Genomic DNA, 112,375 nt, shown 5'->3' on the forward strand with positions numbered 1-112,375 from the left:
ACCACCGCGCTGGTGCGCGGCGGCGAGAGACTGCACGGCGCGCAAGTCATGGCCACCGATTTGCGCGCCTCGGTCTCGCTGGTGCTGGCGGCCTTGGTCGCCGAGGGTGAGACGACCATCAACCGCGTCTATCACCTCGACCGTGGCTATGAGCAACTGGACCGCAAGCTGCGTCTGTGCGGCGCCGACATCGAGCGGCTGAGCGCATGAACAACGGCCGCTCCGATTATTTTCTCGGCGTCGACGGCGGCGGAACCGGCTGTCGCGCCCGTATCGAGGACGCCGAAGGAACCGTGCTGGGACAGGGCCTCTCCGGTCCGGCGTCGACGCGGCTCGGTATCGATGCGGCCTGGGCGTCGGTTGCCAAGGCCTTTGGCGCCGCGATCGAGGAGGCAGGGTTCGGCGCGGCCGAGACCACCCGGATCCACGCTGGGATCGGTCTTGCCGGAATCGGCCGCAAGGGCGCGCTGGAGGCGCTGCGGGCGATCGCGCATCCCTTTGCCAGCATCGATTTCGTCAGCGACGGCGTCGGCGCCTGCCTCGGCGCGCATTCGGGCCAGGACGGCGCCATCGTCATTGCCGGCACCGGTTCGATCGGCCTTGGCTTCGTCGAAGGGCGCGACCTGCGCGCCGGCGGCTATGGCTTTCCGATCTCCGACGAAGGCAGCGGCGCCGATCTCGGGCTGAAGGCCGTGCAACTGGCGTTGCGCGCCCATGACGGCCGGCATGAGCGCACGGCGCTGCTGGCGGAGGTCATGCAGCGTTTCGAGAACGACCCGATGCAAGCCGTGGCCTGGATGGACCGCGCCAGCGCCACGGATTATGCGGCCGTGGCGCCGATGGTCATGCGCCACGCCGACCAGGGCGATCCGGCCGGACGGCGCATCGTGCAAAAGGCCGCCGAACAGATCGACACGCTGGTGCGGGTGCTTTTCGAAAAAGGCGCGCCGCGCGTGACCCTGCTGGGCGGGCTCGCCAGTCCGCTCGAACCATGGCTCGCTCCCGACGTTCGCCGGCGCCTGAAACCCGCCGATGGCGACGCGGTTTCCGGGGCGATCATTCTTGCCCGGAGGTTGCCCGGCGAGTGCTAACACCGGAGGAATAATTTATTCCATCTTTTCGTTGACGGAACGAATATGGAATTCTAAGACGTTAACGAAACAGCGTAGCGACAATAGATCGACGTGCGCGTGTACCGGAGCCGTTGAGGAACCACTCCCGGCACAGGCTGAGCGACCTGATTTTGAAAGCACCGGGATGAGCGAGCAAGGTTTGATGTCCGAGCTGGACCGGCTGGTTTCCGAAGGCCGCAATCCGCGGACCATGGACATCGACCTGCTGCCGACGATCGATGTGCTGCGCAAGATCAACGACGAGGACCGGGTGGTCCCGGCAGCGGTCGAAAAGGTGCTGCCGGACATCGCGGCCGCGGTCGACCGCATCGTGCTCGCCTTCCAGAAAGGCGCTCGGCTCATCTATATCGGCGCCGGCACCAGCGGCCGGCTGGGCGTGCTCGACGCCTCGGAATGTCCGCCCACTTTCGGCGTGCCGGAAGGCATGGTCATTGGCCTGATCGCCGGCGGGCCCGACGCGCTGGTGCGCTCGACCGAAGGGGCCGAGGATGATCCCAAGACGGGCGCCAGGGCCTTGCAGGACATCAAGCTCACTCCGGACGACGTGGTGGTCGGCATCGCGGTCAGCGGGCGCACGCCCTATGTGATCGGCGGGCTGAACTATGCCAGGCAGGTGGGAGCAACGACGGTCGCCCTGTCCTGCAATCCGGCATCGACCATAGCAGGCATCGCCGACATCGCCATCTCGCCGGTCGTCGGTCCCGAGGTGCTGACCGGCTCGACCCGGCTGAAATCCGGAACGGCGCAGAAGCTGGTGCTCAACATGCTGAGCACAGCCTCGATGATCCGCATCGGCAAGAGCTACCAGAACCTGATGGTGGACCTTAATCCTTCCAACAGGAAACTGGTCGCCAGGGCAACCAGGATCGTGATGCAGACCACAGGCTGCACGGCGGCACAGGCGCGCCAGGCGCTCGGCCGGACCGGCAACGACGTGAAGCTGGCGATCCTGCTGACCATCACCGGGCTTGAGGTCGAGGAGGCACGCGCAGCCCTCGCCAAGGCAGGGGGTTTCCTGCGAAAGGCAATCAGCGACAAGACGCATGAAGGCGCTTCAGACAAGACGCATGAAGGCGCTTGAGACAAGACGCATGAAGGCGCTTAGACAAAACGGCAAGCCGCTTTAGACAAGACGGCGCGAAGCCGCATAGACTGGGCCGATGCTCCAAAGCGCGTGTGTCTTGGAAGCGGTCCGCAGAACTGCAAGGGCATCGGGTTCAAGCAAAGATGGGAGACGAGAATGGTTCACCTCACAAGAAAGCTGCTGTCGGGCATCACGCTGGCAGCCATGCTCGGCATCGCCACCGTTTCGACGCAGGCGGCGACGCTGCACATGGCCTGGTCGCAGGACGCAACGGGACTTGATCCGCACAAGCAGACGGCCTTTTCCTCGCTGCGGCTCCTGGAGCTGATCTATGAGCCGCTGGTGCGGGTCGATGCGAGCCTGCAGATCATCCCGGCCATCGCCACGTCCTGGGAATTCTCCAAGGACGGCAAGGAGCTGACCTTCAAGCTCGATCCCAAGGCGAAATTCCAGGACGGCGCTGCCGTGACCCCGGCCGACGTCAAGGCATCGTTCGAGCGCATCCTGGACGAGAAGACAGGCGCCGCCGCCCGCGCCAACTTCCTGTCGATCACCAGCATCGACACGCCGGACGCTGGAACCGTCGTGTTCCATCTATCGCAGCCCGACGCGCCGATCCTGACGGCGATGAGCGACATCAACGCGGCCATCGTGCCGGCGGCCGAGATCAAGGCTGGCTCGATCGGCACCAAAACGGTCGGCTCCGGCCCGTTCAAGCTCGACAGATGGGACCCCAACGCCAAGGAAGTGTTGAGCGCCAACAAGGAATGGGCCGGCGGCGCGACCGGCGTCGACGGCATCGAGATCAGCGTGCTGCCCGACGAAGCGGCGATCCTCGCCGCCATGCGCACCAAGCAGGTCGATTTCGCGCTGCTCAACGATCCGCTCGTCGCCACGCTGGTGCCGAAGGAGGCCAGCCTGCAACTGAACCGCGCGCCGGTGCTGGCCTATAACGTGCTGCAGCTCAATCCGTCACGCAAGCCTATGACCGAGCTCAAGGTGCGCCAGGCGATCTCCTGCGCCGTCGACCGGCAGGAGGTGCTGGACACCGCCGCGCTCGGCGAAGGCAAGATTACGGGACCGCTGACGATCCCAGCACTTGCGACCGATCCAAGCCAGCTCTTCTGCTACAAGCGCGATGTCGAGAAGGCCAAGAAGTTGATGGCGGAGGCAGGCTTTGCCGACGGCTTTTCGGCGACCGTGATCGGCGCCACCGGCGAGCCGCCGACGGCGGCGGCAGAAGCCCAGGTCATCCAGTCGCAGCTCGCCGAAATCGGCGTCAAGCTCGACATCAAGATGATGGAGCTCAACGTCTATGTCGACGCCTGGCTGAAGGGCGATTTCGACATGGCGATCGCGCTTAATGGCGGCCGCGCCGACCCCTACACAATGTACAACCGCTACTGGACCAAATCAGGCAATCTGCAGAAGGTGGCCAACTACATCGACGACACGCTGGACAGCCTGATGCAGAAAGGCCGCGCCGAGACCGATCCGGCCAAGCGCAAGGTGATCTTCGCCGAATTCGAGAAGCACCTCGCCGAGGTCTCGCCCTGGATCTGGCTCTACACGTCCTACAGCTATACGGCCCAGCAGAAGAACATCGCGGGATTCGTGCCGACGCCGACGGGTACGCTGTTCAGCCTCAGCAAGGTTACCATCCAGCAGTAGCCGCAGGCATCGGACGAGAGGACTTCTTCGCGTGAACTATCTGATGCGACGACTGGCGGCGTTTCCTCTCGTCCTGCTTGGCGTGTCCATCCTGGTCTTCGTGGCGATCCGGATGGTGCCGGGCGATTCGATTACCGCGATGCTGGGCACCGAAGCCGGCCTGCTGACACCGGCGCAGCGCGATGCGCTCGCCGCCTATTTCGGCATCGACCAGCCCTGGTTCGTCCAGTACTGGCGCTGGATCGGCGGCATCCTGCACGGCAATTTCGGCATCTCCGTCACCTATGGCAGGCCAGTCCTCGACGTCATCCTCGAACGATTTCCGCTGACGCTCGAGTTGGCCGTCCTTTCGATGTTCATCGCACTCGCCGCCGGGATGCCGGCGGGCATCTACGCCGCCACCCGCAGTGAGAAATTGTCCGACCTCGGCGTGCGCGTCGTCGCCATGATCGGCCAGTCGACGCCGAGCTTCGTGCTCGGCCTTTTGATCATCTACGCGCTGTCCGCAGGCTTCGGCGTGCTGCCGGCGATGGGCGAATTCGCGCCGCTCTGGCAGGATCCGTTGCGCAATCTCAGCCAGCTGATCCTGCCTGCCATCACGCTCGGCTTCGCCTTCGCCGCCTCTGTCACCCGCATCTCGCGCTCGGCCATGCTCGACGTGTTGGGCGACGACTATGTGCGCACCGCCCGCAGCAAGGGCGCCTCGGCGCGCAGCGTCATCTGGCGGCATGCGCTCCCCAACGCGCTGATCCCGGTGGTGACGCTGAGCGGCATCGAGTTCGGCTATCTCCTGGGCGGCGCGGTCATCGTCGAGCAGATCTACGCCCTGCCCGGCCTCGGCCGCATGGTGCTCGATGCCATCCTCCAGCGCGACTACGCGCTGGTGCAGGGCAGCGTGCTGTTCATCGCCTTCAACTTCATGATCGTCAATCTCCTGGTGGACCTCGCCTATGTCGCGCTCGATCCGCGCATCCGGCCGGGCGAGCAGTGATGCGCATGCTGCGCGCCATCTTCGGGCACGGCAGCGGCCGTATCGGCGGCGTGATCGTCGGCGCCTATCTCCTGGTCGCCATCCTCGGCCTGTTGGGACTGACCCCGCACAATCCGATCACGCAATACCGGGTCGACCGGCTGCACGCGCCCAGTGCCGCCTACTGGATGGGCACAGACCTGTTCGGCCGCGACGTGGCGAGCCGGCTGATCGCGGGCGTCGGCCAGTCCTTCACCGTGGCGTTCTTTTCGGTCGCCTTCGCCGCGCTTGCCGGCACCGTGCTCGGGCTCGCCGCCGCCTGGCTCGGGCGCCGCTGGGATGGCGTTGTGATGCGCATCATGGATGTGCTGCTGGCCTTCCCGGCCATCCTCCTGGCGCTGCTGATCGTCACCGTTGCCGGACCTGGCACATGGACCAGCGTGGTCGCCATCGGCGTAGTCTACACGCCGATCTTCACGCGCGTGGTGCGCGGCCCCGCTTTGTCGCTCAAGGCGCGCGAATTCGTCGATGCCGCGCGCACCTTCGGCAGCAGCTCGTTCTATATCGTCACGCGGCATTTGCTGCTCAATCTGGTGGCGCCCCTGACCGTCCAGGTGACGCTGGCGCTCGCCTGGGCGTTGCTCACCGAAGCCGGCTTGAGTTTCCTCGGGCTCGGCACGCAGCCGCCGGCCGCCTCGCTCGGCCTGATGCTGAGCGACAGCCGCAATTTGATGGAAACCGCGCCCTGGCTGATGATCTTCCCGGGCCTGGCGATCATGATCAGCATTCTGGGCTTCAACCTGCTGGGCGACGCCTTGCGCGACATCCTCGATCCGAAGATGCGGAGAGCGCTCGCATGATCCCGCTTCTGTCCGTTCGCGACCTGCGCGTCGGCTTCGGCCGCGATCCGCAAGCCAATGAAGTGGTGCGCGGCGTCAGCTTCGACCTCGCCGACGGCGAAACGCTCGCCATGGTCGGCGAAAGCGGCTCGGGCAAGTCGGTCACCGCGCTGTCGATCAACCGTCTCATCGATTTCGGTGGCGGCCGCATCACCGGCGGCACCATGAGACTGAAACAGGCCGACGGCAGTCTCTTCGACCTGACGACCGCGACCGAACCGCAACTGACCGGCATTCGCGGTGCAGAGATCGGCATGATCTTCCAGGAGCCGATGACTTCGCTCAACCCGGTTCTGACCATCGGCACGCAGATCGAGGAATCATTCCGGCTGCATCGCGGCCTGACGGGCAAGCAGGCCACGACGGCGGCCAAGGACGCGCTCGACCGGGTGCGTATTCCCGACGCCGCGCGGCGGCTGAAATACACACCCAACCAGCTGTCGGGCGGCATGCTGCAAAGGGTGATGATCGCCATTGCGCTCGCCTGCAATCCGCGCCTACTGATCGCCGACGAACCGACGACGGCGCTCGATGTCACGGTGCAGGCGCAGATCATGGCGCTGCTTGCAGAGCTCAAGCAGGAAAGCGGCATGTCCGTCATCTTCATCACTCACGACATCGGCCTTGTCGCCGGCATCGCCGACAAGGTGATGGTGATGCAGAACGGGCAGGCCGTGGAACAGGGCGAATTGAACCAGATCCTCGATCATCCGCAGCACGCCTACACGCAGCATCTGTTGCGGGATGTGCCGCATTTCGCCCACGGCCGCGCGACACGCTCGGACGGACAGCGCGGCAAGGACGCAAGGTCGGACCCGGCCCTTGAGGTCAACGGCCTAGTGGTGCGATTTCCGCTCAAGAGCAGTTTCTTCAGCCATGCCAGCGGCGCCGTGCACGCCGTCGACGGTGTCGACTTCGACCTGATGCCGGGAGAGACATTGGCCATTGTCGGCGAGAGCGGTTCGGGCAAATCGACCACCGCGAAAGCAGTCCTTGGGCTGGTGCGCTCGACGCGCGGCAGCTTCTCGGTCGGCGCCCGAACGGCCTCGGCAAAGCATAGCGCCAAGCCCGTGCAGATGGTTTTCCAGAATCCCTACGCTTCGCTCAACCCGCGGCTGAGCATCGAGAGCATCCTGGCGGAGCCGGTGATCGCCAATGGCGGGCGGGCGGATGCCGAGGCGCGGGCCAGGATGGCGAGCCTGCTGGAGCGCGTCGGCCTGCCGGAGAACAGTCTGCGACGCTATCCGCACGAATTCTCCGGAGGCCAGCGGCAAAGGCTGTGCATTGCCCGCGCGCTGATGCTCAACCCGTCCGTCGTCGTTCTCGATGAAGCCGTGTCGGCGCTCGACGTCTCGGTGCAGGCCAAAGTGCTGGAGCTGCTGGTCGACCTGCAGCGCGAATATGGGCTGGCCTATCTGTTCATCTCGCACGACATGGCTGTCGTCGAGCGGATCGCCCACCGCATCGCTGTCATCTATGCCGGCCAGATCGTCGAGATCGGCGACGCGGCCTCGGTGCTGTCGACGCCGAAGCATTCCTATACGAAGAAGCTCATATCAGCCGTTCCGGCCATCGACCGGAGACGCGAGCGCTTCGAGATCGATACGCGCCAGGTTCCCTCGCTGGTGCGCCCGCGGGGATTCGAACCGGCGCCGGCGCGATGGGAGCGGTTTGGCGGAGACCATATGGCGAGGGTGGAAGGTTGATGGGCGGTGCCTTTGGATATGTGAGGTCGGCGGGACAGCGCCCCCCTCTGCCCTGCCGGGCATCTCCCCCACAAGGGGGGAGATCGGATTTCATCACCACTTTCGCCGACCTTCTGCGTTGGAAGGTGGGCGTTAGGTCAAGGCTGCCAATCTCCCCCCTCGTGGGGGAGATGGCCGGCAGGCCAGTGGCGGGCGCGAAGGATCGCGGCCTCTCCGATGGAGGCCGGCATTGAGCGATCTCTCCCAGCTCTTCGATCGTGCGTTCGCACCGCTGGAAGCCGCAGTGGCGGCGAAGCGAATTCCCGGCGGTGTGCTCGGCATCGTCGACAGGGACGGCCACCGCATCGCCAGGGCGATCGGCTTCGCGCAACTCGTACCGAAGCAGCGGCCGATGACCGTCGAAACCTGGTTTGACCTGGCATCGCTGACCAAGGTGATCTTCACCACACCGCGCATCCTGGCGCTGGCGGAGGACGGGGTCATCGATCTCGATGCGCCGCTGATTTCGGTGCTGCCGGACCTGCGCCAATACGATGCCGGGGCCTGGGAGCGGAGGGTGACGTTCCGCCAGTGTCTCGGCCACCAGGCGCCATTCCCCGCCGTCGAGCCGATCTACACCTATGGGCGCGACCCTGACCTGTTGCGCGCCTTCATTCTGCAGCGGGAATGGCGAGCGCGCGAGCCGGTTTATTCCGACATCAACTTTATCCTGCTCGGCTTTGCGCTCGAGCGGCTGTCGGAAAAGACGATCCGCGATATCGAGCCCGGACCCGGCTTTGCCTGGTCCGCAGAGCCAGAAGACACCGCCGCGACCGAGGACTGCACCTGGCGCCATCGGGTCCTGTCCGGCGAGGTTCACGACGACAATTGCGCGGCGCTGCAAGGCGCCGGCCACGCCGGCCTGTTCGGCACGGCGGCCTCGGTGCTCGATTTTGCGCAAGGACTGCTGGACGGCATTGGCACATCCCAACGTTCGATAGAGCTGATGCGCCAGCCCTTGTCCGCCACCCGCACCCACGGCTGGGAGCGTCCCCGTGAAGGCTGGTCGGGGGGCGCTTTCTGCAGCCCTGGAACGATAGGCCACACCGGCTTTACCGGCACGGGGCTGTGGATCGACTTCGACAGGGGCAAGGCGTGGACCTTGCTTACCAACCGGATCCATCCGACACGTCACGTCGACAGCGGAATCGTCGCGCTTCGCCAAGCGATCGGCGATCTCATCAATGGAGTTTGATAATGGAATCCCTCTGGGCCGTCGGCCTGATGACCGGTACCGTGCTGGACGGCAACATCGATGTCGCCCTGATCAAGACCGATGGCGAGCGCATCGACGATTTCGGCACCTACCGGCTGATGCCCTACCCCCCGTCGATCCGCGCCTTGCTGGAAGAGACGCTAAAGCAGGCGAGAGAATGGAATTTCACCGGGCCGGAGCCGGCGATCTTCCGTGAGGCCGAGGAGGCGCTGACCCGCGCGCAGTCGGCGGCGGTCAGAGAGCTCGTCGAAGGCTATGGGATGGAGATGGCCGACATCGGCGTTGTCGGTTTCCACGGCCAGACGGTGCTGCATCGCGCGCCGCAGGTCGGGCGGCTCGGCCAGACCCGCCAGCTCGGCGACGGCGAATTGATGCATTCGATCCTGAGAACCAAGGTCGCCTATGATTTCCGCTCCGCCGACATGCGCGCGGGTGGGCAAGGCGCGCCCTTGGCCGCCGCCTATCACACCGCACTGATGCGCAGCGCCGGCGCCAGTGGCGAGGTGGCCGTGCTCAATCTCGGCGGCGTTGCCAACGTCACCTGGTGGGACGGCGCCGACAATGTCGTCGCCTTCGACACCGGCCCGGCCAACGCGCCGCTCAATGATTTCATCAAGTCGAAAGGGCTCGGTGAGATGGACCGCGACGGCGCGCTTGGCCGGGCGGGAACGGTCGACGAGGCCCGGCTCGCCAAGCTGTTGCAACATCCTTACCTGACCAAACCCTACCCCAAATCGCTCGATCGTTTCGACTTCGGCGCCGCCATGGCGGATGGCCTGAACGCGCAAGACGGCGCCGCGCTTTTGACCGCCTTCACCGCCGCCGCGGTCGGCAAGGCACTCGACCTTCTGCCGAGCCGGCCGAAAAAACTGGTGGTCAGCGGCGGCGGCCGCCACAACCCGACGATGATGGCAATGATCGCCAGCCGCGCCGGTGTCGAGGTGGTGCAGGCCGAAAGCCTCGGCTGGAGCGGCGACGCGGTGGAGGCAGAGTGTTTTGCCTTTTTGGCGGTGCGCGTGCTGCGCGGCCTGCCGATCAGCTTTCCCAGCACGACGGGCGCGCCGCAGCCGATGCGCGGCGGACGGCTGGCTGGTTAGATTCTTGTTTGACGCAATTTCGGACGGAAAACCGCTTCGCGCTTTTCCTGTAATTGCTTCTGTCAGCCCGCCGACAGTTTTTTCTGCAGGAAGACGCGGCTGCGGCCGACGGGGAAATCGGCGAGTGTTCCGAAGGGCTGATAGCCCTGGCGCTGATAGACCCTGGCGGCGTTGGGGTTGAAGGTGTCGATCCAGGCGTTCTGACAGCCGCGCGCCATCGCCTCCTTCTCAGCCGCGTCCAGCATCGTGCCGGCCATGTGCCGGCCGCGCAGCCTTTCGTCGACCCACAGCCATTGCACGTAAAGCCAGCCCCAGGCGGTATAGCCCGAAATGCCCGCGACAATCGCGCCGGCTTCATCACGCACGAACACCGCAAGGGCCTTCCTTTCGGAAGCGCCGACATCGCCGTCGTTGAACGCCATCAAACGTTCGCCGAGAAAGGCGAGTTCCTGGGGCAACGGGGTTGCCGTCGTTTCAAGTGTCGTGATCATGGCTCATCCGAAATGCGCAACGGGAGACGAACAGAGTTACGAAGGCCGGAGCGCCTGCGCAACGCCTATATCCGTCTCCGAACAGGGTGCTGGTCGGGGATGCCACCATTGCGGAATTCGGAGGCGGAAATGCCGTAGCGCTTGAGCTTGTCGTAGAAAGTCTTGCGCGGCACGCCGAGTGCGTCGATGGCTCCGCGCACGTCGCCGGCGTGGTCGCGCAAGGCCTCGCGGATGAGTTGCGCCTCGTAACGGCCGACCCGTTCGGGCAGCGCCGCCGAGGGCTCCGGCAAACGCACGGGGGTTGCCCTGGCCTCCTCGTCGGGCCCGAGGCCAAGCGCGACGCGGTCGGCAAAATGCGCCAGCTCGCGCACATTGCCCGGCCAGTCATGCGACTGGAGATGGTCGCTCACCGCGGCATTCACGGCCGCGACAGGACGGCCGAAACGCTGCGAGGCGTTGCCCAGGAAATGCCCGAACAGCATCGGGATGTCGCCGCGCCGCTCGCGCAGCGGAGGGATGCGCAGCATCACCACGTTGAGGCGGAAATAGAGATCCTCGCGGAAATCGCCGCGCTGGTCCGGCCGGCCCAGATCCACCTTCGTTGCCGCGACGACCCGCAGATCGAGGCGGCGCGTTTCGTTGGAGCCGAGCGGGGTGAGGCTGCGCGTTTCCAGCACCCGCAGCAGCTTGACCTGGAGCGGCGGCGGCATGGATTCGATTTCGTCGAGGAACAGCGTGCCGCCGCTCGAATGCTCGATGCGACCGATCCGCCGCCGCTGCGCCCCGGTGAATGCGCCCGGCTCGTGGCCGAACAGCTCGCTCTCGATGACGGTCTCCGGCAGAGCGCCGCAATTCAGCGCCACGAAAGGCTTTGCGCGGCGCCGGCCCCATCTATGCAGGAGATCCGCCACCACCTCTTTGCCGGTGCCGGTCTCGCCTTCCACCAGCACGTCGACATCCATGTCGGCGATCTGGCGCAGGGTCTCGCGCAGCCGCCGGATCGCCGGCGCCTCGCCGATCAGCGGCAGGCCGTCGGCGGCCTGCGCGGCGGCCTCATGCAGCCGCCGGTTCTCCATCACCAGCCGCCGCTTTTCGCTTGCCCGCTTCAGTGCCTCGACAAGGCGCTCGCCCGCATAGGGTTTCGGGATGAAATCGTAGACGCCATCCTTGAGCGCGGCCACTGCGAGATCGATGTCGCCATGCCCGGTGACCAGGATCACCGGTATGTCGATGTCGATCGCCCTGATGCGATCGAACAGCTGCAAGCCGTTCATGCCGGGCATGCGGATATCGCTGACAACCACGCCCTGAAAATCCCGGTCGACGGCGGCAAGCGCTGCCTCCGCGGCCTTGAACGCGATCACGTTGAAGCCAGCAAGCTCGAGCAATTGCGTGGTGGCGTGAAGCAGATCCGCGTCGTCTTCGACGAGCGTGACCAGCCCTGATCCCTCAGTCATTCAATTCGCCTCAGATCTATGGTGAAGGATGCGCCTTTTGTGCTGCCTGGATCGAGGCGCAGCGTGCCGCCCAGTTCCTGGGCGATCTCCTGTGAGATCACCAGACCGAGGCCAAGCCCCTTCTCCTTGGTGGTCTGGAACGGCATGAACAGATTGCCAGCCGCTTCCGGCCCGAGACCAGGGCCATTGTCGCGCACCGAAACCAGCACCCTGTCGTCACGCTCGGCAAGCTCGATCTCGATGCGCGGACCGGGCCGGTCCTTCAGGGCATCCAGCGCATTCTGCAAGAGATTGACCAGGATCTGCTCCAGCCGGATGCGGCTCGCCATCACCAGCGGCGATGCCGTGCCGCGCGGCTTGACGACGGTCACGCCGGAATCGCGGATGCGGCCGGACAGGAGCGACAACGCGCCGTCGATCGCTTCACGCACCGGCAGCGGCGAGGCGGCGACGCCTGGCCGCCGCGCGAAGGTGCGCAGCGTGCCGGTGATGGCGCCGATGCGCTCGGTCATCGACACGATCGATGTCAGGTTGTCCGGGACGGATTCGACCTTGCCGCCATGCAGGAAGCGGCCGGCATTTTCGGCATAGGTGCGGATGGCCGCCACCGGCTGGTTGATCTCATGCGCGACGCCGGCGGCGATCTGGCCTAGGATGGAAAGCCGGTTGGCCTGGGCGAGATCGTCGCGCAGCCGACGGACCTTGGCCTCGGCGTTTTCGCGCTCGGCGATCTCGCCGGCAAGGGCCGTGTTGGAGCGGGTCAGTTCCGCCGTCCGAGTGCTTACCCTGCTCTCCAGTTCGGCATTCATGCGCGCCAGCGCTTCCTGCCTCAGGCGGCGCGCACGGCGGCGCCTGAAAAGCACATAGGCAAGCAAACCCGTCAGCAGCAGCGCCAGCAGCGTGGTCAGGCGCCCCGTGTTGGCGGCCGACGTCAAGGCGGCATCGGCAGGTGTGAGCAGCCACAGACGCCAGCCGGGAACCGCGCCGGGCAGGTCCTGCACCACCTCGACGAACCGGCGCGGCTTTCCGGCATCGTCGATCGTCGCCAGGCCGTCGCCGGCACCGCGTCGTATGGGCAGCGGTTCGAAGCCGGCTTCGGCGAGTTGAAGCTGCTCGTGAGCTGTCGCGGCATCCGCGGCCGAGAGCGGCGCAAGCGCGTGGAACCGCCACTCGGGCCGGCTGGTCGCCAGCACGACACCGCGCTCGTCGGTGACGAAAACGACAAAGCCGCTGGAGCGCCAATTGGCTTCGACGCCGTCGAGTTCGACTTTCAGTACGGAGACGCCGAGCGCCGTCTTGCCGTCGTCGACGCGGCTGGCGAGATAAAGTCCCGGCCTGCCGCTGATCGTGCCGAGGCCATACTGGCTGGCTGCGCCGTTGGCCATTGCGTCGGTAAAATAGTGACGAAAGTTGTAGTCGATGCCGACGAAGCTGCCCGGCTCGCCGGCGTTGCTTGCGGATATTGCGATGCCTGCCGTGTCGATGACATAGATGGCGGATGCCGAGGCGTCGGCGGCAATCGCCCGGAGCTTGTCGTCGAGCGCTGTCTCTTGCGTTTTGCCGGCCCGGCGCAACGCGTCGCGCACGGCATCGTCGCGTGCCAGCACCAAGGGAACGAGACGCTGCTTTTCGATTTCGCCGGCCAGGGTGCCCGCCGCCAGCGGCAAGGCTGCCAGTGCTCCGTCGCGCAGATCGCCGGCGGCCTGGTTGGCGGCAAGGCGCCCGGCAATCGCAACCGCTCCCGCCAGCATTGCCAGGGCGACCAGGAGAATGAGCCAGCGGCCGTCACGCAGCCTGGCCATCGCTTCGCGCAGGAGGTCGCGGAGGGCAAACCCTGGGGATACGCTATCGGTGCGCGCTCGCGGCGTTTGCCCTCTCCGTTCTTTCGCTGTTCGGCGGCCACTGTAATGCGAAATTCCGCCCACGCAAACAAGGATGAGTGCGGAAATCCGCACAGGCCTCCATCGAAACGGGGACAAAACTGCCGGAAATCCAGGGTTCCGGCGTTTTCTCGATCTGGCACGGCGCTTGCAAAACTCTCGACAGCGGCGAGCGACCGGAGCGCCGCGATGGGAGAAGTCTTGCGGGGCGGCGCGTGCCGTTCCCTTCGGCCAGGGAGATAGAAGATGCACATGGCAGACCAATCACGCGCGCCCGCCGCGCAGCGCAAGCCGCTCTACGCCCAACTCTACGTGCAGGTGCTGGTGGCGATCACCATCGGCATCCTGCTCGGCCATTTCTATCCCTCGCTCGGCGAGAGCATGAAGCCGCTCGGCGACGCCTTCATCAAGCTGGTCAAGATGATCATCGCCCCGGTCATCTTCCTGACGGTCGCCACCGGCATTGCCGGCATGAGCGACCTGCAGAAGGTCGGCCGTGTCGCCGGCAAGGCGATGCTCTATTTCCTCACCTTCTCGACACTGGCGCTCATCATAGGCCTGATCGTGGCCAATGTCGTGCAGCCCGGCGCCGGCTTCAACATCGACCCGGCGACGCTCGACGCCGCGACCGTCAACAGCTACGCCGCCAAGGCGCACGACCAGTCGGTCACCGGCTTCCTGATGAACATCATCCCGACGACCATCGTCGGCGCCTTCGCCGATGGAGATATCCTGCAGGTGCTGTTCTTCTCGGTGCTGTTCGGCATCGCACTGGCGCTGGTTGGCGACAAGGGCACGCCGGTGCTCAATTTCCTGCAGGCGCTGATGGCGCCGATGTTCAAGCTGGTCAGCGTGCTTATGAAGGCAGCGCCGATCGGAGCGTTCGGCGCCATGGCGTTCACGATCGGCAAATACGGCATAGGCTCGGTCATCAACCTCGCCATGCTGGTCGGCACCTTCTACGTGACCGCTTTCCTGTTCGTCTTCGTCGTGCTCGGTGCCGTCTGCCGTTACAACGGCTTCTCCATCCTGTCCTTGATCCGCTACATCAAGGAAGAGCTGCTGCTGGTGCTGGGCACCTCCTCGTCAGAAGCCGCCCTGCCCTCACTGATGGAAAAGATGGAGAAGGCCGGCGCCAAGCGCTCGGTGGTCGGACTGGTCATCCCGACCGGCTATTCCTTCAACCTCGACGGCACCAACATCTACATGACACTGGCGGCGCTGTTCATCGCGCAGGCGACGAATATCCACCTCTCCTTCGGCGACCAGATCCTGCTGCTGCTGGTGGCGATGCTCTCCTCCAAAGGCGCCGCAGGCATCACCGGTGCCGGCTTCATCACCCTTGCCGCCACGCTTTCGGTGGTGCCCGCCGTGCCTGTCGCCGGCATGGCGCTTATCCTCGGCGTCGATCGCTTCATGTCGGAATGCCGGGCGCTGACAAACTTCGTCGGCAATGCGGTGGCGACGCTGGTGGTGGCGCGCTGGGAAGGCGAACTCGACGAGGCCAAACTGGCCAGGGCGCTGGCGGGAACGGCCGACGACAGCCTGCCGGCGGACATCGTTCCAGCCGAGTAGTCCGCACGGTCGCACAGCGATAGCAAATGGCCTGAGGCATCACTGCCTCCGGCCATTTTTCTTGTGTTCACCGTGTGAGGCGGCAGGACTTGCGCACGCCGCGCAGCTCGGCCATCAGTGTCCCTCCCCATGTCCGGGATATCTGCGCGGCTCTTCGACAGGCACGCGGGCCGTGCCGTCGTCGAACAGGACAAGGCTTGCCGCGCCGACCAGCCCGGCGTGGCGGCCGAGCTGGGCCTGAACCACCGGCACGTCGCGATAGGCGCGCATGGCGCGCTGGCGGATGGTCGCCTCTATTGCCGGAGCCATCAGATCGAGGCCATTGGCGATGCCGCCGCCGACGACCAGCACGTCGGGCGAATAGAGATGCAGGAGGTTGGTGAAACCGACGCCCAGCCAGCGCGCCTCCTCCTCGAGCAGGGCCAAAGCGAGATCGTCCTGCAGCCGCGCCGCATCGACGACATGCCGGCCCGTCACCTCCCCGTTGGCCGACAGGCGGCGCAGCGTCGAGCCGTCGAAGGCTGAAGTCGCGGCATTGGCGCGGCGGCCGAGCGCGGTGCCCGAGGCGATGGCCTCGAAACAGCCGACGACACCGCACATGCAGCGCTCGCCTTCATTGGTGATGGTCATATGGCCGATCTCGGCGGCAAGCCCGCGACGGCCGTGCAGGATGCGCCCGTCGACCACGACGCCGCCGCCGATCCCGGTCGAGACGGTGACAAAGACCAGCGAGCGCGCCCCGTGGCCGGCGCCGAAACGCCATTCGCCGAGCGCCGCGGCATTGGCGTCGTTCTCCAGCCGCACCGGCAGGCCGAGCCGGCGTTCGAGAATATCGGCCAGCGGCACGTCCAGCCAGCCGGCGAGCGTTGGCGGTCCGACCGCGATGCCGGCCAGCGGATCGAGCGGTCCCGGCGCGCCGACGCCGACGCCAAGGATGGCGAGCGCCGGTTCCTCGGCATGGATGGTTGCGGCGAGAGCCTCGATCTGGCCGATCACCACTTCGGGACCGGCCTGCGCCTGTGTCGGCACCGCCGCGAATGCCAGTATCTTGCCATCGCGGTCGACCAGGGCGGCACGAAGCTCGGTGCCGCCCAGATCGATCGCGAGAGCGGCTTCGTTGCTCATGCCGCGACTTTCAGCCCGTGCAGCCAGCCGATGCGGCCGGCCAGATCCCTGTCACCAAAGGCCAGCGAGCCGAGCACCACGGTCTCGGCGCCTGCGGCACGCAGCAGCGGCACGGTCTCATGGCGGATACCGCCGTCGGCGGCAAGAACCACGTCCGCCTCGCGTCCGGTCTTCCGCAGGATGGCGCGGGCCTCAACCAACCTGCCGCAGGCTTTCTCCGAAAGGCCTTGCCCCTTGACGCCGATCGCGGTTCCCAGAAGCGTGATGAACGCGACTTCGGACACAAAGGGCGTCACCGCTTCGACCGGCGTTTCCAGCCGCAGCACGACGCCGGCCCCGGCGCCGAGTTGCCGTGCCAGCCGAACCGCGCGCAGACCCGCCTCGCCGTTCTCGGCATGGACGCTGATCATGTCGGCTCCGGCCTCGATGAATTGGCGCGTCTGCGCCTCGACGATTGCCTCGCCGACCATCAGATGGACATGGATGGGCTTAGCCGTCAGCTTGGCGATGCGGGCGACGAGATCGGGAAAGAACAGGAAGGACGGCGCGAAGTGGCCGTCCGCGACATCGATGTGGTGAAGATCGACATAGGGTTCGATGCGCCTGACGTCGCTCTCGAAATTGGCGAGATCGGCCGACCAGAGCGAGAATTCGGCGATCAGGCGATCACGCGGCAAGGCGGCGATGGCGGCCTGTCCTGAAAGGCGTTTGGAGGTCATGAGTGGTGGTGGTCCCGTTGATTGAAATTCGTGTCAAGAAAACTGCCGATGGCGGCGCGGATCTCGGTGAAATGAAGGGCCTTGTCGGTGGCCTTCGGCGTCACTTCGGCGAAGACTGCATCGGGGATGGTTCTGGCGAGTTCGCGCGCGGTCGCCAGGGGATGGACGAGGTCGACGCCGCTTCCGACGACGAGCGTGGGGATTGACAGAGCAACGGCTGCGGCCCGCGAGAGGCCGGGCCCGTCGCCGGCGATTGCCTGCATCATTTCGGCGAGGTCCGCTGCATTGTCGCGTTCGAAGAAACCGAGCAGGGACGCCAGATTGTCGGGTGCCTCGGCGCGGAACCGGGCGGCCGTGGCCGAAGCGGCAAAGACGGTGCGCGCCTCGTTCGGCGGACGGTCTCGGATGAGCTCGGCCACTTCCGCATAGGGACGCATATTTTCAGGGGCCGCGTCGAAGGCCCAGGCCGGACGGACCAGCACCAGGCCGGTGACGCGCTCGGGATGCCGGACGGCCAGGCGCAGCGCGATCGCCGCACCCATCGAGATGCCGCCGGCGACGAAGCGTTCGATGCCGGCCGCATCGGCGGCGGCCAGCACGTCGTCGGCGAACATGGCGATCGAAAAGGGACGCTTGTGGCCGGCACCGGAGCCGCCTTGCGCGCGGCATTCGACGGTGAGCCGGCGTCGTGACGGGCTGTCGGGAAAGTTCTGCGCCACCTGGGCGGCGTCACCGCCGAGACCGTGCTGGAAGACGACGGGAAGCCCGCCTTGCCCCGTGTCGAAGACCCGAAGCGCAGCATCGCCGCGAAGCATCATCGTCGGCGCGACGCTCATCGAAGCAGCCCGCGCAGCAACGCGGCGACGGCGGGAGCTTCGTCGGCCGACAGTCCGTGCGTGACAAGCGGGCCATCGAATTTCACAGCGTTCAGCCGCGCGACGAAATCCGGAAAATCGACAATGCCCTCCCCTGTTGTGGCGAAGCGGCCGTCGCCATGCCTGTCCTTGGCATGCGCCATAGCTATATGGCCGGCGGCCTCGTCGATCGCCGCCGCGACGATGGCGCGGGCCTCCTCCTGCGTCGCATGTTCGAACAGGTTCGCCGGATCGAGCACGACCTTCAGATGCTTCGAGCCCATGTCGGCGATCAAGCAGGTGGCATCCTTCGCCGAGGTGACGATGTTGGCCTGCTCGGGCTCGATGCCGAGATCGACGCCGGCCTCTTCGGCCAGCGCCAGCGCCTTTTCCATCTCGGCGGCCATGTCGGACCAGGCGGCCGGTGTGGCGTTCTCGGGATGGTAGGCCCATTGGTCGGCTGCATTGCGCGAGCCGGTGCAGAGCGTGACCAGCGGAATGTCGAGGGCGGCCGCCGTACCGATGACGACGGCAAGACGGCGAAGACCATCGTCGCGAACCGCCTTGTCGGGATGCGCCATGTTGTAGGTGCCCGACAGGGCGGCGAGCGATACGCCTGTTGATCGGACGGCGGCGCGGATGGCAGGAATGGCTGCGTCAGGCACGGCATCGGGCATCGACGGCAGGCCGGCGCAAGCGAGATTGAACTGCGTCGTCTCATAACCCGCCTGCCGCACGGCTTTCAGCACAGCAGCCGGCTCGGTGCCCGCAAAGGTCTTGGCGAAGATGCCGAGACGCATCAGACCGCACCCGAAACCGAGGCGAGCTCAATCCGTTCGCCGGTCTCGACGGAGCGGGCAATGGCGACCATGGCGCGGATCGATGCGATGCCGTCCTCGACGTTGGCGCCGCGCATCGGTGCACCGGTCAACACCGTATCGGCAAGGCCTTCGAGCTGACGGCGGAAGAAATGGCCGTCGGCGCCGAGCGGCTTGCGCGAGGTCGCGTCCTTCTCATGGAAGATGTCGACCTCGCTGGCGCGGAAGTACCAGGGATTGAACGTCTTGGCGATGACGGAGCCGCTCTCGCCATAAAGCTGGAAACCCTCGTGCCAGTCCATGCGCACCGCGACGGTGAGATCGAGATGGCCAAGCGCGCCGCTGGCGAATTCGGTTTCGACGAACCAGCAATAGGCGCCGAAGCGTTCGTTGAGACGGGCGCGTACGGCCGTGATCTCGCCGCAGAGGAAGCGGGCCGTGTCGACCAGATGCGAGCCGTGCGCCAGCATGAAATATTGCCGGAGATCCGCCTTCGGATTGCCCGACGGTTTCTTCGCCAGCTTGCTGGTGACAGGCAGCGGCTGCACCGCATCGGTGTTGGTGTAGCGGTGGGTGGAATCGCAATACCAGGCCTTCAGCGCCAGCACCTCGCCCATTTCGTCGCGGACGAAGTCGCGCGCGGCCTCCAGCGCCGGATCGAAGCGTTTCATGTGGCCGACCTGCAGGATCCTGCCGGAGCGCTTCACCGCTGCGGCCAGCGCCTCGCCTTCCTCAACCGAGGTGCCGATCGGCTTTTCGCACAGCACATGCTTGCCGGCGTCGAGCGCCTTGACCGACATCGGCACGTGATAGGCATCCGATGTCGCAACAATCACCGCTTCCAGCTCGGGATCGGCGAGCATCGCGTCATAGTCGGCATACATCTTGTGCGGCTCGTAGGTGGCGCCCATGCGGGCCAGCAGATCGGGAGCCGCATCGCAGATGGCGTAAAGGTCGGCATTTCCGGCCTTTGCACAGGATTCCAGATGCGCGAATTGTGCGATGGGGCCGCAACCGAGCACGCCAACCCTGAGGCGTCTGTCCTGTTTCTTGATCATCGTCTCAGGCCCCGTAGCCGCGCATCGTCCGGCGGTTGGTCTTGACCGCACCGGCAGGATCGGCCGCCGCCGTGTCGGATTCTTCCTCAAGCACCAGCCAGCCGTTGAAGCGCGGCGCCGCACCGACGATCTCGATCACTTCAGGCGTGTCGCAGACGCCGTTGCCCAGCATCGCCCAATCGCCCTTGGCGTCGACGTCCTTCAGATGGATGTAGCGGATACGATTGCGGTAGGTGGTCAGCGTATCGGCCATGTCCTTGTGGCCGCGCAATATGTGGCCGGTATCGGGCACCCAACCGACCAGATCGGGGTCGAGCAAGGCGAAGATTGCGTCGTAGTCGGCGCGGTCGAACAGCAGCGTGTTGTGGTGCGAACTCGGATGCACGGCGACCTGGACGCCGGCCTTGCGCCCGAGCTCGCCGGCCCTGTTATAAACCTCCGCGGCGATGGCGAATTTGTCGGCGCGCGGCCCTTCGGACACCACGGTCGCCGAGCCCATCGACACCAGCGCGCCGGGGAAGGCGGCGGCGAAGTCGATCCAGCGCTTGGCGGTTTCGAGGTCGGCGCCGATCTTCTCCTTCAGCGTAAAGCCGCTCTTCGAGCCGAAAGCGAAGGAGACCAGCGTCAGGCCGGATGACTCCAGCGCCGCGGCGAACTCCGTCGGCTTGCCTGCATAGCGGCCGATCATGGTGTCGGTGATCTCGATGCCGGCATAGCCGCCATCGGCGATCGCCTTCAGGAGATCGTCGGGACCGCCGGTCCAGGCCTTGCCGAGCATCTCCCAGGTGAAGGTCTGGCAGCCGATCTTGAGCTTCGTCTTCGTCATATCGTTCATTCCTTGACGCCGCCCTGAGTTTCGCATGTTCTATAAAAATTTTACGCGCGTCAAGATTCAAAATGTTGTATAGCGACTTGCGAGGAGTGATCCGTTGCCGGCGCAATGGATCCGGCAGAGCGTGGCCGCATAGGAGGAATGACAAGAAAATGCACGGACAATCGAAGACGAAGCTTGGGATCGGCGTCGTCGGATGCGGCAACATCTCGATGACCTATCTGCGCAATGCCGCGCTTTTCGGCGGCATCGAGTTGCGCGCCTGCGCCGACATCTCGGCCGACATGGCTGCCGCGCGCGCCAAGGAATATGGCATCCGTGCGCTCGGCGTCGACGCCATGCTGGCCGATCCCGAGATCGATCTCGTCCTCAACCTGACCATTCCGGCAGCACATTTCGACATTTCGCTTTCGGCGCTCTCGGCCGGCAAGCATGTGTTTACCGAAAAGCCGCTGGCGACCTCGGCCAGCGACGGGCGCCGCCTGGTGTCGGAGGCGGCCAAGCGGGGGCTGCTGCTCGGCTCGGCCCCCGATACTTTCCTCGGCGCCGCCGGCCGGCGGGCGCGCCGTCTGATGGATGAAGGCGCCATCGGCCGCGCCGTGACCGGCACAGCCTTCATGATGGGCCGCGGCATGGAGCACTGGCACCCCAACCCGCAATTCTACTACCAGCCGGGCGGCGGCCCGGTGTTCGACATGGGGCCCTATTATCTGACCATGCTGGTCAATTTGCTCGGCCCGGTCCAACGCGTCATGGCAATGGCGACGCGGGGCCAGCAGGAGCGGCTAATATCGGCCGAGGGACCGTTCAAGAACACGACCTTCAAGGTCGGCACGCCGACCAACGTGCTGTCGCTGCTCGAATTCCGGTCAGGCGCGACAGTGACCTTCGGCGCCTCATGGGACGTCTTCAAGCACTCCAACCATCCGATCGAACTGCACGGCACGGAGGGCTCGCTGCGCCTGCCCGACCCCGACACGTTCGGCGGCACCGTGTCCTTGTCCGAGCGCGGCGCCGAGTGGAAGGATTTCCCCAGCGAGGGCGAACTCTACGGCGCCCGCAACTGGCCCTATGCCGCGCCCGACCGCGCCAACTATCGCGTGCTCGGCGTTGCCGACCTCGTGCGTTCGCTCGCGACAGGTGCCACGCCCCGCGCGTCCGGCACTCTGGCGCTGCATGTGCTGGAGATCATGGAGGCGATCCTGCACTCCGGCGAAACGAAAAACTCGGTCGCCATTGCTGGCGATGTCGTCCAGCCGGCCCTACTCTCGGAGGACGAGGCGCGCGGCCTGCTCGCCTAGATGCAATCATGACGGAGATTGCGATGACGCTCGATCCTGATGCTCTGCGTGCCCTGGAAATCGGCCGCGCGGCCGGCGGTGCGCCGTTCGAGAACGGCAGCGTGGCGGCGGCGCGGGCCGCCTACAACGCTTCGTTCCCGGCGCAGCAGGGCGAATATGAGCCGGTCGCGGCGACGTCGCAGCGGCAGATCGACGGACCGAACGGCCCGGTTCCGATCCGCATCCATCGCGGCATCGGCGCACCGCGAACCGGCGCGCGCGCCGTGCTCTATCTGCATGGCGGCGGCTGGGTCATCGGCAATCTCGATTCGCATGACGAGATCTGCCGCTGGCTGGCCAATCTGGCCAATGCCGTCGTCGTCTGCCCCGATTATCGACTGGCACCAGAGCACAAATTCCCCGCGGGGCTCGAGGACTGCGCGGCAGCGCTCCGCTTCATGACGCAAGACGCCGGGGAGCTCGGCATCGACCCTGCCCGTATCGCCGTTGCCGGGGACAGCGCCGGCGGCAATCTTGCCGCCGTGCTGGCACTGCTCGCCCGCGATGGGCAAGCACCGCCGCTTGCCGCCCAGATCCTGATCTATCCCAACACCGATGCCCGCCAGACGGCGGACAGCTACCGCCGTTTCGGCAACGGGTTTGGACTGACCGCCGCCACCATGGCCTGGTTCCGCGACCACTATGTGCGCACCCCGGACGACATCAAGGACTGGCGCGTTTCGCCGCTGCTGGCACCGAGCCTTGCAGGCGCGGCGCCGGCGTTTGTCGTAACCGCCGGTCACGATATCCTGGCCGATGAAGGGACCGCCTATGGCGAACGCCTGCTCGCTGAAGGGGTGCCGCTGGTCCTGCGGCACTGGCCGGGCCAGATCCACGGCTTCGTGTCGAAGGGCCGCTATATTCTCGCCGCGCGGCAAGCGATGAGCGAGGCCGCCGCCTGGCTCCAATTGCGGACGCGCGCTCAGGCCGACTGACGCATCACCAGGGTCGCGCCGAGCTTGACGTTTCGCACGAGGTCATGCGCGGGCGGGCCGGCCTCGTCGAGCAAGGCCAGCAGGATCTCGACGCTGCGGCCGGCCATTGCGGCGAAGTCCTGCGCCATGGTGGTGAGCGGCGGGCAAGTGTAGCGGCTCAGCGGGTGGTCGTCATGGGCGGCGACGCGGAAGTCGCAATCGGGCTTGCGGCCGATCTTCAGCCCGCGCGTGAAAGCGGCCGACATGATGCCGAAGGCGAGACGGTCATTGGCGCACAGAATGGTGCGGCCAGGCAGGCCTCCCTTGTCGAGCGTCCTTTCCATCCATTCATGGCCGATCCGCTCGAAGTCCCAGGTGTAGTCACGCGCCGCGTTGATGACGACAGGCTCAAGGCCGGCGGCCCGCATCGTCTCAATATAGCTTTGCAGTCGCTCGCCCGAATTGTGGTTGACGTGCGGGATGTCGACATACACCGGCGGCTCGCCGGACCGGCAGAGATAATCGACCATGATCGACGTGCTCTGGTGGTTGTCGTTGCCGACGAAGGGCGTGTCACCCTCGATATAGGTGTCGAAATAGACGATCGGAATGTCTTTGCCCATTCGTTCGAAGACGCCCGGCTCGGAAACCGATCCCAGCGGGGCCACGATGGCGCCGGCCACCTTCAGCGAGGTGAGCGTCTTGACCGATTCCGACTCAAGCCTGGGCGAACCGTGCGAGGAGATGACGATCGGCCAAAAACCTTCGTCGCGGCAGCGCAGTTCAATGCGGCTGACCATCTCGGCATAGAACGGATCGGTGATCGCCGGCACGACGATGCCGACATTGCGGGTGCGCTTGCGGTTGAGATTGCGGGCGAAGAGGTTCGGCTGATAATCCGAGGAGCGAAGCGCGGCCTCGATGCGGGCGCGCGTCGCCGGCTTGACGCTTGCCGGATCATCGAAATATTTCGACAGGGTCGGCCGTGACACGCCGCACGCCCGGGCGAAGTCATCCATCGTGCGGTGCGTCTTTTCCGCCATCGATATTCAGGGTCCCTTGCCCTCGCCCGCCGCCCCGGCCAACACCAGTCACGCGGCAGTTGCCTGAAAGCAGCAATGCTCGACCGAACTTGTCCAGTCAAGTTTAACGGTTCCCAATAGATCGCAGAGTCATTACGCGCGTCAAATTATTTATTGACGCTTTCAAAGCGGCACTGGAGCTTCAGAAGGAGCCAAGGGGATAGGCCCGGTCTTGCATCGACGATGATAAGGTCGCATTGGGCGCATCCATGAGCGGGAGGCGTCCGCGACGCCTCCCGCCCCCGACATCACTCGCCGCGCATCGTCGCCTGGAAGGCCGGCAGGTGCCTCTTCTGCGCTTCCAGCATGCGTTCGCGGTAGACGCCGTAGATGACATCGGTGTCGTGCAGGGTCACGCCCGCGATCGTCGGCGAGGCGAAGACGGGCAGTTCGATGCCGCGCTTGGCGAGCTGCTCGGCGGTGCGCGCGATCAGCTCATGCGCCAGGATCATGGCGAGCACTGTCGAAGAGCCGGAGACCGGACGGCTCCAGCCCTCGACCGGCACGATCGCGTCCTCGATCGGCGAGCAGGTGTCGATGACGAGATCGGCCGCGTCGGCCAGTCGCTTGCCGGAGGAGTGCGTCGCGGGCTTGTCGAGATTGTTCTTGCTGGTGACCGCAACGACGAAGATGCCGCGCTTCCTGGCATAGAGCGCCGTATCGATGCCGGAAGAGTTGCGGCCGCTGTGGCCGAAGATGATGATGGAGTCACCTTTGTTGAGCGGCTGATGATCCAGGAATTTTTCGGCGTATTTCTCGGTCCGCTCCAGCCACAGCAGCTCACGCACGCCGCCGGCGCCGAGCACGTTGTGCCACATCACGCGCGGGTCGGTCAGCGGGTTGAAACCGACATAGCTGCCGTAACGCGGGAACACTTCCTGCACCGGCAGCACCGAATGGCCGGAGCCATAGAGATGGATCAGACCGCCGCCTTCAAGCGAATCGGCAAAGCGGCTGGCTGCCTGGCCAAAGGCCGCTTCGTTGGTTTTCGCTGCCTGGTCGATGAGGGCGGCGAGACGGTGAATGTAGAGGTCGGACACGTGGGTACTCCTGTTAAGTGTCTGCTTGGGGTGATGATGGATCAGCTTCGCGGATTTGACGGGACGCGCCCGGCGCGCAGCGTCGAGCGGATCTCGTAGCGGTCGCCGCGCATGATAGAGACGGTGAACTCGAACGGACCGCGCTCGTCGGTGGCGATACGCTCGACCACGAAGGCCGGACTGCCGACCGGCAGATCGAGCAGCTCGGCATCCGCCGCGTCGACCGCGCCGACGCGATAATTCTCGCGCGCCGCCACCGGCACGATGCCGTAGTGACGCTCCAGCGCCTCGTAGAGCGATCCCTGCAGCAGGCCGGCGTCGAGGAAGCCCGGCACGCGTGCGGCTGCGAGCTGCGCCGTCTGGATGCCGATCGGCTCGTTGTTGCCGAGCCGCAGCCGCCGGATGCGCACCACCGGGTCACCCTCCTCGATCTCCAGCGCGCCGGCCGCCGCCGCATTGGCGGTGGTGAGGCTGCAATCGAGCAGGCGCGAGCCGGCAACGACGCCGATATTGCCCATCTCCTGGGTGAAGCTCGTCAGTTCGCGGGTGCCGGCGACGAGCGTCGTGGAGCGCACGAAGGTGCCGCGTCCGTGTTCGCGGCGCAGCAATCCGCTTTCCTCCAGATTGCGCAAAGCGTGGCGCAGCGTGATGCGGCTGACCCCGAACAGCGCGCCCAGCCGGTCTTCGGCCGGGATCTGGTCGCCCGTCGCCCATTCGCCGCTCTTGACGATGGCGCGGATGGCCTCCTCGACCTGATACCAGAGCGGCTCGGGCCTTCTGCGATCCGGCTGCTGAAAACTGGCTTCACTCATCGGATCTGTCTCCACCCGCTTCCGGCCTGCCCGGCCACTGCCGCACCGACCAGGCCGGCGCCAGGGCCGAACGCGCCAGCCTTGAGAGAAATGCCGCGCAGATGCGGCGGCAGTTGGCGCCGCAGCGCGGCAAGCAGCGGCGGCCCGATGACGTCAAGCGCATCGGCAAGGCCGCCGGAAACCAGGATCACCTGGGGGTCGAGCAGCGCGACGGCGCCGGCAAGCGCGGTGCCCAGCCGGCGCGCCGGCAGCTCGAGCAGGGTCTGTGCCGCCAGTTCGCCCGCCTGGGCAGCCGCGATCAATTGGCGACCGTTGGCAAGGCCGACCTGACCGGCAAGCGCGTCGAGCGCACGGCCCGATGCAACGCGCTCCAGCCAGCCGCTGCGCTCCTCGCCATGGTCCTTGATGTCGGCGCAGGCCCAGCCGAACGAGCAGGCGCCGCCATGCGTGCCGGCGACGATGCGGTGGTTGGCGAGCACCGCCGAGCCTATGCCCGTGCCGATTGCCAGCAGGATCGCATCCGACATGCCTTTCGCGCTGCCTTCAACGGCTTCCGCCAGCAGAGCGATCTGTGCATCATTGCCGACGGCGACGCGTAGCCGCGGGAACAGCGCCGCGATGTCGACACCGTCGAGCCACGGGAGATTCGGGATCCAGCGGCAGACCGACCCCTCGACAAGACCTGGCACTGCCAGGCCCAATGCCTTGACCGCGCCAGCCTCGGCGCAAAGCGCCGTGATGCGGGCGACGAAGGCATCCAGGCTTGCCGGCGCCGGTTCGCGGCTCGGCATCTCCAGCGCGCTGATATTGCCGGACTGGACGGCGGCGCGCAGATTGGTGCCGCCGAGATCGATAGCCAGAACCCGCGTCATCGGCGCCCTCCGGCAGCCGGTGGCGCGAACAGACCGCTGCCGGCGTTCCAGGAATGCGAGGCCGCCGCGAAGGCCTGCGCATGGCGCGTGCCGCGCAGGCAGCCGCGCAGACGGTAGAGCGCGCTGTAGTAATCGACATAGGGGAAGCTGCTCAGGCCCCGCGCCAGCTCGTATTCCTGCACCGCCTCGCTCCACGCCTCGAAGCCGTCGCTGACGTCGACCAAATGCTCGGCGCGGAAACCATCATCGTCTTCCCAGTTCTCGCCGAACAGCAGCAAGCCAGGCGTAAAGGCGGCATGGTCGCGCGCAACAGTCGGAAGGGCGGCGAAGAAGATGCCGGTCTGCGTCAGCTTGGCGGCGGCGCGATGGTCCTTGTGCCAGCTGCCGTGCCAATGGGTTATGACCACCTCCGGCTTCAGCTCGCGAATGACATCGCACAGTTTCAGCGCCGTCTCGTCATCGGAAGGCAGGAACGCATCATGCAGGCCAAGATTGCGCATGGCGACGCCGAGGCGCGCGGCCGCCCTCCCCGCTTCCTCTTCCTTCTGCGCGCAATAGTGCTCGGGAATCAGGCACGGATGGCCCTGCTCGCCCATGCTCAGGTGCAGGAACGTCACCGTGGTGCCCCTCAGTACGGCGGCCGCCGCCAGCGGTCCGGCCATCACCTCGGCATCGAAGGCATGCGCACCGACGACCAGGATGGATTTGGCAGCATAGATCCTGTCCTCGATCATTTCATGCCTCCCCCGGCGCCGACGCCCTCGCGAATCTGGCGGGCGAGCAGACAATACATGATCAGGATCGGTGCCATGGAGATCGCCAGCGAGGCGAACACCAGGCCCCAATCGGTGCGGTACTGGCCGACGAAGACGCTGATGGCCAGCGGCACGGTCTTGTAGCGGTCATCGAAGATGAAGATCAGCGGGAAGAAGAAGTCGTTCCACACGGCGATTGCCGTGAAGATGGCGACGATCGACACCGCCGGCTTCACCATCGGCAGGATGATCTGGAACAGGATGCGGACCTCGCCGGCGCCATCCATGCGTGCCGCCTCGTCGAGTTCGGAGGGCAGCACGCGCATGAAATTGGCGAAGATGAAGACGGCGAAGGGAATGCGGATCGCCGAATAGACGAGGATCAGCCCGGTCAGGGAATCCAGCAGGCCGAGATTGCGCATCAGCGTGAACAGCTCGACCGAGGCGAGCCTTATCGGCAGCATGATGCCGGACAGGAACAGGCCGAGCATGATGGCGTTCCAGCCGAGCCGGTAACGGCTGAGCGGATAGGCGGCCATGGCCGAGACGACGATGGTGAGGATGACCGCGCCGGCGGTGACGATCAGGCTGTTGATGAAATTGTGGCCGAGGTCGGCACGCGTCCAGGCGTTGACGAAATTGTCGAAGGCCCAGCTTGTCGGCAGGCCGAGCCGGTTGTCGTAGATTTCGGCCGTCGACTTGAAGCAGGAGACGACGAGGATGTAGAGCGGCAGCAGCACGGCCGCCGTCCATACGGCAAGCACCGTCCAGCCGGGCAGCCGCGAAATCACGGGATTGCCTGACATGGCCAGCACGCTCATAGCTGCACCGCGCGGCGGTCGAAGAAGCGCAGCATCAACAGCGTGCCGACGCTGAGGATCAGGAACAGCATGGTGCCCAATGCCAGCGCCAGGCCGATGTCGGTGATACCGACGGCGCCCTCCGCGCCGAAGGCCAGCCGATAGAAATAGGTGACCAGCGTGTCGGTCGAATAGCTCGGATTGCCCTGCACGCCCTGCATGACATAGACGATGTCGAACTGGTTGAAGGTGTTGATGAAGGACAAAGTCGTGAGCGTGCCCAACGCCGGCATCAGCAAGGGCAGCGCGACGGAGAACAGCATGCGCGCATTGCCGGCGCCATCGAGTTTCGCCGCCTCGAAGATCTGGCCCGAAATCTGCCGCAGGCCCGCCGTGTAGATCAGCACCGGCAGGCCCATCCAGTTCCAGGCGTCGACGGCAACCAGCATGGCCAGCGCGGTGTGGCTGTTGCCAAGCACGGTCAGGCTGCCCTGATGCAGGCCAAGCCCGTTCAGCGCCCATTCGACCACGCCGCCCGGCGCCAACAGCAGGCGCCACAGCGCACCGACGATGACCGGGCTCAGCACCGCGGGGAAGAAAAAGACCGACTGGAAGAAGGCAGCACCCCTGTCGCGCAGGAACAGCAGCCAGGCGAACAGCAGGCCGATGCCGTTCTGGAAGACCATGATGCCGAAGAACCAGGCGGTGTTGTGCCAGAGCGCCCCGTAGAGCCTGGCACTACTGGGGAAAACGAACAGGCGCGAAAAATTCGACAGGCCGGCGAAGTCGGTAATGCGCAGCCCCTTCCAGATGAAGAAGCTGCCCCACAGCGACATCGCCAGGGGATAGAGGACGAACAGGGCGTAGACGGCCAGCGCCGGCAGGATGAAAAGCAGGGCCATGCGCTGCTGCGTGCGCTTCAGGCTGCTTTTATGGCGACGATCGATCATGCGCGGTTTTGCCCGGTGAGAGGCCGGCCGCATTGCAGCCGGCCCGGCTCCTTACTGCTTCGGCTTGAACCAGGTGGCGACGGCGGCCTGCATGTCGGCCGCCAGCTTCTCCGGCGCGATGTTGCCTTCGACCATGTCGATGATCTCCGATTGCAGGACCGAAGAGGCGGTCGGCGACTGCCAGCGGAATCCAACCAGTGTCAGGTAGGGCGTCGAGTTCTTCGACATGTCCATCATCTCGGCCAGCACCGGATCCTTCACCGTGACATCGGTGCGGGCCGGCGGCCAGCCGAGTTCGTCGGCGAACATCTGCGCGAATTCGGCCGAGGCCATGAAGTCCAGCACCTTGATCGCGGCTTCCTTGTTGGCGCTTTCGGAGACGAGCCCGTAGGAGCCGTCCGAGAAGGCGGAGGTGTAGAGCTTTGCCCCCGCATCGTCGGCGGGGAACGGGAAGATCGAGAATTTCAGCTTCGGGTTCTGCGATTTGAAGCTGCCATTCTCAAACGAACCGCCAAGAAACATCGCGGCCTTGCCGCCGATGAACTGCTGCGTGGCGGTGGTGTAGTCGATCCCGGCGAAGCCGTCGGGGAAATAAGGCTTCAGCTCAGCGAAACGCTTCAGCGCCGCGATATAACGCTGATCCTCGAAGGTCGCCTTGCCGGTCATCATCTCGTCGTAGAAGCCCGGGCCGTAGACGGTCGGGCCGATGACGCCGACGCCGATCTCCAGTTCCCAGGCCGAGCCGTTGGCGCCACCGGTGGCGATCGGCGTGATGCCGGCCGCCTTCAGCTTGTCGCAGGCCGCGACGAAATCCTTGTAGGTCTTGGGGACCTCGATGCCCTGCGCGGCAAAGATATCCTTGTTGTAGAAGACACCCATCATCGGCACCGAATAGGGCACGCCGTAGAGCTTGCCGTCGGTGCGGCCGCGCGCACCGCCAAGGGCCGCATCCGGCATATTCTTCAATTCCGGCACGCTGTCGTCGAGCGCGTCGAGATAGCCGGCCTCGACGAAGGGCTGCAATTCGCCATAGGCCTTGAGCTGGGCGATATCGGGCCCGCGCCCGCCACGCAACGCCGTGCTCAGGCGGTTCTGGTAGTCGGCATCCGGCGTGAACTGCATGTTGACCTTGATGCCGGGATTCTTGGCCTCGAAGGCATCGAAGATGCGGCGCATCGCGGCCTCATCCTCGGTGCGCCAGCTCCATAGCGTCACCGTACTGTCGGCCCGCGCCGGCAGGCTGGTGAAGAGGCCAGCGCAGGCGGCAAGGCCGCCGATCAGGCCGAGGGCTGCGCGCCGGTGAATTGAAAGCATGCTCATTGCCAGTCTCCCATTTTTATCTGTCCTTGGCGTCCCACGGCCCTATTGATGCCGCGGAGAGTCATTCCTCAGAAAAGTCATTATAACGACATAGCAGCATCCGCAAGAGGCCTGACACTTGCTCCGAAACGATCGAGTTAAGCTATCGAACGAGGTACTTCTGGTAATATGCTGTCTATGTTTACAAATTTCGTTGTGAAACAGACATCATAGAGATCAGAGACAGCCCATGCGAAGCTTTTTCGCAATCGGGCCCTTGCGCCAGCACTTCATGTTGTCATAACGTCATTGTGATCGCTAAGCCTGAGGGAGGATGAGGATGTCTCTTGCCTGGACTTCGAAACTGGCTCTGGCCGCGAGCCTTGCCATCCTGCCCGCCAGCGGCTGGGCGCAATCGGTCAACATCTCCTATCTCACCCATTGGTCGCCGGAGACGGTCGCATTGCTGGAAGCGGCGGCCAAGGACTATGCAAAGACAAATCCGGATGTCAGCGTCACCGTGCGCGCCGTTCCCTTCGGTGATCTCCTGACGACGCTGCGCTCCCAGGGCGGCGGCGCGGACGGTCCTACGATCGGCGGCATCTACGATCTCTGGCTGCCTGAGCTGGCCCGCGACAAGCTTGTCGCGCCTGCCCCCGACGCCGTCTTCGAAGAGGTTAAGGAAGCATGGCCGGCTGGCGTGGTGAGCGCCGCGTCGGTCGGCGGCAAGCTCTATGGCATTCCCAACGAGATCGACGTCTACGCGCTGAACTACAACAAGGCACTGTTCAAGCAGGCCGGCATTGCCGCCGCGCCGAAAACCTGGGACGAGTTCAAGGAGGCGGCGAAGAAGCTGACCAACAAGGATGCCGGCCAGCAGGGTTTCGGCATGATCAATTCCTGGGCGGCGGGCGTCGTTCATCCCTTCGCCTCGCTGCTGGTCTCCAATGGCGGCGAGCTGGTCAAGGACGGCAAGCCGGCGCTGGACACACCGCAGGCCGCGCAGACCTTCCAGCTCTATGAGGATTTCATCAAGTCGGGCGCCAGCGTGCCAGCCATGGCGACGGCCGACGCCAACACCACCGGCCCCTTCCTCGACAATTTCGTCTCGGGCAAGACCGGCATGATCATCATGGCCAATTGGTGGGAAAGCGCGCTGAAGGCAGGCATGGGCGACAGGTTCGCGGATATCGCCACGGCGCCGATCCCCGTCGGCCCGAGCGGCGACAAGCCGCATTCGATCTCCTATTCCTGGATGACGGTGGTCAACGCCAATGCCGGCGAAGCCGAGCAGAAGGCCGCCTGGGAGTTCCTGGGCTGGCTCAACAATCCGAAATCCGGCAAGAACGGCGCCTCGGCGATGTCCGACATATTGATGTCGATGGGCATCCTGCCCTCGCGCAGCTCCGATATCGAGGCCCACAAGGACAAGCTCGGCTCGGAATTCCTGTCGGGCTATGTCAGCGTGCTGGCCGACGCCAAGCCCTTCCCGGTCGTGCCGGGCGGGCAGGAGTTCTCGGAATCCCTGCAGCAGACGCTGGAGGCGTTGCAGTATGGCCAGGTCTCGGCCAAGGATGCGCAGGCGACGGCGCAAGCGGACGCCGCCTCGATCCTGGAGCGCGCCGCCAAGTAGACTGAACCATGATCAACAGGTACCGTGCCTCGGCGGGCATCATGCTGGCGCCCGCCGTGACGCTGATCGGCATCTTCATCCTGTTGCCGATGCTGCTCACCGTCTGGCTGTCCTTCCAGGACTGGTCGACGCAGACGCCCTTTTCCAGCGCCAGCTTCATCGGCCTCGACAATTTCCGCGACATCTTCGGCGTCTCATCGGTCGGACGCGACTTCAAGGGCGCGTTGATCAACACCTCCATCTACACCGCGCTCTCCGTCATCCTTATCCTGCCGCTCTCGGTGGCCTTCGGGCTGATGGTCCACCAGCACGATGTGGGCGGCGGCACGGCGCTGCGGACCGTGCTGTTTTCCACTTACATGGTGCCGATGATCGCGGTGGCGCTGGTGTGGGCGAAGCTCTATTCGCCTGGTGAAGGGCCGCTGAACCAGATGCTCGGCCTGATCGGCGTCGGCCCGCAGCCCTTTCTGTCGTCGCCGCGCTCGGCGCTGATCTCGATCGTCCTGCTCAATGTGTGGCAGCAAGTCGGCTATTTCACGGTGCTGGCGATTGCGGGGCTGACCCAGATTTCCGGCAGCCTCTACGAGGCGGCAAAACTCGACGGCGCCAACCGCTTCGAGCAGTTCCGCTTCATCACCTTGCCGCTGCTGCGGCGCACGCTCCTGTTCAGCGCGGTGATCGCCATCATCAATGCCGTGCAGGTGTTCGAGCCGGTGGCGCTGATCACGCAGGGCGGGCCGGCCGGCTCGACCAATGTCTTGACCTACCACATCCGCCGCGTCGGCATCGAGCGCGCGCAGGGCGGACTGGGTTCGGCCATGGCCGTCATGCTGATGCTGTCGCTGATCGTCGTGGTCTGCGCTCTGTTCGCCTTTGCCAACCGGAAGGATCAGGAATGAGCGCGGGATCGTCGACCCGCTTGCCGCGCAAACGCCCCGCCGGCCGCAAGGCGCTGCTGGCCACGCTCATGCTGCTCGTGGCGGTAGCGTCGGCGTTTCCGCTGGTTTGGATGGTTTTGTCCAGTCTCAAGACGCCGGCCGAGAGCATGCAGGTGCCGCCGGTGTGGATCCCGCACACGCCGAGCCTCGACGCCTATGAGAAAGTTTCGGGCGTGGTCAATGTCGGCCGTTCGATGTGGAATTCCCTGGTCATCGCCTCGATCACCACAGCCGGTATCCTCATCACCAGCATGATGGCCGGCTACGCCTTCGCCAAATACCACTTCCCCGGCCGCTCGCTTTTGTTCTCGGTGCTGATCGCGACCATGTTCCTGCCGCCGATCGTGACGCTGATCCCGCTCTATCGTCTCGTCGGCTCGATCGGCCTCAATGCCAGCCTCGCCGGCATCATCGTGCCCAACCTCGCCAATGCCTTCGGTATCTTCCTGATGCGCCAGTTCATTGCAAGCGTGCCTGACGATCTGATCGACGCCGCGCGCATGGACGGCGCCTCCGAACTGCTGATCCTGTTCAAGATCGTGGCGCCCAGCGTGGCGCCGGCGATCGCGGCATTGGCGCTGTTTGCCTTCGTCTATCACTGGAACAGCTATCTGTGGCCGCTGACCGTGCTGCAAGGCAATGCCGACGCCTATCCGATCGTCATCAGCCTCAGCCGGCTGTTGAGCTACAACAGAGGCGCCGTCAACACCGGGTTGGTGATGGCCGGCGCGACGCTTGCCGTGCTGCCGCCGCTCATCCTCTTCGTCCTGCTGCAGCGCTTCTTCGTCGATTCCATCGTCGGCACGGCGATCAAGGGGTAGTCGCGCTCAAAGGTTTCTGCGCCGGAGGAAGCGACGCGACAAAATCGCGGATCAGCGCGACCACCGCCTCCGGCTGTTCGATGCAGGGAATATGGCCGGCATTAGGAATGATTTCGAAGCGGGCGCCGGGGATCAGCGCTGCCAGCGAGCGGACGAGATCGGGCGGCGTCGAGCCGTCCTGGTCGCCGACGATACAGAGCGTGGGCACCGCAATGCGCCGCGCGGCCTCGGTCAGGTCGGTATCGCGGACCGCCATGCATGTCCCGATATAACCCGGCAGCGCCTGCCTGGTCAGCATATTGCGGCAACCGGCAAGGTCGGCGGCGGGCGCGGCATGGAAGCCGGGCGTGAACCATGCTTTCATCACACCGTCGGCTATCGCCTCGATCCCGTCGCGCTCGACGGTGGCGATACGCGTGTTCCAGCTCTCGTCCGTGCCGATCTTGTGCGCCGTGTCGGACAGGATCAGAGCCTCAACACAGCTGGGATGACGGGTATAGAGCCGCTGCGCGATCAAGCCGCCGACCGACAGGCCGAACAGCACGACCTTGCCGAGATCGAAATGATCGATGAGGCCAAGGAGGTCGTCGACATGATCATCCATCGACCGGACGCCGCTGCCGATGTCGGAAAGTCCGTGGCCGCGCTTGTCGTAGACCAGCAGAGGCATGTCACCGCCTAGTTGGGAGATGACATCGTCCCAAATGCGCAAATCGGTACCCAGCGAATTGATGAAGACCACCGGTCGCGCGGTGCCGGTCGCCTCGATGTAACGATGGTGCAGCGCAAGGCCGCCAATGGTGACGAATGGCACGATTTCGACCCTTCCCAGCTCCCACAGTGCATGAGGCATTTGGTTCGGTAAAATGATATTTTGAGGCATCGTTGTAGGACATCGGCCGTTCTGGCACACCGGTCTTGCGAGAACCACAATGACGGACGACCAATGACAGACCGCCGCAACGTCCTTTACATCATGTGCGACCAGCTGCGCTTCGACTATCTGAGCTGCGCCGGACACAAGACCCTGCACACGCCGAACGTCGACCGGCTGGCCAGCCGGGGCGTGCGCTTCACCAACGCCTATGTGCAATCGACCGTGTGCGGGCCATCGCGCATGAGCGCCTATACAGGCCGCTATGTCCGCTCGCATGGATCGACGCATAACGGCGTGCCGCTCAGGGTCGGCGAGCCCACGCTCGGCGAGCATCTGCGCGAGATCGGCGTGCGCTGCGCGCTGATCGGCAAGACGCATATGAGAGCCGACGAGGAAGGCATGGAGCGCCTCGGCATCGACAAGGCGTCCGTCATCGGCGTGCGCGTCGCCGAATGCGGCTTCGAACCGTTCGAGCGCGACGACGGGCTGCATCCGTCATCCGCCTACGATCCCGATCCGGCCTACGACCAATATCTGCGCGAGCACGGCTTCGACGCCGCCAATCCGTGGGAGCACTGGGCCAATTCCGGTGAAGGCGAGGATGGCGAGGATTTCAACGGCTGGCTGCTCGTCCATGCCGACAAGCCGGCGCGCATTCCCGAGGAGCATTCGGAAACACCCTACATGACGCGCCGCGCCATGCGCTTCATCGAGGAGGCCGAGGCAAGGGGCGAGGCCTGGTGCGCGCATCTCTCCTACATCAAGCCGCACTGGCCTTACATCGTGCCGGCGCCCTATCACGACATGTACGGCAAGGCCGACATAAAGCCGGTCGTGCGCAGCGAAGCAGAACGCGTGTCGCCTCACCCGATCTTCGAAGCCTTCCAGCAGGAGCGCTATTCCAGGAACTTCTCCCGCGACGAGGTCCGCGAAAGGATCGTTCCCTGCTATATGGGCCTGATCAGGCAGATCGACGATCAGTTGGGCGGATTGTTCGAGTTCATGGAGGAGCGCGGCCTGTTCGACAACACGATGATCGTGTTCACCTCCGACCACGGCGATTATCTCGGCGACCATTGGCTGGGCGAAAAATACCTTTTCCACGATGTCGCGGCCAAGGTGCCGATGATCGTCTACGATCCGCGCCGGCAGGCCGACGCGACGCGCGGCACGACGTCGGACGCGCTGGTGGAGATGATCGACCTCGCACCCACCTTCCTCGACTTCTTCGGCGGCAAGGCGAAGCCGCATATTCTCGAGGGGCGGTCGCTGCTGCCGCTGCTGGTCGGCCAGGACGTGAACTGGCGGTGCCACGCGGTGAGCGAGTACGACTATGGCGGCGATGCCGCGCGGCTGAGGCTCGCGATGCCGGTCGCCGACTGCAAGCTCTACATGATCACCGACGGCCGCTTCAAACTGGTCCATGGCGAGGGCCTGGCGCCGATGTTCTTCGATCTGCACGGCGATCCGCACGAACTGCGCGACCTCGGCACGGAAGCATCGGCGGCGGCCGACATCGAACGCCTGCGGCAGGCGCTATTCCGCTGGCTGGCGCTGCCCAACAACCGCATCACCGCCGCCGACGAATGGCTGACGGGAAACGACGACAAGATGCGGCACTTCGATCCGTTGATCGAACCCGGCGTGCTGATCGGCTACTGGGACGAGGCCGAGCTCGCCGAACAGCAGGAAAGACGCAGGCTGGCTATTACGCGAGTCGGGAGAATGAAACCCGCTGCCGTTGTTGTGGGCGGCATGAATTTCAGAGCGCTGGGGCCGGAGCGCGTTGCGAGCAGTCCGGCATCGAGCGATCGGTGCCGGACTGCCTGATGTGGCGGCCTATTGGAGCTTCGCCTGCAGGGCGTTGACGTCGTCGGTGGTCATTTCACCGTCGGTCGTCACCTTGCCGTCGACGATCTTCCACAAGCGGAACGGACCGGTGATGTCGCCATATTTGTCGAAGGCGACCGGGCCGATGACACCTTCGTAGCGGATCGGCTTGCCGTCCTTGATCAGGCCGAGCGCCTTGGCGAACTCGTCCTTGCCGGCAAAGATCGGCGTGCCGGCCGGATCGACCGCCTTGTACATGGCGTCCTTGATCTTGGCCGGATCCTCCGAGCCGGCGATGGCGATTGCCAGGCCGACAATGGCGCCGGCATCATAGGAACGGTCGGCCGCGGGATTGGACGGTTCGATGCCTGAAAACGCCTTGTAGTTCTTGGCGAAGTAGTCGGTGGAGGCGGTCGGGCTGGTGCCGGACGAGGTGCCATAGGCCTCCTTGAGATAGTCGGCGCCGACGGACTCGATGAAATCAGGGCTGTTCATGCCGTCATTGAGCAGGAATTTCTGCACGCCCCCTTGCGAAATCCAAGTGCGGGCGACGGTGGCGCCGTCAACCGGCGTGCTGACGAGATAAAGCCCGTCAGGCTCGCCGGCCATGGCCGCCGTGACTTCCGAGGCATAGCTCGACTGCTTCTCGTTGTAGGGCGTGTCGGAGACGACGGTGCCGCCGAGCGCTTTGTAGGCCCGCGAGAATTCGGCCACCATGTTGACGCCGAAATCATTGTTGACATGGATGATCGACAGCTTCTTGAAGCCCTTGTCGATGGCGTATTTGGCGGCTGCCACGCCTTGCAGCGCATCGGAGGTGATGGTGCGGAAGAAGATGCCGTTGGTCTTGCCGTCGCGCCCGAGCGCGGTCAGCGTCGGCGAGGACGAAGCCGGCGAGACCTGGACGATCTTGGCCGGTGCGGTGACCGAGGTCAGGATCGGGATCGACACCGAGGAGATGATGCCGCCGATGATCACCGGCACTTTCTTGACCTGAACCAACTGGGTCGCCGCATCGACGGCGATATTGCCCTGGCTCTGACTGTCGCGCGTGTCGGTCACCAGATCGCAGCCGCGAACGCCGCCGGCGTCGTTGATGTCGCGGAAGGCCATCTCGACCGACTTTGCGCCGGCCTGGCCGTATTCACCGGCCGGTCCGGTCAATTCCATGACGAGGCCGACCGTGATCTTGCAGTCGGCGGCATGGGCCGCGCCGGCGAGCGTCACGAGAGCGAGCGCGGTGGTGAGTTGGAGTATCGTCTTTCTCATTGTTGTTCCCCTTGAGCTACACGAATTGAGTTACACGAACCAAATTTCACGCCTGGAGCCTGTTCAGCTTTCCGGCACCTGCAGCCAGGTTTCATGCAGATGTCGCCATTCGACGCCGTTGGGCGCCGATGAACTGGTGGTGAAGAGCGCACTCGACTGACGGCGGCTGTGCTTGCCGTCCCGCAACTGCGCCTCGACATAGAGCACGACGATCGCGTCGCCGGCTTGCCAGCCCGGCCGGATGTCCTCGATCGAGATGGCGAAGGCTTCGTCGCAGGAAGCGCGGCTTGCGCGGACGTGGTCGACGACCGCATCGCGATCGAGGACCTTGCCGTCCGGCGTGACCATGGCCAAGCCTTCGCCCATGACGCGTTCGAAGCGGCTGAAATCGGCCTTGCCGGCGCGCGATGCGATGAACCAGTCGACGAAGAAGCGATGCAACTCGACGATCTCGTTGCTGGCCCGCGAAAACAGGCTTTCGGTGGTGGCGCTCATGGCCGCGCCGCGTTGAGGTTGTAGTGCATGATCGAGCCGTGGCGGCCGTGACGGTCGCGCTCCAGCGTGTAGACGTCGCCGAGCGGGCCTCGGCTCTGGGCGATCACGGCGCCGATCTCCGCCCGGTCCTCGGCCCCGAGCGCGACATCCATGATCTTAGCATTGGCCAGCGCATGCGCCTGGTTGCGGGCGCCGACGATGACGGCCGCCACTTGCGGCTGCTCGAGCACCCACGCACTGGCGACGGTGGCGATGTCGACGCCGTGGCGATCGCCGATCCGCTTCAGCACATTGAGCAGGGACTGGAAGAGCTCCCAGCCGCCGAAATCGTCGATGATCAGCTTGTATTTCACCAGCGAGCGGTTTTCGAGCGGCATATCCGGCTCGGCAGCACCGAGCCATTTCTCGCCGAGAAAGCCGCCGGCCACCGAACCGTAGCAGAGAAAGCTGACGCCGTTGCGCGCGGCGAGCGCGGCGAGGCTCGCCGCCGGACGCTGGTCGAGGACCGAGTATTGCAGTTGCTGGCTGACGACTGGCACGCCGGCCGACAGGATCTCGCCGAGACGCTGCGTATCGAAATTGGTGGTGCCGACATTGCGCACCTTGCCTTCGAGCCGGAGCTCGTCGAGCCAGCCCATCGCGTCGACGTAGCGAGGCACCGAATAGTCCCACCAGTGGAACTGCACGAGGTCGAGCCGCTCGGTCTTCAGCCGCCGCAGAGACTGGTCGACTATGCCTGTGACGTAATCGCGGCTGATGCCGGCGAGCCGCTCGAGGTCCGGCACCAGCTTGGTGTGCACCCTCATCCTGGCGGCGGCATCGAGACCACGTTCGTTGGCCAGACGCAGGCGCGCCGCTCCGATCAGCTCCTCGACGCCGGTGTAGATATCGGCGCAGTCATAGGTCCAGATGCCGGCGTCGAAAGTGGCGATCAGATCGGCCACCGCCTGCTGGCGATCGACCGCGCCGTGGCCGCCGGCCAACTGCCAGCCACCGCGAATGACGCGCGAGATGGTGTAGCCGGGGCTGAGTTCGAAAGTCTTGGCGGTCATCTCTCTCCACTCTCCTTCGGCAGCGGCACAGCCGTGGTCTCGGCGTGACTGAATCGCCGTTTGCCGGTCCTGACGATCCTGAGCCTGCTGGCGCAATTGGGATCGGGACAGGCGATCTCGGTATCCGAGGTCATCCAGTCATTGGCATGGGTGGGGCGTTGCTTCGCCGCCAGCAGCGGCAGCACGGCCGCTATGGAATAGATCGAAAATCCCTGGCCCGCCGGCATCGACAGCATCTCGCCCTTCAGCTCGAAATAGTCGCCGGGCCTGGCGCCGCAATAAACCGGCTTTCCTTCGGGGACGACGGCCTCGACGCGGAGGTCGAAAAGTTCGAAGCTGTCGTCGCGTTCAGCCATTTTCAGCTCTCCAGCCGCGTGAAGGTGACATCGCAGGCGCCATTGCGGCGAATGATGCCGCAGGCAGAAGCGAACTGATCGCGTTCTTCGGGCAGCACCTGCGCAACGACGCTTCCCGCCAGCCAGCCGATCGGAAACAGCAGGCGCGCGCCTTGCCCGTAGAACAGGCCGATGTCGAAGATCGCGTGCGGGTTGCCGCCCCACATGCGCGGCGGCACATAGGAAAGCACGATATCGCCGGGCTGCGGCGTCAGCGTCGCGTTCTCCGCCGGCAAGGCCTGGCCAAAGGCCTCGCCGTCCAGATGTGCCGTGGGGATCGGACAGGAGATTTCCGGGCCGGTCCACATGGCATGAATGCCCGCGACGACGCGCGGCTCGGCCAGATAAGACCACAGGAACGCGGCGTTCTCGGGTGCTTTTTCCGGCAGCAGCCGCGCCGTCACCGACAGCTCGGAACGCGGCTCGGTGATCCTGATGGCGCGTCTGGTCATATCGGGCATTCACTCCGCCTTTGCCGTCAACTTCAGCTTGTCGCGCAGGAAAGCGAAGGGACGGCTGATGTCGGCCACCAGCGCCTCGCGCGCGGCCTGGGCATCCTGCGCGGCAAGCGCGGCGACGATGCTGCGATGATAGTGAGCGGTGTCGACCTCGCCGGCCTCGGAAAAAGCATAGATCGCAACGCGGATGCATGGTCCCGACTGCAGCCAGAGGCTCTCGATCATCGGGATCAGCACGGCGGAACCGCAGGCGCGATAGATTTCGAAGTGAAAACTCTGATTGAGCGTCACCTCGCGATCGACATCCTTCTTGTGCTTCAGCGCCCGCATCTCATCCCATTCACCGAGAATGGTTTCGATGGTGGCGATCTGGCGCGGATCCATACGCGCGGCGGCAAGCGCGATCGCCTCGCCTTCGATCAGGGCACGGGCGCGCAGGAGGTCGTCGATGCGTTCCAGCGTGATCGGCGGCACGCGCACGGACCGGTTGGGAAGCGCTTCCAGCGCCTTCTCCGTAATCAGCCGCCCGAGCGCCTCGCGCACCGGCATGGTGGAGGTGACGAGCGCATCGGCAAGGCCGCGTATGGTCAGAACCTGGCTCGGCTCGAACAGACCGCCGATGAGCGCCCGGCGCAATTCGGAATAGACGCGGTCCTGCACCGTCTCGCGGCCGACCGGCGCGAGTTGCGCGGCGATGACCTCGTTGTTGCGCTCGACAGCAGCCCTTTGCATGGCGTTCCCGATCTCGGCCTTTTCGTCGGCCTAGCCTGTTTTCGGCTTGCGGAGAAAATTAAAGCTGATTAGCGTGATCAAAGCAAGTGTGATCACAAATCAAAAAAAATCAGAAAGCGGCAAAGATCGCTTCGGCCAGAGGGCTTGATGAACGACACGGCGAAACGGCATGGGACGGAGACCCAGGCTCCGGTTCTGGCAGCGAAGAACGTCGTGCGCCGTTTCGGCGGCCTCGTCGCCGTCAACAATGTCTCGTTCGAGGTCCGCCCGGGCGAGATCCTCGGCCTGATCGGCTCCAACGGCGCCGGCAAGACGACGATGTTCGACTTGCTTGCCGGCAGCATCCTGCCGACGAGCGGCGAGATCCGTCTCAACGGGGCGCTCGTCTCCGGCGAAGCAGCGCACCTGCGCATTGGCCGCGGTCTCGGGCGCACCTTTCAGATTCCCCGGCCCTTGCCCAATCTCACGCTGATCGAAAACGTCATGCTCGCCGCGCAAGGTCAGGCCGGGGAGCGGCTGCTCGCCAATTTCCTGATCCCGTGGCGGGTCGCCGCCGAAGAGAAGGCAGCCGCCGAGAAAGCCGCCGAACTGCTTGAGCTCGTTTCGCTCACGCGGCTGGCGCACGAACCGGCGCGGGTGCTTTCCGGCGGCCAGCGCAAACTGCTCGAACTTGCCCGTGTAATGATGGCCGACCCCGCCATCATCCTGCTCGACGAGCCTGCGGCCGGCGTCAACGCCACGCTGCTCGAAGTCATCATCGACCGCATCCGCGACATCAACAGAAGCGGCATCACCTTTCTTCTGATCGAGCACAACATCGACATGGTGACGCGGCTCTGCCATCGCGTCCTGGTGATGGCGGGCGGCGAGCTTCTGTGCGAGGGCACGGCCGACGAGGTGGCGCGCGATCCCCGCGTCATCGAGGCTTATCTCGGGGGCGCGGCATGAGGGGGATCGTGCTCGACGTCCGCAACCTCGAAGCCGGTTACGAACCCGGCGTGCCGATCGTGCGCGGCGCCTCGATCACGGTGAGGAAGGGTGAAATCGTGATCGTTCTCGGTCCCAATGGCGCCGGCAAGTCGAGCCTGATCAAGGCAATTGCCGGTCTCGTCCCGGTCACCGGCGGTACGGTCCTCCTCGACGGCAAGGATATCACCACCGCACCGGCTCACACCATGGTGCGGCTTGGGCTCGCCTTCGTGCCTCAGACCGAGAACGTGTTTCCACTGATGTCGGTCGACGACAATCTCAGGGTCGCCTGCGGCATCATCGAGCGCCGCGAGGTTCCCGCCCGCATCGACGAGATGTACGCGACCTTCCCGGACCTTGCGCGCCAGCGCCGCATCGCCGCCGGCAATCTGTCGGGCGGGCAGCGGCAGATGCTGGCGGTGGCGCGGGCGCTGATCGTCCATCCCAAGGTGCTGGTGCTGGATGAGCCGTCGGCCGGCCTGTCGCCGAAATTCGTCTCGATGGTGTTCGAGATGCTGGCCGGCATCCGCAAGTCAGGCGTCACCATCCTGCTGGTCGAACAGAACGCCAAGGCAGCGCTCGCCATCGGCGACCGCGCCTATGTGCTGGTCGAAGGCAAGGACCGGCACGAGGGCATTGCCTCTGAATTGTGGAGCGATCCGGTGGTCGCCGAACTCTATCTCGGCCAGCGCCCGGACAGCGCCGGCAAGGCCGCGCCTCCAGGCAAGGGGAGTGCGGCATGAACCTGCAATTCATCGTCGACGGATTGCTGACGGGGTCGATGATCGGCCTCGGCGCCATCGGCGTGACGCTGACCTATTCGATCCTGCGCTTCTCGAACTTCGCCCATGGCGACTTCATGGCCTGGGGCACCTATGCGACGCTGGCCGTCGTCGGCGCTATCGGCGCCACGGTCGGCAAGGTGGCGCCGATCGCCCCGCTTTCCTTTGGCTGGCCGCTCATCGTCGCGCTGGTCGTCGGCATGGCATTCACCGCCCTGCTGGCGCTGCTGCTGGACAAGGTGCTGTTCGCGCGGCTGCGCTCTCAGGGCCAGGCCATCATCGTGGTGATGGCAAGCTTCGGCGCCTCGATGGCGCTGCGCAGCCTGCTCGAGTTCATCTTCACCTCACGCCCGACCTATTTCAGCCGCGCCATCCAGATCGCCATGCCGGTCGGCTTCGGCATCCGCATCACGCCCGACCAGATCGCGCTTTTGCTGCTGACCGCGGTTCTGGTGTTGGGCGTGCACCTGTTGATGACGCGCACGCAGACCGGCCGGTCCATGCAGGCCCTGAGCCAGAATGCGGCCCTTGCCCGCGTCGTCGGCATCGACGTCGCCAAGGTGGTGCGTGTCACCTGGATCCTCGGCGCAGCGCTTGCCTGCGTCGCCGGCGTGATGATCGGCATCCTGGTGCAGATCCGCCCATTCATGGGCTTCGACATGCTGCTGCCGATGTTCGCCGCGGCCATTCTCGGCGGTATCGGCAGCATCCCCGGCGCCGTGCTCGGCGGGCTGATCATCGGGCTCGCTGAAGCGGGCGCCGTGCAACTGATCGGCGCCGAATGGCGCGCCGCCGTCTCCTTCATCATCTTGATGGCGGTGCTGTTCGTGCGGCCGATCGGCCTTTTCGGAGTTCGGGAAAGATGATCGACCTCATCGGCTACGGCGCATTCTTCCTGACCACGGCGCTGATCTTTTCGCTGGTCACGCTGGGGCTCAATCTGCAATGGGGGCTGACCGGGCTCTTCAATGTCGGGCTCGCCGGCTTCGTCGCCATCGGCGCCTACACGTCGGCGCTGCTGACGACGCCGGACGATGCCGCGCGTCTGGGCGGTTTTGGGCTACCGATCCTGGCCGGCTGGCTCGGCGCCATGGTCGTCGGCGGCATCGCCGCGGCCCTGACGGGCATCGCCACGCTGCGGCTCAGATCCGACTATCTGGCCATCACCACCTTCGGCGTCGCCGTCGTCGTGCAACTGGTCGCGCTCAATGCTCAGAAACTGACCGGCGGTCCGTTCGGCATCGGCTTCATCCCGCGCCCTTTCGGCAGCCTCGCCGAGACGCCGCTGCTGTTCAACCTGTCGAACCTTGCCGTCGTCTCAGCGGTCACGCTGGTCGCCTATCTGGCGCTGGAGCACCTGTCCCGCAGCCCGTGGGGCCGGGTGCTGAAGGCGCTGCGGGAGGATGAGCGGGCGGCGATTTCGCTCGGCAAGAGCGCGCGCTTCTACCGTGTCCAGGCCTTCGCCGTCGGCGGCGCCATCATGGCGCTGGCAGGCGCGTTGCAGGCGCATTTCACTGGCTTCATCGCGCCGGAGAATTACCTGCCGATCCTGACTTTCCAGGTCTGGGTGATGCTGATCGTCGGCGGCTCGGGCAGCAATCCCGGCGCCGTCATCGGCAGCATCCTGGTCTGGGGGATCTGGGCCGGATCGGGCACGCTGACCAGTGCGCTGTTCCCGCCGGAGCAACAGGCGCGCGCCGCATCCCTGCAGATCGTCGCAATCGGCGTCATGCTGTGCGTCATCCTCCTAGTCCGCCCCAACGGTCTGTTCGGGGAACGGCCGCGCCGGGCACGGCTCGGCAAGCGGGCGAAGGTTGCCGCCCGCGAGAGCGGCTCGTGACCGCAATGGCCCGGCAGGAAGCGCTTTCGCTGTGGCATGCGGTCAGCCGTGAGACCCGCCCCCGGCCGGCGCTGGAAGGCGAGCTCGATGTCGACCTTGCCATCGTCGGCGGCGGCTTCACCGGCCTTTCGACGGCCTTGCATACCGCGGCCAGAGGTCTTTCGGTCGCCGTTCTCGAGGCCGAAACCCTCGCCTGGGGCGCTACCGGCAGGAACGCCGGCTTCATCGTGCCGAACTTCGCCAAAATGGATCCGGATGCGATAAAAGCCCATCTCGGACCCGCGCGCGGCGAGAGGCTGATCGATGTCGCCGCCGGCAGCGCCGATCTGGTCTTCGGCCTGATCAGGCGGCACGGCATCGAGTGCGACGCGGTACAGAGCGGATGGATCCAGCCGGCGCATTCCCCGGCCGCGCTCGAGAAGGTCAAATCACGCGCGGGGCAATGGGCGCAGCGCGGCCGGCCGGCTGTCGTATTGGACCGGCAAGAAGTCGAGGCGCTGACCGGCGCGCGCGGCTATGCCGGCGGCTGGATGGACGGTTCCGGCGGCGTGCTCAATCCGGTCGCCTATGCGCGCGGCCTGGCCGAGGTGGCGGAAAAAGCCGGCGCGCGCCTGTTCGAGCACACGCGCGTCGCCGCGATCGACCCCATCGCGGACGGCTGGTCGCTGAAGACGCGAATGGGTTCGGTGCGCACCGGAAAGGTGCTGATCGCCACCAATGCCTATGGCGGACAGCTCAATCCGGGGCTTCGGAAAAGTTATTTCCCGCTGAAGATCTTCCAGGTCGCGACGGCGCCGCTGCCGCGCGAGGTGCGCAGCCGCCTGTTGCCCGGCGGGCAAGGCGTCGGCGACACGAGACGCAATCTCTTCACCTACCGCTTCGATGCCGAGAACAGGCTGATCAGCGGGGGCATGCATGTCTTTGGGATCGGCGCGGATCGACGCCTGCCGGAAACGATCCGGCGGCGGCTGGCCCGGCATCTCGATCTCCCGAACCTGCCGCCGCTCGCTTATGGCTGGTCGGGGATGGCAGCGGTCGAACCCGATTTCCTGCCCCACCTCATCGATCTCGGACCGGGGCTGATCGCCGGTCGCGCCTGCAACGGTCGCGGGATCGCCATGACCACGGCCATGGGCAAGGTGCTTGCGGATTGGGCTGGAGGAACCGACGCCCGCGATCTGCCGCTGCCCTTTGCGCCGCCGTCGCCGATGCCGTTCCACAGCCTGCTGCGCTTCGCGCCGAACGCGCTGCTGCCGTGGAGCATGCTTCGCGACCGGCTGGACAAGACCGGATAGGCCGATCGCCGGGCCGCGACGGGATCGCATCGTCATTCGGCCGCGCGAAGGTTCCCCGCCAGCACCGCTGCCGCCATGGCGATGTCCTGTTCTATGAAGGTCCTGACGTCGGCGCCATTGCGCTGCGCCAACGCCCCGACGATCTTGCGGTGCGCCTCGTTCGACTGGGGTATGTAGCGCTCGGCCTGCATCAGAAGCTTGAGATAAGGCCCAACCCGGCCCCAGAGGTCACGGATCATGTTGAGCAGGATCGGCGCGCCGGCATGGCGGTAGATGGCAAAGTGGAAAGCCTCGTTGAGCGCGAGATAGGCCCCGGCGTCGCCCGCCTCGATCGCGCGCTGCATGCCCGCCAGCGTGGCCTGTATATCGACCAGACCGTCTTCGGTGATGCGCGAGGCGGCCATCTCACCCGCCAGCCCCTCCACAGCGACGCGGATGCGCGTCAGTTCCTCGAAGGCGGGGGCAGACAGCAAGGGGACGATGATCGAGCGGTTGTTCTGCAACTCCAGAAGCCGCTCGGCGACGAGCCGTTGCAACGCCTCGCGGATCGGCGTCGTCGAAATGCCGAACGTCTCGGCAAGCTTACGGATGACCAATGTCTGGCCCGGGCTGAAGCCGCCCGAAATCAGCTCCTGCTTGAGCGCGCCATAGGCGCGGTCGTTCAGGGTCTGATGTTCGAGCTTCAGCATGTCGATTGCCGCCCCCTTTCCTATCCCCTCACCAGCGCGACAGGGTGCGATCGAGTGTTTCGGCTAGTTGCTCGGCATTGTCCCTGGCGAACGGCAATGGCGGCCTGATCTTCAGCACGTTGCCCCGCGGACCGCATGACGAGATCAGCACGCCGTCCTCGCGCATGGCTTCGACGACCGCCGACGTCCTGGTGGCGGCCAGCGCCTCGTCCCCCTCCGCCGTCAACTCGACGCCGAAATAAAGGCCGTTATGCCTGACATCGGCAACCATGCCGTGGCGACCCTGCAAGGCGCGCAGCAGCTCGCCCGTATAGGCCCCAACCGTGCGCGCGTTCTCGACCAGTCCCTCGCCTTCGATCACGTCGAGCACCGCGATGCCGACGGCGGCGGCGACGGGGTTGCCGCCGAATGTGTTGAAGTAGCCGGTGTTGGAACCGAAGGAGGCAACAAGCTGCGGCCGCACGATGACCGCGGCCATCGGATGCCCGTCGCCGATCGGCTTGCCCATGGTGACGATGTCGGCCTCGAGGCCGTAATTGGCGAAACCCCACATGCCCTGGCCGAGCCTGCCGAAGCCGGACTGGACTTCGTCGGCAATGACGATGCCGCCCGCCTTCCTGACGTGATCGGCGGCCTCGCGCATCACCGATGCATCGGGGAAGAAAATCCCGTCGCTGGAAAATGCCGAGTCGAGCAGCAGCGCCGCCGGGCGCACGTTCTGTGTGCGCATGTCCTCGATGGCGGCGGCGACATTCCTGGCGAAATCGCGTGCGGCCCGGCCCTGGTCGCGAAACGTATCCGGCGCGGCCACGGTCCTGTGCTGCGCGGGCACGCCTTTTGCGCCGACCGCTGCCGGCGACAGCTGCGCCGTGGCGATGGTGGCGCCATGATAGGCGAAATCGGTCATGATCACGCCGGTATTGCCGCTCGAATGCTGGGCGATGCGGATGGCGAGATCGTTGGCCTCGCTGCCGGTGCAGGTGAACATGGCATGGCCGAGATGGGGCGGAAGCGTGCCGAGAAGTCGTTCCGCGTAGTCGAGGATGATTTCGCTGAGATAACGCGTGTGGGTGTTGAGCGTGGCCGCCTGTCCCGATAGCGCCTCGACGACGCGCGGGTGGCAGTGCCCGACCGAAGCGACGTTGTTGTAAGCATCAAGATACTTGCGGCCCTGGGCATCGTAGAGCCAGACACCGCTGCCGCGCACCAGGTGGATGGGGTTGCGGTAGAAGGCGCGGTAGGTCGGACCAAGCAGCCTGGCGCGGCGTTCGAGCAGCGCACGCTCGGACGCACCGGCGTCGGCGTAGGCATTTGCGGGCGAGGATTGGGACACGAGCGTCTACTCCGGTTTGGAATGATCGAGGAAATAGCGGCGGGCATCGCTGTGTGACAGTCCGTCCAGCCGCTCGAGCGAGGCCCAGACCTCGGTGATGAGGCGCAGCACATAATCGCGCTTGGCCGGGAAGCGCTCCGCCTGCCAGCTGGCGATGTTGGCAATGAGCGCCAGGCGGGCACGGATCAGGTCGAACAGGATGCCAATCTCCTCGGCCTCGAGCGGCTGCACCGATCGATAACCGGCGACAAAGCGCGCGGCGGGCGCCAGCGGGTGGCCGTCGGCCGGCCAGCGATAGACGGCGCCGATGGCGAGATCGCAGATCAGCGGCGAATGGATCATGTCGCCGAAGTCGAGGATGCCGCTGACGATCTCGGGCCGCGATGCGTCCATCACCACATTGTAGGAATTCATGTCATTGTGGACGATCTGGGCGCGCAGGCTGGGGATGACGGGCGCGGCGTGCTCCTCGAAGGCATCGATGACGCGCCCGACCATGGCCCGGCGCCCGGCATCGGCGATATGCGCCAGCATGGGCCGCGTCTTGGCGACCTTGCGGATATCCCACAAAAGGTCGCTACCGGCGGCCGGATGGAAGAAGCCGCGCAGTGCCCGGGCAAGACGAGCGAGGAAAATGCCGAGATTGCGATCTTGCACAGCCGATACCGGCGAGCGCGAAAGCAACTGGCCGGGCAAATAGGTGACCAGCCGGATGATGCGCGGCGCCGATCCGCCGATGCCGACCGTGAACTGCGCATCGCCATCGAGGCTTTTGCGCACCGAAGGAACCGGCAAAGCAGGGTCGACCGCAAGGATGTGGTCCAGCGCCTTGTTCTGGAAATCGGTGAAGCCGGCCTCTTCCGCCGGATGCGAGATTTTCAGGACAAACTCGCCATTGCCATCGGTGCGGATGTGGAAATTGTGGTCGCGCTCCCCGGGCAAGGGCTGAGCGGTGCCGGCAAGGCCGTAGTGCCGGCGCAGGATGGCAAGCGCATCGGCGATCGAGACATCGGGCGCGTCCTCGGCCAGCGTCTCGCCGAATGCGTCCGTCACGGCGCCGGTCATGGCCTCGCCTCGGGGTCGACAGGCTCCAGCCCACACCAGTCGGCGATGAACAGCGCGATCGTCTGAGTGACCTTGCGTACGGAATCAAGGTCCACCGCCTCGTCATAGCCATGCGGCATGCGGCAGATCGGACCGTAGACGATGGCCGGCGTGTCGGCGTAGAGGCCGAAGAAGCGCGCATCGGTGGTTGCCGAGGTGACGTGTTCCTGCAGCGGCTCGCCCCAGACGGCGGTATGGCTGCGGCGCAGCACGGCCTCCATTTCGTCGGCGCCCTCCAGCACATAGCCCTCGGCCATGAAGCCGTTGTAGGTCATCCTGGGCGGGCGGTTGGCCAGGAACGGATCGGCGCGGGCCGCATCGGCGATGCACGCCTCGAGCTCCGCCCTGGCATCCTCCAGCTTCTGGCCGGGATAGGTGGCGACACGCATCTCGAACACGCAGCGCGCGGGAACGCTCGATGTCCACTCGCCGCCTTCGATCTTGCCGAGATTGAAACGGATCGGATGCGGGTGATCGCAGAAATGCTTGTCGTCGACCTTGCGCGCGTTCCAGACGATTTCGAGCTGTTTCAACGCCTGGATGATGAGGAAAGCCTTTTCGATGGCGTTGGCGCCGGCCGAGAAAGCGCCCGACGCGTGCTGGGGATCGCCGTCGACCTCGATCCGGAACCAGATCGGGCCGACCTGCGCCCGCATCAGCTTCGGCTCCAGGGGTTCGGGGATGAAGGCGGCGTCGGCGCGGTAGCCGCGCTGCAGGCAAGCGAGCGCGCCATTGCCGGTGCACTCTTCCTCGACCACCGACTGTAAAAAGACCTTCGCGGCCGGTTGATAGCCAAGGCGGCGCAATGCGGCCAGCGCGTAGAGGCTGGCCGAGAGCCCGGCCTTCATGTCGCCGGCGCCGCGGCCATGCATCCAGCCGCCCTCGATGACCGGATCATAGGGATCGCGCAGCCAGCGGTCGAGCGGCCCCGTCGGAACGACGTCGATATGGCCGTTGAGGATCAGCGAGCGGCCGGTCGCGTTTCGCGGCGTGTGGGTGGCGACGACGTTGAAGGCGTCGTCATAGGAGACGGCGACGGGCGAAAAGCCCGGCAGCTCGCGAATCGCATCGACATCGACACGCCACATGTCCACCCTATAGCCATCCGCTTCATACGCGGCTGCCATGAAGGATTGCGCCGCGTGTTCTTCGCCGCGCTGCGAGGGAAAGCGCACGAGGTCCGCGAGGAATTCCACCTGCCGCGCGAAGCCGTCGTCGACTGCGTTCAAAATGGCCTCGTCCGCAATTCGCTCAGGCATGATATTCCGCTTTCCCTTCCATGATGTATCATATCTCATATGCCATCTCCGTGAAATGCAAGGGACAGGCAGGCCAAAAATCTTGACCCACCCCGAGAACCCCTTGGCAGGTGAGCGCAGAGTTGGCATCAGCTTCCCGCACGCCGGTGTCGCGACGCGGCGAAAGGTCGAGGACAGATGTTGGTCACCGAAGGCAGGTTGCCTGATGAAAACACCAATCTAACGGTCGGCTATCGGCGCGTGCCGGCCGGGAAGATCGTCAATGCGGTGACATGGATGGAAGCGCTCGCACCGATGCCGGATCTCGCGCGGCCGTTGACCATGACAAGGATCACGAAACCCGACAGTGCTTCCTACCGCGCGATCTTCCTGGAGATCGGCGCTCCCTGGCTCTGGGATCGCGCTGCCGAAATGTCGGATGCCGAGATCGCCACGCATTTCGCCGATCCGCGCCAGCACCTCTATCACGGCCATGATGAAAGCGGCGCCCATGTCGGCATGGTCGAATTCTCGGTGGCCGACGACGAGATCGAGATCACCTATTTCGGCCTGTTCCCCTCCGTGACCGGCCGTGGTTTCGGCAAGCGGCTGATGGCCGGCGCGCTCGACCGGGCATGGCGCCTCAAGCCAAGCCGCATCTGGCTGCACACCAGCAGCTTCGACCATCACAGCGTCATTGGTTTCTACAGGGCCTGCGGATTTGAGCCCTTTGCGACCGGCTTCGAAATCGCCGACGATCCCAGGATCAAGGGAACATTGCCGCGTGACGCGGCGCCGCAGATTCCCTTGATCGAGACGGAATGGTGTCCCCACGCCAGATGAAAACACCTTCACAACCAGCCAGCCAGGCATCGCTCCACCACCGCCGATGGGTACGGCGCGAGAGCATCCTGTCGACGCTGGACCGGCATGTCGACACCCGCATCGTGCTGTTTTCGGCGCCCGCCGGCTTTGGCAAATCGACCACGATGGCCCAATGGATGGCTGAAACGGCACGCCTCGGCCGGCTGACGGCATGGCTGTCCTGCGAGGCGAGCGACAATGACGAAGGCGCTTTCCTCGCCCACCTGGTGGGGGCGCTTCGTCATCTCGTGCAAAATCCGGCCGAACTCGATCTTGCGTTCCAGTCGAGCCCGATCCCGCAGCTCGATGTCGTGCTTACCGCACTGGTCGCGGGCTTTGCCGCCCGTGAGGCCGACATCACCCTGTTCTTCGACGACTATCACGCTGTCGAAGCGCCGGCCGTGAAGCGCTTCATGGAACGGCTGACGCGGCAGGCGCCTGCCAATGTCGCCTTCGTCATCGGTTCGCGCAGCTTGCCCGACCTGCAGCTCGGCAAGCTCAGGGTGCTCGGCGACGTGTTCGAGATCGGGCCCGACGATCTGCGTTTCGCCTCATCCGAAGCCGAGGCGTTCTTCAACGACAAACTCGGCCTGAGCGTCAGCGCCACCACGGTGGAAACCTTGTGTTCCCGCGCGGAAGGCTGGGCCGCCGGCCTGCAGCTCGCTTCGCTGTCGCTGAGCGCCGCGCGTGCGCCTGAAACCGTCATCGGCAATTTCACCGGCGCCAGCCGCAACGTGGCCGACTTCCTGATGGGCGAAGTGTTCGGGGAACTGCCGCCCGACATTGCAAAATTCCTGCTCTACAGCTCGATCTTCGAACGCTTCTGCGCCGACGCCTGCCGCGCGGTGATGCGCGCTGCGGACGCGGAGGCGGCGATCACGGAAATCGAAACGCGCAATCTGTTCCTGGTGCCGCTCGACGACGAGCGGCGCTGGTTCCGCTACCATCATCTGTTCCGCGATTTCCTCAGCCGCGAAATGGAGCGGCGCGAACCGGAAATGATCGCGCCGCTGCATCTGGCGGCCTCGGAATGGTTCGGCGAACGCAAGATGCTGACCGAGGCGATCGGCCACGCGCTGGCCGCCGGCGACCAGGCCCGCGCGGCGGTGTTCGTCGAGAACAACGCGCTCGATCTCATCGCCCAATGCCAGCTGCTCTATGTGCGTCAGCTGCTGGCGCTGCTGCCAAAAAAACTGATCGACCAGCGCATCCGGCTGCAATTGGTCGTGCTGTGGCTGGCGGTGCACAGCAGCCAGCCGGAGATTGCCAAGCAGACACTCGCCTCCTCGCGCAAGCTCGTCGAAAGCGGGCCTGCTGACGGCAAGGATCCAGGCACGCTGGCCGGCACCACGATCGAAGCCGAACTCGCGGTGCTCGATGCCGCGGTACACAGCACTCTGGAGCAGTTCGAGGACGCGCGCGACACCGCATTGGCGGCCCTGCGCATCATCGCACCCGACGCCTGGTTCATGGAGGGCGCCACCGCCAACGTCATCGGCTACAATCTCTATGCGCTGGGCGATCTCGATGGCGCACGCGCCGCGGTTGATGCCGCGCGGCTGGCGCATGAACGAAGCGGCAGCCTGCTCGGCGTTACCATCGCCAACTGCTACATGGCTGTCATCGAGCGTTCGGCCGGACGGCTGCCCGCCGCCGAACGGCTGCTGCGCAACGCCATCATCGAGGCGAGGGCCCGGATCGGCGCCAATTCCTATGCCGAGGCGCTCGCCGGAACGCTGCTTGCCGAACTCGCCTATGAGACCAATTCCTCGGGCGAAGCCCTGGCGCTGGTGGAGAACCTCGGACCGCTGATCGAGGGCGCGGCGGTCATCGTCTATCCCTTGGCCAGCGTGCCGACATATGCCCGCGTGCTGCAATTGACCGGCCGCCCGGAGGCCGCGCTCGACATGCTCGACCGCGTCTACCAGCGCGTGCGCGGCACCGTGTACCGTCGCCTGGCATCGATGATCCTGCATGACCGCGTACGGATGCTGCTCGACCAGAACCGCAATGCCGAAGCGCGCGCACTGCTGACCGAGCACCGCGGCGACGCCGAAGCCCCGATGGCCATCACCACCGCCAACGAGTTCGAGTTCTTTGCCGAAGGCCGCCTGCTGACAGCCGAGAAAGCCCATGCCGAAGCGGCCGGGATTTTCGATGCTCTTCTGGCGCGGACCGGAAGCGGCGGACGCATCCGCCGGCACATACTGGCGCTGATCCTGCGCGCCAAGACGGCCAGTGCCAGCCATGACATGCGCGAAGCCGACCGTTATCTGCTCGATGCGCTGCGGCTTGCCCGACCGTCCGGCTTCATCCGCTCCTTCGTCGACGAAGGAAGGCTCGTCATCGAAGGCTTGATGCGGCTGCGCGCGGCGCAGGCAAAGTCGGATCCGGCACTGTCGGCCTATGCCACGCGCATCATCGATGCGGCGCAGACGATGCCCCTCGGGACGCGCAAGCCAGCCGCGCCGGCCGCGGAGAAGGAGCAACTCACGCAGCGCGAGTCCGAACTGCTGCACTGCCTGACCGAAGGCATGTCCAATCGCGATATAGCGATTGCCCTGTCGGTGAGCGAAACCACGGTGAAATGGCACCTGAAGAACATCTTCGGCAAGCTGGCCGTCACCAATCGCGTCCAGGCGGTGCGCGCAGCCCAGGCCGCCGAGAGCCGGCATGCCCCTCCCAAAGGAGGGGTATAGGCAACGGGCCGACCCATCCTTTCGGGTCGGGCGAAGTCTGCTCAGGCCTGTTAGCCTCAAAATCGTTTTGGAGGACGCTGCGGATGGCGACAGGTTACGTTTTTCACGAACAGCTGATGTGGCATGACACCGGCTCCAGCGCCGACATGATGCCTCCCGGCCGTTTCGTGGAGCCCGGCCGGCACCTGGAGTCACCCGGCTCGAAGCGCCGGCTCAACAATCTCATCCAGGTCAGCGGCCTGTCACGCCATCTCGTGCCGATCATCGCGGAGCCGGTTTCGGTCGAGGATCTGCTGCGCGTGCATACGCGTCGCCATGTCGACGACATCAGGATGCTCAGCGAACGCGGTTCCGGCTTCGCCGGGCCGCAGGCCCCGATCGGCCTCAACAGTTTCGACATCGCCCTTTTGTCCGCCGGCACGACCTATGCCGCCATGCGCGCCGTGCTGACCGGCCGCGTCGACAACGCCTACGCGCTGGCGCGGCCGCCGGGCCACCATGCAGAGCCCGACCAGGCCATAGGCAATTGCCTGTTCTCCAACATCGGCGTGTCCGTCCGCCGGCTGCAGCATGAGGGCCTGCTCGGCCGCGCCGCGATAGTCGACTGGGACGTGCATCACGGCAATGGCACCGAGACGGTGTTCTATTCCGACCCTTCGGTGCTGACCATTTCCGTGCATCAGGACAATCTCTATCCGACCGGACGCGGCGCACTCCGCGACAACGGCAAGGGGCCCGGCGAAGGCTATAACATCAACGTCCCGCTGCCGGCCGGCAGCGGGACCGGCGCCTATGAGGCCACGTTCGACCGCGTCATCGGCCCTGCCTTGCGCGCGTTCAAGCCGGACCTCGTCATCGTCGCTTCCGGTTTCGATGCGTCCGGCTTCGACCCGCTCGGCCGCATGATGCTCAACAGCGAATGTTTTCGCCGCCTTGCCGCACGCATGGTGGCGCTCGCCGCCGAAGTCTCGAACGGACGGCTGATGATGAGCCATGAAGGCGGCTATTCCGAGGGCTATGTGCCGTTTTGCGGCCACGCCGTCCTCGAGACACTGGCCAATCACCGCACCGAGGTGGTCGACCCGCTGTCCGACCATATCGACGACTGGGCGGGGCAGGACCTGCAGCCGCATCAGGCAGCGGTGATAGATGCGGCCGAAGGCCTGCTCGCGGGCTTGCGCCAACGCCTCGCCAGCGCGGCCTGAAGCGATGGATTTCGCCATCACGACATTGCTCAATGCGCTGACGCTGATCAGCATCCTGATGCTGGTCGGGCTCGGGCTCGCCATCAGCTTCGGCCTGATGAACGTGACCAATCTGGCGCATGGCGAGTTCGTCAGCGTCGGCGCCTTCGCGGTCTACTTCATCCAGAGCATGGGCGGCTCGTTCTGGCTGGGCCTGGCGGCCGCACCCGTCGCCGGCGCCGTGGTCGGCTGCATCCTGGAATTCGCCATCATTCGCCACCTCTATTCGCGGCCGGTGTCGACGGTGCTTGCCACCTGGGGCGTCAGCCTCATCCTCCAGCAGGGGCTGGAACTGACCTTTGGCCTCGGCGCCAAGCCCGTGACGCCGCCGGTCGAGGGCACGCTCGACCTCTTCTTCACCGTCTATCCGGCCTACCGGCTGATCCTGATTGCCATCGCCATGCTGACCCTGCTCGGCGTCATCCTGCTGATCAGCCGGACGTCGTTCGGGCTCGACATCCGCACCGTCATCCAGAATCGCGAAATGGCGGAGGGCGTCGGCATCAACACGCGGCGCACCTATGCCATTGCCTTCACCTTCGGCGCGGCAATCGCGGGGCTGGCTGGCGGACTGGTCGCGCCGCTGGCGATCGTGCTGCCGCAGATGGGGGTGAACTATCTCGCCAACGCCTTCTTCGTCGTCATCGTCGGTGGCGTCGGCTCGATCGGCGGCCTCGTCGCCGGCAGCGTCTTCGTCGGTGGCCTGACCAGCATCCTCAACTACCAGATCTCGCCATCGCTGGCGCAGGCGGTCGTGCTGCTGGCGGCCATCGTCGCCGTGCGGGTGCGACCCAACGGTCTGTTCAACGGGGCTTCGCGATGATCGCCCGGGACCGCAACTGGCTGCTGATCTTCGCGGTCTGCGTGGCACTTGCCATCGTCTATCCCATCTTCGCCGACGGCTACCAGCTGACGGTGATCCGCGACGCGCTGATCTTCGGCCTGTTCGCGGCGAGCCTCGACTTCTTCTGGGGCCGCACCGGAATCCTGTGTTTCGGCCACGCCGCCTTCTTCGGTATCGGCGGCTACATCATGGCATTGGTCACGCTCAATGACGCGATTCCCTTCGCGAGCCTTGTCGGCATCACAGGCGCGGTCGCGGGCGCGGCCGTCGTCGCCGCCATCATCGGCTACTTCCTGTTCTTCGGCGGCATCCGCGGCAGCTACTTCACCATCGTCACGCTGGCCCTGGGCGTCATCTGCCAGCAGGCGGCCATCTCCTGGAGTTCGGTCACGGGCGGCGACAGCGGCCTGATAGGCATCCCGCCGATCGAATTCGATCTTGGCGGTCTGCATGTCGATCTCAGCCAGGACCTGCCGAGCTATATCTTCGTCGCGGCCATCGTGGCGGTGGCCGTGCTGACGCTGTGGTCGATCGGCCGTGGCCGCTGGGGCACGGTACTGACCGCGATCCAGGACAATGAGGTTCGGGCAGCAGCACTGGGGCACAACGCGCCGGCGCGGCTGCTGGTGACCTTCATCGCGTCGGCGGCAATCGCCGGGCTCGCCGGCGCGCTTTATGTCTGCATGGCCGGGCTGGTGGCACCGGACCTCTCCGGGCTGCTTCTGTCGACGGAAGTCATCGTCTGGGTGGCGGTCGGCGGGCGCGGCACGCTGCTTGGGCCGGTGCTCGGCGCAATCTTCATCCAGCGCGCGCAGCAGCAGATCAGCAGCTTCAACCCGAGCCTGTGGCCGCTGCTGCTCGGCTGCGTCTTCGTCATCATCGTCTTCCTGCTGCCGGACGGCATCCTGTCGATCTATGCACGGCTGAAAAACCTGTTCAGGGCCCGGAGGCGCACGCAATGAGCGACGTCCTGCTGGAGGCCGAGAATGTCGGCATCCGCTTTGGCGGGCTGCAAGCGCTGGAAGGATTGAACCTTACCGTGCGCGACAAGGAACTCTGCTGCATCATCGGGCCGAACGGCGCCGGCAAGAGCACGTTCCTCAACGTTCTGACCGGCACGCTGCGCCCGACCAGCGGCAGCGTGCGTTTCCTCGGCCACGATATAGCCGGCCTGCCGCTGCACCGTATCGCCCGGCTCGGCATCGCCCGCAAATTCCAGATCCCGTCGGTGTTCCCCAGCCTGTCGGTGGAAGACAATCTGAAGGTGGCGCGCTGGGGCGCCCCCTCCCCGTCACGCCCGGTCGGCGAGTTGATGGAGCTGGTCGCGCTCGGCAACCGCTCTGCCACGCTGGCCGGCGAACTTGCGCATGGCCAGAAGCAGTGGCTGGAAATCGGCATGGCGCTGGCGATCGAGCCGCGCCTGCTGCTGCTCGACGAGCCGACCGCCGGCATGACGCCGCAGGAGACGCTGGCGACGGCGCAGATGCTTTTGCGGCTCAAGGGCGAGTTCTCGATCGTCGCGGTCGAGCACGACATCCGTTTCGTGCGGGCGCTGAATTGCGAGACGCTGGTGCTGCACCAGGGGCGCCGGCTGCGCAGCGGCCCCTTCCACGACATCGAAGCCGACGAGATGGTCCGCGACGTCTATCTTGGGAGGCGCTGAGGATGCTGCGGACACTTGCCGTTTCGGCCGGCTATGGCCTGCTCCCGGTGCTGAACGGCATCGACCTCGGCGTTGCGGCGGGCGAAGTGGTCGGCCTGCTCGGCCGCAACGGCGCCGGCAAGACAACGCTGCTGCGCGTCATCGCCGGCGGTTTGAAGGCGAGCGGCGGCGCGGTGGTTCTCGGTGACCAGGACCTTACCAATGCGCCGGCCTTCCGCCGTGCACGCGCCGGCATCGCGCATGTGCCGCAGGGGCGCGGCATCTTCAACCAGCTCACTGTGCGGCAGAACCTTGAAGTCGGAACCCGTGCCGCCAAAGATCGTGGCGACGGCGGCATTCCGGCCGACATTTTCGGCTATTTTCCGATCCTGCGCGAACGCGAGGCGCAAATCGCCGGCACGCTCTCGGGCGGGCAGCAGCAGATGCTGGCGATCGGCCGTGCGCTGTGCGGGCTGCCATCGGTGCTGCTGCTCGACGAACCCTCGGAAGGCATCCAGCCGAACATCGTCCAGACGATCGCCGAACTGGTGCCGCGCATCGCGCGCGAGCGCGGCATCGCGATCGTCCTGGTCGAGCAGAATCTCGATCTCGTCCTCAAGGCGGCGGACCGCTGCCTGGTGATGGAGAAGGGCAGGATCGTGCACGAAGGCGCGCCGGAGTCATTTGCCGACGAGAGCCTGCTGAAGGATCTTTTGGCTTTGTAAGGCGTGCATGGGGCGCGCCTGGACTGGAAGGGAACACAACAATGATAAGCAGAAGAACTGTCCTGAAATCCGGGGGCGCCGCGGCCGCCTTCGCCGTGATCGGCGCACCGTCGATCCTGCGCGCCGCCGATACGGTCAAGGTCGGCCTGTCGATCCCGATCACCGGCTTGCAGGCGATACTCGGCGAGACGCTGCTCAATTGCTACAAGCTCGCCGCCGCGGAGCTCAACGCCGCCAACGGCATCGGCGGGCGCCAGGTCGAACTGTTCGTCGAGGACAACCAGACCACGACCAAGGGCTCGATCGACAAGGCGCGCAAGCTCCTCAACGAAGACAAGGTCGACGTGATCATGGGCACGATCATTTCGCCCGAGCGAAGTGCCACGCTGTCGGTGACATCGAAGGCCAAGAAGCTGTTCTTCTATCCGACCAATTTCGAGGGCGGCGAGTGCAACCGCTACTTCGTCGCCACCGGTCCGATCCCGATGCAGCAGGTCGACCCGATGATGCCATGGGTGGCGGAGAATCTCGGCAAGACGATCTACATCATGGCTTCAGACTACGCCTGGCCGCAGAAGATGACCGAGGCGATCACGGCCGCCTATGAAAAGGCCGGCGGCAAGATCATCGGCGCAGACTACTATCCGTTCGGCACGACGGATTTCGGTCCCGCCTTCCAGAAAATCAAGTCGCTGAAGCCCGATGTCGTGTGGTCGATGGTGGTCGGCAACGACGCGGTCACGCAGCTCAAGCAGTACCGCAGCTTCGACGTCAAGCAGCCGTTGATCGCGCCGCTCGACGAGGTGTTCAACAAGGACGCGCTGCCACCCGGCGTGGCGGCCGGAACCTATGCGCCGCAGCCCTATTGGATGGCGCTCGACAACCCGGTCAACAAGAAGTTCATTTCGAGCTTCCGCGAAAAGTTCGGCCAGGAGAAGATGGTCAACGGTATCGGCGAGGCCGGCTACAACGGCCTGCACCTTTACGCGCTTGCCGCCGAAAAAGCAGGGTCGCTGAAGGACGACGACGTGCTCAAGGCACTGCCGACCATCGAGTTCGACGCGCCTCAGGGCAAGATCCGCGTCGACGCCAGCAACAACCACACGCTCTGCCATTCCTATGTCGGCAAGGCGGCGGCCGATGGCATCAGCTACGAGATCGTCAAGGACTTTGGCACGATTGCTCCGGTAACGCCCTACTGCAAGCTGTAGGAGTCCCGGCTGCGCGGCATACGGGTTTGCCCAAGCCGCGCAGCCATCGCACCAAATCTGGTCTTTGCCGGCAACGCGTTGGCGCCGGCCGCCGTCAGGTCGCCTGCACCGCCGGCAGCCGCGCGCGCAATTCCTCGACAAGCACCCTGGTGTTCTCGGAATAGTCGATGGGCACGACGACGAGATGCACGCCGCCGCCGGCAAAAGCCTGTTCCAGCGCCGGCCGGAATTCGGCGATCGCGCCGACCCTGGTTCCCTTGGCGCCATAGGCCTCGGCGTATTTGACGAAATCGGGATTGCCGAAGGTCATGCCGAAATCCGGAAACTCGTCGACCGCCTGTTTCCAGCGGATCATGCCATAGGCGTGGTCCTCGAGCAGCAGGACGACAAGATTGAGCTTGAGCCGGACGGCGGTCTCCAGTTCCTGGCTGTTCATCATGAAGCCGCCATCGCCGCAGATGGCCATGACGCGGCGCTGCGGATAGAGCAGTGCCGCCATCATCGCCGACGGCAGCCCCGCGCCCATGGTGGCCAGCGCATTGTCGAGCAGCAGCGTGTTCGCCATGCGCGTGCGGTAGTTGCGCGCGAACCAGATCTTGTACATGCCGTTGTCGAGGGCAAGGATTCCGTCGGCCGGCATCACGGAACGCACGTCATGCACGATGCGCTGCGGCGTGAAGCGGTCTTCGGTAGCGCGCGCGGCGATGCGGCTCAGAATGCCTTCGCGCAGCGGCAGCAGGGCCTGCGCGTTGGGGATCTTGCCCTCGATGCGATCCGCCAGCAGCGCCAGCGAAGGGCCGAGGTCGCCGACGATCTCGGTCTGCGGGAAATAGACCTGCTCGACATCGGCGGTTTGATAGCCGACATGGATGACCTTCGGCCCGTTGACGCCCATGATGAAGGGCGGCTTCTCCACCGTGTCGTGACCGATGGTGATGATCAGGTCGGCCTGTTCGATGGCCTCGTGCACGTAGTCGCGTTCCGAAAGGGCCGCCGTTCCCATGTAGAGTTCGGTGCCGCCAGGCACGGTGCCCTTGCCCATCTGCGTGGTGAAATAGGGAATTTGGGTGCGCAGCACGAACTGGGCGACATCGGGCGTGACGCGCGGCCGCGACGCCGCGGCGCCGAACATCAGCAGGGGACGTTTGGCCTCGATGATCATGCGGGCGGCGCGGTCGAGCGCGCCCGCACCGGCCAACGGCAGTTCGACCGGATGCGTCGGCACCAGCGGAACCGGATCGCACTCCGCCGCCGCAATGTCTTCCGGCATTTCCAGATGCACGGGACCCGGCCGCTCTTCCTGCGCGACGCGGAAGGCTTCGCGCACCAGCGAGGGGATCATTTTGGGCGAGACGATCTGGCGCGACAGTTTGGTCAGCGGTTTCATCGCCGCGACGATGTCGACGATCTGGAACCGCGCCTGCCTGGACGACAGGATTCCCTTCTGGCCGGTGATCATGATCATCGGCATGGCGCCGAGCAGCGCATAGGCCGAGCCGGTCGTCAGATTGAGCGCGCCGGGGCCGAGCGTGGTGATGCACACACCTGGCTTGCCGGTGAGCCGGCCATACGTGGCGGCCATGAAGGCGGCCGCCTGCTCGTGACGGGTCAGGATGAGCTGGATCGAGGAGCGACGGATGGATTCGACGATGTCGAGATTCTCCTCGCCCGGAATGCCGAATATCCGGTCGACCCCTTCGTTTTCGAGGGCCGCCACGAACAGATCCGAACCTTTGGTCATCAACCGTCTCTCCTGCAATGTGCCCGCATGCCGCCAGCTTTGCCTCATATGGCACTGGAAAGCGATGCCTCAAAGAGCCGAGGCGCCTCTTCACGGAATGTCCGCGCGATCCCAAACGAGAGTGGTCGCGAGCGCTGGCGATCAAGCCATCCGTTTCGGCAAGGCCGCCGCCAGCGCGTCGACGGCAAGCCGAACTTTCAGCGGCAAATGGGGCGTCTGCAGCCAAAGGGCGTGGCAGTCATAGAGATATCGCGGCTGGTCCGGCAAGAGCTCGACCAGCGCGCCTGCCTGGATACGCTCGCGAACCAGCCACCAGGGCAACCAGGCGAGCCCCATGCCCTCGGCCGAGGCATCGGCGATGGCATCGAGATCGTCGAGCCGCAGCCGGCCGCCGGGCATGATCTCCTGTGCTGGTTGTCCTTCGCGCGGGAACAGCCACGGCTGAACGGCTTGGCCGAGCCGCCGGTAGACGACGGCATGATGATTGGCGAGGTCTTCGATCCGCCGTGGCTCGCCCTGAGTTTTCAGATAGGACGGCGCCGCACAGACAACCATGCCCTGACGCGCGACGCGGCGCGCGATCACGCCTGCCCTGTCCTCCAGATCGCCGGTTCGGATGGCAAGATCGTAGCCGTCCTCGGCAAGATCGGCGAAGCGGTCGCTGAGCGACAGGTCGAGTTCCAGCATCGGATATTGCCGCGCCAAGTTCAGCAGAACGGGTGTTACGCAGTGCCGGCCGAAATGCGCCGGCATGGTGACGCGCAGCTTGCCACGCGGTTGCGAGAGCTGGTCGGCGGCGAGTTGATCGGCAGCTTCGGCCTCGGCCAGCACCAGCCGACAGCGGTCGTAATAGGCCCGTCCGAACTCGGTGAGGCTCTGCCGGCGCGTGGTGCGGTTGAGCAGGCGCATACCGAGACGCTCCTCCAGAAACCGGACGTGTTTGCCGACCATCGGTCCGGACAGATCGAGCGCGGCCGCGGCCGCCGCGAACGAGCCGAGGTCGACCGCCCTGACGAACACGGCCATGCTCTCAAGCCGATCCATATTCGAAACTCCTGGTTCCTACTGTTCTGCTCCCAATGCCATTTATCCAACTTCGCCTTAGCGGCATAGCTCCTTTCGGTTCAAACAATTTGGAGTAGACCGAATGGCGCGCGTCATTCGCTTTCATCGGCATGGTGGCCCCGAGGTCCTGCGGATCGAAAATGTGGACCTTCCCCAACCCGGCCCGGGCGAGGTTCAGATCCGCGTCAAGGCGCTCGGCCTCAATCGCGCCGAGGCGCTGCTGCGCGCGGGCACCTATATCGAGACGCCCACCCTGCCCTCCGGGCTTGGCCTGGAGGCCGCAGGCCTCATCGAGGCGGTCGGTGAAGCTGTGACGGGTCTGGCTCCGGGTGATGCCGTCAGCGTCATCCCGCCGCAATCGATGATCCGCTGGCCGGCCTATGGAGAGCTTGTTACCTATCCCGCCGGGCTCGTCGTCAAAAACCCGATATCACTCGACTGGCAGACCGCGGCCGCGATGTGGATGCCGTACCTCACCGCCTATGGCGCGCTGATCGACATCGCCAGGCTGCGCAACGAGGACTTCGTCGTCATCACGGCAGCCTCGAGCAGCGTCGGGCTTGCCGCGATCCAGATCGCCAACAGCGTCGGCGCGACGGCGATCGCGGTGACACGGACCTCGACGAAGAAGCAGGCCCTGCTCGGCGCCGGCGCGGCTGAAGTCGTGGTCCTGGCCGAGGAGGATCTGGAGACGCGGCTAGGCCGGATCGCCGGGCCCCGAGGCATGCGCATCGTGTTGGACGCGATCGGCGGCCCGATCTTCGAGCCGCTCGCGGCGGCGATGTCCCGTGGTGGCATTCTCATCGAATATGGCGGGTTGAGCCCCGAGCCGACGCCGTTTCCCTTGCCCGCCGTGCTTGGCAAGACATTGACGCTGCGCGGCTACCTCGTCCACGAGATCACCGGCGACCCAGCGAAGCTGGAAGCCGCCAAGGCGTTCATCCTCGAAGGGCTGGAGGCCGGCGCGCTGAAGCCGATCATCGACAAGACCTTCCCGTTCGAGCACATCGTCGAGGCGCATCGCTATCTCGAATCGAACGAGCAGTTCGGCAAGATCATCGTCACGGTCTGAGCAGCCAGCATAGGGCCATCGAAACCAAGCGCTCGAAGCACGATGATGTCTGCGACAGGGAACAAATCCGTCCTTGCGGACAATATCGCTCTTGAAGGCGCGGTTCTCCATTCCTAACTCTCGCATGCGGGCCGGGCCCCTCTGACTGTCGCACTTCGCGACCGTGATGTCGGACCGCTTTAACGGGCCCGTTTCCATCCTTTCGGTCAAGCGGGCTCATCTCTTTTGGTTTGGAGTCCCATATGACCTCTTCTTCCCTTCTCGGCCTGGTTTGCCCCTCCTGCCGCGTCGCGCTCGTGATGAGCGAACGCCAGGGTATCGAGATCGATTATTGCCCGCAGTGCCGTGGCGTCTGGCTTGACCGCGGCGAACTCGACAAGATCATCGAGCGATCGGCCAAGGAAGCCTCGGCCGCGTCACAGCCGGCAGCGTTCTCCCAGCCCCAGCATGGCCGGGACCGCGATGACGACTATGCCCGTTCGCAGGGCCACCGCTATCCAAAACGGAAGAAATCGTTCTTCGAAGAGCTGTTCGATTGACCGCACCACGCCGGTAGCTGGTCCGGCGTCTGTCGAGAATTTCCGAAACCCCGTCGATAAAGGTTCATCCCGATGACTTCCCGCACAAGCCGATTTGCCGCCCTGTTTGCCGGACTGTTCCTGGCATTCTCAATGGTCGCGATCGACCATGCCGAGGCCCGTCGCGGCGGCAGTTTCGGCAGCCGCGGCATGCGCACGTTCCAATCGGCGCCGCCGACCAGGACCGCTCCGGCGCCGACCGCTCCGGTCGAGCGTTCGATGACACCCAACACCGGCGTGAACACCGCGGCCCGGCAGCCGCAGGCCGGCCTGCAGAGGCCCGGCTTCATGAGCGGCTTCGGTGGGACAATGATGCGCGGCTTGCTGATCGGCGGCCTGATCGGGCTGCTCCTGGGCCAAGGCTTCGGCGGGCTGGCCGGCATGTTCGGTTTCCTGCTGCAGGCCTTGCTGATCGGTGGCGCCATCATGCTGGCAATCAGGTTCTTCCGGTCGCAATCCGAGCGTGGCCCCGCCCCTGCGCTCGCCGGCGCCGGCAATGCCTCGCGATTTGAAAACCGCGCCGCCGGACAGAGCGATGCGAACAATGTGCGTTCCTTCACAATTCCTGGCTTTGGCGGCGGTTCAGGCGGAGGCTCCGCGGCGGCCACCGGTTCCGATGAGATCCGGCTCGCCCAGGCCGACCTCGACGCATTCCAGCAGCTGTTGAGCGATGTCCAGGCAGCGTTCGGGCGTGAAGATCATGCCGCCTTGCGGCGTGCGGTGACGCCCGAAATGGTGTCCTATCTGTCGGAAGAGCTGGCCGACAATGCGAAAAAGGGCCTCAGGAACGAGGTATCCGACGTCACCCTCCTGCAGGCCGACATCGCGGAAAGCTGGCGCGAGGATGACCGCGACTATGCCACGGCGGCCCTGCGTTATGAATCGCGCGACGTGATGCGCGAACGGGCCAGCGGCAGGGTCGTAGAGGGCGACGAGGATCATCCCACGGAGACGACTGAGCTGTGGACCTTCACGCGTCAGAATGGCTCGAGCTGGAAGCTCTCGGCAATACAACAGGCCTGAGCTCCAGAGTGCGAACTCGAGTAGACAAAGGCGCCTGACGACGGCCGGTCCGGCTATGTCAGCAGCCTTCCATGGCCGGCATCTGCTCAAGATAGGAATTTTTTCTTGACTGGGTGCAGGCAGCTATGGTAGATATTTATCTATGGTGCTGAGTTGCGCCAGGAACCCGCCGCGCAGGCGGGTTTTTTCGTTCAAGGCTCCGTCAACAGCTCCGGCGAAGGGTCCGAGCGATCCATCAGCTCGATTTGTTTGCCTTGGCCTGAGCTCCGGCCCGTTCAGTCCGAGGCTTCGATGCCGATGTTGCGCACGGTTCACCGCACGAGCTTGACGCACATCGGCGTGCCGATCTCGATGGCACGGCCGGTGTCGGTCAGCCCGCCGCTCTCGGCGTCGCGCGCGAAGATCGATATGCGGTCGGCATTCTGGTTGGCCGAGAACAGGTGGCCGCCGGACGGCGTCAGCGCCAGGTTGCGCGGCGTGGCGCCCCCGCAAGGGACATAGCCGAGGAGGCTCAGCGCGCCACTTCTCTGGTCGACGGCCATGATGACCACACTGTCATGGCCTCGGTTGGAGCCGTAGAGGAAGCGGCCGTCGGGCGAAATCTGGATATCGGCGCAGTGGTTGGCCTGGCGCGCCTCGGCCGGCACGGCCGGCCTGGCGTCGATGATCGAGAGCCTGCCGCTCGCCTCGTCCAGCACCATCGACACGATGGTCGAATCCAGCTCGTTCATGACGAAGACGAAACGGCCGTTCGGATGCAAGGCCAGATGGCGCGGACCGGCGCCCGGCGGCAAAGCGGATTCGGCAAGTTTGGTCAGATTGCCATCGTGCTCGATCCGGTAGGACACCAGCCGGTCGATGCCGAGATCGGCGACGATGGCCATTCCGCCGGCGATGATTTCGGTGACGCTATGGGCATGCGAGCGCTCCTGCCGGGCCGCGTTCGGGCCGGTGCCCTTGTGCGAAACGCTGGCCAGAGGAGCGGACAAGGCGCCATCCCTGTCGAAGCCATAGACCGCGACTGCGCGATCCGGACCGCTCTCGCCCATGCCGTAATTGGCGACCAGCAGCTTCGTGCCGTCGCGGCTGATGGTGTTATGCGCTGTGATGCTGCCGAGCGAGGGCTGCTTGTTCAGGTAAGTAAGCGTGCCCGAGGCGCGGTCGAAGCCGTAGGCCGAAACCGTTCCTTCGCGCCAGGCGAACACTTCCGAATTGGCGTAGAGGCGCGAACCGTCCGGCGTCACCGACAGGAAGGTCGGATTGTCGATGTCACTGGTCTCGGCCAGTTTGCGTGTTTCCAGCGTCTCCTCGTCGAAACTGTAGACGCCGAGACCGACGCCGCGTGCGCCCTGGAAATAGGGCGCCTCCCGGTTCAGGCTGCCGACAAAGACCAGACAGGCATCGCGCATGTTTTCCTCCCTGTCCGCTCGCGCTCGGGCGCAGCGGAAACAGCCAAAATTTCGCCTGTCCTCGCTTGCAACGCAACCCCATATGTGAAAATACTATTTACAAAAGAAGATTGACGGGAGGAGACGTCGTGCAATCTGGCGCCTTGATGCGTGTTCCGAAACTTGTGCCGTGCCTCGCGCAGGGCTTCCGGAGCCAGCGATGAACGACTTCGCACCGACTGTCGGCGTCGCCTCGACGCACCCGGCCAACATGCCCGAGGCGCATGCGGCCCTGCCGGTTTGGAACGCCGAGAACTGGTTCTACGAGGACTGGCCGGTTGGCCAGAAAATCCGCTCGTTGCGCCGCACCATGGCCGAAGGCGACAGCCACCTCTTCAATACGCTGGTACTCGACATCCATCCTTACGTGCAGGACCAGATGTTTGCCGAAACAGAGGGCATTTTCGGCAAGAGGCTGGTGGCCGGCGCTTTTGTCTTCTCGGCTGGCTTGGGACTCGTCGCAACCAACTGCGTCAATGCGTTTTCCTATGGCTACGACAAGCTCCGCTTCATAAAGCCCGTCTTCATCGGCGATACGATCTATTCGATCCGCTCCAACCTCGACAAGATGCCGCGCTACAAGGAAATGGGGCTGATCCGCGCCAGTTATGAGGTGTTCAAGGGCGAAGGCGAACTCGTTCTCTATTGCGAGCATCTGCAGACGGTGAAGTACCGCAACCCTGCCGATTTCGTCGGCAAGACGGAGAAGTAGAAATGCCGGCAGCAACCGAATTGCCGCTTGCCGGTCTCGTCGTCGTCGACATGAGCCAGTTCCTGTCCGGGCCTTACTGCTCGCTCAGGCTGCTGGATCTCGGCGCCCGCGTCATCAAGATCGAGCGTCCGGACGGCGGCGACCTGTCGCGCCGGCTCTATCTCAGCGACACCGAGATCGGCGGTGATTCCACCATCTTCCATGCCATCAACCGGGCGAAGGAAAGCCTCGCCATCGACCTCAAGGACGAGGCGGATCTCAAGGCGTTGCGCGGCCTGCTGGGCAAGGCCGACGTGCTGATCCAGAATTTCAGGCCGGGTGTCATCGAACGGCTCGGCCTCGACTACGAGGCGGTCCGCAAGATCAACCCGCGCCTGGTCTATGCCTCGATCAGCGGCTATGGCGAGGAAGGCCCATGGGTCAAGCGGCCCGGCCAGGACCTCCTGGCGCAGGCGCGCTCCGGGGTGATGTGGCTGAACGGCGACGAGGACCAGGGGCCGGTGCCGTTCGGGCTTGCCATCGGCGACATGCTAGCGGGCGCGGCATGCGCGCAAGGCATACTGGCCGCCCTTGTGCGGCGCGGCATCACCGGCCAGGGCAGCCATATCGAAACCAGCCTGCTGGAAGCGCTGGTCGACTTCCAGTTCGAGGTACTGACCACGCATCTCAATGATGGCCGCCGTTTGCCGCGCCGCTCCAGCTTCCGCAGCGCGCATGCCTATCTGTCGGCACCTTACGGCGTCTATCCCGCCAAGGACGGTTACCTCGCGATCGCCATGACGCCGATCCCGAAACTCGCCGATCTGCTGTCGTTGGAGGAACTGGCGCCCTACCGCGACGAGCCGGCATCGTGGTTCACGGCGCGCGACGACATCAAGGCGATCGTCGCGCAGCGGATTGCCACCAGGACGGTCGACGAGTGGCTTGGCGTTCTCGAACCCGCCGACATCTGGTGCGCCAAGGTGCTGACCTGGCCGGAAATGCTGGCAAGCGGGGGCTTCCAGTCGCTCGACATGCTGCAGACGGTGACGCGCGAGGACGATGTCTCGATCCTCACCACCAGCTCGCCGCTCAGGGTCGACGGCGTCAGGGCCAAGGTCGATCGGGCAGCACCGCGCATCGGCGAGCATAGCGCCGCGATCCGCGAGGAGTTCGGCCTGTGACCACGCGCTTCCTCAAGCCCACGCTCAGGGGCATGACCTGGAACCATCCGCGCGGCTATGATCCGATGGTCGCCTGTTCGTCGCTGTGGAAGCAAAGAACCGGCATTGCCGTCGAATGGGACAAGCGTTCGCTGCAGGATTTCGAATCCTTCCCGGTCGAGGAACTGGCGCGCGCCTATGATCTGATCGTCATCGACCATCCGCATGTCGGCCAAATCACCGCCGAACGCTGCCTGGAGCCGCTCGATGTCGCCGGCCGCGAGGCGGAACGCGCAGCACTTTCCTCCGGCAGCGTCGGCCAGTCCTATCCGAGTTATACATGGCAAGGACGGCAGTGGGCGTTTCCCATCGATGCCGCGACGCAGGTGCAGGCATGGCGACCCGATGCGCTTGACGCACCGCCATCGCGATGGAGCGAAGTGCTCGATCTCGCCCGGCAGGGGCGCGTGCTGCTGCCGTTGCGGCCACCGCATTCTATGATGGTGTTCTTCACGCTCGCAGGCAATCTCGGGCACGCTTGCGCGACCGACCCATCGCGCGATCTCATCGACGGTGAGGCCGGCAGCGAGGTCCTCGAGACAATGCGAGAGATCGCCGCACTGGTCGACACGGCCTGCTTCGAGATGGACCCGATCGCCGTCTCGGAGCGGATGGGTGAGGCCGGATCCCCGATCGTCTGCTCGCCGCTGATCTATGGCTACGTTTCCTATGCGATAGCCGGGTTTCGCCCACATCTCCTGGCTTTTGGCGACATCCCTGTTGTCGGCGCCAGCGGCCCGGTTGGTACGGCGCTTGGCGGCACAGGCATAGCGGTATCGGCCTTCTCGAAGGCGAAAGAGGCGGCAACCGATTTCGCCTACTGGCTCGCCAGCGGCGAGGTCCAGCGGGGCCCCTATGCCGCGGCCGGCGGCCAGCCCGGCCATGCCGCGGCCTGGGAGGATCAGGCCGTCAATGCGGCGACCGGCAATTTCTACAGCGATACGCGCGCGACACTGGAGGGCGCATGGGTGCGGCCACGCCATGACGGCTACATGGCGTTCCAGCAGGCCGCGTCCGACCGCGTCAACTCCGGCATGACCTCAGGGCATCGTTCCAGCCAGGTCATTGCCGATCTCAATCGCCTGTTTCGGCAGAGCGCCCCGGCGCGGGCGACCGGCACTGCCGGTGGAGGAGCCTGAAGAAAATCGAACGGAGGAGACAAATGAAAAGCCTGATCCGTGGCCTTGTGGCCGCAACCGCCTTCGCCTCGCTCGCAACGACAGCCTTTGCCGAAGACGTGCAAGGCGTCATCGGCGGGCTGCCCGATGAACTCAAGGCGCAATATGACGGCGCGCCGCAGAAGGTGCTGCCATCGGCCTGGGACAATTTCACCCCGCCGCCCAAGCCATGGAAATGGTGCCATTCGGAATCCTACCAGGGCAACCCCTGGCGGGTCACCGTCACCAAGGAACTGAAGCGCCTGGTGGACGGACTGATCGCCGACGGCACCGTCTCCAGCTTCGAAGTGTCGGATTCCAACAACGACGCCAGCCAGCAGATCAACCAGGTCCGCGCCTTCATCGACAAGAAGTGCTCGATCATCACCTCGATCCCGGGCTCGGCAACAGCGCTCGACGACGCCATCGATGCCGCCGCCAAGGCCGGCATCCCGTTCATCACCGCGGCCGGTTCGGTGACCAGCCCGAACGCGATCAATGTCGATTCCAACTATGCGCGCTGGGGCTACGACATGATGACGGCGATCGGCAAGGCCAAGCCGGATGGCGCCAGCATCCTGCTGGTCGAGGGCATCGCCGGCCACCCGATCGTGGTTCAGCAGCGCCAGGGCGCCGACAAGGCGTTGGCGGAGAACTCCAAGCTGAAGGTCTCGCGTACGGTCAACGGCAATTGGACGGCCAATGTCACCAAGACAGTGGTGCTGCAGGCGATCGCCACCAACCCGGCGCCGATCGACGCGGTGTGGACGACAGGCAGCGAAAGCCGCGTCGTCGCGGAAGCCTTCGCCGAAGCCGGCCGGCCGGCGCCGCTGATCACCGGTTCGATCACCGGCGACGCCCTGGGCTACTGGAAGGCCAACCCCGACAAGTACCGCTTCGAGGGCCATGCCGTGCTGCCGCACTGGACCGCCGAAACGCTGTTTCGCGTCGGCGAACGCATGCTCGACGGCCAGAAACCGAAGCTGAACACGCTGCTCATTCCGATTCCGCCGGTCCACAACGCCGATCTCGGCCAATGGTACAAGGACTGCATGACGACGGATGCCGTATCGATCTTCCCGGTGCCGCCCAAGGATCCGATGCCGGAAGAATGGCTCGACGCCTATTTCTCCAACCCGGCGCCGACCAAGGGATGGGATTACTCGAAAGTACCTGACGCCTGCGCGAAGTGACGCCTGGCCAGATAAGACCTCGACAAGCCGGCTCCTTTCGGAGGGCCGGCTTGTCAGCTTTGAAACGCAACATGCTTGAAATCAGAAACATATCCAAACGCTATGGCGAGACGGTCGCGCTTGCGGACGCTTCGATCGCGTTCCGGGCGGGGACAATCCACACCATCCTGGGCGAGAACGGCTCGGGCAAGAGCACCATGGTCAAGCTGTTGTCCGGCATCGTTCAGCCCGACAGCGGCGCGGTCCTGCTGCAAGGCAGGCCGTTTTCGGGCGGAACCCCCTCGGCCTTCCAGGCGCGAGGCTTCGCCACGGTCTTCCAGGAAGTGCTGATCGCGCCGGACCGCAGCGTCACCGACAATATCCTGCTTGGCCTCGACGGCCTGGTCCGGCGCGCGGTTCCCCGCAACGAGCGGCGCGACAGGGCAGCAGCCGCGCTCAAACGTTTCGCCGTCACCAACGTGCCGCTCGACATGACCGCCGGGCAGTTGCCGCTGGCGGCGCAGCAACTCGTCGTTCTTGCCCGTGCCGTCGTGCGCAATCCAAAGATCCTGATCCTCGACGAAGTGACGGCAGCACTCGACTTCGCCGACCGCGAATCGGTTTTTTCGCTGATGCGCACGCTTGCCGGGGAAGGCTGCCTGATCCTGTTCATCACGCACCGCATGGACGAGGTGACGTCGCTTTCGGATCGCATCTCGATCCTGCGCGGCGGCAGCGTGGTGCGCACCGAGGAGCGCGGCGCCTCGACGCCGGCGGAGCTTCTCAAGGCCATGGCGCCACGCACCGCCGCGGAGCTGGCGCATGGCTGATCGCGCCGCCCTCACCATCCGCGACCTCGTCATCGCACCGGGCGCCAGCCCGATCATGCAGGCGATCGCTGCTGGCGAGATCGTTGGGCTCGCCGGCCTGGATGGCCATGGCCAGGAGCTTTTCCTCGAAATGCTCGCCGGCCTTGTCGCGCCGCTTGGCGGTTCGATAACCCTCGATCTGCCCGGCGCATCCCGCGCCATCACCGGCTTCCGCAAGGCCGTATCGAGCGGCATCGCCTATCTTCCGCGCGGGCGTGCCAATGGCATTTTCCCGACCCAGTCGGTGCTCGACAATTTCGCCGTTTCGACGCTGTCTCGCGATACCCGCCTCGGCCTGATCAGCCCAGCGGCGCGCAAGGCGCGCTACGAGGCCTATCGCGAAAGGTTGTCGATATCAGCGCCCCGGCCCAACGCACCGATCACCACCCTGTCCGGCGGCAACCAGCAGAAGGTGCTTTTGGCGCGAGCCCTGGCGCTGGACCCCGCAATGTTGCTTCTCAATGACCCGACACGCGGCGTCGACGTGGCGACCCGGCATGTTCTCTACGACGTCTTTCGCGGGCTGGCTTCCGACGGCATGGGGCTCGTCATCCTGTCCAGCGAGATCGAGGAGATCCTTCTTCTCTGCCATCGCGTGCTGGTGTTCCGCGAAAATGAAGTCGCGGCGGAAATCGCCGGCCAGGCGATGACCGCCGAGAACGTGATCGCAGCCATGTTCGGACGCGCAGCATGAGACCCTTTGGACGCCTGTTGTCCCTCGGGCGAAGCGTCGGCTTCGCCGTCGTGCTGCTGATCGTCCTGCTGGCGGTCAACCTGATGCTGAGCCCGGCACGGTTCCAGCCGGGCTCCTGGGGTGCGCTGGTTGGGCTGGCGGCGCCATTGATCGGCGCGGCCATCGCCTCGACCCCGGTGATCCTCGCCGGGCGCGGCGGCATCGATATTTCGGTCGGGCCGCTGATGGGCTTCGTCAACGCCATCGTGATCCAGGTGCTCTTTCTGCGCGCCGGAATATCCTCGCCGCTGGCGCTTGTTCCGGCGGCGCTGCTCATCGGTGCGCTGGTCGGGGCGGCGAACGGGTTTCTGGCGACCATCGTGCGCATTCAGCCGATCGTGGCCACGCTCGGCACCTATCTGATCCTGACGGGGGTGACGCTGACCATCCTGCCGGCGCCGATCGGCCCGGCGCCGGCCTGGCTGAAAGCCCTGGCAGGCCCGTTCTCGCTTCTGCCGCTCGCCTTGATGTTCCTTTTCTGGTGGCTGGTGCGGCGCAGCCCCTATTACGACCAGCTGATGGCGGTCGGCAGCGACGATCGCGCCGCCTACACCGCCGGCGTCGACGTCACGCTCGTGCGCTTCATCGCCTATGTCATGACCGGCATCCTTGGCGGCTGCGCCGGGCTGATGCTGACTGCGCTGATCGGTTCGGCCGATCCCAATATCGGCCCGACCTACACGCTGATCGCCATTGCGGCTGTCGCTCTTGGCGGCGTCAGTCTTGCCGGCGGCCGTGGTGGCGTCGCGGGTGCCGCGATCGGCGCCATCGACATCTTCCTGCTGCAAAGCGTGCTGACGACGTTCAACGTCTCGACCTTCGTGCTGCAGATCGCCTACGGCGCCATACTGGTGCTGGCGGTGATGCTGACCGCGCTGCTGGAACGCTTTGCCATCGGGAGGCGCTGACATGGCTGGCCGAAATCTATTCGCGACAACCAATGCCCGTGTCGTCGGCGCCTTCTGTGTTGCCGCCCTTCTGCATCTTGCCGGCACCATCCTCATTCCGGGTTACTCCAGCCCGTTTGCGGTGCGCGCCATGCTGGTGCTCGCCTCGCTGCTCGCCGTCGCCTCGATCGGGCAGACGCTGGTCGTCATCATGGGCGGCATCGACCTGTCGATCCCCTTCGTCATCGGCTTTGCCAATGTCGTTGCCGCGCAACTCTACGGCGATGGCTGGAATTTTGTCCTGGTCTGCGGCCTCGTCGGCGTGCTGGCGATCCTGATCGGTGGCCTCAACGGGCTGATCGCGCGCAGCCTCGACATCCAGCCGCTCATCGTCACGCTCGGCATCGGCATGGTCGTGCAAGGGCTGGTGCTTTTGTGGACCGCGGGCTTCCCCTCAGGATCCGCGCCGCAAGCGGTTTCGAGTTTCGTGTCGATCGGCGGATCGGCCGGGCCACTGCCGGTTCCATGGCTGGTGCCCTGTCTCGTCGTGCTGGCGGCGCTCGTCGTCCTGGTGCTGGAGCGGACGCCTTATGGGCGCCGGCTCTACGCACTCGGCAGCAATCCGGGTGCTGCGCCTCTGGCGCTGATCGATCCCGTCCGTATGTGGGTGATCACCTATGCGGCAAGCGCCTTCTTCGCCGCGATGGCGGGCGTTCTGCTGCTCGGCTTCACCGGCTCGGCCTATGGCGATGTCGGGCAGCCCTATCTGTTCCAGACCATCGCGGCGGTGGTCGTCGGCGGCGCCGCGCTGGTCGGCGGCCGCGGCAGCTATCTCGGCACCATTGCCGGCGTGCTGGTGCTGACCGAGATCAACACGCTGCTGATCGGGCTCGGTTTCCAGCCCTCGGCGGTGCAGGCAGCACTCGGCCTCATCATCGTGCTGCTGGTTTCGCTCTACGGCCGCGAACGGCACGTTTCGGCGACGATCTGAAGAACCCCAAGCGGAGCCGGTTAAAGCCGCCAGAGCTTGCGGGCGTTCGCCGACAAGAGCTTGTCGCGTTCCGCAACGCTGCAGCCGGCAAGCAGCGCATGGGTCGCCGCCACCCAGGTCGACAGACCGCCACCCAGCGTGCAGACAGGCCAATCGCTGCCCCAGACGACACGATCCCAGCCGAACGAACCGATCGTGTGCTCGACGTAGGGCCGCAGCGTCTCGACCGTCCAACTGCCGGGGTCGGCATAGGCGACGACGCCGGAAATCTTGGCCACGACGTTCGGGCGGCGCGCGATTTCGCTCATGAGCTCGCGCCACGGGTGCTCGCCATTGCCCTTGATGTCCGGAACGCCGCAGTGGTCGAGGACGAACTGGACGTCAGGCGCCAGGTCGGCGAGCGCGATCGCCTTGGATATCTGGTGCGGCAGCACGACGAGATCGAAGGTGAGCCCGGTGCCGCCAAGCCGCCGGATGTTGTCCCGGAACAGCGCGCCTTCCGAGAGTTCGTCGGGCATGACGTGGAGGACGCGGCGAAAACCCTTGACGAATGGCTTTGCTCGCTGGCGCTCGAGATAGGCCGCAAAGCCGGCCTCTTCCGGACGGCAGGAGGCGATCGCCCCGGCCAGCATACTGCCGGCCTGTCTCGACAGGCCTTCGACACGTTGGGTCTCGGCCTCGATGTCGGCCGGATCGACATCGACCTCCATATGCAGTACGCGCTCGACGCCAACGCGCTGAGCTTCCACGGCATACTCCTCATAGGAGAAGTCGCGGTTGAGTGCCGGCACGCCGGCAAGCCACGGGTAGCGCAAGGCCGAGCGATCGATGAGATGCAGATGGGTGTCGATGATCATGGCAAGGCTCTCCTCCCTATGTCTTTCACATCATCTCACGGAGGAATTCTTCATTCAAATAAGAATTACGCCGATGAACCGACGGCCGACCCGGCCAGACGCGACAGCTTTTCACATGTGGCCAGCAGCAGTTCGATGGTGCGGGTCATGTCCGGCGCGGACGGTGCGTTGACGACGGTGATGTAAGGAATCGAAAGCGCCGCGATGGCCTTGCCGTCGGAACCGCGCACCGGTGCCGACAGATTGTAGACGCCGGCCGTCTGCATCGAGGCCATCATCTCATATCCCCGTTCCCTGATCTGGTCGAGACGGGCAAAGAACTCGGGCGGCTGCGCCGTATTGTCGGTGCTGCGGACATGTTCGGAGATCATCATCTGGCGCTCCTCCTGCGAACGGAAGGCGAGCAGCACATGTCCCGAACCGGTGTCGAACAGGCTGATGTGGGCACCGACCCGGATCGAGATGCCCCAGTAGTTCGGCGCCTCCTGCTGGCCGATCACCACGGCGGAACCGCGATCAAAAACAACAAGTTGGTTGGCCTGCTGCGATGTCTCCGCCAATTCCCGCATCAAGGGCGTCGCATAGGAAACCAGCCGCCGCACCGGCGCGTGCAGTTGCGCCAGACCGAACAGCTTGAGCGTCAGTGAATAACGGTCACCGTCGAGCCGCGTGACATAGCCGCGCCGCACCAGCCGGTCCAGCATGCGGTAGAACTCGTTGGGGCTGCGGTCGAGCTTCTTGGCGATTTCCGCCTGCGTCAGACCGCCGTCGACGCCGGCCAGCAGTTCCAGGATGTCGAGACCCTTGTCGAGCGCCGGCGCGCGATACCGCTCGTCTTCGCTATCGTCCATGAGCTTCCCTCCAGTGAAATCGATTCTTCATATACGCAGGAACGAAGCCGGCGGAAACAAATTTCGCCTTGACGTATCCATGAATGTTTTGTTTGTATATGAATGTAGCACTTCTTGTCATCAGACGAGTTGCGGTCGCCGCTGAGGCGCACCCAGGGAGGATACCAATGAACAGACTGCTTTCCGGCGTATGCGCCGGCGCATTGTTGCTTGCGTCAGGTGCAGGCGCAGCCCTTGCCGCGGACCTGCCCGGCAAGTTCGAAGGCGTTACCGTCGACGTGAAGCTGATCGGCGGCCAGCAATATGAAAAGCTCTACGAGCGCATCCCCGAATGGGAGAAGGCGACCGGCGCCAAGGTCAACATCCTGACCAAGAAGAACGGCTTCGACATCGACAAGGAGTTGAAGTCCGACATCGCCTCGGGCAGCACCAACTGGTGCGTCGGCTGGAATCATTCCTCCTTCGCGCCGCAATATACCGGCCTCTATACCGACCTCAGCAAATTGCTGCCCAAGGAAGAGATCGACGCCTTCGTGCCATCGACGATCAAGGCGGCGACCATCGATGGCAAGCTGGAGATGCTGCCGCGCGCGCAGTTCGACGTCTCTGCCCTCTATTACCAGAAGAGCCTCTACGAGAACGCCGACAACAAGGCCAAGTTCAAGGCGAAATACGGCTATGATCTGGTGCCGCCGGACACCTGGAAAGAGGTCACCGACCAGGCCGAGTTCTTCGCCAACCCGCCCAACTTCTACGGCACGCAGTTCGCCGGCAAGGAAGAGGCGATCAACGGTCGCTTCTACGAAATGGTAGTGGCCGAGGGCGGCGAGTATCTCGACAAGGACGGCAAGCCGGTCTTCAACTCCGAAGCCGGCGTGCGGGCGCTCGACTGGTTCGTCAACCTCTACAAGGCCAAGGCCGTGCCGGCCGGAACCACCAATTATCTCTGGGACGATCTCGGCCAGGGTTTTGCCTCCGGTACCGTCGCCATCAACTTGGACTGGCCGGGCTGGGCCGGCTTCTTCAACGATCCGAAATCGTCGAAGGTCGCCGGCAATGTCGGCGTCAAGGTCGCGCCGAAAGGCTCGTCCGGCAAGCGCACCGGCTGGTCCGGTTTCCATGGCTTCTCGGTGACCGAGAACTGCCCGAATAAGGAGGCCGCGGCATCGCTGGTGTGGTGGCTCACCAATGAGGACAGCCAGAAGCTGGAAGCCGCCGCTGGCCCGCTGCCGACCCGCACCGCGGTCTGGGACTGGGACCTGAAGCAGGCCGAAAACGATCCGTACAAGAAGGAGGTTCTCTCCGCCTTCCAGGAAGAAGCCAAGCACGCCTTCGCCGTGCCGCAGACGCCTGAATGGATCGAGATCTCGAACGCCGTCTATCCCGAATTACAGGCGGCGATCCTGGGCGACAAGACGTCCAAGCAGGCGCTCGACGAAGCCGCCGCCAAGGCGACGCAAATCCTCGAAGACGCCGGCAAGCTGTAGAACCGCTCCCAAGGCCGCCTCCCCCATCAGCCATGGGGGAGGCGTTCGCGTCTTAAGGCGCAATGCCTGGGGTAATTCACGATGACGACTCCTGCCCCGCCCGGCTCGACAGGAAAGGGGCAGCGGCAATCGAATGCAACTCACAGGGTCCCAATGAAGGGCTTCAAGCCATCCGCGCCATTCCTGCTGCTGCTTCCGGCGATCATCGTGCTGGCGGCGGTCGTCGTGGTGCCGTTGCTTTTGTCGCTCTATTCCAGCTTCACACCGTTCCGGCTGACCAAGCCCGAAACGTTCTTCGTCTTCGTCGGCTTCCGCAATTATCTCTCGATCCTGTCCAACGCCGATTTCTGGTGGGCGTTCGGCCGCACGGTTCTGTTGCTGACGATCGCGCTCAATCTCGAAATGCTGCTGGGCCTCGGCCTCGCCATGCTGGTCGAGAAGGCGACGCGCGGCCAGCGCGTCCTGCGCACGCTGATGATGTTTCCGATGATGTTCTCGCCGATCCTCGTCGGCTTCCAGTTCAAGTTCATGTTCAACGACAATATCGGCCTGGTGAACAACGCGCTGCAATCGCTCGGCATCACCAGGGATGCCATCCCGTGGCTGATCGAAGGCCATCTCGCCTTCATAGCCATCTCGATCGCCGAGATCTGGTCGTCGACGGCGATCTTCGCCATCCTGATCCTCGCCGGGCTGCTCGCCATGCCCAAGGAGCCCATCGAGGCGGCGCGCGTCGACGGCTGCACGCCGTGGCAGACATTCCGCTATGTGACCTGGCCGTTCGTCATGCCTTTCGCCTATATCGCCATGACCATCCGTTCACTCGACGTCGCGCGCGCCTATGACATCGTCAAGATCATGACCGATGGCGGACCGGCGGGCCGCACCGAGCTTTTGTGGACGCTGGTGGCGCGCACCGCCTACAGCGACGGGCGCATGGGCATGGCCAACGCCATGGCCTATTTCTCGATTCTGCTGTCGATCGCCTTCACCGTCTACTTCTTCAACAAGCTCGCCGCGGCGCGCACGCAGATCGGTGCGGAGTGGTGATGGACGAGAATTCTTCCGCCCGCCTCAAGCGCCGGCTGCTGGGCATCGCCTATCGCATCGGTCTATTCCTGGCGATGCTGACCATCTGCCTGCCCGGCCTGTGGATCGTGCTTTCGTCGCTGCGGCCGACGGTGGAGATCATGGCCAAGCCGCCGGTGTGGATCCCGCAGCAGATCTCGTTCGACGCCTATGTCGCGATGTTCTCAGGCATCGGCAAGGGCGGCATCCCGGTCATCGAATATTTCCGCAATTCCTTGATCATCTCGGTGACCTCGACGGTCATCGCGGTGGCCATCGGCATGGCCGGCGGCTACGCCTTCGCGCGCTACCGCTTCCGCGGCAAGTCGGGCGTCTTCCTCGGCTTGATGCTGACGCGCACGGTGCCGGGCATCGCGCTGTCGCTGCCGCTGTTCTTCCTCTATGTGCGGCTCGGCATCATCGACACGCATTTCGGGCTGATCCTGGCCTATGTCGCGCTCAACGTGCCGTTCACGATCTGGCTGATCGACGGCTTCTTCCGCCAGGTGCCGAAGGACCTCGCGGAAGCCGCGCAGATCGACGGCTGCACCCGCTGGCAGGCCTTCTGGCAGGTCGAGTTCCCGCTTGCCGGGCCGGGCATCGCCTCCGCCGCGATCTTTGCTTTCCTGACCTGCTGGAACGAGTTCGCGCTGGCCTCGCAGCTGACCCGCTCGGTCAGCGCCAAGACGCTGCCGGTCGGCCTGCTCGACTACACGGCCGAATTCACCATCGACTGGCGCGGCATGTGCGCGCTCGCCGTGGTGATGATCATCCCGGCGCTCACCCTCACCTACATCGTCCAGAAACACCTTGTCGGCGGCCTGACCTCCGGCGCGGTGAAAGGCTGATCCCATGGCAACCGTTTCCCTCCAAAAGCTGACCAAACGCTACGGCAATATTGGGATCGTGCATGGCATCGACCTCGTCATCGCCGACCGCGAATTCATCGCGCTGGTCGGTCCGTCCGGCTGCGGCAAGTCGACGACGCTCCGGATGATCGCCGGGCTGGAAGAGATCAGCGCCGGCTCGATCGAGATCGGCGGCCGTGTCGTCAACGATTTGCCGCCGCGTTCGCGCAACATCTCGATGGTGTTCCAGTCCTACGCGCTTTATCCGCACATGACGGTGCGCGAGAACCTCGGCTTCTCGCTGAAGATCGCCGGGGCCGCCAAGGAGGACATGGAGCGTCGCGTCGCCGAAGCCTCGGCCATCCTCGGCCTCGACACGCTGCTCGACCGTCGCCCGTCGCAACTTTCCGGCGGCCAGCGCCAGCGCGTCGCCATGGGCCGCGCCATCGTGCGCGATCCCGACGTGTTCCTGTTCGACGAGCCGCTTTCCAATCTCGACGCCAAGCTCAGAACGCAGATGCGGACCGAAATCAAGAAGCTGCACGCCAAGGTGGGGTCGACGGTGATCTATGTCACCCATGACCAGGTCGAGGCGATGACGCTTGCCGACCGCATCGTCATCATGCGCGACGGCCATATCGAACAGGTCGGCACGCCCGACGAGGTGTTCCGACGCCCGGCGACACGCTTCGTCGCGGGCTTCATCGGCTCGCCGCCGATGAACCTGCACGAGGCGACGATCGACGACGGCCAGCTGGTTTTTGCCAGCGGCGAAAAGCTGCCACTGCCCAACCAGTTCAAAGCCAACGTCGCCAGGGGTAACAAGGTGGTGTTCGGGTTGCGGCCCGATGACATCTACCCGACCGGCCATGGTATCAGTTCCGGTGGTGCCGCAGACGTCCACCAGATCGAATTGCCGATCACGGTCACCGAACCACTCGGCAACGAGACGCTGGTGTTCGTCGAGTTCAATGGCGCAGACTGGGTGTCGCGCATGCTGAACCCGCGGCCTCTCAAACCGGGCGAGCGGCTGGCCATGAGCCTCGACCTGTCGCAGGCGCACCTGTTTGCCGCCGATACGGGAAAGTCATTGCGGAGCTGACGACATGGCCACGATCGAAAAGATAGAATTGCGGATGGTGGACCTTGTGCCCAAGGTCAAGCGCACGGACGCGATCCAGAGTTTCGTCAGCCAGGAGACGCCTCTCGTCACGATCACCGATTCCGACGGCGCCGTCGGCACCGGCTACAGCTACACGATCGGCACCGGCGGCTCGTCCGTGATGCGGCTCCTGTCCGACCATCTGGCGCCGCGCCTGATCGGCCGCGACCCCGACATGATCGAGGCGATCTGGCACGATCTCGAATTCGCCACGCACGCCACCACGATCGGCGCCATCACGGCCATCGCGATCGCGGCGATCGACACCGCGCTTTGGGACCTGCGGGCGAAGACGCAGGGCCTGCCTCTGTGGAAGCTGGCGGGCGGCGCCAAGGACCGCTGCCCGCTCTACACGACGGAGGGCGGCTGGCTGCACATCGAGACGCAGGCGCTGGTCGATGACGCGCTGGCCGCCAAGGCCAAGGGATTTCGCGGCTCGAAGGTGAAGATCGGCAAACCGCACGGATCGGAAGATCTGGCGCGGCTGGCGGCGGTGCGCAAGGCGGTGGGCGACGGCTACGAGATCATGACCGACGCCAATCAGGGATTCTCCGTCGACGAGGCGATCCGCCGCGCAGCGAGGCTGCGTGAACTCGATCTCGCCTGGATCGAGGAGCCGCTGCCGGCCGACGACATCGATGGGCATGTCAGGCTGTCGAACTCGACGCCGACGCCGATCGCCATCGGCGAGTCGCTCTATTCCATCAGGCATTTCCGCGAATACATGCAGAAAGGCGCCTGTTCGGTCGTGCAAGTCGATGTCGGTCGCATTGGCGGCATCACACCCTGGCTAAAAGTGGCGCATGCGGCGGAGGCCTTCGACATCCCGGTCTGTCCGCATTTCCTTATGGAATTGCATGTCAGCCTCACCTGCGCTGTTCAGAACGGCCGGTATGTCGAGTACATTCCGCAGCTTGACCAGTTGACGGGCAAGCGCATGCGCGTCGAGGATGGGCAGGCGCTGGCACCCGACGAGCCCGGCATCGGCATCGATTGGGACTGGGACGCGGTCAAGGCCATGAGCATCGCCGAATTCACCACGGCGATCACGAAATAGGGGAACGAACATGCAGCGGATGGGAATGGTTCTGGGACTGAAGCCGGAAAAAGTCGAGGAGTATGTGCGTCTCCATGCCGCCGTCTGGCCCGACGTGCTGACCATGATCTCGGCCTGCAACATCAAGAACTATTCGATCTATCTGAAGCGGCCGGACAATCTGCTGTTTGCCTATTTCGAATACCATGGCACCGACTATGCCGCCGACATGGCCAAGATGGCGGCAGACCCGAAGACGCAGGAATGGTGGGCCGTCTGCATGCCTTGCCAGGAGCCGCTGGCGACCCGCAAGGAGGGCGAATGGTGGGCTTCGATGGACGAGGTCTTCCATCATGACTGAAGGCGGTTTCGACCCTGCCTCACTCATCCAGTCCTGGCCCAAGCCCACAAAACCCCGGCCAATCGTCACCTTCGGCGCCGGATCGATTGTCGGCGATGCCCATTTTCCCGCCTACCGGAAGGCCGAGTTTCCGATTGCCGGCCTCTATGATCCGGACCGGGCCAAGGCGCGGACCCTGGCCGAGAAATGGGGTGTCACCGCATTCCGCTCCGTGGAAGAAGCCGCCGGAATCAACGATGCGATCTTCGATCTGGCGACACCGCCCGGCCGGCATGCCGAGATCCTGAAGGCGCTTCCCGCGGGGGCGGTCGCGCTGATCCAGAAGCCGATGGGCAACGATCTGGGCGAAGCAACCGAAATCCTCGAAATCTGCCGCGCCAGGAAGCTCAAGGCTGCGGTGAATTTCCAATTGCGTTTCGCGCCGATGATGCTGGCGCTCAAGGATGCCATCGCCAAGGGATGGCTCGGCGAGATCGTCGACTTCGACGCCTGGCTGGCGCTGGCGACACCTTGGGAACTGTGGGAATTCCTGCTCAGGGCGCCACGTGTCGAGATCGCGATGCATTCGATCCACTATCTCGACCTGATCCGGCAATTGGTCGGCGATCCACGCGGTGTGCACGCCAAGACGCTCGGCCATCCCAATCACAAGATGGCGCAGACGCGCACCAGCGCCATCCTCGACTATGGCGACACCGTGCGCTGCGCGCTGTCGATCAACCATGACCACAAGTTCGGGCGCCGGCACCAGGCCTGCGAATTCCGCATCTGCGGCACCGAGGGCGCGGCCTATCTCAAACTCGGCCTCAATCTCGACTATCCCCGCGGGGAACCGGATGTCCTGGAAATATACCCGAAAGGCGGGACGGATTGGATTGCCGTGCCGCTCGCCGGCGAATGGTTCCCCGATGCCTTTGTCGGGCGCATGGCCAATGTCCAGCGCTTTGCTTGCGGAGAAGACGACGAGTTGGTCAGCTCGGTCGAGGACGCCTGGAGCACGATGGCACTGGTGGAAGCCGCCTATAAATCGAGCGCGGCGCCGGCAACGCCGCTGGCCGAAAAGCCGTATGGCAGGACATGGAACAGATAATTTATTTCGAAGACTACGAGATCGGCTCCTCGCGGCTGACCAGCGGCCGCACCATTACCGAGACCGATTTCGTCGTCCATGCCGGCCACACCGGCGATTTCTTCCCGCACCATATGGACGCCGAGTTCATGAAGACGACGCCGTTCGGCCAGCGCATCGCGCACGGCACTCTGGTGTTCTCCGTGGGCATCGGACTGACGGCAAGCGTCGTCAATCCCGTCGCATTCTCCTATGGCTATGACCGGTTGCGTTTCATCAAGCCGGTATTCATCGGCGACACGATCCGCACGCGTACCACCATCGCGGCCAAAGAGGACGATCCGAAGCGGCCGGCAGCGGGCCGGTTGATCGAACGCTGCGAGGTGATCAACCAGCGCGACGAAGTGGTATTGGCCGCGGATCACATCTACATCGTCGAACGCAGGCCGGCGCAGGGTTGAAGCTCAACAAGCGGCTATGAGCCACCGGTGGCGCGCGCGGTGATGCGTTCCAGCCCAAGCAGACAGGTCAGCGACGCTGACCGAGCCGATCATTCACCGTTTGCCTGTCAGCGTCCGCGCAGGCTTTGCAGATTGTGCACGTGGACGTGGTCGCCGGCCGCCACGGCAGCCGTCAGGCGGCCGATCGCCTCGCCGTATTTGCGTATGGTGGAGCCGGCGGCCAGGTCGTGCAATGCCAGCTTATGGCCGGCTTGCAACGCGGCGCCGGCCCTGAGGACAACCCCCTCGCGGGCGCCTCGCGTCGTCACTTCGGCGCCTGCCTCGACTGGTTCGACGAGGACAGCCACGTCGTCGTCAGCGTGCAGCACTATGGCTCCAGGCTTGGTCATGCGCCCGCAAGCCGGACCTGGACGCCGGTCGCGTCTTCGCGCAACTTCAGCACGGCGCCGACATCCTTGCCGGCCATGCCGGCGTCCATCGCCTCCCTGAGCACGGCGAGCGTGGCGCCTCCGACCGGCGTCTCGACGCCGAGCGCATCGTTCATCGCCAGGGCAAGCCGGCAATCCTTGTGGGCAAGCTTGACCATGAAGCCTGGCTCGAAGTCGCCCTTGAGCGCGCGATTGTGCATCGCCACCGCCAATTGCTGGTTCCAGGCCATCGTCGTCTTCAGCACGCTGATCATGGTGTCGAGCGTCAGGCCCGCCTTGGCGCCGGCGACCAGCGCCTCGGAGCTGGCCGTGATCAGCACGCTGGCCAGCAGGTTGTTGGTGAGCTTCATTGCCTGCCCCATGCCGAGCCCGCCGCAATGGATGAGGTCGGCCCCCATGCTCGACAGGATCGGACGCGCGCGCTCCAGCACGGCCGCATCGCCGCCGATCATCAGCGTCGAGGTTCCGGCGATGGCATGCTCCACCGTCTTGCCGACCGGGCTGTCGATCATGTCGACGCCGCGTTGCGCCAGCCATGCGCCGATGCGCTGGGTGGTCTGCGGGTCGATCGTGCTCATGTCGATATAGAGGCTGCCGGCCCTGAGGCCATGCCCGATGCCGTCCGCACCGAGCACGGCGGCCTCCACATCAGGCGCATCCGGCAGCATGGTGATGACGATTTCCGATTGCTGCGCAACCTCGCGCGGCGACGCCGCCGCCCGGGCGCCGGCGTCGACGAGTTTTTTCACCGCCACGGGGTTGAGGTCGAAGACCGTCAGCGCATGTCCTGCCTTGAGCACGTTGCAGGCCATGGGTGCGCCCATGGTTCCAAGTCCGACAAAACCGACTGACGTCATGGATCAACTTCCTTCCCTGAATGACTCTGCTGCGAATGCGCGTGCCGCCCGAACTCCTCAGGACGGCACTTTCCACTGGTCTAGCTGCCATGCCGGGAGGCCACGCAGATCCTTGGCATTCTTGTCGGTGAAGCCGCTTTCGTCCGGCACCTTGCCCGTGCCCTCATAGGCTTTCTGAAGCAGCGGCGCCGCTTTGCCGAAGGCGGCCTTGACCTGGTCCCAGCTCAGCGCCTCAGGAATCATCTTGCCGGCAACCATGAACTGGGAGATCTGGCTGATCGCCGCCGCATCACCTTCGGTCGGCCAGATCCAGCCGCGCTGGAAAAGCACCTCGTCGCCGATGACCTTGGCGCCCAGCGCGGGATCGAGCCCCCAATATTTGACAACCGACTGCGAGATTTCCCGCGGGTCAATCTTCTGGAGATCGGCAAGCGCGCGTTGCGCGGCCGTCAGGAAGGCCTGGCCGAGCGCGGCATCGTCGCCGACGATGCGATCGCTGCAGATCCAGAAGGAGCGATGCAGATAGTAGCCGTCGGGGTAGAATTTCGACTTTTTGACGCCGGGCAGCATGTGACCCTCGCCCTCGCCCGCGGGTCCGCTGTAGCCGGCCTCGGTATAGCCGAACGAATTCATGATCCCGGTTAGGCCGGTTTCGGCATTCGCCTTCAGGAAGGCCGGGTAGATCACCACCGACGCGTCCATGCCCTCCGGCAGGGATGCGGCAACGGCCTGGGTCGGCGTGTTGACGATGTTGATGCCGAAGGCGCGCGGGTCGGCGTCGCCCAGTTCCTGCAGCAGCATTTGCGAGAGTGCGTTGTAGGGGTCGCCGCCGACAAGCGCCCCGACGGTCTTGCCCTTGAGGTCGCCGATGTTCTTGATGGCGGAGCCCTTGCGGGTCGCCAGCACCATGCGCATGTGGCCCTCGCCGACGGTGAGAATGTTGATCGGCTGCGCCTGCGAAAGCAGCCGCACGATCGGCGTGTTGCCCCACATGCCGATGTCGAGATCGCCGGAGACGAAAGCTTCCACCATCGGCAGCGCGGAGGGATAGTCGCGCCAGTCGACTGTCAGGTCGTAGCCGAGTTCGGCGGCCGCCTTCTCCAGCAGCTTTTCGTTGATCATGCGTTGCGTCAGCGGCGAGTTGCCGGCGGCGTAAGGCTGGCGGCCGATTGAGACCTTGGCCGGCTTGCGATCCTGCGCCCGCCCGATCGATGGCATGGCCAGCGCGGCGGCCGCGGCGCCACTCAGGACTGCGCGTCGGTTGAATGCGGTTTCCAGAAGTTTCCTCATGACAATCCTCTCCCTGTTGTCGCTTCAGTTCATCGTTGCGCGATAAGCCTCTTCGCGGATCAGTTCCCAGATCGATTGGTTGAGCCTGGCGAAATCGCCGGAGCGCCGCGTCTCGTCGCCGCGCGGCCTGGGCAGGTCGATGTCGATGACCTGCTTCAGGCGGCCCGGATGGCTGCTGAGCACCGCGACCCGGTCGGCCAGGAACACCGCCTCGTCTATGGCGTGCGTGATGAAGACGACCGTCCGCCGCTCGGCAGCGGGGCGGTCCTGCCCCCAGATGCGCAGCAATTCGTCTTGCAGGATGACGCGGGTCTGCGCGTCCAGCGCCGCCAGCGGCTCGTCCATCAGCAGGATTTCCGGCTCGTTCGCCATCAGGCGCGCCAGTGCCACCCGCTGGCGCATGCCGCCCGACAGTTGGTGCGGGTACTTGTCCTCGGAGCCGGTCAGGCCGACCATTTCGACGGTGCGGTTGACGCGGTCGGCGCGCTGCGCGGGCGAAAGCCCTCGCCCGGCCGGCCCATAGACCAATCCGAACTCGACATTGCCGCGCACGGTGCGCCAGGGAAACAGGGCATAGTCCTGGAACATCACGCCGCGTTCGGCCCCCGGTCCTTCGATCGGCCTGCCGTTCAGGCTCATCGTGCCCGACGTCGGCCTGTCGAGGCCGGCGAGCATGTTGAGAACGGTCGTCTTGCCGCATCCGGACGGGCCGACGATAGCCATGAACTCGCCGGCCCTGATGTCCAGCGAGAGGCTGTCGACCGCCACCACGGAGGCGGATCCCCCGAAGGATTTGCTGACGCCGTCGAGGCGGATCTTGGCATCGCTCATGGCTGGCTCCACGGCACGGCGAAGGCGAGTGCGGCACGCAGGATGCGGTCGAGCGCGAAGGCCACGATGCCGACCGCGATCATGCAGACCACCATGCCGTTGAGGTTGATCGAGTAGGCGTAGAAGACGAACATCATCTGGCCGATGCCGCCGCTGCTGCCGGACTTGGCGCCGACCGCAAGCTCGGCGGCAATGATCGCCGTCCAGGCGATGCCGAGACCGATGCGCATGCCGACCAGAATGGATGGCAAGGCGGCGGGCAGCAGCACCACCCGCATCCGCGTCAGCGGCGCCAGCCCCATGGTCAGCGCGGCGCGCATCAGACTGGGCTCGATACGCTTCACGCCCGAGATGGTGTTGATCAGGATCGGGAAGAAAGCGGCATAGGCAACGATGGCGACCGCTGCCCCGGAACCCGAGCCCAACCAGAGGATAACCAGGGGCAAGATGGCAAGTGCCGCTATCGGCCGGAAGGTCTCGACCAGCGGATCGAGATTGCGCTCGACGGCCGGCATGCTGCCCATGGCGATGCCAAGCGGGATCGCCAGCAGCGCGGCCGCCGCGAAGCCGACGAAGACCCGTCCCAGGCTGGTGGCGAGACCGGCCGCGAGATCACCGTCGCGCAGCATGGAAATGGCCGTTTCGGCCACCGTGCTGGGGCGTGGCGCCTGGGCGGAGCCGGAGGCGAGAGCTTCCCAGACGACCAGCAGCAGCACGGGAACGACGAGGCGAAGCGCCAGCCTTTTCATCGCGCTGCCTCCGTCCGCGCCCACGGGGTCAAGACATCCGAGAGCCAGCGCAACCCCTTGTCCGTCAGGAAGCCGAGCAGGCCGATGGTGACGATGAAAGCCATCACCGTCGGCGTCGACAGCATGCTGCGGTAGTATTCAATGGCGTAGCCGAGGCCGTTCGGTGCCCCTACCAGTTCGGCAGCGACGACGGCGGTCCACGAGGCCGCCACCGCAAGCCGCGCCGAGACCAGGATCGCCGGCAGCGCGGCCGGAACGATGACGCGCCGCATGATCGCCCGCCCGGACAGGCCCATCGTGCTCGCCGCTGCGACGAGCCGCCTGTCGACGGCGGCGGCGCCCGCGGCGGTGCCGACCAGCAGCGGGAAGAAGGCGGTATAGAACATGATGAACAGCGGCAGCCGGTGGCCGATGCCGAAGATGTAGAGCGCAAGCGGTATCCAGGCGATGCCGGCTATCGGCCGCAGGATCTCCACCGGCAGTTCGAGCAGATCATTCCAGAGCCGGCTGCGGCCCATCAGCAGCCCGAGCGGCACCGCCACCGCGGCGGCCGCCGCGACGCTTGCCAGCAGCCGGACAAGGCTGATCCCTGCATTGCCGAGCAGTTCGCCGTTGAGGGCCGTATCGCGCAGCGCAAGCGCAACCGCGACCGGTGACGGCAAGAGCAGCTTCGAAGGGACGAAGAACGATGCGACATACCAGGCGATGACGAACAGGCCCATCGTGCGCAAATACACGAACAGGCTGGTCAGGCGCGCAAAGCGCAGTGTCCTTTGGCCGGCATCGTTCGAGGAGATAGCCGTCACAACGAGCCTCGCACGCGGGTCGGAACTTCGAGCCCTTCTCCCAAAATCTCGCCGAAGGTGAGCGTGCCGCCGGCGACATCAAGGATGGTCGCCAGCAGCCGGTTTGCCGCTTCGGCGACGGTTTCAGTCCCCTCCGAAACCGGGCTGGCGTCGAAATCGATCTGCTCAGGCAGCCGGCGGGCCGTCTCGCGCCGCGCCGTGATTTTGATCGTCGGCGCGAGTGCGCTCGCGGTGCTGTTGCCTGGTCCGGTTGTGAACAGCATGATCTGGGCACCGGCCGCGGCGAACCCTGTCATCGATTCCGGCGAGAAGGACGGGCCGTCCATGAGGTAGAGGCCGCCGGCGGTGACCGGCTCGGCCATGCCGAGCACGCCATCGATGCGGCAAGTTCCTGTCTTGGCCAGGGCGCCGAGCGACTTCTCCTCGATCGTGCTCAACCCGCCGCGTATATTCTCCTCGCCCGGATTGTTGCCGGTCAGGCTGTGGCCGGACGCGGCGGCGAAGCCTTCCTTGCGCTCCACAGCCTGCAGGATCTGTCGTGCCACCGTTGCATCGCGGGCGCGCGCCGCGAGTATATGTTCTGCTCCCAGCCACTCGACGGTCTCACCGACAATGACGGTGCCGCCATGCGCAACCAGAAGATCGACCGCGGCCCCCACGACCGGATTGCTGACCAGACCCGAGGTCGCGTCGGAATGGCCGCATTCGATGCCGACCACCAGCTGCGCGCCGGGCAAGGTCTCGCGCCGGATTCGCGAAGCCTCGCGCAGCAGCGCCGCGCCGCGCCTGATGCCCTCGCCCATGACCGACAGCATGTCTTCATGCTGCTCGGCGAAGGAAACGCTGGCGACCGGCTTGCCGCAAGCCGAAATGCGGGCCGCGACCATCTCGGTCGTCGCCGAATCCACTCCGACCACCAGAACGGCGGCGGCGTTCGGATTGCGGCCGAGACCGACAAGTTGATCAAGGTGTAGACCGAGGTCCGGCTCGATGTGCCCCCTGCCCGCGCTCGTCGCGGCCAGAAGCGCGCCTTCGAGACCCGCCGCGATCCGCTCGCTGACACGCAGCGCCAGACCATTGATGCACAGGATCAGCACATAATTGCGGATTCCGGCGCGGCCATCGACCCGCCTGTAGCCACTGAATGGCGGCAGGCCGTCGATTTTCCCGGCACCGGAGGCAGGCAGTGGCATTGGCGTTTCCAAACCGTCGCGAGCGTGGCAATCTTTTCAAATCTCAATATTTGATCAAATGTCGCCTTGGCAAGGGCCAAATTGACTTCTTTCGATCGCCGTGCGAGCAATATTTGCTCAAATCAGGGTAGGCTTGGATGCATGGCGCGTATTCCCGACGTTCAGAAGCTTCTTCGTGACGACATCGTTTCCGGAGCCATTCCATTCGGGGCAAGGCTGAGGATCGACGATCTCGCCGGCCGTTATGGCGTAAGTCACATGCCGGTGCGCGAGGCCTTGCGCGCCTTGAGCGGCACCGGACTTGTCGTGCTGGAACCCAATCGCGGCGCCAGCGTCAGGACGGTCCACATGTCGTTTGTGATCGACCTGTTCGATATCCGCAGCGCCGTCGAAACGATGCTGGCGCGGCGCGCCAGCGAACGGCGCACCGCCGAGCATCTGCGCGACCTGAAGGCCGCGCAGGACATGCTGGAGGAAAGGGTGGCCAGCGACGACTTCCTTGCCGTCCCGCATGCCAACAACATCTTTCATGGCGTCATCAACGAGGCGGCCGGCAATCCGGGCGCGCTGTCGATGGTGGACCGCAACTGGCTGCTTGTGGCGGCGATCTGGCAACGCTACGGCTATGACGAGGGGCGCTTCCATGGCGTCATCGACGATCACCGCCATATCATCCGGGCCATAGAGCGCCAGGATGCCGGCTCGGCGGCGACCTTGATGGGCGCGCATATCGAAAAGGCCAAACACGACCTCCTGGCGCGCATCGCCGTCGATCCCAAACCCGATATCGGCCGGCAATGACGGCCCGGTTCGAGGTCGCGGCGTCAACGGCCGACACGCTCGGCGAATCGCCGACATGGCTGGCGCGGGACGGAGAGCTGTTCTGGGTCGATCTACGGCGTCCTTGCCTGCACAGGCTGCGGCCCGAGACCGGAGCGGTGACATCGTGGCCGATGCCTGAGGTCATCGGCTCGGTGGTTGCACGAGCATCGGGCGGAGTCGTCGTGGCCTTGCGGCAAGGTCTCCACGCATTCGATCCCGCCAGCGGCGCACTGAGCCTGCTGGCGCGCGTGGAGGATGGGCCGCCCGAGCATCGGCTGAACGACATGAAGTGCGATCCCGGCGGCGGCATAGTCTGCGGCAGCATGTGGGACTATGGGCTGCATGCGTCCGGGGCGCTTTACCGGATCAACGCCGCCGGAAGTTCGGGCCGGATTCGCGACGGGATCGCCGTGCCCAATGCGATCGCCTTTGCCCCGGACGGCAGCACCGTCTACTTCACGGATACACGGCAAGGCGACATAGAGCGGGCGGGTTTCGACCCGGCGAGCGGACTTGTGGGGCCGTGGTCCCTGTTCGCCGACCGGCACGCGGCGCCTGGAAAGCCCGACGGCGCCACCGTCGATGCGGACGGCTTCCTGTGGAATGCGCGCTACCAGGGAGGCTCGCTGGCGCGGTTCGCGCCCGATGGCCGACTCGACAGGCTGGTCCCTCTGCCAGTCACCCAGCCGACCTCCTGCGCCTTCGGCGGCCCGGGCCTGAAGACACTGTACGTGACCACCGCGACGCAGAAACTGACGGAAGATCAACTGGCCAACGAGCCCTTGGCGGGTTGCCTGCTTGCACTCGACGTCGGCGTGGCCGGACTGCCGGAGCCGGCTTTCGCCGGTTAATCTCGGCTATTGCCAGCCGAGATGGCGGCCACCCGTCGCCTGCAGGTCCGCCCCGGTGATGAAGCTGCCGGCATCGGAGCAAAGCAGCAACGCCGCTCCCGCCATCTCGCGTGCCTCGCCGGCCCGCTGCATCGGCGCGGACCCCCTCTGGATCTCCGCCCATTTGGCCGCGTCCTCGCGGCGCCACCGATTACGCTCGGTAACGACAAGCCCGGGCGACAGGTTGTTGATCGTCACCCCGTGTGGCGCATAATCCTTGGCAAGGTTGAACGACAGATTGTGCTGCGCGCTCTTCAGCGCGGCATAGACGGCGAGATCGGATTCGGGCCGCGTCTGGTTGATGCTGCCGATCGTCAACACACGGCCCCAGCCATTGTCCTTCATGCCGGGCAAGGCGGCCTGCAGCAGTTCGATCGTCGCCTTGAAGTTGATCTGGATCTGGTGCTCGATCTGCTCGGCGGGAAGGTCGAGGAACGGCGTGCGGTACTGGATCGAGGCGCAGACGACAAGCACGTCGACACCACCCAACGCTTCGATCGCCGCCTGGACACATCGGGCCGCCTCTCCGGCCCGAGCGAAATCAGCATCGATGGCGACGCCGCGCCTGCCCTTCCCGCGAATTTCACGGACAGCTTCGGCGGCCGCATCCGGCTGCCCGAATGCCACGTCGGCGGCGCGAGCGAAATGGACGGCCACATCGGCGCCCGCCTCGGCAAAAACCCGCACGATCTCACGGCCGATGCTGACGCTGCCGCCGGTCACCAAGGCGCGCCGGCCGGCCATCGTGAAACGTTTGGCAAGAGCCAGCGCATTCTGGATGTCGATCTCTTCCTTTTGCACCGTCAATGGCCCAGCCTTTCCAATTTGATCATTCTTCTCATCGGAAGGCTCTTCAAAACCCATTTCCGGGAAAAAATCTAGAACCAATTCGTCTATTTGATCAAATCTGAGCGCAACTGAAAAGCAGCTTGGTTGACGGCAACTGCTAGGCGCAAGGCGTACAGCCCGTCACGCATCCATTGGATTTGACAAGTTCTAAGGTTTTCGCGACAGACCGTCGCCTTCTATGGCGTTAACCAATGTCTCGCTGCCTTGGCGCAGATGCTGCGTCAAAACGCTGACGGCCTTGCCGGCGTCGCGTCGCCGGCAAGCGGCCAAGAGGTCGCGATGGTCCGTCTGCGAGCGGGCGCGGTAGTCGAGGTTCGACAACAGGATACGGACGTAGCGGTCGGCCGCATTATGGTGCGCCTCGATCAGGCCGAGCAACCGGCGATTGCCGCATGCGTCATAAAGCGCCAGATGGAAGGCCCGGTTCAGCACGCCCCACCTGCCGACATTGCGCTCGGCATCGATCTGATCGAGCACCTGTTCGGCCTCGTCCAGCTTGCCGCCGGGCAGGCCGGGAATGGAGAGCCGCAGTGCCTCGCACTCGAGCAGTTCGCGCACGGCATAGATCTCCCGGATCTCGTCGCCGTCCATCCTGGCGACGTGCGCACCCTTTGTCGGGTGGATGGATATGATGCCTTCGGCCTCGAGCTGACGAAGAGCGTCCCGGATTGGCATCCGGCTGAAGCCAAACTGCTCGGCCAGATCATCCTGGCGCAACGTCGTGCCGGCCTTCAGGGCCCCGCTGGCAATGGCCTCGCGCAAGACATTGGCGACCTGCTCGGCAACCGTTTGCGGCCTCTCGATCAAGCCTTCGCCAAATCCGCGCAATCCATGCCCCCATTTCACGCATCGTCAGTTTAGGGGAAAGCTTCATTCTCGGATATAGGTATCCATGTGTACGAGAAGAGTGGCAGGCCCGGCCGTGATGCGCCGGCATAGACGCGGGATCCCGCGGCGAAACCCTTCGGAACGGGAATGGCTTGCAGTTTGGCCCGCGGAAACAGCAAAACTGGCAGCCGCCAGCCGCATGCGGTCAGGCGGGCGCGGCATTAGCGGCAGCGATCACGGGGCAGGATATGACACTCAGAATGGTAGTGCTTGACGGCAAGCCGCTCAGTGCGGCTGATGTGGCCGAGGTCGCACGGCGCAACGCCCGCCTTGAGTTGGGCGGTCAGGCGATGCGCCGCATCCGCGAGAGCCATGCGCTCATCGAGCATCTCACGCAACTTGGCAAGCCCATATATGGCGTCACCACCGGTCTCGGTGCGTGCGTGGATACTCCGCTTGCGCAGGCCGATCTGATCGCGTTCCAGCATAGCGTACCGCTCAGCCACAGTATGGGCATCGGCCCCGCCCTTCCGACAGAGGCCGTGCGGGCGCTTATGGCCGCAAGGATTTCAGGCATGGCGGCCGGCGGCACCGGCACCTCCGAACGTGTGGTCATGGGCCTTGTGGCGGCACTCAACGCCGGGGTTCATCCGGTGATCCCCAGTTGGGGATCGATCGGGGCGGCGGACCTTGCCGCTCTCGGGCATATGGCGAGGGCACTGCGCGGCGACGGCGAAGCGGAGTTCCAGGGCAAGATCATGCCGTCCGCCGAGGCGCTGGCTCTCGCCGGGCTCGAACCACTCAACCTGCGCGAAAAGGACGGCCACGCCATCATCGTCGCGAACAGCCTTTCGACCGGAACAGCATGCCTGTGCCTGGAAGATGTCGCCCATCTCATCGACTGGTCGCTGGCTGCCGTGGGCCTCAATTATGAGGCTTTCCGCTCATCCCTCAGCGCAATCAGCGAGGAGGCGCTCTCAGCCCGTCCGGCATTCGGCCAGCGCGAGATCGGCGCGCGTCTGCGGGCGGAACTGGCGGGAAGCGGCCTGTGGGAGGACAACGCCGCGCGGCGTCTCCAGGACCCGCTCAGCTATCGCTGCGTGCCGCAGGTGTGGGGCGGCCTGCTGCATGTGTTCGAACAGGCGAAGCTGGCGACGGAGATCGAACTGGCCCATTCGGGCGACAACCCGGTTATCCTGCCGGAGATCGAGCGGGTCGTCTCGAACGGCAATTTCGACCTGACGGCGATGACGCTGGCCTGGGAACAGCTCGGCCAGGCGCTTGCGCATTGCGCGGTCGGCACAGCCAACCGTTGCATGAAGCTGATGTCGCCGATAACGGCGGAGCTGCCGCGCTTCCTGTCGGCCAGGGGTGGGAGCCGTCAGGGCTACGCGGAGCTGCAGAAACCGCTTGCCGCCCTGGAAGTCGAGATCCGGCACCTCGCCAACCCGATGTCGCTCAGCCCGCTTGCCGTTTCGGACGGCATCGAGGATCAGTCGTCGATGGCCCCGCGCGTGGTGGCCAAGACAGCCGAAATCGTCGAGCGGCTGCGTTATCTCGTTGCGATGGAACTGATCTTTGCGGCTACGGGGGTGGAATTGCGCGGTGTCGTCGACAGCATGGGCGACGGGCCGCAGCGCACCTTCGCCGCCGTGCGCTCCCTTGTCAGCCCGCTTGACGATGACCGCGAAATGAGCACGGACATGACACGGATCGCACGGATGGTGGCGGGCCCACGCGACTGACGCGCCAAGGCGCTCGGGCCTTCCCCTCACGCAGAAAAGGACACGCCTCTGCGGCGCATGCCTGCCTGCACGCCGTGGACGATCAGCCGTGACAGGATTTCCATGTCGGGCGGCATTCGTGGACGCCAGATATCCAAAAGCAGGGCTACGCGAGGCTTGTCGGCGTCGTTTGTCACTTCGTGAGGGAACGTGTCGTCCCACAACAGACACTCGCCGTCGGCGATCCGCCTCTCCTGATGATTGATCATCATGACCGTCGCCGGACGACCATCTGCCTGTCGAGGGATCACCAAGCCGAGATGGAACCTCATTATGCCCCTGAAAGGGCCGCGATGGCTGGGAATGTGCTTGCCCGGAGCCAGGAAGGAGATCGCCGCCGATTTCACCTCAGGGCATTCTGCAAGCAGCCGGTCGAGGACCGGCATCCGCGCCAGGTTTTGCGGAACCGCGATATCGTAAGCCTTGAGCACGAACATACGCCAGTCGCGACCGTCATTGGCCGAGATGTCGGCCTGTTCAGGCATGATGTCGTGGAAGCGGGGCGCCTTGCCCACGGCAAGCGCTTCGTCGCGGATGGCCTGCCAGGCGGCCGTGAACTTGGTGGCGTTTGGAAATTCGCTGGCGGTGTCGAGGATCGCCGGCGCGTCGATGCGCTTTTCGTAGATCCGCCGCACCAGACCGGATGCAAGATCGTAAACTTGAGACATTTCATGGCCTCGAGGACATCATGAAACGAATATCCGGCAATTAAGTTGCTGATCTTGTTCGGCGTATGCCTGTCAGCACGAATTCGTGACAGGCGAACAGTCCCGCAATCCCGCGCTTTGCCGCTGGCGTGCGTCAGCGTTCAGGGGCGCGTTCGACCAGACGAAACCTGTACCGATCCCGTATGAATTCATTGAAGAAGCGCCCCTTGGACAAGGCGGCTTTGAAGGCAGCGTAGGTCTCGGGCTCCACGTCGTCGTAGTCATAGCGGTTTCCGCTCGGTACGAACCAGACCGAAAGCACCCTGGTGGCGGGATGGTACTGCGTGCTGCGGATGGCCGTAGAAGGCATTGGCGTTCTCCCGGATGGATAATCCGGGGCGCAAACGGAAGTTCCAACTGTGCCGGGCGACCCTGGCCGACAGGCCTTTCCATTCGGGAGCAGCGCAGCCGGATCGTCCGTCCGCGCCAGAAGATGAAGGAGCCGGCCCGGTTCTGGCGAGCCCGCCCCAGGGGATCAGAACGCCGGCTCGACCGCGTTGACATTGTCCTTGGTGACGACCGTCAGCGGGATCGGCAAACGGTCCTTGACCTCCTTGCCGTCCATGATCTCCGCCATGGTGTTGATGGCCAGGCGGCCGTCCTCGACCGGCGACTGCACGATGGTGGAGTACATTTCGTTGGTGCGGATCGATTCGAACGCGTCCTTCTGGCCGTTGATGCCGACGATCGGCGGTGCCGCCTTGGACGGATTGGCCTCCTTCCAGGCGTCGATGAAGCCGCGCGCCATGGTGTCGTCATTGGCATAGACGCCGCTGATCTGGTCGCCGAAACGGGTGATCAGGTCGCGGCTGACCACCAGCGCCTTCTGCTGGTCGAAATCGGCATTGACCGTATCGAGCACCTTGATGTCGGCATTCGTTTCCTTGAGACGGTCGGTGAAGCCGCCCACGCGGCCGATCGTCGTGCCGTTGCCGGCCTGGCCGGCGATGATGACGACGGAACCCTTGCCACCCAGCGCCTTGCTGAGCGAGTCGGCCGCAAGCTTGCCTTCCTCGTAGACGTCGGGCCCGGTGAACGACTTGATGAATGGCTTGGCATCGTCGCTCATCGGCGAGTTGATGAGGATCGCGGGAATGTTCGCCTGCTGTGCGCGGGCGAGGCCCGGTATGTAGGCCTGCGGGTCGAGCGGCCACAGGATGATGCCGTCAACCTTGCGCGCGACGCAGGTGTTGAGCTGCTCGGTGCCCTTCTGGACGTCGAAATCCTGGCTGAGGCTCAGGATCTCGATGCCGAGTTCGCCGGCGCGCGCCTGGAGCGCCTTGTTGGCCGGCGTCGCATAGGCATGCGAATCCGCGGCCGTGACGTAGCAGACCGTCTTTGCACTGGCCCAGCCCGTCGAGGCCAATATTACCGCCATGGCGGTAATGTGGAGCATGCTTTTCTTGCCAACCATAGGTTTCCTCCCGATCATGTATTTCCTCCTTGAGTGATTGGATTGTCGCCATTGAGCGCGGGTCCTGTGCCCGGCGCCCTCCTCTTGGTAGTCACGGCCCGATCGAGCACGACGAGCAGGATCAGGATAAGCCCCGACACGACCTGCTGGACGTATGCGGGAACGGATTGGAACTCCATCGCGATGGTCAGCGAGCCGATCGTCAGCACGCCGCCAAGCGTGCCGAGCGCGGATCCCTTGCCGCCTTCGAGGCGGGTTCCGCCGACCACGACCGCGGCAATGACGGCGACCGTCAGTTCCGAGCCGAAGACGGGCGAACCGGTGTTGGTGACGAGGCTCTGGAGAACGCCTGCGAGACCGGCGAGCGTGCCGGCGAAGACGAAGCCCAGAAAAACGATGCGGTCGGAGGCGATGCCGCTCTCCTTGGCCGCTGCCGCATTGGACCCCACTGCAAAGACATTTCGGCCCGGTATGGTACGCGTCAGCCAGACATGCAGCAGCACGATCAGAAGGATGAACAGCGCACTGCGGATGGTGAAGATTTCGAGATGGATCTTGGCGAACGCCAGCGAAAGCATGATGTCGGTGCCGGTCACCGGCTGGCTGTTGGTGATCCAATGCGCGAGCGAGCGGAAGATCAGCATCGTCGCCAGCGTCAGCACCAGCGAGTTCACCTTCAGCCCGACGACCAACGCGCCGTTGATGGCGCCTGCCAGCATGCCGACCAGGATACCGACAGGTGCGGCAGGCAGAATGCCGATCTCGCGCTGCAGGATTACCGACATGATCCCCGCCAGCGCGAACACCGCGCCGCCGGAGAGGTCGATCTGGCCGGCGACCAGAAGCACCGTAAGTCCAATGGCGATCAGGCCGATCGTCGCCGCCCGGTCGAGGCCGAGTCCGAGGGTCGATGCGGAGAAATAACCCGGAACCACCAGGGCGGAGATGATCAGCGTCAGGCCGAGGATGATCACCACCCTGTGCCGCGAGGCAAGCGCCAGGAAGCGCATCACGCCACCCCCCGCTTGCGCAATGCCACATCCATGCCGACGGCGCCGACGATCAGGATGCCGAGGACAAAACCCTGGATCGGCGTGCGCACGCCGTCGAGCACCATGACGTTGGTCAGAAGCTGCACGAAGACGAGCCCCGCGATCGCCCTCGGCACCGAGCCGAAACCGCCGATGATCGACACGCCGCCGACGACGACCGCGGTGATGGCGCTGAACTCGTAGCCGGCGCCGATCAGCGGCCGCGCGCTTTGCAAGGTCAGGCCCAGCAGGCCCCCGCTGACGCCCGAAGCCAGCGCCGTGATCACGAACGCACCGGCCTTCACCGCCTCCACCGGCACCGCGCTCGCCTCGGCGGCGCTGTAATTGCCGCCCGTGGCGAGCGTCCACCTGCCCCAGAAGGAGCGCGAGAGGACGAAATGCCCTATGAGAGCGATCAGCAGGAAAATCAGCACCACGACCGGGACGCCGAAGAGCCGGCCCTTGGCAAATTCGGCCGAAGCGGGATTGTTGCCATAGACGATGACGCCGCCGACGGCCGCCTGCACGATGCCCAGCCCGATGGTGCCGGTGCCGAGCGTGGCGATGATGGGATTGATACCGACATAGCCGACCAGCACGCCGTTGAGCAGGCCGATAAGGCCCGCAAGCGCCACCGCCAGGACGAAGGCAGGAACCGGCCCGATCATTGGCTGCAGCCCGAGCGAAAGGATGGCCCCGCAGGCGATGGCGGCCGGCACCGACAGGTCGGCCAAGCCGCCGGCCACGAGCACGAAAGTCATGCCGACGACGACGATGCCGACAATGGACATCGAGGTCAGGACGTTGAGCAGATTGCCTGTGGTGAAGAAGGCGGGGCTGACGAATGAGCCGTAGAGCATCACTGCAAGGATGGCAAAGCCGAGCCCCGCCTTGGACAGGACATCGGCAAGCCTGCTGCCACGCGTGAAGCGGTCATTGCGGGTCGCCCCGCTGGTCTCCATGGCCGCATCAGTCATGCCGCCTCCTCCCCCGTCGCCAGCGCCATGATGCGCTCCTCGCTCAGTTCGGCGCGGGCGAGCGGCTCCGATGCGCGGCCGTCGCGCATCACCACGACGCGATCGCAGACGCCGAGGATTTCGGGCAGTTCCGACGAGATCATCACCACCGCCATGCCGTCGGCCACGAGCCGGCCGATGATGCTGTGGATCTCGGCCTTGGCGCCGACGTCGACGCCGCGCGTCGGCTCGTCGAGGATGAGCACGGAGGGCTTGGCCGCGAGCCATTTGGCGATGACCGCCTTCTGCTGGTTACCCCCCGACAACAGGTTGATGCGCCGCTCCCCGTCGGGCGGCGAAATAGAGAACTGCTTCACATAGGTCGCCGCCAGCGAACGGTCGGCGCTGCGCCTGATGCGGCCGAAGCTGGTCAGACGCCGCAATATCGGCAGGCTGATGTTCTCGCGGACCGACATGCCCGGAACGATGCCGTCACCCTTGCGGTCCTCGGGGACGTAGGCGATCCCGGCTCGCACCGCCTCGGAAGGAGAGTTGATGGCGACCTTGCGCCCGTTGACGCTGACCGTTCCCTCCACCAGCCGCGACAGGCCGAAAATGGCGCGTGCTACCTCGGTGCGACCCGCCCCGACCAGTCCGGTCAAGCCCAGTATCTCCCCAGCGCGCACATCGAAGCTGACATCGCGGAAATGCGCCCCGTCGCCGATGCGCTCGACACGCAGCACGGACTTGCCGATCGCGGCCGGGCTTTTCGGGAACACGTTGGCGACCTCGCGGCCAACCATCAGCCTGATCATTTCGGCCGCGGTTATGCCGTCGATCGGACGGGTCTCGATCATTGAGCCGTCGCGCAGCACGGTCACTTCGTCGGCGATCTCGAGAACTTCCTTCAGCCTATGGCTGATGTAGACGATGGCGATGCCGTCATCGCGCATCTTGCGAAGAATCCGGAACAGCGCCGCGGTTTCGTGCTCGCTCAGGCTCGATGTCGGCTCGTCCAGCACGATGATCCTGGGCTGCGCCGCATAGGCCTTGCCGATCTCGACCAGTTGCTGCTGGCTGATCGACAGGTCGCCGACCCGCGCGCGCGGGTCGATGGCCGCGCCCAGCTCGTCGAGGACGGCGGCGGCCTTCCCGACCATTTCGCCCTTGCGCAGCCAGCTCCATTTGCCGGGCATGCGGCCGAGATAGACGTTCTCCGCGACGGTCAGGTCGGGAACAAGATTGATCTCCTGGTGCACCATGCGGATGCCGAGCGCCTGGGCGTCGGCGGGACGCCGCATGCGCACTTCGGCGCCGCCGACGAGGATCGTGCCGGCGGTCGGAGCGTAGGATCCGTTGAGCACCTTCATCAGCGTCGACTTGCCGGCGCCATTCTCGCCGACGACCGCATGAACGGTGCCGAACCGGATGGCGAAATTGACGTTCGACAGGGCCTTCACGCCGGGAAAAGTCTTGGAGATGCCTCTCATGTCCAGGGCACAATCGGCGGCGGCACTCATCTAGGCTTGGTCCTCCCTGGTAGCATGCGGTCGGCGGCGTTATGTTAGTATAATGGTCTTCCAGGCGCAGTTCGGCCCACTCGAGCAGGCCCAAAGGCCCTTTCAGCGCATCCGCACCAGACACCTCATCATAGGCTGAAAATCACGCTACTGGCGGCACTATTGCACTAATATAATAGTTCTGGCAAGCTGGATCTGACCGCTCCCGTGACTGGCGTCGGATCGCAACGAGCCCCGCGTCGCATGCAGGTGCATTCCGTTTGACATTCGAATAATTTTGCCATTTCAGGTGGGACGAACGATGGGATTTTCCATGGATCTAGATCCTTCGACCCTCAATCGAGCCCTCCCGCTGCGCGACCAGATATACAACAAGATCCGCAACATGATCGTCGTCGGACGGCTGAAACCGGGTGAGGTCATCAATGAGATCGCCATTGCCGAAGCGCTGGGTGTCTCGCGCACGCCCGTGCGCGAGGCGGTCAAGCGCATCAGCGACGAAGGGCTCGTCAAGATCCTGGCGCAGACCGGCACCTACGTTGCTCCCATCAGCCGGGCCGACCTCGAGGAAGCCTATGTCATCCGGCGCGCATTGGAGATGGAGAGCGCCAGGCGCGCCGCCGCCAAGCTGACGCCGGCTGCCAGTGAATTGCTGGAAGACAACATGGCCGCGCATAAGCTCGCCATAGCGCGCGGCAGGTACGCCACAGCGATTCAACTCGACGACGTCTTTCACCGCACCATCGCCGAAATATGCGGCCTGCCGATGATCTGGCGCGCCGTCGACATCTCCAAGGCGCAGATGGACCGCGGCCGCTATCTCGCCATTCCGAAGCCCGGCTATGGCGAGCAGACGATCGAGCAGCACGAGGCCATTCTGGACGCGCTGAAGCGTCACGACGCGGAGGGCGCCGCACAGGCGATGGAGCATCACCTCGAGACGTCATTTCGCAACACGCTCGAAGTCGCCGCCGAGCTTCTCGACTGACGACCTCGACTGAGCGCTGAGACGGGCGGCGCAGGTTCCAGGTCCATTCAGCGTCGGCCTGTGACCTGCCATCCGGCCGGTTTGCCGAGGCCCGGTGAGCCGTGTTCGCAGCTTGACCGTTGACATTCTATTATATTAGTATTCCGATCCATTCGGCGGCATTGTGCCGGCGGGGGCTTTTTCAGAGTTTGTAATGGCGCGGTTCATCCAGCTTTCGCATGCCGACAACATCCTTCTGGCGGTCGATCCGTTGAAGATCGGCGACAAGGCAGGCGACGTGCCCGCCAAGGCGCGCATACCGCGCGGACACAAAATGGCGATATGCGACATCGCTCCGGACGAGCCGGTCGTGAAATACGGACAGACCATCGGATTCGCCCGCGGGCCGATCGCCGCCGGCGATTGGGTTCACGAGCACAATGTGTATTTGCGCAATTTCGAACGCGACTATCTGTTCGGCACCAACGCCAGGCAAACACCCGTCTTCCCTGAAGCCGAGCGCGCGACCTTCATGGGTTACCGCAGGCCGAGCGGCAAGGTCGGGACGCGCAACTTCATCGCTGTCCTGACCTCGGTGAATTGTTCGGCCAGTGTCGCCCGCTTCATCGTGGAAGAGGTCAACCGCTGCGGCATCCTGCGCGACTATCCCAATGTCGACGGCGTGATCTCACTCGTCCATGGCACCGGCTGCGGCATCGACACCAAGGGCCCCGCTTACGACCTCCTGAAGCGCACGCAGTGGGGCTTTGCCACGAATCCCAATGTCGGCGGCGTGCTGATGGTCGGGCTCGGCTGCGAGGCGTTCCAGATTCCGCGCTGGATGCAGTCCTACAATATCGAGGAGAGCACGACCTTCCGCACGATGACCATCCAGGAGACCGGCGGCACACGCAAGACGGTCGAGGCCGGGGTCAAGGCGATCCTCGATATGCTGTCCATCGTCAACGCCGCGCAAAGGACGCCGCAGCCGGCCTCCGAACTGGTGCTCGCGCTGCAATGCGGCGGGTCGGACGGCTATTCCGGCATCAGCGCCAATCCGGCGCTTGGCGCCGCGGTGGACCTGCTTGTCTCGCAAGGCGGCACGGCGGTGCTGTCCGAGACGCCGGAGATCTACGGCGCCGAACATCTGCTGACCATGCGCGCGGAAAACCGCGCGGTCGGCGAGAAGCTGATCGAGCGCATCCGCTGGTGGGAGGACTATACCGCCAAGCACGACATGGAGATGAACAACAACCCGTCTCCCGGCAACAAGCTCGGCGGGTTGACGACGATCCTGGAGAAGTCGCTCGGCGCGTCCGCCAAGGGCGGGACGACCAATCTGCGCGCGGTGCTGGAATATGCCGAACCGATCAACGAACGTGGCCTCGTCTTCATGGACACGCCGGGCTACGATCCGGTCTCGGCCACCGGCCAGGTCGCCGGCGGCGCGAACATATTGTGCTTCACCACGGGGCGGGGTTCGGCCTTCGGCTGCAAGCCGACGCCCTCGATCAAGCTTGCCTCCAATTCCTTCATCTTCGAGCAGATGCGCGAGGACATGGATATCAATTGCGGGGACATCCTCGACGGCGTCACGCTGGACGACAAAGGCCAGGAGATCTTCGCAGAGATCCTGCGCGTGGCATCGGGTGGGCGTACCAAATCGGAAACGCTGGGCTACGGCGACAATGAGTTCGTGCCCTGGAACCTCGGCGCTACCATGTAGCGACATCGCCCACCTGCAACGGGGCAACCTCAATTCTCTCAACCAGAAAGAACGCTCGGCATGAACAGGATCGATCTTGACGGCCAACACGCCGTGGTCACCGGAGGCGCGCAAGGCCTCGGCTTCGCGATGGCCAAACGTTTCGTCGCCTCCGGCGCGACGGTCACCTTATGGGACGTCGACGAGGCGCGCCTCGAAACGGCCAAGCGCGACCTTGGCAAGGCCGCCACGACCCTGGTCGTCGACATTGCGGATTGGGAGACGGTGGACGCCGCGCGGGCAAAAACCGAGGAGAGCGCCGGCAAAATCTCCATCCTGGTCAATTCCGCCGGCATTGCCGGTCCCGCCGCCCCGCTCGACAGCTACGACATAGCGACGTGGAAGAAGATCATCGACATCAACGTCAACGGCACCTTCTACGTCAACCGCGCCGTGGTGCCCGGGATGAAGGCGCGCAATTACGGGCGCATCGTCAACATCGCTTCCGTCGCTGGCAAGGAAGGCAACCCCAACGCCGCCGCCTATTCCGCTTCGAAGGCGGCGGTCATCGGCATGACCAAGTCGCTCGGCAAGGAACTGGCGCAGTATGACATTGCGGTCAACTGCATCTCGCCGGCCACCGCACAGACCCGAATCCTCGAACAACTCACGCCCGAGCACATCGAATACATGCGCTCGCGCATTCCACGCGGCCGTCTGCTGGAGGTCGACGAGGCCGCCGCCATGGTCGCCTGGCTCGTCTCGAAGGAAAACAGCTTCACCACCGCCTCGACCTTCGACCTGTCGGGCGGGCGCACGACCTATTAGTCGAATACCGCCGCGAAGCGTCTGCGCCGTGCGGCGCGCCGGTACACCGGCACTTGCTGCGTCACGGAGATGCGGCCGCGTCGCCGGCGAAGACTCGAGCTGCCTGGAGCTGGGGGCGCAGCATCAGGTAGAACGCGACGGCGTGCGTGATCATCAGCAGTGGGACATAGATTACGGGGATCGCGTATGCAGCGCCCAATTGCCCCGCCAGCTCAGGAAGACCGGCTTGGCTGCCGTGATAGTAGTCGACGGCGATATCGATCGTCCCCACGAGATTGAACGCGACGACGAACAACCAGAATAGCGGACGTATCCTCGTCGTCAAAAGCGCCAGCATGGCCAACACTCCGGTTGCAAAGTCGCCATAGGCGGCGAAGGTGGCGAAATCAGCCGGCAAATCGCGCCCGACGACGCCTGGAATGATGAAGACAAGCCCGAAGAAGCGAAAGCTGTGCAGCGTGGCGATGGCGCGTTGCGCCTCGACCAGGTTGACGGATCTGAGCCGGGGCAAGACATAGACGCCGACGCAGAGCAGCCAAGGCACGTAGCCTAGAGCGAGATGTAACAGGAAAATGGTTGCAGGCGACATATGGCCTCCCAAGAGATGCAAGGCGCAATCTACGCCCGCTTCCAGCGGTCGACTATTCGCGATAATATTGACGGGGCATGAAGCAGAACTTCACAATCCGGAAAGGTGCGCTCGACGGCGTGGAGGCGTTTCTCGGCGTCGCGCAACACCGCAATTTCCGAAAAGCGGCCGCGGAGCTCGGCGTCACGCCATCGGCGATCAGCCAGGCGGTGCGCGCGCTCGAGGTGCGCGTCGGCGCGGCGCTCTTCATGCGCACGACGCGCAGCGTCGGCCTGACCGAAGCCGGGGAACGGTTCCTTTCGCGCGCAAAGCCCGCTTTCGAGGAACTGGTCGCCGCAAGCGAGGTCGCACGTGAGCTTGGACAGCGGCCGACCGGGCTGTTGCGCCTCTCTGTGCCGCGCGCCGTGGTGCCGATCCTGCTGGAGCCGCTGGTGGCATCCTTTTGCCAGGCCTATCCCGAAATAGAGGTGGAGATCGCCGCAAGCGGTGAGTTGGTCGACCTCGCGGCCGAGGGGTTCGATGCCGGCATCCGGCTCGGCCAGTTCATCGCCGCCGACATGGTCGCGGTTCGGCTGACGCCGCCGTTCCCGCTCGTGGTCGTCGGCAGCCCTGGCTATCTGCGCCGGCAGAAGCGGCCGGAGCGCATCGACGATCTGCGTGGCCATGCCTGCCTGCGCATGCGCCGCTCCAATGGATCGATCGCGCCCTGGCCCTTCATCGACGGCAACAAGACGGTCGAGGCAATCGTCTCCGGGCCGCTGGTAGCGCATGACTACCCGACACTGCTTGGCGCGGCGATCCAAGGTGTCGGACTTGCACAGGTGCCTGGCCCTCTCACCGAGGGACCGATTGCCGATGGCCGGTTGCAAGCGTTGCTCACGCCCTTCGCCGTCACGACGCCTGGCGTTTTTCTGTATTATCCCGACAGACGCCAGGTCCTGCCCAAGCTGCGCGCTTTCATAGAGCATGTGAAATATCGGGGAACGGACGCCGAAGGCGCGCGCACGCCCTGAGGCCTAATTGGCGCGAAGGGCCGCAATCACCGCGGCGGTAACCTCGGCGGTGCTCGCGGTGCCGCCGAGATCGGGGCTGAGATATTCCGCCCGGTCCGTGACAATCTCGACCGCAACCATGAGGCGCCGCGCGGCGGCCTGCTCGCCGAGATGCTCAAGCATCAGGCTCGCCGTCCAGAACGATCCGAGCGGATTGGCAACACCCTTGCCGGTAATGTCGAAGGCCGAACCGTGGATCGGTTCGAACATGGACGGCCGGCTGCGCGAGGGGTCGATGTTCGACGTCGAGCCGATGCCGAGTGATCCGCCCAGCGCGGCGGCCAGGTCGGAGAGGATGTCGGCATGCAGGTTGGTCGCCAAAACCGTGTCGATGCTGCCGGGCTTGTTGACCATGCGCTGGGTCATGGCGTCCACCAGCATCCAGTCGACGCTGAGACCGGGATAGTCGCGAAGCACGCCGCGCACGACTTCGTCCCACAGCACCATGCCATGACGCTGCGCATTCGACTTGGTGACGACCGTCAGAAGCTTGCGGGGGCGCGACAGCGCAAGCTCGCAGGCGAAACGGGCGATGCGTTCTATCCCGGCGCGGGTAAAGACGGCGACATCCATGCCGACCTCGATAGGCAGTCCGCGATGCGCGCGACCGCCGACGCCGGCATATTCGCCTTCGCTGTTTTCGCGCACGATCACCCAGTCTATCTGCTTGCCGAGATCGGGCCGCAACGGGCCGGTCAGCCCGGGCAAGAGGCGCGTCGGCCGCACGTTGGCATACTGGTCGAACCCCTGGCAGATGGCCAGGCGCAGGCCCCAGAGGGTGACGTCGTCGGGAAGGTCCGGATCGCCGACCGAGCCGAAATAGATCGCATCGAAACCCTCCAATTGCCCGAGGCCGTCCTGCGGCATCATGCGGCCGTTGCGGCGATAATAGTCGGAGCCCCAGTCGAAGCGCTTGAAGTCGAAGGCCAGACCCGGCTCGACAGCGGTCAGGGCTTCCAGCACCTTCACGCCGGCCTCGACGACCTCCGGCCCGATACCGTCACCGCCGATGACGGCGATCCTATGCGAGGACATTTTCAGTTTCCTTCTCGATGGCAGCGACGATGGCGCTGGTCATTCCCTCGGTGTTGGTGGTTCCGCGTATGTCGCCGGTCCGCGTCTCGGGCCGCGCGAGCGCCGCAACAGTAGCCCCCGCCATCATGGAAGCCGCGCGAAGCGCCTCGGGAACGCCGCGGTTGTGGCCAAGCCATTGCAGCAGCATGCGGGTGGATTCGATCATCGCATAGGGATTGACGATACCCTTGCCGGCGATATCGGGCGCGGACCCGTGCGCCGCCTGCGCCATGGCTATGTCGCCTTCGCCGATACACAGGCCGGGCGCCATGCCGAGGCCGCCGACGAGGCCGGCGGCCTCGTCGCTCAGGATGTCGCCGAACATGTTGGTGGTGACGACGACATCGAATGTCTGTGGATCCCGCAACAGCCGCATGGCGAAGGTGTCCACGATCACCTCGTCGACAGCGACATCGGGGAATTGCTCGGCGGCCCGATAGCACTCTTCCACGAACATGCCGCAGCCAAGCTTGAACACGGTGTCCTTGTGAACGATCGTCAACTTCTTGCGCCTGGTTCTGGCAAGTTCGAGCGCCGCCTTGGCGACACGGTAGCTGCCGGCGCGGGTGATGACGCGAACCGAAATGGTCGTGTCGTGCGTTGGCCGGAATTCTCCGGAACCGGCAACGACATTGCGATCAGGCTGAAAGCCCTCGTTGTTTTCCCGCACGATGACGAGATCGACGTCGTCGAACAGCGCGCCGAGACCGGGAAAGGAGCGCGTCGGCCGGACATTGGCAAAAAGGCCGAAATGCTTGCGCAGGATCGGGTGCGGATTGATGGCGCCGGTCACCTTTGGATAGGCCCGATGTCCGATCGGCCCGAGTATGAAGCCGTCCAATGTCGAAAGCGTCTCGAGCGTGCCGTCAGGCATGGTCGATCCGTGCATGTCGAGCGCCGCGCGGCCGATCGGCATCGGGCGCCAGTCGATGTCGAGGCCGCTGCGCGCGGCGGCGGCCCTGGCGATGCGCACGGCGGCAGGCACGATTTCGTGCCCGATGTCGTCGCCGTTGAGGATACCGATCGTGAGATGGGCCATCGGCCGACCTTTCTGAATTGCCGGCCGCGGCTCTGCCGCCGCGGCCGCTTGGAGACCTGTTAGCCGGCCTTGGCGACGAGGCTCATCAGCCGCTCCAGCGAGGGCTGCCGCTCCAGGTCGCGCACCAGCGCGACGACCTCGTCCGCCGCCGAACGGGCAAGGCGGGCATGAGCAGCATTGTCCCTGAACTTGTCGGCAACCTCCTCGTAGCTCATCGGGTTGGCCGGACTGCCCTTTCCGAAGTCGGCCTCGCCGTGAATGACACGGCCGTCATTGAGCGTGATATCGATGATCGTCGTCATCTTGTGATAGCCGGCCTTCTCGGCCTTTTCGTCGATTACGAAATCCACTTTGTCGATCATGGCTTTGACATCGGCCCGCTGCGTCGTCGCGTCGGTGAACTCGCCAAGCCCGGCCTTGCCGTCGAGCAGCAGGATGGCCATGCAGAACTCCATCGAGAACTTGGCCTGGAGTTCGTCATGCGGATTGTGATGGATCAGGGCATTCGGCATGTTCGAGTTGGTGCCGACCCGCACGCGCTTCACGTCAGCGGCCTTGATATCGTTCTCACGGATAAGGCGCGCCATCTCGGTCATGCCGGGATGGGTCAACGACCCCGAGGGATGCGGCTTGATCGAGATGCCGGGGTCGGCGAACGTCCACGGCGCGCCAAGGCGTCCACGGATGGCGTTCTCGTCGTAACCGCCGCCGGCGGCCTGGAAGAAGCCGCGCGGGGCCTCCAGGATCTTGTCGGTGGCAGTCCATCCATGGGCGGCGAACTGCGCGGCGGCGACGCCGCTTTCCGATGCGCGGCCCGCATGGAACGGCTTGGTCATCGTGCCGAAATTCTCGCGCAGGCCGGCCGACTGGCTGCCGGCGATCGAAAGAGCGCGCGCCGTGGTCTTGGCATCGAAGCGAAGAAGCGAGGCCGCGGCCGAAGCGGCGGCGAACGTGCCGCAAGTGGCCGTCGCGTGAAATCCTGTCTGATAGTGGCGAGGCGCGATCGCTTCGGCGATCTTGCACTCGACCTCGACCCCGAGATGGTAGGCCAGCATGACCTCCCTGCCCGAGGCGCCCACCAGTTCGCCGACGGCCAGTGCCGCGGGCAATGCCGGCGCCGTCGGATGGGTCAGCAAGCCGTAGACGCGATCGGAAGCGACGGCCAGCTGGGTGTCGTCATAGTCATCGGCATGAATGCCGACGCCATTCGCGAACGCGGCAAAGCGCGGCGCAACCTTGCGGCCTGCGCCGATCACCGTCGCGGCGCCAGGCATCAACCCGAGTTCGTCGAGATGGCGGCGCACAAGGTCGCCGCTTTGCGCGACGGAGCCCGAAAGAGCAAGCCCGATGCCGTCCAGTATCGACTTCTTGCCGAGAGCGATGACGTCATCCGGCAGATCCTGCGGAGTGGCTGCTGCGACGAACTCCGCCACGTATTTCGTGAGACCTGCCTGTGCCATGTCGTGCATTGAAAATCCTCTCCGTCGACCGTGCCCGCGAACCAAGAACCCGCTCGCGCGGGCTTGCTTGCTAAGGTTGCGAGCAGGACTAAGAAAGCAGTTTTGGTAAACTGTCAACAATTTTTTGTCGACAAAATGAAGCCCGTCCAGCCTGGAGCTATGGGACGGAAATGACGAGCGCAGGCCACAATCGGCGCATTCTCGCGCTTCAGGCGAATTCGCCTTCTTCCGAGAAACGTCCTACGGCAGTCAGTCCGAGGAGTGTCGCAACGCCACGGTTGCCCGGCGCGTGCGCGAGGTTCCGTTGACGATGTGCTCGCGCCCGGCTGCGAAGGCCCGCTGCGGATCGCGTGCGGCAACGGCGTCCACGATGGCCCGGTGCTCGCGATTGGATATATCGAGCACGTCGCCACTCGCCAGTGCGCGGTAGCGCTGGATGTGGAGTTCCCGTGCAAGGCCGAGATAGATCTGCGCCAGGCGGCCGTTGCCGCACATCCTCGCCAGTTCCGAATGGAACTCCAGATTGACCGGATAGTACTGGCTCACCTCGCCGATCTTCGCCAGTTCGTCCATGCGGTCGACGAGCGCGCGCAATTTGGCGATTTCGGGATCGGTGATCTTCTCCGCGACGCTCATGGTCATGCACGCGAAGATGCAGGCGCGCGCTTCCGACACATCGCGAGCCTCTTCTTCGCTGAGCTCGCGCACGAAAAAGCCCCGATTGGGGATCACCTGGATCAGCCCCAGAGCTGCCAGCGCGCTGCACGCTTCCCGGATCGGCCCCCGACTGACCTTGAGCTGCTGGGCCAGCGCGTTTTCGTTGATCCGTTCGTTGGGCGTGAATTCTCCCTCGACGATCATTCGCTCTATTTCGTGCTGCACGACATTGGCGAGCGAGCGCGTGCGTAAAAAGTCGATGGGCGAAAATCCCGACATGTTTTCGGTTTCGTTAGCCATGAGCCCGAATTCCGTTCAATGCCCCGCGGACGACACGATTTGCCTGATCCGGCCTCGCTGGCCGCGAACACTTTGCCTGGCCATCATCCACGGTTTGATCTCCTTCGTCCAATTGATGCCGACGACATCCAAGCAGGACCATGACTGAGACATACTTCCTCTTGTCAAGCGAAACGCGGACAATTGCTGTGGAATCAAGACCGGCATCCACCTCAGCCACCGCTCCTGGGAGGCGCTCCGCCGAGAACCGGGACCTTGTTCGCGATAAAGACAACGGTGAACGAAACCACCAGCAGCAAGATGCCGAGTACCGCAATCGCTCCGTAGTCGCCGCTTTCGTTGAGATCGTAGATGATGACTGAGACCAACTTGGTCTGCGCGGTCGTCAGAAGCACTGTCGCCGACAACTCCCGGATGGTGCCGATGAAAACGAAGCACCAGGCCGCGATCAGACTGGTACGCAGCAACGGCGCCGTGATCTGCCACAAGGTCTTCAGGCGAGTGGCGCCGAGAATGCGGCTGGCTTCCTCCAGTTCCGGATGCACGCCATGGAAAGCCGATGACAATTGCTGATAGCCGGCCGGAAGCTCGATCGTCAGGAAGGCGATCAGCAGGATCCACAAGGTGCCGTAGAGGCCGAATGTCGGGTTGGCATAGGCGAGGAAAAGCCCGACGCCGAGCACAATGCCCGGAATGGCTATCGGCGCGGTTGCCAGCACGCCCAAAAATGCCGCGCCCGGCGCGGCGCGGCGGGCAACCAGATACGACACCACAAGCGCGATGCCGGTCGCGATCGTTGCCGTCGACAAACCAAGGATCAAGGTGTTCCAGATGGCGAGCCGCGTGCTGGAAAATTCGAAGAGCACGAAATGAAAATTATGGAGCGTCAACGAACTCCAGCTCAGCGGCTCGGAAATATTGTGCGTCAGAGCCACTTTGAGCAGAGCGAGATAGGGAAACAGGACCGTCACGCACAGGATGAACAACACATATGCGCCGGCCAGCCATTTCCAGTTGCCCAGCTTCACGCGCCGCGGCGTGCCGCTCTTGCCGCCGAGCACGGTATAGCCGCGGCGCCCGAGCAGCCATCTCTGCCCCCAGAGCAGGAGCATGGTGACCACGAGCAGGGGCACGGCACTGGCCGCGGCGAGATCGAGCCGCGGCGGAAACTGGAAATAGCTCCAGATCTTGGTGGTGATGACGTGGAAGCCGGCCGGCAGCGCCAGGATCGCCGGCGAGCCGAACATAGTGAAGGCCTGGACGATGGCGACCAGGGACCCGGCCAGCATGGCAGGCAGCACCATGGGCAATGTCACCCGCCGCAATGTCGTGCCGGGCTTGCCGCCGAGGATCGCCGATGCCTCTTCGAGGTCGGATGGCACCTTGTCGAAGGCGTTGGCCACCAGCGTGAAGACGAAGGGAAACGAATAACAGGTGACCGCGAAGACCAGCCCGGTGAAGGTGTAGATATCGAACAGGCTTTGCGACTGGTCGAGGCCGAAGGCCCAGCGATAGATATTGTTGAGAATACCGCTGTTCGGCGCGGCCAGCATTGCCCAGGCAATGGCGCCCAGGAAGGGCGGCGTCACGAACGATGCCGTCACCAGACTGCGGACAAGGCGCTGCCCCGGCATGTCGGTGCGCGCGACAAGCCAGGCCAGCGGCGTGGCGACGAGACACGAGAACAGGCCGACGCAGCCGGCCATGCCGAGCGCGATGAGGAACGCCCGGCGAATTGTGGCGTCGGTAAAGAGGCGGGCGAAATTCGCCAGGGTCAGGGAACCCGCCTTGTTGGTGATGCTGTAGTAGCCCAGCCAGAACAATGGCAGCAGCACCAACACGCACAGGATGCCGGCCAGCAGCACGAAAAGAGGTGTCGACAAATCGAACCTGCCGAGGCGCCGCCTTGTGGCGGAATCGGGGGACAATGCAGCGATGGTCACCTGGTCACCTCTGAGCTTGATTTGATATCGGCAGAACACCCCCGGCCCGACCCGGGATCTTGCGATGTCGCCCATGACGACATCGCAAAATCATTTCATTCCGCCACCGGTCCAACTTGACGGCGAACCGCTACTCACGTGCCGAAATACTCTTCGTATTTCTGCTTGATCTCTTCGATGGCGTCGCGAACGTTCGCCGGGTCGGACTCAAGCAGCTTGATCTGGGAAAGCGGCGTGCGGTTGGATTTTTCCTTCACGTCCGGCCGGACCGAACGCAGACCGCCGAAATCGTCGTTCAATTGCTGGGCTTCCTGCGAGAACATGAAGGAATAGAAAAGCTTGGCTGCGTTTGGATGAGGAGCGTAAGCCAGGATGGCGGCGTTGCCGTAGGCGATGGAGGTTCCTTCCGCCGGATAGACCGCCTTGATCGGCACGCCTTTGTCCTGGAGGATGAACACGTTGTACTCATTGCCATCAGCCTGGATCGGG

General features: G+C 64.8%; 110 protein-coding genes (2 of these 110 cut by a window edge). 55 read left to right on the forward strand and 55 right to left on the reverse strand.

All coding sequences use genetic code 11. The features are described 5' to 3' along the window. The 9 genes from murA to LB532_RS14395 form a co-directional block, all read left to right on the forward strand. Positions 1-210: the 3' portion of a UDP-N-acetylglucosamine 1-carboxyvinyltransferase gene (gene murA / locus LB532_RS14355; protein WP_140638522.1), read on the forward strand. 1,047 nt of this gene lie to the left of the window's left edge; only the last 210 of its 1,257 coding nucleotides appear in the window; its start codon lies off the left edge, out of view; it ends in the stop codon at positions 208-210. Then, positions 207-1,091, forward strand: a complete 885-nt coding sequence (locus LB532_RS14360; protein ID WP_140638521.1) for an N-acetylglucosamine kinase — start codon at positions 207-209, stop codon at positions 1,089-1,091. Before murA ends, LB532_RS14360 begins: the two co-directional genes overlap by 4 nt. Positions 1,092-1,257: 166 nt before the next feature. Then, a complete protein-coding gene (gene murQ / locus LB532_RS14365) occupies positions 1,258-2,214 on the forward strand; it encodes an N-acetylmuramic acid 6-phosphate etherase (protein WP_140638520.1) in 957 nt (318 codons plus the stop codon). Positions 2,215-2,373: 159 nt separating this feature from the next. Beyond that, positions 2,374-3,888, forward strand: coding sequence for an ABC transporter substrate-binding protein (locus LB532_RS14370; RefSeq protein ID WP_140638519.1), 1,515 nt, complete (start codon positions 2,374-2,376; stop codon positions 3,886-3,888). 31 nt (positions 3,889-3,919) lie between these two features. After that, positions 3,920-4,879, forward strand: coding sequence for an ABC transporter permease (locus tag LB532_RS14375; protein ID WP_140638518.1), 960 nt, complete (start codon positions 3,920-3,922; stop codon positions 4,877-4,879). Next, positions 4,879-5,718, forward strand: a complete 840-nt coding sequence (locus tag LB532_RS14380; RefSeq protein ID WP_140638517.1) for an ABC transporter permease — start codon at positions 4,879-4,881, stop codon at positions 5,716-5,718. The genes LB532_RS14375 and LB532_RS14380 overlap by 1 nt, the downstream gene beginning before the upstream one ends. Continuing rightward, positions 5,715-7,463: an ABC transporter ATP-binding protein gene (locus LB532_RS14385; protein WP_140638516.1), complete on the forward strand. Its 1,749-nt coding sequence runs from the start codon at positions 5,715-5,717 to the stop codon at positions 7,461-7,463. Before LB532_RS14380 ends, LB532_RS14385 begins: the two co-directional genes overlap by 4 nt. A gap of 229 nt (positions 7,464-7,692) precedes the next feature. Beyond that, positions 7,693-8,697 carry a serine hydrolase domain-containing protein gene (locus LB532_RS14390; protein WP_140638515.1) on the forward strand — a complete coding sequence of 335 codons (1,005 nt, stop codon included), beginning with the start codon at positions 7,693-7,695 and terminating at the stop codon, positions 8,695-8,697. A 2-nt stretch (positions 8,698-8,699) separates the two neighbouring features. Continuing rightward, complete coding sequence (locus LB532_RS14395) at positions 8,700-9,815, forward strand: anhydro-N-acetylmuramic acid kinase (RefSeq protein WP_140638514.1); 1,116 nt, start codon at positions 8,700-8,702, stop codon at positions 9,813-9,815. A 62-nt stretch (positions 9,816-9,877) separates the two neighbouring features. Here LB532_RS14395 and LB532_RS14400 read toward each other — a convergent pair whose 3' ends face one another. The 3 genes from LB532_RS14400 to LB532_RS14410 all read right to left on the reverse strand — a co-directional run bounded on the left by LB532_RS14400 (position 9,878) and on the right by LB532_RS14410 (position 13,565). Continuing rightward, complete coding sequence (locus tag LB532_RS14400) at positions 9,878-10,306, reverse strand: GNAT family N-acetyltransferase (protein WP_140638513.1); 429 nt, start codon at positions 10,304-10,306, stop codon at positions 9,878-9,880. A gap of 65 nt (positions 10,307-10,371) precedes the next feature. After that, positions 10,372-11,763 (reverse strand): sigma-54-dependent transcriptional regulator, encoded by a 1,392-nt coding sequence (locus tag LB532_RS14405; protein WP_140638512.1) that lies wholly within the window; start codon positions 11,761-11,763, stop codon positions 10,372-10,374. Further along, positions 11,760-13,565, reverse strand: coding sequence for a sensor histidine kinase (locus LB532_RS14410; RefSeq protein WP_140638511.1), 1,806 nt, complete (start codon positions 13,563-13,565; stop codon positions 11,760-11,762). Before LB532_RS14410 ends, LB532_RS14405 begins: the two co-directional genes overlap by 4 nt. Positions 13,566-13,889: 324 nt before the next feature. Here LB532_RS14410 and LB532_RS14415 point away from each other — a divergent pair, with 324 nt between their 5' ends. Then, positions 13,890-15,218: a dicarboxylate/amino acid:cation symporter gene (locus LB532_RS14415; protein ID WP_140638510.1), complete on the forward strand. Its 1,329-nt coding sequence runs from the start codon at positions 13,890-13,892 to the stop codon at positions 15,216-15,218. Between the two features lie 114 nt (positions 15,219-15,332). Here the strand turns inward: LB532_RS14415 and LB532_RS14420 are convergent, their stop codons facing one another. The 6 genes from LB532_RS14420 to LB532_RS14445 are packed head-to-tail and all read right to left on the reverse strand — an operon-like array spanning position 15,333 to position 20,618. Further along, positions 15,333-16,343, reverse strand: coding sequence for an ROK family protein (locus tag LB532_RS14420; RefSeq protein WP_140638509.1), 1,011 nt, complete (start codon positions 16,341-16,343; stop codon positions 15,333-15,335). Continuing rightward, the gene (locus LB532_RS14425; protein ID WP_140638508.1) at positions 16,340-17,062 is read right to left on the reverse strand and encodes a ribulose-phosphate 3-epimerase; all 723 of its coding nucleotides are present in this window, start codon (positions 17,060-17,062) and stop codon (positions 16,340-16,342) included. The genes LB532_RS14420 and LB532_RS14425 overlap by 4 nt, the downstream gene beginning before the upstream one ends. After that, positions 17,059-17,898 (reverse strand): alpha/beta fold hydrolase, encoded by an 840-nt coding sequence (locus tag LB532_RS14430; protein ID WP_140638507.1) that lies wholly within the window; start codon positions 17,896-17,898, stop codon positions 17,059-17,061. Before LB532_RS14430 ends, LB532_RS14425 begins: the two co-directional genes overlap by 4 nt. Next, the gene (locus tag LB532_RS14435; RefSeq protein WP_140638506.1) at positions 17,895-18,716 is read right to left on the reverse strand and encodes a sugar phosphate isomerase/epimerase family protein; all 822 of its coding nucleotides are present in this window, start codon (positions 18,714-18,716) and stop codon (positions 17,895-17,897) included. Before LB532_RS14435 ends, LB532_RS14430 begins: the two co-directional genes overlap by 4 nt. After that, on the reverse strand, positions 18,716-19,792 hold the full coding sequence (locus LB532_RS14440) for a Gfo/Idh/MocA family protein (protein ID WP_140638505.1): 1,077 nt from the start codon (positions 19,790-19,792) through the stop codon (positions 18,716-18,718). Before LB532_RS14440 ends, LB532_RS14435 begins: the two co-directional genes overlap by 1 nt. Positions 19,793-19,796: 4 nt before the next feature. Further along, complete coding sequence (locus LB532_RS14445) at positions 19,797-20,618, reverse strand: sugar phosphate isomerase/epimerase family protein (protein WP_140638504.1); 822 nt, start codon at positions 20,616-20,618, stop codon at positions 19,797-19,799. 158 nt (positions 20,619-20,776) lie between these two features. Between LB532_RS14445 and LB532_RS14450 the strand changes: the two genes are divergently transcribed. Next, complete coding sequence (locus tag LB532_RS14450; RefSeq protein WP_140638503.1) at positions 20,777-21,925, forward strand: Gfo/Idh/MocA family protein; 1,149 nt, start codon at positions 20,777-20,779, stop codon at positions 21,923-21,925. Positions 21,926-21,933: 8 nt separating this feature from the next. Further along, positions 21,934-22,899 carry an alpha/beta hydrolase gene (locus LB532_RS14455; RefSeq protein ID WP_411908877.1) on the forward strand — a complete coding sequence of 322 codons (966 nt, stop codon included), beginning with the start codon at positions 21,934-21,936 and terminating at the stop codon, positions 22,897-22,899. Here LB532_RS14455 and LB532_RS14460 read toward each other — a convergent pair. The 8 genes from LB532_RS14460 to LB532_RS14495 all read right to left on the reverse strand — a co-directional run bounded on the left by LB532_RS14460 (position 22,887) and on the right by LB532_RS14495 (position 30,509). Next, complete coding sequence (locus tag LB532_RS14460) at positions 22,887-23,921, reverse strand: LacI family DNA-binding transcriptional regulator (protein ID WP_140638502.1); 1,035 nt, start codon at positions 23,919-23,921, stop codon at positions 22,887-22,889. The two genes, LB532_RS14455 and LB532_RS14460, sit on opposite strands and share 13 nt — an antisense overlap. A gap of 287 nt (positions 23,922-24,208) precedes the next feature. Next, positions 24,209-25,000: a sugar isomerase domain-containing protein gene (locus LB532_RS14465; protein ID WP_140638501.1), complete on the reverse strand. Its 792-nt coding sequence runs from the start codon at positions 24,998-25,000 to the stop codon at positions 24,209-24,211. A gap of 41 nt (positions 25,001-25,041) precedes the next feature. Next, positions 25,042-25,812: a GntR family transcriptional regulator gene (locus LB532_RS14470; RefSeq protein WP_140638500.1), complete on the reverse strand. Its 771-nt coding sequence runs from the start codon at positions 25,810-25,812 to the stop codon at positions 25,042-25,044. Beyond that, positions 25,809-26,684: an ROK family protein gene (locus LB532_RS14475; protein ID WP_140638499.1), complete on the reverse strand. Its 876-nt coding sequence runs from the start codon at positions 26,682-26,684 to the stop codon at positions 25,809-25,811. Before LB532_RS14475 ends, LB532_RS14470 begins: the two co-directional genes overlap by 4 nt. Then, positions 26,681-27,418 (reverse strand): PIG-L deacetylase family protein, encoded by a 738-nt coding sequence (locus LB532_RS14480; RefSeq protein WP_140638498.1) that lies wholly within the window; start codon positions 27,416-27,418, stop codon positions 26,681-26,683. The genes LB532_RS14475 and LB532_RS14480 overlap by 4 nt, the downstream gene beginning before the upstream one ends. Further along, on the reverse strand, positions 27,415-28,260 hold the full coding sequence (locus LB532_RS14485; RefSeq protein ID WP_140638497.1) for a carbohydrate ABC transporter permease: 846 nt from the start codon (positions 28,258-28,260) through the stop codon (positions 27,415-27,417). Before LB532_RS14485 ends, LB532_RS14480 begins: the two co-directional genes overlap by 4 nt. Beyond that, the gene (locus LB532_RS14490) at positions 28,257-29,189 is read right to left on the reverse strand and encodes a carbohydrate ABC transporter permease (RefSeq protein ID WP_140638496.1); all 933 of its coding nucleotides are present in this window, start codon (positions 29,187-29,189) and stop codon (positions 28,257-28,259) included. Before LB532_RS14490 ends, LB532_RS14485 begins: the two co-directional genes overlap by 4 nt. Before the next feature lie 51 nt (positions 29,190-29,240). Continuing rightward, the gene (locus LB532_RS14495) at positions 29,241-30,509 is read right to left on the reverse strand and encodes an extracellular solute-binding protein (protein WP_140638495.1); all 1,269 of its coding nucleotides are present in this window, start codon (positions 30,507-30,509) and stop codon (positions 29,241-29,243) included. 319 nt (positions 30,510-30,828) lie between these two features. Here LB532_RS14495 and LB532_RS14500 point away from each other — a divergent pair, with 319 nt between their 5' ends. From LB532_RS14500 to LB532_RS14510, 3 genes are read left to right on the forward strand one after another with little or no spacing between them, the layout of a single operon-like run. Next, positions 30,829-32,121: an ABC transporter substrate-binding protein gene (locus LB532_RS14500; protein ID WP_140638494.1), complete on the forward strand. Its 1,293-nt coding sequence runs from the start codon at positions 30,829-30,831 to the stop codon at positions 32,119-32,121. Positions 32,122-32,129: 8 nt separating this feature from the next. Further along, a complete protein-coding gene (locus LB532_RS14505; protein ID WP_140638493.1) occupies positions 32,130-33,020 on the forward strand; it encodes a carbohydrate ABC transporter permease in 891 nt (296 codons plus the stop codon). Further along, positions 33,017-33,880 carry a carbohydrate ABC transporter permease gene (locus LB532_RS14510; protein WP_140638492.1) on the forward strand — a complete coding sequence of 288 codons (864 nt, stop codon included), beginning with the start codon at positions 33,017-33,019 and terminating at the stop codon, positions 33,878-33,880. The genes LB532_RS14505 and LB532_RS14510 overlap by 4 nt, the downstream gene beginning before the upstream one ends. Here LB532_RS14510 and pcaD read toward each other — a convergent pair. Then, positions 33,870-34,694, reverse strand: coding sequence for a 3-oxoadipate enol-lactonase (gene pcaD, locus LB532_RS14515; protein WP_140638816.1), 825 nt, complete (start codon positions 34,692-34,694; stop codon positions 33,870-33,872). The genes LB532_RS14510 and pcaD overlap by 11 nt on opposite strands. 132 nt (positions 34,695-34,826) lie before the next feature. On the opposite strand from pcaD, the gene LB532_RS14520 reads away from it, so the two are divergent. Then, positions 34,827-36,587: a sulfatase-like hydrolase/transferase gene (locus LB532_RS14520; RefSeq protein ID WP_140638491.1), complete on the forward strand. Its 1,761-nt coding sequence runs from the start codon at positions 34,827-34,829 to the stop codon at positions 36,585-36,587. Positions 36,588-36,596: 9 nt separating this feature from the next. Here the strand turns inward: LB532_RS14520 and LB532_RS14525 are convergent, their stop codons facing one another. From LB532_RS14525 to LB532_RS14550, 6 genes are all read right to left on the reverse strand, one after another. Then, the gene (locus tag LB532_RS14525; RefSeq protein ID WP_140638490.1) at positions 36,597-37,856 is read right to left on the reverse strand and encodes an ABC transporter substrate-binding protein; all 1,260 of its coding nucleotides are present in this window, start codon (positions 37,854-37,856) and stop codon (positions 36,597-36,599) included. Between the two features lie 63 nt (positions 37,857-37,919). Next, entirely contained in the window at positions 37,920-38,351 is a 432-nt protein-coding gene (locus LB532_RS14530) for a DUF4440 domain-containing protein (protein WP_140638489.1), read from the reverse strand. Then, a complete protein-coding gene (locus LB532_RS14535; RefSeq protein ID WP_140638488.1) occupies positions 38,348-39,403 on the reverse strand; it encodes an aldo/keto reductase in 1,056 nt (351 codons plus the stop codon). The genes LB532_RS14530 and LB532_RS14535 overlap by 4 nt, the downstream gene beginning before the upstream one ends. Beyond that, positions 39,400-39,759, reverse strand: coding sequence for a TIGR04076 family protein (locus LB532_RS14540; RefSeq protein WP_140638487.1), 360 nt, complete (start codon positions 39,757-39,759; stop codon positions 39,400-39,402). The genes LB532_RS14535 and LB532_RS14540 overlap by 4 nt, the downstream gene beginning before the upstream one ends. A gap of 2 nt (positions 39,760-39,761) precedes the next feature. Then, positions 39,762-40,259 (reverse strand): DUF3830 family protein, encoded by a 498-nt coding sequence (locus tag LB532_RS14545; RefSeq protein ID WP_224556904.1) that lies wholly within the window; start codon positions 40,257-40,259, stop codon positions 39,762-39,764. Next, positions 40,260-40,988, reverse strand: coding sequence for a GntR family transcriptional regulator (locus LB532_RS14550; RefSeq protein ID WP_140638486.1), 729 nt, complete (start codon positions 40,986-40,988; stop codon positions 40,260-40,262). A gap of 147 nt (positions 40,989-41,135) precedes the next feature. Between LB532_RS14550 and LB532_RS14555 the strand changes: the two genes are divergently transcribed. Genes LB532_RS14555 through LB532_RS14575 form a run of 5 tightly spaced genes read left to right on the forward strand, consistent with a single transcriptional unit; the run spans position 41,136 to position 45,874 of the window. Next, positions 41,136-41,936 (forward strand): ABC transporter ATP-binding protein, encoded by an 801-nt coding sequence (locus LB532_RS14555; protein WP_140638485.1) that lies wholly within the window; start codon positions 41,136-41,138, stop codon positions 41,934-41,936. Further along, a complete protein-coding gene (locus LB532_RS14560) occupies positions 41,933-42,700 on the forward strand; it encodes an ABC transporter ATP-binding protein (RefSeq protein ID WP_140638484.1) in 768 nt (255 codons plus the stop codon). The genes LB532_RS14555 and LB532_RS14560 overlap by 4 nt, the downstream gene beginning before the upstream one ends. After that, entirely contained in the window at positions 42,697-43,605 is a 909-nt protein-coding gene (locus LB532_RS14565; RefSeq protein WP_140638483.1) for a branched-chain amino acid ABC transporter permease, read from the forward strand. Before LB532_RS14560 ends, LB532_RS14565 begins: the two co-directional genes overlap by 4 nt. Beyond that, positions 43,602-44,579 (forward strand): branched-chain amino acid ABC transporter permease, encoded by a 978-nt coding sequence (locus LB532_RS14570; protein WP_181169294.1) that lies wholly within the window; start codon positions 43,602-43,604, stop codon positions 44,577-44,579. The genes LB532_RS14565 and LB532_RS14570 overlap by 4 nt, the downstream gene beginning before the upstream one ends. Further along, complete coding sequence (locus tag LB532_RS14575; protein ID WP_140638482.1) at positions 44,576-45,874, forward strand: NAD(P)/FAD-dependent oxidoreductase; 1,299 nt, start codon at positions 44,576-44,578, stop codon at positions 45,872-45,874. The genes LB532_RS14570 and LB532_RS14575 overlap by 4 nt, the downstream gene beginning before the upstream one ends. Before the next feature lie 32 nt (positions 45,875-45,906). Here the strand turns inward: LB532_RS14575 and LB532_RS14580 are convergent, their stop codons facing one another. Genes LB532_RS14580 through LB532_RS14595 form a run of 4 tightly spaced genes read right to left on the reverse strand, consistent with a single transcriptional unit; the run spans position 45,907 to position 50,259 of the window. After that, complete coding sequence (locus LB532_RS14580) at positions 45,907-46,563, reverse strand: GntR family transcriptional regulator (RefSeq protein WP_140638481.1); 657 nt, start codon at positions 46,561-46,563, stop codon at positions 45,907-45,909. Between the two features lie 28 nt (positions 46,564-46,591). Further along, positions 46,592-47,896: an aspartate aminotransferase family protein gene (locus tag LB532_RS14585; RefSeq protein WP_224556906.1), complete on the reverse strand. Its 1,305-nt coding sequence runs from the start codon at positions 47,894-47,896 to the stop codon at positions 46,592-46,594. A gap of 6 nt (positions 47,897-47,902) precedes the next feature. Then, positions 47,903-48,961: a phosphotransferase gene (locus LB532_RS14590; protein ID WP_140638479.1), complete on the reverse strand. Its 1,059-nt coding sequence runs from the start codon at positions 48,959-48,961 to the stop codon at positions 47,903-47,905. After that, a complete protein-coding gene (locus LB532_RS14595) occupies positions 48,958-50,259 on the reverse strand; it encodes an ArgE/DapE family deacylase (protein WP_181169293.1) in 1,302 nt (433 codons plus the stop codon). Before LB532_RS14595 ends, LB532_RS14590 begins: the two co-directional genes overlap by 4 nt. Before the next feature lie 177 nt (positions 50,260-50,436). Here LB532_RS14595 and LB532_RS14600 point away from each other — a divergent pair, with 177 nt between their 5' ends. From LB532_RS14600 to LB532_RS14635, 8 genes are all read left to right on the forward strand, one after another. After that, the gene (locus LB532_RS14600; protein WP_181169292.1) at positions 50,437-51,081 is read left to right on the forward strand and encodes a GNAT family N-acetyltransferase; all 645 of its coding nucleotides are present in this window, start codon (positions 50,437-50,439) and stop codon (positions 51,079-51,081) included. Next, complete coding sequence (locus LB532_RS14605; RefSeq protein ID WP_140638478.1) at positions 51,078-53,801, forward strand: LuxR C-terminal-related transcriptional regulator; 2,724 nt, start codon at positions 51,078-51,080, stop codon at positions 53,799-53,801. Before LB532_RS14600 ends, LB532_RS14605 begins: the two co-directional genes overlap by 4 nt. Before the next feature lie 83 nt (positions 53,802-53,884). Next, complete coding sequence (locus tag LB532_RS14610) at positions 53,885-55,006, forward strand: class II histone deacetylase (protein WP_140638477.1); 1,122 nt, start codon at positions 53,885-53,887, stop codon at positions 55,004-55,006. Between the two features lie 4 nt (positions 55,007-55,010). Then, positions 55,011-55,868 carry an urea ABC transporter permease subunit UrtB gene (urtB, locus tag LB532_RS14615; RefSeq protein ID WP_140638476.1) on the forward strand — a complete coding sequence of 286 codons (858 nt, stop codon included), beginning with the start codon at positions 55,011-55,013 and terminating at the stop codon, positions 55,866-55,868. Continuing rightward, positions 55,865-56,851 carry a branched-chain amino acid ABC transporter permease gene (locus tag LB532_RS14620; RefSeq protein WP_140638475.1) on the forward strand — a complete coding sequence of 329 codons (987 nt, stop codon included), beginning with the start codon at positions 55,865-55,867 and terminating at the stop codon, positions 56,849-56,851. The genes urtB and LB532_RS14620 overlap by 4 nt, the downstream gene beginning before the upstream one ends. Then, positions 56,848-57,552: an ATP-binding cassette domain-containing protein gene (locus tag LB532_RS14625; RefSeq protein WP_140638474.1), complete on the forward strand. Its 705-nt coding sequence runs from the start codon at positions 56,848-56,850 to the stop codon at positions 57,550-57,552. Before LB532_RS14620 ends, LB532_RS14625 begins: the two co-directional genes overlap by 4 nt. Before the next feature lie 2 nt (positions 57,553-57,554). Beyond that, positions 57,555-58,256, forward strand: coding sequence for an ABC transporter ATP-binding protein (locus LB532_RS14630; RefSeq protein WP_140638473.1), 702 nt, complete (start codon positions 57,555-57,557; stop codon positions 58,254-58,256). A 41-nt stretch (positions 58,257-58,297) separates the two neighbouring features. Continuing rightward, positions 58,298-59,467, forward strand: coding sequence for a substrate-binding protein (locus LB532_RS14635; RefSeq protein ID WP_140638472.1), 1,170 nt, complete (start codon positions 58,298-58,300; stop codon positions 59,465-59,467). A 94-nt stretch (positions 59,468-59,561) separates the two neighbouring features. Here LB532_RS14635 and LB532_RS14640 read toward each other — a convergent pair whose 3' ends face one another. Further along, complete coding sequence (locus LB532_RS14640) at positions 59,562-61,208, reverse strand: acetolactate synthase large subunit (protein WP_140638471.1); 1,647 nt, start codon at positions 61,206-61,208, stop codon at positions 59,562-59,564. Between the two features lie 141 nt (positions 61,209-61,349). Beyond that, positions 61,350-62,252, reverse strand: coding sequence for a LysR family transcriptional regulator (locus LB532_RS14645; protein WP_140638470.1), 903 nt, complete (start codon positions 62,250-62,252; stop codon positions 61,350-61,352). A 103-nt stretch (positions 62,253-62,355) separates the two neighbouring features. Between LB532_RS14645 and LB532_RS14650 the strand changes: the two genes are divergently transcribed. The 3 genes from LB532_RS14650 to LB532_RS14660 all read left to right on the forward strand — a co-directional run bounded on the left by LB532_RS14650 (position 62,356) and on the right by LB532_RS14660 (position 64,946). After that, positions 62,356-63,345: a zinc-dependent alcohol dehydrogenase family protein gene (locus tag LB532_RS14650; protein WP_224556909.1), complete on the forward strand. Its 990-nt coding sequence runs from the start codon at positions 62,356-62,358 to the stop codon at positions 63,343-63,345. 242 nt (positions 63,346-63,587) lie between these two features. After that, on the forward strand, positions 63,588-63,884 hold the full coding sequence (locus LB532_RS14655; protein WP_140638468.1) for a zf-TFIIB domain-containing protein: 297 nt from the start codon (positions 63,588-63,590) through the stop codon (positions 63,882-63,884). Positions 63,885-63,956: 72 nt separating this feature from the next. Beyond that, the gene (locus LB532_RS14660) at positions 63,957-64,946 is read left to right on the forward strand and encodes a Tim44 domain-containing protein (protein ID WP_140638467.1); all 990 of its coding nucleotides are present in this window, start codon (positions 63,957-63,959) and stop codon (positions 64,944-64,946) included. Between the two features lie 311 nt (positions 64,947-65,257). Here LB532_RS14660 and LB532_RS14665 read toward each other — a convergent pair whose 3' ends face one another. Beyond that, positions 65,258-66,355 carry a lactonase family protein gene (locus tag LB532_RS14665; protein ID WP_140638466.1) on the reverse strand — a complete coding sequence of 366 codons (1,098 nt, stop codon included), beginning with the start codon at positions 66,353-66,355 and terminating at the stop codon, positions 65,258-65,260. 199 nt (positions 66,356-66,554) lie between these two features. On the opposite strand from LB532_RS14665, the gene LB532_RS14670 reads away from it, so the two are divergent. The 8 genes from LB532_RS14670 to LB532_RS14705 all read left to right on the forward strand — a co-directional run bounded on the left by LB532_RS14670 (position 66,555) and on the right by LB532_RS14705 (position 74,117). Next, positions 66,555-67,106 carry a MaoC family dehydratase gene (locus tag LB532_RS14670; RefSeq protein ID WP_140638465.1) on the forward strand — a complete coding sequence of 184 codons (552 nt, stop codon included), beginning with the start codon at positions 66,555-66,557 and terminating at the stop codon, positions 67,104-67,106. 2 nt (positions 67,107-67,108) lie between these two features. Continuing rightward, the gene (locus LB532_RS14675) at positions 67,109-68,269 is read left to right on the forward strand and encodes a CaiB/BaiF CoA transferase family protein (protein WP_140638464.1); all 1,161 of its coding nucleotides are present in this window, start codon (positions 67,109-67,111) and stop codon (positions 68,267-68,269) included. 32 nt (positions 68,270-68,301) lie between these two features. Next, positions 68,302-69,447: an ABC transporter substrate-binding protein gene (locus LB532_RS14680; protein WP_140638811.1), complete on the forward strand. Its 1,146-nt coding sequence runs from the start codon at positions 68,302-68,304 to the stop codon at positions 69,445-69,447. 23 nt (positions 69,448-69,470) lie between these two features. Then, positions 69,471-70,658, forward strand: a complete 1,188-nt coding sequence (locus tag LB532_RS14685) for an ABC transporter substrate-binding protein (protein WP_140638463.1) — start codon at positions 69,471-69,473, stop codon at positions 70,656-70,658. A gap of 71 nt (positions 70,659-70,729) precedes the next feature. Continuing rightward, entirely contained in the window at positions 70,730-71,467 is a 738-nt protein-coding gene (locus LB532_RS14690; protein ID WP_140638462.1) for an ATP-binding cassette domain-containing protein, read from the forward strand. Beyond that, positions 71,460-72,200: an ATP-binding cassette domain-containing protein gene (locus tag LB532_RS14695; protein WP_140638461.1), complete on the forward strand. Its 741-nt coding sequence runs from the start codon at positions 71,460-71,462 to the stop codon at positions 72,198-72,200. Before LB532_RS14690 ends, LB532_RS14695 begins: the two co-directional genes overlap by 8 nt. Beyond that, complete coding sequence (locus LB532_RS14700; RefSeq protein ID WP_140638460.1) at positions 72,197-73,147, forward strand: ABC transporter permease; 951 nt, start codon at positions 72,197-72,199, stop codon at positions 73,145-73,147. The genes LB532_RS14695 and LB532_RS14700 overlap by 4 nt, the downstream gene beginning before the upstream one ends. A 1-nt stretch (position 73,148) precedes the next feature. Continuing rightward, on the forward strand, positions 73,149-74,117 hold the full coding sequence (locus LB532_RS14705; RefSeq protein ID WP_140638459.1) for an ABC transporter permease: 969 nt from the start codon (positions 73,149-73,151) through the stop codon (positions 74,115-74,117). Positions 74,118-74,137: 20 nt separating this feature from the next. Here the strand turns inward: LB532_RS14705 and LB532_RS14710 are convergent, their stop codons facing one another. Beyond that, on the reverse strand, positions 74,138-74,974 hold the full coding sequence (locus LB532_RS14710; RefSeq protein ID WP_140638458.1) for an amidohydrolase family protein: 837 nt from the start codon (positions 74,972-74,974) through the stop codon (positions 74,138-74,140). A gap of 65 nt (positions 74,975-75,039) precedes the next feature. Beyond that, the gene (locus tag LB532_RS14715) at positions 75,040-75,825 is read right to left on the reverse strand and encodes an IclR family transcriptional regulator (RefSeq protein ID WP_140497617.1); all 786 of its coding nucleotides are present in this window, start codon (positions 75,823-75,825) and stop codon (positions 75,040-75,042) included. A 167-nt stretch (positions 75,826-75,992) separates the two neighbouring features. On the opposite strand from LB532_RS14715, the gene LB532_RS14720 reads away from it, so the two are divergent. From LB532_RS14720 to LB532_RS14755, 8 genes are all read left to right on the forward strand, one after another. After that, entirely contained in the window at positions 75,993-77,312 is a 1,320-nt protein-coding gene (locus LB532_RS14720) for an ABC transporter substrate-binding protein (RefSeq protein WP_140638457.1), read from the forward strand. Between the two features lie 153 nt (positions 77,313-77,465). Further along, the gene (locus LB532_RS14725) at positions 77,466-78,362 is read left to right on the forward strand and encodes a carbohydrate ABC transporter permease (protein WP_140638456.1); all 897 of its coding nucleotides are present in this window, start codon (positions 77,466-77,468) and stop codon (positions 78,360-78,362) included. Beyond that, the gene (locus LB532_RS14730) at positions 78,362-79,228 is read left to right on the forward strand and encodes a carbohydrate ABC transporter permease (protein WP_140564375.1); all 867 of its coding nucleotides are present in this window, start codon (positions 78,362-78,364) and stop codon (positions 79,226-79,228) included. The genes LB532_RS14725 and LB532_RS14730 overlap by 1 nt, the downstream gene beginning before the upstream one ends. Positions 79,229-79,232: 4 nt before the next feature. Further along, positions 79,233-80,330 (forward strand): ABC transporter ATP-binding protein, encoded by a 1,098-nt coding sequence (locus LB532_RS14735; protein ID WP_224556912.1) that lies wholly within the window; start codon positions 79,233-79,235, stop codon positions 80,328-80,330. 4 nt (positions 80,331-80,334) lie between these two features. Beyond that, a complete protein-coding gene (locus LB532_RS14740; protein WP_140638454.1) occupies positions 80,335-81,447 on the forward strand; it encodes a mandelate racemase/muconate lactonizing enzyme family protein in 1,113 nt (370 codons plus the stop codon). Between the two features lie 10 nt (positions 81,448-81,457). Next, entirely contained in the window at positions 81,458-81,787 is a 330-nt protein-coding gene (locus LB532_RS14745) for an L-rhamnose mutarotase (protein ID WP_140638453.1), read from the forward strand. Then, positions 81,780-82,877 carry a Gfo/Idh/MocA family protein gene (locus LB532_RS14750; RefSeq protein ID WP_140638452.1) on the forward strand — a complete coding sequence of 366 codons (1,098 nt, stop codon included), beginning with the start codon at positions 81,780-81,782 and terminating at the stop codon, positions 82,875-82,877. Before LB532_RS14745 ends, LB532_RS14750 begins: the two co-directional genes overlap by 8 nt. Next, complete coding sequence (locus LB532_RS14755) at positions 82,865-83,317, forward strand: MaoC/PaaZ C-terminal domain-containing protein (RefSeq protein ID WP_140638451.1); 453 nt, start codon at positions 82,865-82,867, stop codon at positions 83,315-83,317. The genes LB532_RS14750 and LB532_RS14755 overlap by 13 nt, the downstream gene beginning before the upstream one ends. A 107-nt stretch (positions 83,318-83,424) precedes the next feature. On the opposite strand, the gene LB532_RS14760 is transcribed toward LB532_RS14755, so the two are convergent. The 7 genes from LB532_RS14760 to LB532_RS14790 are packed head-to-tail and all read right to left on the reverse strand — an operon-like array spanning position 83,425 to position 89,471. After that, entirely contained in the window at positions 83,425-83,706 is a 282-nt protein-coding gene (locus tag LB532_RS14760; protein WP_140638450.1) for a UxaA family hydrolase, read from the reverse strand. Next, the gene (locus tag LB532_RS14765; protein WP_140638449.1) at positions 83,703-84,602 is read right to left on the reverse strand and encodes an NAD(P)-dependent oxidoreductase; all 900 of its coding nucleotides are present in this window, start codon (positions 84,600-84,602) and stop codon (positions 83,703-83,705) included. Before LB532_RS14765 ends, LB532_RS14760 begins: the two co-directional genes overlap by 4 nt. A 57-nt stretch (positions 84,603-84,659) precedes the next feature. Then, a complete protein-coding gene (locus tag LB532_RS14770; RefSeq protein ID WP_140638448.1) occupies positions 84,660-85,892 on the reverse strand; it encodes an ABC transporter substrate-binding protein in 1,233 nt (410 codons plus the stop codon). A gap of 24 nt (positions 85,893-85,916) precedes the next feature. Next, a complete protein-coding gene (locus LB532_RS14775) occupies positions 85,917-86,723 on the reverse strand; it encodes an ABC transporter ATP-binding protein (protein WP_140638447.1) in 807 nt (268 codons plus the stop codon). Next, a complete protein-coding gene (locus LB532_RS14780) occupies positions 86,720-87,472 on the reverse strand; it encodes an ABC transporter permease (RefSeq protein ID WP_140638446.1) in 753 nt (250 codons plus the stop codon). The genes LB532_RS14775 and LB532_RS14780 overlap by 4 nt, the downstream gene beginning before the upstream one ends. Beyond that, positions 87,469-88,278, reverse strand: a complete 810-nt coding sequence (locus tag LB532_RS14785; protein WP_140638445.1) for an ABC transporter permease — start codon at positions 88,276-88,278, stop codon at positions 87,469-87,471. Before LB532_RS14785 ends, LB532_RS14780 begins: the two co-directional genes overlap by 4 nt. Then, the gene (locus LB532_RS14790) at positions 88,275-89,471 is read right to left on the reverse strand and encodes a UxaA family hydrolase (protein ID WP_140638444.1); all 1,197 of its coding nucleotides are present in this window, start codon (positions 89,469-89,471) and stop codon (positions 88,275-88,277) included. Before LB532_RS14790 ends, LB532_RS14785 begins: the two co-directional genes overlap by 4 nt. A gap of 141 nt (positions 89,472-89,612) precedes the next feature. On the opposite strand from LB532_RS14790, the gene LB532_RS14795 reads away from it, so the two are divergent. After that, positions 89,613-90,272, forward strand: coding sequence for a GntR family transcriptional regulator (locus LB532_RS14795; RefSeq protein ID WP_140638443.1), 660 nt, complete (start codon positions 89,613-89,615; stop codon positions 90,270-90,272). Next, positions 90,269-91,144, forward strand: a complete 876-nt coding sequence (locus LB532_RS14800) for an SMP-30/gluconolactonase/LRE family protein (RefSeq protein WP_140638442.1) — start codon at positions 90,269-90,271, stop codon at positions 91,142-91,144. Before LB532_RS14795 ends, LB532_RS14800 begins: the two co-directional genes overlap by 4 nt. Positions 91,145-91,150: 6 nt before the next feature. Here the strand turns inward: LB532_RS14800 and LB532_RS14805 are convergent, their stop codons facing one another. Next, the gene (locus LB532_RS14805; RefSeq protein WP_224556942.1) at positions 91,151-91,984 is read right to left on the reverse strand and encodes an SDR family NAD(P)-dependent oxidoreductase; all 834 of its coding nucleotides are present in this window, start codon (positions 91,982-91,984) and stop codon (positions 91,151-91,153) included. Between the two features lie 195 nt (positions 91,985-92,179). After that, positions 92,180-92,860 (reverse strand): GntR family transcriptional regulator, encoded by a 681-nt coding sequence (locus tag LB532_RS14810; RefSeq protein ID WP_224556915.1) that lies wholly within the window; start codon positions 92,858-92,860, stop codon positions 92,180-92,182. A 248-nt stretch (positions 92,861-93,108) separates the two neighbouring features. On the opposite strand from LB532_RS14810, the gene hutH reads away from it, so the two are divergent. Beyond that, positions 93,109-94,605, forward strand: coding sequence for a histidine ammonia-lyase (gene hutH / locus LB532_RS14815; RefSeq protein WP_140638440.1), 1,497 nt, complete (start codon positions 93,109-93,111; stop codon positions 94,603-94,605). Between the two features lie 26 nt (positions 94,606-94,631). Here the strand turns inward: hutH and LB532_RS14820 are convergent, their stop codons facing one another. The 6 genes from LB532_RS14820 to LB532_RS14845 form a co-directional block, all read right to left on the reverse strand. Further along, positions 94,632-95,312, reverse strand: a complete 681-nt coding sequence (locus LB532_RS14820; protein ID WP_140638439.1) for an aspartyl/asparaginyl beta-hydroxylase domain-containing protein — start codon at positions 95,310-95,312, stop codon at positions 94,632-94,634. 133 nt (positions 95,313-95,445) lie between these two features. Continuing rightward, the gene (locus tag LB532_RS14825) at positions 95,446-95,661 is read right to left on the reverse strand and encodes a KTSC domain-containing protein (RefSeq protein ID WP_140638438.1); all 216 of its coding nucleotides are present in this window, start codon (positions 95,659-95,661) and stop codon (positions 95,446-95,448) included. Positions 95,662-95,826: 165 nt separating this feature from the next. After that, positions 95,827-96,765, reverse strand: a complete 939-nt coding sequence (locus LB532_RS14830; protein WP_140638437.1) for a sugar ABC transporter substrate-binding protein — start codon at positions 96,763-96,765, stop codon at positions 95,827-95,829. Between the two features lie 14 nt (positions 96,766-96,779). Further along, the gene (locus LB532_RS14835; protein WP_140638809.1) at positions 96,780-97,775 is read right to left on the reverse strand and encodes an ABC transporter permease; all 996 of its coding nucleotides are present in this window, start codon (positions 97,773-97,775) and stop codon (positions 96,780-96,782) included. Beyond that, positions 97,775-98,773: an ABC transporter permease gene (locus LB532_RS14840; protein ID WP_181169289.1), complete on the reverse strand. Its 999-nt coding sequence runs from the start codon at positions 98,771-98,773 to the stop codon at positions 97,775-97,777. Before LB532_RS14840 ends, LB532_RS14835 begins: the two co-directional genes overlap by 1 nt. Then, a complete protein-coding gene (locus LB532_RS14845; RefSeq protein WP_140638436.1) occupies positions 98,770-100,272 on the reverse strand; it encodes a sugar ABC transporter ATP-binding protein in 1,503 nt (500 codons plus the stop codon). Before LB532_RS14845 ends, LB532_RS14840 begins: the two co-directional genes overlap by 4 nt. A 313-nt stretch (positions 100,273-100,585) precedes the next feature. On the opposite strand from LB532_RS14845, the gene LB532_RS14850 reads away from it, so the two are divergent. The 3 genes from LB532_RS14850 to LB532_RS14860 all read left to right on the forward strand — a co-directional run bounded on the left by LB532_RS14850 (position 100,586) and on the right by LB532_RS14860 (position 103,772). Next, positions 100,586-101,260, forward strand: a complete 675-nt coding sequence (locus LB532_RS14850; protein WP_140562356.1) for a GntR family transcriptional regulator — start codon at positions 100,586-100,588, stop codon at positions 101,258-101,260. Between the two features lie 193 nt (positions 101,261-101,453). After that, on the forward strand, positions 101,454-102,965 hold the full coding sequence (locus LB532_RS14855) for a UxaA family hydrolase (protein ID WP_140638435.1): 1,512 nt from the start codon (positions 101,454-101,456) through the stop codon (positions 102,963-102,965). A 60-nt stretch (positions 102,966-103,025) separates the two neighbouring features. Continuing rightward, on the forward strand, positions 103,026-103,772 hold the full coding sequence (locus LB532_RS14860; RefSeq protein ID WP_140638434.1) for an SDR family NAD(P)-dependent oxidoreductase: 747 nt from the start codon (positions 103,026-103,028) through the stop codon (positions 103,770-103,772). 61 nt (positions 103,773-103,833) lie between these two features. Here the strand turns inward: LB532_RS14860 and LB532_RS14865 are convergent, their stop codons facing one another. Beyond that, entirely contained in the window at positions 103,834-104,361 is a 528-nt protein-coding gene (locus LB532_RS14865) for a hypothetical protein (RefSeq protein WP_140638433.1), read from the reverse strand. Between the two features lie 77 nt (positions 104,362-104,438). Between LB532_RS14865 and LB532_RS14870 the strand changes: the two genes are divergently transcribed. Next, positions 104,439-105,374, forward strand: coding sequence for a LysR family transcriptional regulator (locus tag LB532_RS14870; RefSeq protein WP_140638432.1), 936 nt, complete (start codon positions 104,439-104,441; stop codon positions 105,372-105,374). A 3-nt stretch (positions 105,375-105,377) separates the two neighbouring features. Here LB532_RS14870 and LB532_RS14875 read toward each other — a convergent pair whose 3' ends face one another. The 6 genes from LB532_RS14875 to LB532_RS14900 form a co-directional block, all read right to left on the reverse strand. Next, positions 105,378-106,448, reverse strand: a complete 1,071-nt coding sequence (locus tag LB532_RS14875) for a tartrate dehydrogenase (protein WP_140638431.1) — start codon at positions 106,446-106,448, stop codon at positions 105,378-105,380. Next, positions 106,435-107,526, reverse strand: a complete 1,092-nt coding sequence (locus tag LB532_RS14880) for an isocitrate/isopropylmalate dehydrogenase family protein (protein ID WP_140638430.1) — start codon at positions 107,524-107,526, stop codon at positions 106,435-106,437. The genes LB532_RS14875 and LB532_RS14880 overlap by 14 nt, the downstream gene beginning before the upstream one ends. A gap of 59 nt (positions 107,527-107,585) precedes the next feature. Next, positions 107,586-108,995, reverse strand: a complete 1,410-nt coding sequence (locus tag LB532_RS14885; protein WP_140638429.1) for an MmgE/PrpD family protein — start codon at positions 108,993-108,995, stop codon at positions 107,586-107,588. 240 nt (positions 108,996-109,235) lie between these two features. Next, a complete protein-coding gene (locus tag LB532_RS14890) occupies positions 109,236-109,943 on the reverse strand; it encodes an FCD domain-containing protein (RefSeq protein ID WP_140638428.1) in 708 nt (235 codons plus the stop codon). 212 nt (positions 109,944-110,155) lie between these two features. Further along, complete coding sequence (locus tag LB532_RS14895; RefSeq protein ID WP_224556918.1) at positions 110,156-111,826, reverse strand: ABC transporter permease; 1,671 nt, start codon at positions 111,824-111,826, stop codon at positions 110,156-110,158. 194 nt (positions 111,827-112,020) lie between these two features. Continuing rightward, positions 112,021-112,375: the end of an ABC transporter substrate-binding protein gene (locus tag LB532_RS14900; RefSeq protein WP_140551288.1), read on the reverse strand. The gene runs 692 nt beyond the window's last position; the window shows 355 of its 1,047 coding nt (coding positions 693-1,047); its start codon lies off the right edge, out of view; it ends in the stop codon at positions 112,021-112,023.

The sequence above is a fragment of the Mesorhizobium sp. ESP-6-2 genome (assembly GCF_020164675.1).
Lineage (GTDB): Bacteria > Pseudomonadota > Alphaproteobacteria > Rhizobiales > Rhizobiaceae > Mesorhizobium.

Coding starts and splice junctions, on each gene's coding strand:
- LB532_RS14360 (WP_140638521.1), top strand. CDS start 207: ATGAACAACGGCCGCTCCGATTATTTTCTCGGCGTCGACGGCGGCGGA.
- murQ (WP_140638520.1), top strand. CDS start 1,258: ATGAGCGAGCAAGGTTTGATGTCCGAGCTGGACCGGCTGGTTTCCGAA.
- LB532_RS14370 (WP_140638519.1), top strand. CDS start 2,374: ATGGTTCACCTCACAAGAAAGCTGCTGTCGGGCATCACGCTGGCAGCC.
- LB532_RS14380 (WP_140638517.1), top strand. CDS start 4,879: ATGCGCATGCTGCGCGCCATCTTCGGGCACGGCAGCGGCCGTATCGGC.
- LB532_RS14385 (WP_140638516.1), top strand. CDS start 5,715: ATGATCCCGCTTCTGTCCGTTCGCGACCTGCGCGTCGGCTTCGGCCGC.
- LB532_RS14395 (WP_140638514.1), top strand. CDS start 8,700: ATGGAATCCCTCTGGGCCGTCGGCCTGATGACCGGTACCGTGCTGGAC.
- LB532_RS14400 (WP_140638513.1), bottom strand. CDS start 10,306: ATGATCACGACACTTGAAACGACGGCAACCCCGTTGCCCCAGGAACTC.
- LB532_RS14405 (WP_140638512.1), bottom strand. CDS start 11,763: ATGACTGAGGGATCAGGGCTGGTCACGCTCGTCGAAGACGACGCGGAT.
- LB532_RS14410 (WP_140638511.1), bottom strand. CDS start 13,565: ATGGCCAGGCTGCGTGACGGCCGCTGGCTCATTCTCCTGGTCGCCCTG.
- LB532_RS14415 (WP_140638510.1), top strand. CDS start 13,890: ATGCACATGGCAGACCAATCACGCGCGCCCGCCGCGCAGCGCAAGCCG.
- LB532_RS14420 (WP_140638509.1), bottom strand. CDS start 16,343: ATGAGCAACGAAGCCGCTCTCGCGATCGATCTGGGCGGCACCGAGCTT.
- LB532_RS14425 (WP_140638508.1), bottom strand. CDS start 17,062: ATGACCTCCAAACGCCTTTCAGGACAGGCCGCCATCGCCGCCTTGCCG.
- LB532_RS14430 (WP_140638507.1), bottom strand. CDS start 17,898: ATGAGCGTCGCGCCGACGATGATGCTTCGCGGCGATGCTGCGCTTCGG.
- LB532_RS14435 (WP_140638506.1), bottom strand. CDS start 18,716: ATGCGTCTCGGCATCTTCGCCAAGACCTTTGCGGGCACCGAGCCGGCT.
- LB532_RS14440 (WP_140638505.1), bottom strand. CDS start 19,792: ATGATCAAGAAACAGGACAGACGCCTCAGGGTTGGCGTGCTCGGTTGC.
- LB532_RS14445 (WP_140638504.1), bottom strand. CDS start 20,618: ATGACGAAGACGAAGCTCAAGATCGGCTGCCAGACCTTCACCTGGGAG.
- LB532_RS14450 (WP_140638503.1), top strand. CDS start 20,777: ATGCACGGACAATCGAAGACGAAGCTTGGGATCGGCGTCGTCGGATGC.
- LB532_RS14455 (WP_411908877.1), top strand. CDS start 21,934: ATGACGGAGATTGCGATGACGCTCGATCCTGATGCTCTGCGTGCCCTG.
- LB532_RS14460 (WP_140638502.1), bottom strand. CDS start 23,921: ATGGCGGAAAAGACGCACCGCACGATGGATGACTTCGCCCGGGCGTGC.
- LB532_RS14470 (WP_140638500.1), bottom strand. CDS start 25,812: ATGAGTGAAGCCAGTTTTCAGCAGCCGGATCGCAGAAGGCCCGAGCCG.
- LB532_RS14475 (WP_140638499.1), bottom strand. CDS start 26,684: ATGACGCGGGTTCTGGCTATCGATCTCGGCGGCACCAATCTGCGCGCC.
- LB532_RS14480 (WP_140638498.1), bottom strand. CDS start 27,418: ATGATCGAGGACAGGATCTATGCTGCCAAATCCATCCTGGTCGTCGGT.
- LB532_RS14485 (WP_140638497.1), bottom strand. CDS start 28,260: ATGAGCGTGCTGGCCATGTCAGGCAATCCCGTGATTTCGCGGCTGCCC.
- LB532_RS14490 (WP_140638496.1), bottom strand. CDS start 29,189: ATGATCGATCGTCGCCATAAAAGCAGCCTGAAGCGCACGCAGCAGCGC.
- LB532_RS14495 (WP_140638495.1), bottom strand. CDS start 30,509: ATGAGCATGCTTTCAATTCACCGGCGCGCAGCCCTCGGCCTGATCGGC.
- LB532_RS14500 (WP_140638494.1), top strand. CDS start 30,829: ATGTCTCTTGCCTGGACTTCGAAACTGGCTCTGGCCGCGAGCCTTGCC.
- LB532_RS14505 (WP_140638493.1), top strand. CDS start 32,130: ATGATCAACAGGTACCGTGCCTCGGCGGGCATCATGCTGGCGCCCGCC.
- LB532_RS14510 (WP_140638492.1), top strand. CDS start 33,017: ATGAGCGCGGGATCGTCGACCCGCTTGCCGCGCAAACGCCCCGCCGGC.
- LB532_RS14520 (WP_140638491.1), top strand. CDS start 34,827: ATGACAGACCGCCGCAACGTCCTTTACATCATGTGCGACCAGCTGCGC.
- LB532_RS14525 (WP_140638490.1), bottom strand. CDS start 37,856: ATGAGAAAGACGATACTCCAACTCACCACCGCGCTCGCTCTCGTGACG.
- LB532_RS14530 (WP_140638489.1), bottom strand. CDS start 38,351: ATGAGCGCCACCACCGAAAGCCTGTTTTCGCGGGCCAGCAACGAGATC.
- LB532_RS14535 (WP_140638488.1), bottom strand. CDS start 39,403: ATGACCGCCAAGACTTTCGAACTCAGCCCCGGCTACACCATCTCGCGC.
- LB532_RS14540 (WP_140638487.1), bottom strand. CDS start 39,759: ATGGCTGAACGCGACGACAGCTTCGAACTTTTCGACCTCCGCGTCGAG.
- LB532_RS14545 (WP_224556904.1), bottom strand. CDS start 40,259: ATGCCCGATATGACCAGACGCGCCATCAGGATCACCGAGCCGCGTTCC.
- LB532_RS14550 (WP_140638486.1), bottom strand. CDS start 40,988: ATGCAAAGGGCTGCTGTCGAGCGCAACAACGAGGTCATCGCCGCGCAA.
- LB532_RS14555 (WP_140638485.1), top strand. CDS start 41,136: ATGAACGACACGGCGAAACGGCATGGGACGGAGACCCAGGCTCCGGTT.
- LB532_RS14560 (WP_140638484.1), top strand. CDS start 41,933: ATGAGGGGGATCGTGCTCGACGTCCGCAACCTCGAAGCCGGTTACGAA.
- LB532_RS14565 (WP_140638483.1), top strand. CDS start 42,697: ATGAACCTGCAATTCATCGTCGACGGATTGCTGACGGGGTCGATGATC.
- LB532_RS14570 (WP_181169294.1), top strand. CDS start 43,602: ATGATCGACCTCATCGGCTACGGCGCATTCTTCCTGACCACGGCGCTG.
- LB532_RS14580 (WP_140638481.1), bottom strand. CDS start 46,563: ATGCTGAAGCTCGAACATCAGACCCTGAACGACCGCGCCTATGGCGCG.
- LB532_RS14590 (WP_140638479.1), bottom strand. CDS start 48,961: ATGACCGGCGCCGTGACGGACGCATTCGGCGAGACGCTGGCCGAGGAC.
- LB532_RS14595 (WP_181169293.1), bottom strand. CDS start 50,259: ATGCCTGAGCGAATTGCGGACGAGGCCATTTTGAACGCAGTCGACGAC.
- LB532_RS14600 (WP_181169292.1), top strand. CDS start 50,437: ATGTTGGTCACCGAAGGCAGGTTGCCTGATGAAAACACCAATCTAACG.
- LB532_RS14605 (WP_140638478.1), top strand. CDS start 51,078: ATGAAAACACCTTCACAACCAGCCAGCCAGGCATCGCTCCACCACCGC.
- LB532_RS14610 (WP_140638477.1), top strand. CDS start 53,885: ATGGCGACAGGTTACGTTTTTCACGAACAGCTGATGTGGCATGACACC.
- urtB (WP_140638476.1), top strand. CDS start 55,011: ATGGATTTCGCCATCACGACATTGCTCAATGCGCTGACGCTGATCAGC.
- LB532_RS14620 (WP_140638475.1), top strand. CDS start 55,865: ATGATCGCCCGGGACCGCAACTGGCTGCTGATCTTCGCGGTCTGCGTG.
- LB532_RS14625 (WP_140638474.1), top strand. CDS start 56,848: ATGAGCGACGTCCTGCTGGAGGCCGAGAATGTCGGCATCCGCTTTGGC.
- LB532_RS14630 (WP_140638473.1), top strand. CDS start 57,555: ATGCTGCGGACACTTGCCGTTTCGGCCGGCTATGGCCTGCTCCCGGTG.
- LB532_RS14635 (WP_140638472.1), top strand. CDS start 58,298: ATGATAAGCAGAAGAACTGTCCTGAAATCCGGGGGCGCCGCGGCCGCC.
- LB532_RS14640 (WP_140638471.1), bottom strand. CDS start 61,208: ATGACCAAAGGTTCGGATCTGTTCGTGGCGGCCCTCGAAAACGAAGGG.
- LB532_RS14645 (WP_140638470.1), bottom strand. CDS start 62,252: ATGGATCGGCTTGAGAGCATGGCCGTGTTCGTCAGGGCGGTCGACCTC.
- LB532_RS14650 (WP_224556909.1), top strand. CDS start 62,356: ATGGCGCGCGTCATTCGCTTTCATCGGCATGGTGGCCCCGAGGTCCTG.
- LB532_RS14655 (WP_140638468.1), top strand. CDS start 63,588: ATGACCTCTTCTTCCCTTCTCGGCCTGGTTTGCCCCTCCTGCCGCGTC.
- LB532_RS14660 (WP_140638467.1), top strand. CDS start 63,957: ATGACTTCCCGCACAAGCCGATTTGCCGCCCTGTTTGCCGGACTGTTC.
- LB532_RS14665 (WP_140638466.1), bottom strand. CDS start 66,355: ATGCGCGATGCCTGTCTGGTCTTTGTCGGCAGCCTGAACCGGGAGGCG.
- LB532_RS14670 (WP_140638465.1), top strand. CDS start 66,555: ATGAACGACTTCGCACCGACTGTCGGCGTCGCCTCGACGCACCCGGCC.
- LB532_RS14675 (WP_140638464.1), top strand. CDS start 67,109: ATGCCGGCAGCAACCGAATTGCCGCTTGCCGGTCTCGTCGTCGTCGAC.
- LB532_RS14680 (WP_140638811.1), top strand. CDS start 68,302: ATGACCTGGAACCATCCGCGCGGCTATGATCCGATGGTCGCCTGTTCG.
- LB532_RS14685 (WP_140638463.1), top strand. CDS start 69,471: ATGAAAAGCCTGATCCGTGGCCTTGTGGCCGCAACCGCCTTCGCCTCG.
- LB532_RS14690 (WP_140638462.1), top strand. CDS start 70,730: ATGCTTGAAATCAGAAACATATCCAAACGCTATGGCGAGACGGTCGCG.
- LB532_RS14695 (WP_140638461.1), top strand. CDS start 71,460: ATGGCTGATCGCGCCGCCCTCACCATCCGCGACCTCGTCATCGCACCG.
- LB532_RS14700 (WP_140638460.1), top strand. CDS start 72,197: ATGAGACCCTTTGGACGCCTGTTGTCCCTCGGGCGAAGCGTCGGCTTC.
- LB532_RS14705 (WP_140638459.1), top strand. CDS start 73,149: ATGGCTGGCCGAAATCTATTCGCGACAACCAATGCCCGTGTCGTCGGC.
- LB532_RS14710 (WP_140638458.1), bottom strand. CDS start 74,974: ATGATCATCGACACCCATCTGCATCTCATCGATCGCTCGGCCTTGCGC.
- LB532_RS14715 (WP_140497617.1), bottom strand. CDS start 75,825: ATGGACGATAGCGAAGACGAGCGGTATCGCGCGCCGGCGCTCGACAAG.
- LB532_RS14720 (WP_140638457.1), top strand. CDS start 75,993: ATGAACAGACTGCTTTCCGGCGTATGCGCCGGCGCATTGTTGCTTGCG.
- LB532_RS14725 (WP_140638456.1), top strand. CDS start 77,466: ATGAAGGGCTTCAAGCCATCCGCGCCATTCCTGCTGCTGCTTCCGGCG.
- LB532_RS14730 (WP_140564375.1), top strand. CDS start 78,362: ATGGACGAGAATTCTTCCGCCCGCCTCAAGCGCCGGCTGCTGGGCATC.
- LB532_RS14735 (WP_224556912.1), top strand. CDS start 79,233: ATGGCAACCGTTTCCCTCCAAAAGCTGACCAAACGCTACGGCAATATT.
- LB532_RS14740 (WP_140638454.1), top strand. CDS start 80,335: ATGGCCACGATCGAAAAGATAGAATTGCGGATGGTGGACCTTGTGCCC.
- LB532_RS14745 (WP_140638453.1), top strand. CDS start 81,458: ATGCAGCGGATGGGAATGGTTCTGGGACTGAAGCCGGAAAAAGTCGAG.
- LB532_RS14750 (WP_140638452.1), top strand. CDS start 81,780: ATGACTGAAGGCGGTTTCGACCCTGCCTCACTCATCCAGTCCTGGCCC.
- LB532_RS14755 (WP_140638451.1), top strand. CDS start 82,865: ATGGAACAGATAATTTATTTCGAAGACTACGAGATCGGCTCCTCGCGG.
- LB532_RS14760 (WP_140638450.1), bottom strand. CDS start 83,706: ATGACCAAGCCTGGAGCCATAGTGCTGCACGCTGACGACGACGTGGCT.
- LB532_RS14765 (WP_140638449.1), bottom strand. CDS start 84,602: ATGACGTCAGTCGGTTTTGTCGGACTTGGAACCATGGGCGCACCCATG.
- LB532_RS14770 (WP_140638448.1), bottom strand. CDS start 85,892: ATGAGGAAACTTCTGGAAACCGCATTCAACCGACGCGCAGTCCTGAGT.
- LB532_RS14775 (WP_140638447.1), bottom strand. CDS start 86,723: ATGAGCGATGCCAAGATCCGCCTCGACGGCGTCAGCAAATCCTTCGGG.
- LB532_RS14780 (WP_140638446.1), bottom strand. CDS start 87,472: ATGAAAAGGCTGGCGCTTCGCCTCGTCGTTCCCGTGCTGCTGCTGGTC.
- LB532_RS14790 (WP_140638444.1), bottom strand. CDS start 89,471: ATGCCACTGCCTGCCTCCGGTGCCGGGAAAATCGACGGCCTGCCGCCA.
- LB532_RS14795 (WP_140638443.1), top strand. CDS start 89,613: ATGGCGCGTATTCCCGACGTTCAGAAGCTTCTTCGTGACGACATCGTT.
- LB532_RS14800 (WP_140638442.1), top strand. CDS start 90,269: ATGACGGCCCGGTTCGAGGTCGCGGCGTCAACGGCCGACACGCTCGGC.
- hutH (WP_140638440.1), top strand. CDS start 93,109: ATGACACTCAGAATGGTAGTGCTTGACGGCAAGCCGCTCAGTGCGGCT.
- LB532_RS14820 (WP_140638439.1), bottom strand. CDS start 95,312: ATGTCTCAAGTTTACGATCTTGCATCCGGTCTGGTGCGGCGGATCTAC.
- LB532_RS14825 (WP_140638438.1), bottom strand. CDS start 95,661: ATGCCTTCTACGGCCATCCGCAGCACGCAGTACCATCCCGCCACCAGG.
- LB532_RS14830 (WP_140638437.1), bottom strand. CDS start 96,765: ATGGTTGGCAAGAAAAGCATGCTCCACATTACCGCCATGGCGGTAATA.
- LB532_RS14835 (WP_140638809.1), bottom strand. CDS start 97,775: ATGCGCTTCCTGGCGCTTGCCTCGCGGCACAGGGTGGTGATCATCCTC.
- LB532_RS14840 (WP_181169289.1), bottom strand. CDS start 98,773: ATGACTGATGCGGCCATGGAGACCAGCGGGGCGACCCGCAATGACCGC.
- LB532_RS14845 (WP_140638436.1), bottom strand. CDS start 100,272: ATGAGTGCCGCCGCCGATTGTGCCCTGGACATGAGAGGCATCTCCAAG.
- LB532_RS14850 (WP_140562356.1), top strand. CDS start 100,586: ATGGATCTAGATCCTTCGACCCTCAATCGAGCCCTCCCGCTGCGCGAC.
- LB532_RS14855 (WP_140638435.1), top strand. CDS start 101,454: ATGGCGCGGTTCATCCAGCTTTCGCATGCCGACAACATCCTTCTGGCG.
- LB532_RS14860 (WP_140638434.1), top strand. CDS start 103,026: ATGAACAGGATCGATCTTGACGGCCAACACGCCGTGGTCACCGGAGGC.
- LB532_RS14865 (WP_140638433.1), bottom strand. CDS start 104,361: ATGTCGCCTGCAACCATTTTCCTGTTACATCTCGCTCTAGGCTACGTG.
- LB532_RS14870 (WP_140638432.1), top strand. CDS start 104,439: ATGAAGCAGAACTTCACAATCCGGAAAGGTGCGCTCGACGGCGTGGAG.
- LB532_RS14875 (WP_140638431.1), bottom strand. CDS start 106,448: ATGTCCTCGCATAGGATCGCCGTCATCGGCGGTGACGGTATCGGGCCG.
- LB532_RS14880 (WP_140638430.1), bottom strand. CDS start 107,526: ATGGCCCATCTCACGATCGGTATCCTCAACGGCGACGACATCGGGCAC.
- LB532_RS14885 (WP_140638429.1), bottom strand. CDS start 108,995: ATGCACGACATGGCACAGGCAGGTCTCACGAAATACGTGGCGGAGTTC.
- LB532_RS14890 (WP_140638428.1), bottom strand. CDS start 109,943: ATGGCTAACGAAACCGAAAACATGTCGGGATTTTCGCCCATCGACTTT.